A 115,109-nucleotide genomic window follows, 5' to 3' on the forward strand; every position below is an offset into this window, starting at 1 on the left:
TCTCCAAGGCGAAACGCTTCCGCTACGCCAACAACGACATGGCCGATCTCGAAGCGCGTCTGAAGGAGGCGAAGGACTGCCGTTTCCGGCTGATCGCCACCGACGGCGTCTTCTCGATGGACGGCATCATCGCCAACCTCAAGGGCGTCTGCGACCTTGCCGAGAAATACGACGCCATGGTCATGGTCGACGACAGCCATGCTGTGGGCTTCGTCGGCAAGAACGGCCGCGGCTCGGCCGAGCATTGCGGCGTCGAGGGCCGGGTCGACATCATCACCGGCACGCTCGGCAAGGCGCTGGGCGGCGCTTCCGGCGGCTATACATCGGGCAAAAGCCAAGTTGTCGACTGGCTGCGCCAGCGCTCGCGGCCCTATCTCTTCTCCAACACGCTGATGCCGGCGATCGCCGGCGCCTCGCTCAAGGTGTTCGAGCTGATCCGCAATGGCGGCGCGCTGCGCGAGCGCCTATATGCCAATGCGGAACGCTTCCGCTCCGAGATGGGCAAGCTCGGCTTCACGCTGGCGGGTGCCGATCACCCGATCATTCCGGTGATGCTGGGCGACGCGGCCTTGGCGCAGGAGATGGCGCAGCGCATGCTGAAGCGCGGCATCTACGTCATCGGCTTCTCCTTCCCGGTGGTGCCGAAGGGCCAGGCCCGCATCCGCACGCAGATGTCGGCCGCCCATTCCAGCGCCGATATCGATCGCGCCGTCGCGGCGTTCGGCGAGGTGGGAAGGGAACTGGGTGTAGTCGCTTGACGCTGCCGCGGGAAATCGAAGCGAGCCATGGCGATCGATGTGACGAGCAGTATCGAGATCTCCAGGCCGCGCGCGGACGTCGCCGCCTTCTCCGCCGACCCGGACAATGTTCCGCGCTGGTACGTCAACATCAAATCGGTGGAGTGGAAAACGCCGCGACCGGCCAGGGTGGGCTCGAGAATTGCCTTCGTGGCGCAGTTCCTCGGGCGGCGGCTTGTTTACACCTACGAAATTGTCGAACTCGTGCAGGGCGAACGGCTGGTAATGCGAACCGCCGAAGGGCCTTTTCCGATGGAGACGAGTTACACATGGCGKGATGCTGGCGAAGGCCGTACGCATATGGCGCTCAGGAATCGCGGCGCGCCAACCGGCTTTTCGCGTCTGGTCGCCCCATTCATGGCTTGGGCTGTCCGACGTTCGACCGACCGAGATTTGCAGCGATTGAAGAAAATCCTGGAGACGGCCGCCTGATGCAGCCGATCCATCAAGACAGGCAAGATTTTTGAGGAGCGTCTGATGTCCAACATGATGAAGGCGCTGGTGAAGGCCAAGGCCGAGCCCGGCATCTGGATGGAAGAGGTGCCGATCCCGGAGATCGGCCCCAACGACGTGCTGATCAAGGTCAGGAAGACCGCGATCTGCGGCACCGACGTCCATATCTACAACTGGGACCAGTGGGCGCAGAAGACCGTACCGGTGCCGATGGTGACGGGTCATGAGTTCGTGGGCACAGTCGCCGATTTCGGCGCGGCCGTCACCGAATACAAGGTCGGCCAGCGCGTCTCCGGCGAAGGCCACATCGTCTGCGGCCATTGCCGCAACTGCCGCGCGGGCAGGGGGCATCTTTGCCGCAACACGCTGGGCGTCGGCGTCAACCGTCCGGGCGCCTTCGGCGAGTACATGGTGATCCCGCAGCACAATGTCGTGCCGATCCCCGACGACGTGCCGGACGAGATCGCCGCCATCTTCGATCCACTGGGCAATGCGGTGCATACCGCACTGTCCTTCGATCTGGTCGGCGAGGACGTGCTGGTCACCGGCGCCGGGCCGATCGGCATCATGGGCGCGCTGGTGGCGCAATGCGTCGGCGCCCGCAAAGTCGTCATCACCGACATCAACCCGGTCCGGCTGGAACTGGCGCGCAAGCTCGGAGTCCAGTACGTTGTCGACGCGTCGAAGGAAAAGCTACGCGATGTCATGCCGAAGCTCGGCATGACCGAAGGCTTTGACGTCGGGCTTGAAATGTCGGGCGCCGCACCCGCCTTCCGCGACATGATCGACACCATGAACAATGGCGGCAAGATCRCCATCCTCGGCATCGCGCCGACCGGTTTCGAAATCGACTGGAACAAGGTCATCTTCAAGATGCTGCATCTGAAGGGCATCTACGGCCGCGAGATGTTCGAGACCTGGTACAAGATGATCGCCCTGGTGCAGGGCCCGCTCGATGTCTCGGGGTTGATCACGCATCGCATCGGCATCGATGATTTCCAGGTTGGATTCGACGCGATGCGGAGCGGCAATTCCGGCAAGGTGGTGATGGATTGGTAGGCACCTCGATAAAGAGGTAGAGTTCCTTCGCGCCCCCCTCTGTCCTGCCGGACATCTCCCCCACAAGGGGGRAGATCAGACGTCACGCCCGCTTTCGCAAATCTCCAACGTCGAAGGATGAGCGCTGGCGACCAAGCTGCCAATCTCCCCCCAAGAGGGGGAGATGTCCGGCAGGACAGAGGGGGGTGCTGTCCCGCCAGCGTGTCTGCGTTTCCGCTCTACTTCCTTTCCAAAGCGAGCTCCAGCGCCGCCACCCCCTTTACAATCGCCATACGTTCTTCCGCCCTAAGCCTCGCCAACAACTCCCGCTCAAAGGCCTTCGCCAGCGGTACCATCTCGCGATAGGCGGCGAGGCCCGCTTTGGTCAGTGTCAGGTGCTCGACGCGGCGGTCGTTCTCATCAGGCATGCGCGTCAGCCAGCGCCGTCGCTCGAGYTCGGCGACCGCGCGCGACACCTTGGTCTTGTGCATCGCCGACTGTTCGCCGAGCTCCGTCGCCGTCATCGTGCCGCGCTGGCCGAGGCCTGATAGCGTGCGCCATTCCGGCCGCGTCAGGCCGTGCCGCTCCTTGTAGATGCGCGAGAATTCGCGGCTGACGGTATCGGCCAGCCGGTAGAGCCGGTAGGGCAGGAAGCTTTCGAGCTCGAGGATTTCCGGTTCCATGGCGAACACCTGAAGACGCCGCAGCACGGCATTGATAGTTACATTTTCGATGGTTACAAATGAAACAAGTTTGGTCAACATCCCGGGAAGTCCTGTCCTTCGACATCGAAGGCGGCAGCCGGGACCAGGGAGGATCGAATGGCCTTTTCCTACATGCCGGGCTTCGGCAATGATTTCGAGACGGAGACGCTGCCCGGCTCGCTGCCGCAGGGCCGCAACTCGCCGCAGCGGCCGGCCTATGGCCTCTATGCCGAGCAGCTTTCCGGTTCGCCCTTCACCGCGCCGCGCGGCACCAACGAGCGCTCCTGGCTCTACCGCATCCGTCCGAGCGTCAGGCACACAGGCCGCTTCAAGGGGGCGAGCTATCCCATGTGGAAGACCGCGCCAAACATCGGCGACCATGAGCTGGCGCTCGGCCAGTATCGCTGGAGCCCGGTGCCGATGCCCGCCGAGCCGACCGACTTCATTTCCGGCATGCGCAGCATGACCACAGCCGGCGACGCGGTCGGCCAGTCCGGCATGGCCGCGCATGTCTATGTCGCCAACCGCTCGATGGTGGACGATCATTTCTTCAATGCCGACGGCGAACTGCTTATCGTGCCGCAAGTCGGCGCATTGCGCTTCGTGACCGAGATGGGCGTGATCGAGCTTCGGCCTGGCGAGATTGCGGTGCTGCCGCGCGGCCTCGTCTTCAAGGTCGAGCTCGCCGACAGGGAGGCGCGCGGCTATGTCTGCGAGAACTATGGCGCCAAGTTCACCATGCCGGACCGCGGCCCGATCGGCGCCAACTGCCTGGCCAACCCGCGCGACTTCAAGACGCCCTGCGCCTGGTTCGAGGACAAGGAAACGCCATGCCGGCTGATCGTCAAATGGTGCGGCTCTTTCCATGTCACCGAGATCGGCCATTCGCCGCTCGATGTCGTCGCCTGGCACGGCAACTACGCGCCCTATAAATACGATCTGGCGACCTTTTCGCCGGTCGGCGCCATCCTGTTCGACCACCCCGATCCGTCGATCTTCACGGTGCTGACGGCGCCGAGCGGCGAGGAGGGGACGGCCAATGTCGACTTCGTCATCTTCCCGCCGCGCTGGCTGGTGGCGGAAAACACCTTCCGTCCCCCCTGGTACCACCGCAACATCATGAGCGAGTTCATGGGCCTGATCCACGGCCAGTATGACGCCAAGGAGGAGGGATTCGTGCCCGGCGGCATCAGCCTGCACAACCAGATGCTGGCGCATGGGCCGGACGCCTCGGGCTTCGAGAAGGCGACGCGCGCCGACCTGAAGCCGGTCAAGCTCGACAACACTTTGGCCTTCATGTTCGAGACGCGCTTTCCGCAGATGCTGACGCGCTACGCCGCCGAGCTTGACACACGACAGGACAACTACATCGATTGCTGGGCCGACCTGAAGAAGCGCTTCAACGGCACGCCCGAGGGCGACTGGTCTTGAGCGGCGGGGAAACGTCCGAGTGCCTCGTCCTTCTCGGTTCCAAGGGCGGCCCGGCGGTCCGCCCCGGCGGGCCTTGGYCGAGTTCGTCGCTGCTCGATATCGGCGGGCGGGCGATCGTCATCGATTGCGGGCTGGGCGTCACACGCTTGCTCACCGATGCCGGAATCGGCCTCAAGGCGCTCGACCTGGTCTTCATCACGCATCTTCATTCGGACCACGTGTTGGAACTTGGGCCGCTGATCCACACCGCCTGGACGGCGGGACTGGCGTCGCCGGTGATGGTGTATGGACCGCCAGGCACCGGGAACTATTGGCAGCGCTTCTGCCAGGCGATGGAATTCGACATCGAGATCCGCATCGTCGACGAGGGCCGGCCGGACATCCGCGACCTGGTCTCGGTCGAGGAGTTCGGCGAAGGGCTGGTGCTGGAGCAGCGTGGTCTGATGGTGACGGCGCTGCGTGTAGACCATCCGCCGGTGACCGACTGCTTTGCGTTGCGCTTTGAGCATGGCGGCCGAAGCGTGGTGTTCTCGGCCGATACGGCGTTCTTCCCGCCGCTGGCCGAATTTGCGCGCGGCGCCGACATTCTCGTCCATGAGGCCATGCTGGAAGCGGGGATCGAGAGACTGGTCGCCAGGACCGGCAACGGCGCGCGGCTGCGCGAGCATCTCTTCGCCAGCCACAGCTTAGCCGAAGAGGCAGGCAGCATCGCCACCGATGCCGGCGTGAAGCGGTTGGTGCTCACCCATCTCATTCCGGCCGACGATCCGGCGATCGGCGAGGCCGACTGGATCGCTGCCGTCAGGAAAACATGGTCCGGCGACTTGACGATTGCCCGCGATGGCCTTGTTGTGGGGTTAAGCGGCGCAAAGGCCGCATCAGGAGAGGAAACCGCATGAAGCTTGCCACACTGAAGAACGAGACCCGCGACGGGAAGCTGGTCGTGGTCTCGCGCGATCTGACGCGGTTCACCGACGCTTCCTTCCTGGTGCCGACGCTGCAGGCGGCGCTCGACGACTGGCGGCGAATTGCGCCGCATCTGGCGGCAATGGCAGAGTCGCTCGAAACCAATGCCGTGCCTTCGGCCCGCTTCCATGAGCATGACGCGCATTCGCCCTTGCCGCGCGCCTATCAGTGGGCCGACGGCTCGGCCTATGTGAACCATGTCGAATTGGTGCGGAAGGCGCGCGGCGCCGATATGCCGGCGAGTTTTTGGACCGATCCGCTGATGTACCAGGGCGGCTCGGACGCCTTCATTGCGCCGCGCGATCCGATCCGCATGGCGGACGAGGCCCTCGGCATCGACATGGAAGCGGAAGTCGCCGTCATCGTCGACGACGTGCCGATGGGCGCCGGGCTGGACGAGGCAAGGGAAGCGATCCGGCTCGTCATGCTGGTCAACGATGTGACGCTGCGAGCCGTCACCGGGCCGGAACTGGCAAAAGGGTTTGGCTTCTTCCAATCGAAACCGTCATCCGCCTTCTCGCCGGTCGCGGTGACGCCGGACGAACTGGGTGACGCTTGGGACGGCGGCAAGGTCAACCTTGCGCTGCTGGTGGACCTCAATGGCAAGCCGTTTGGCCGGGCCAATGCCGGCATCGACATGACCTTTGACTTCCCGGCTCTGATCGTGCACGCCGCCAAAACCCGGCCGCTTGCCGCCGGCACTATCATCGGTTCCGGCACCGTCTCCAACAAGCTCAGCGGCGGGCCGGGCAGACCGGTGTCGGCGGGCGGCGCCGGCTATTCCTGCATCGCCGAACTGCGCATGATCGAGACGATCGAGAGCGGGGAGCCGAAGACGCCGTTCCTGCGCTTCGGCGACACGGTGCGCATCGAGATGAAGGACAAGGCCGGCCATTCGATCTTCGGCGCCATCGAGCAGAAGGTCGAGAAATACGAGAGGTGAGAGGGGAGAAAGGGACCTGACAAGGTGACCTTGCTCGAGCACCTGCGCCGCATGGCGCGCAACAATCTGTGGTCGAACGACCGGCTCTATCGCGCTGTGCTGGCGCTTCGGCCCGGTGAGTTCGAGGCCGAGCGCACCAGCTTCTTTCCGTCGATCAAGGAGACGCTCAACCATATCCTTGCGGTCGATCGCCTCTATCTCGATTTCCTGACGGATGGCGGCCTCGGCGCTGCCGCCTACGACACCTTCGTGCCGTTCGATCATGCTGCAAGCCTGGCGGCGGCGCAGGCCGATTTCGACCGCAAGCTCGTCGCTTTCTGTGATGYGCTCTCGGAAACGGATCTCGACCGGCGTATCATCACCGACCGTCGCGAGGACGGCCTGATCCCGGAAAGGATCGGCGACATCCTCGCCCATGTCTTCCTGCACGACATCCACCATCGCGGCCAGGTGCATGCGATGCTCTCCGGCACGTCGGTCGCGCCGCCGCAGCTCGACGAATTCCTGCTCGACTACGACCTGAAGCTCAGGAAGGAAGAGGTTGAGCGGTTGAGAATCTAATTGTCATCTTAGATACTCGGCCCATTCAGGGCCGAGTTGGCACCAATGCGTGGCAGAAGGTTTTCCTTCGCTGACGGCGGCAAGAGACGCGCAACGGCCTTGCCGCGCCGGGTGATTACGATCTGCTCACCGGCCTTCGCGCGCCTCACGAGCTCCGACAGTTTGGCCCTTGCTTCTGTTATAGAGACATTCACCGCTCGACCTCTGGTGACCGGAGCTTGGGTCAACGGCGATCGAACCGCAAATGAGCTTAGGCGTTACGCCGCCTTGTCGTCCACCTTCAGCACGCCGCGCTTGATCTGGTCCTRCTCGATCGACTCGAAGAGGGCGCGGAAATTGCCCTCGCCAAAACCTTCGTCGCCCTTCCGCTGGATGAACTCGAAGAAGATCGGCCCGATCACGGTTTTCGAAAAGATCTGCAGCAGGATCTTGGTCATGCCGCCGTCGACGACGCCTTCGCCGTCGATCAGAATGCCGTGCTTCTTCATCCGCTCGATTGGCTCGTCATGGCCGTGCACGCGCTCATGCGACATCTCGTAATAGGTGTCGGGCGGGCCGGGCATGAATTTCAGCCCGTTGGCGGCAAGCTTGTCGGTGGCGTCGTAGATCGCCTCGGTGCCGACGGCGATGTGCTGGATGCCCTCACCATTGTACTTCTTGAGGTACTCGGCGATCTGGCTTGTCTCGTCCTTGGACTCGTTGAGCGGAATGCGGATCTTGCCGCAGGGCGAGGTGATGGCGCGGCTGACCAGGCCCGTGATCCTGCCGTCGATGTCGAAATAGTGGATCTGCTTGAAGCCGAACAGGTCGCGATAGAAATCCCACCACTTGTCCATATTGCCGCGATAGACATTGTGGGTGAGGTGGTCGAGATAGTAGAAGCCGACGCCTTCTGGCTTCGGGTTGCGCTCGCCGAGCCACTCGAACTCGGCGTCATAGGCCGAGCCCTTGTCACCATAGGTTTCGATGAAATAGAGGAGCGACCCGCCGATGCCGACGATGGCCGGCCCGTCGAGCGTCTTGTCGGTGCCGTGATAGGGCATCGCGCCCTTGGATACGGCATGGTCGAAAGCGTGCTTGGCATCGACCACGCGCCACGCCATCGAGGCGGCGCAGGGGCCGTGCTTGTCGACGAACTTCATCGCATGCGAGCCGGGCTCGGCATTGACGACATAGTTGATGTCGCCCTGCCGCCAGACGGTGATGTCCTTGGTGCGGTGCTTGGCAACCGCGACATAGCCCATGCGGGTGAAGAGCTCGGCGAGCTTTGCCGGCTCGGGATGCGCGAACTCGACGAATTCGAAACCGTCGGTGCCGGCTGGGTTCGCCTTGCTGATCTTGGCAGGTGGTGCGTCGTGCGGGAAGGGGCCCATGGCGATCCTCCAAAAGCTGTTTTGGCCGCTCTCGGCCATTTTGCTCAGTATAGCTCCGGCCGGCCGCACGATGCTTGCATTCAAACGCTTGAAATGCTCGAATAATGCGTAAGTCATGCATATTGGGAGGAGAATCCATGGATGATGAGCGCCTCGATCAATTTGATCGCAAGATACTGGCGCTTTTGCAGGGCGATGCGCGGCTCACCAACAACGATCTTTCGGAGCGGGTGAACCTCTCGGCCTCGCAATGCTCGCGCCGCCGCCAGCGGCTTGAGGAGGACGGCTACATCACGGGATATCGCGCCGTGCTCGACCGCGATCGGCTGGGCTTCTCGCTGGTCAACGTCATCTCAGTGACCCTGGCCACGCACAATCGCGACAATGCCCGCCGCTTCGGCGAACTGGTGGCGCGGCTGCCGGAAGTGCAGGAGGCGCATGCGCTGACCGGCGAGATGGATTACGTCCTGAAGGTGGTGACGCCCGACCTCAAATCACTGTCGGAGTTCGTCAACGGCGTGCTGTTGCCGCATGAATCCGTGCAGCATGTGAAGACGGCGATCGTGCTGGAAACGCTGAAGGAGACCGGCGCGCTGCCGATTTAGCTAATCAGCTAGGCGATTTTGCTGGATATGTCGGAGGGACAGCACCCCCCCCTCTGGCCTGCCGGCCATCTCCCCCGCAAGGGGGAGATTGGGAGTTTCATCGACGGCGCCATTTCTGCAGCGTCGGCGTTTGGCGAAAGCCGTCGCGACATCCGATCTCCCCCCTTGTGGGGGAGATGTCCGGTAGGACAGAGGGGGGCGCGAAGGATCGCAAACCTTGCGGAATTGGCTTATCGCGCGCCCTTAGCCCCTCTGCTGCAGAACCAGCCCATAAAGATTGGTGCAGCGGGCACCTGAACGGCAATAGGCAAACACCGGCCCTTCGAGCGCATCGAGCGCCTCGGCCTGGTCGGCGACATTGTCCATCGTGATCTGGCCGCTGATGACCGGGATRTAGCGGAAGGCAAGCCCGGCTGCTTCGGCCGCTGCCTTGACGCTGTCGGCCGAGGGCTGGCCCGGCTGCTCGTTGTCCGGGCGGTTGCAGATTACGCTTCTGAAGCCGGCCTCCTTGATGGCGGCGATGTCATCGGGCTGGATCTGGCCGGAGACCGAGTAATCGTCGCTGATCTGGCGATATTCCATGATGTTGTCCTCGCATTCTGGTCGCCGGCAGTTCTGCCACTCTCCGACCGGTCCGGCAACTGCCGCTGCCGTTGGTTCTACACTGCGGCCGGCTGAATGAGCCGGGTCCTGGTGAAGCGGGCCACGACGATGCCGGCGATAACCGCCGCGATAAAGATCGGTGTCGTCGAATAGCCGAGGCCAAGCGCCGGGATCGAGCCGCCGGGGCAAAAGCCGGCAATGCCCCAGCCGATGCCAAAGACGGCGGCGCCGCAGACCAGTTGCCAGTCGATGGCGCGTTCGGTCGGCAGCGCAAAGGCGCTCTCATAGACCGGCGCCTCGCGCCGGCCGAACACGAAACGGTAACCGGTGAAGGCGACCGCCAGGCCTCCCGCCATCACGAAGATCAGGCTGGGGTCCCAGGTTCCGGCGATGTCGAAGAAATTCAGCACCTTCGCCGGATTGATCATGCCGGAGACGGCGATGCCGAGGCCAAAAATGCCGCCGATCAGGAAGGCTGAGACGAGTTTGTTCATGGATCAGCCTCCAATCACATGGCGAATGATGAAGACGGTTGCGAAAGCGCTGGCCATGAAGGTGGCGACCGCGACGAACGACCGCGGCGACAATCGCGCGATGCCGCAAATGCCGTGCCCGCTCGGGCAGCCGCCGCCGAAATGCACGCCGATACCGACCAAGAAGCCACCGACGGCGAGGGCCAGCGTCGGTACCGGTACACTGAACTGGATTTGCTTGCCGGCAAGCATCATCAGCAAAGGCGAGGCGATCGCGCCGGCGATAAAGGCGGCGCGCCACTGCCAGTCGGAGGGCAGCGGTGGAATGATGCCGGTCAGGATCCCCGTCATGCCGGCAATGCGGCCGTGCAGAGCCATCAGCAACACCGCCGACAGGCCGATAAAGGCGCCGCCAAGCAAGGACTGGAAAGGCGTGAACTCAGTCATGAAAGACCTGCCTGCGTCGGGTTCGATCGGAAGGTTACACCACCCAGCAGATAGGCATTTTTTCTCGAAAATCCAGCCGGTTATTGGTCCGGCTGAATGTGGCGCCATAGGCCGTTCCGCAACACGGGGCTGAGGGCGGCGAGCTCAACTGCCGAGTATCGCGCCTTTGATCTGCGTGATGTTGTTGCGCATCATGTCGATATAGGTCGAGGCAGGGCCGTCGGACCCGGACAGCGCATCCGAATAGAGCGTGCCGCCGACCTTGATGCCGGTTTCCCCGGCGATCTGCTCGATCAGCCGCGGATTGGTGATGTTCTCGATGAAGATCGCCGCCGCCTTGTCCTGCTTCACCTGTTCGACCAGCCGGGCAACGTCGGCGGCCGAAGGCTCGGAGTCGGTCGCGATGCCTTGCGGCGCCAGGAAGGTCAGGCCGTATTCGTGCTCGAAATAGCCGAAGGCGTCATGTGAGGTGATGACGACGCGCTTCTCCGGTGGGATCGACTGGATCGCCACCTTCACTTCGCCTTCCAGCGCATCGAGCTTTTGGGTGTAGGCGGCGGCGTTGGCCTTGTAGCTGTCGCAGCCCGCGCTGTCGGCCGCGCAGAAGGCGTCGGCGATATTCTTCACATAGACCTTGGCATTGGAAATCGACTGGAAGGCATGCGGGTCGGTGACGGTCTTGCCGCCTGCGGTCGCATCCGCATCGGCGAATTCCTGCTTGAAGTCGATCGGCGTCACCCCCTTGGTCAAGGTAACGATCGAAGCCTTGGTTGCGCTGGCATCGACCAGGCGCTGCAGAAACCCTTCGAAATGCAGTCCGTTCACCAGCACGACGTCCGCGCCCGCCATCGCCACCGCATCGGCCGGGCTCGGCTCATAGACATGTGCGTCGCCATCCGGCCCGACAATGGTGGTGATGTTGACGCGGTCGCCACCGACATTTTTGGCGAAGTCGGCAATCACCGTGAAGCTCGCCACCACCTTGAGCGGCGCCGCGAAGGCCGATGAGGTCGCAAAGGCGCTTAATGTTATAACGCTCATCACCAGGGCGGCACGGAAGGACTTCAGCATTGGGTTGGTCTCCTTGCTTGGAATTTGATCAGGCGGTCCGATGGCGGTGGTGCACGATACGGGCGCGCAGCGCGCCGCGCGAGCCGAACACAATCGAGAAGAAATAGACGACGCCGGCCGCAAGGATGATTGCCGGGCCGGACGGCAGCGACGCGTGATAGGACAGAAGCAGGCCGGCAATGCAGGAGCCGAAGCCGATCAGCACGGCAAGCGCGCACATCGGCTCGACGCGCACCGTCCAGAAGCGGGCGGAAGCGGCCGGCAGCATCATCAGCCCGACCGACAGCRGCGTGCCGAGCGCCTGGAAGCCGCCGACGAGGTTGAGCACGACAAGCCCGAGAAAGATGAAATGCACCGGGCTGCCCATACGGCTCACCGAGCGTAGGAACAGCGGATCGAGGCATTCGGCGACCAGCGCGCGCCAGAAGATAGCGAGGCTGACGAGCGTCACCGCTACTATGCCGCCGATCAGCGAGAGCGCCTCGTTGTTGAGCGCCAGCACCGTACCGAAGAGCACATGCATGAGGTCGACGCTGGAGCCGCGGATCGACACCATCAGCACGCCGACGGCGAGCGAGATGAGATAAAAGGCCGCCATCGAGGCGTCCTCGCGCTGGATGGTGAAGCGCGAGACCGCACCGGCGCCGAGCGCGACGATGATGCCGGCGATCAGGCCGCCGACCGTCATCGGCAGGATTTCGAGGCCGTAGAGCAGGAAGCCGGCGGCGGCCCCCGGCAGGATCGCATGCGCCATCGCATCGCCCGACAGGCTCATGCGCCGCAGCATCAGGAAGACGCCGACCGGGCAGGCGCCGAGCGACAGCATCAGCGAGCCGAACAGCGCCCGCTGCATGAAAGCGAAATCGGCGAATGGCGCGATGAAAAACCCGTAGAGGAAATCCATCACGCTGCCCTCGGTCCGGATCCGTGATCGTGGTGGTGATCATGCGCGGGGGTATGGCCATCATGCCCATGCGCATGATCGTGGCCGTGATCGTGCTCGCCCGGCTCGCACCAAGGCGCATTCTCTTCCCAGGCCTCGTGAAAGCGCCTGGCCTTGAGCAGGTTTTCCGGCCGCAGCGTCTCGCGCGTCTCGCCCCAGGCGACGGGCTGACGCGCAAGCAGCAGCGTTTCCGGGAAGTTCTGCCGCACCAGGTCGAGGTCGTGAACCACGACCATGATCGTGCGCTCCTCGCCATGCCAGCGCTTTATGAGCTTGATGAGGTCGCCGACGGTCTTGGCGTCGACCGCATTGAACGGCTCGTCGAGCAGGATAAGGTCGGCGTCCTGCAACAGCACGCGGGCAAACAGCGTGCGCTGCAACTGGCCGCCGGAGAGCGTGTCGATCGGCCGCGTCTCGAAACCGCCGAGTCCGACCGCCATCAGCGCCTTGCTGACGGACTCGCGGTCCTCTTTGGTGTAGCGCGCAAGCATGCCGCGCTTCGGCCAGAGACCCAGCGAGACAAGGTCGACCACCCGCGCCGGAAAAGTGCGGTCGAGTTCCGACTGCTGCGGCAGATAGGCGGTGCGCACGCCGGGTGCGCGGATCACCGCGCCCTCCATCGGCTTCAGCACGCCGACGATGCCCTTCATCAGCGTCGACTTGCCCGAGCCGTTGGAGCCGACCACCGCCGTCAGCGAGCCTTTTCGGACAGTGCCGTCGAGATGGTGGACGGCCGGATGGCTGTTGTAGCCCAGCGTCAGGTCGCGGAATGTCAGGCAGGCATCGGTCATCGGACGTTCCGGGTCGGCAGCAAATCTCAGGGGCCCTGTCGATATGTGATGTTATTACATTAGTCAACAATCCGGCCCGGCGAAAATGTCTCACGGCCGGTCAACTCCCCGTGTGCCAAAAAAGGGCGGACGTGCCGGACAATTGGCTCAATTGGTTTCGCGCCCGCGGCCTTGCCCACGGCAGGCGCGGACTCTAAAGAAGCGCGACCCTCAAGAGAAGGAACCTCCCATGAGCATTCGTCGCATCGATGTCGGCCCGCGCATGAGCCAGATCGTCATCCACGGCAACACCGTCTATCTGGCCGGCCAGGTCGGCGAGCCCGGCGGCAACGTCGCCTCGCAGACCCGCGACATCCTGAAGACCATCGACGAATTGCTGGCCAAAGCCGGTACCGACAAGACCAAGATCGTGCAGGCGATCATCTGGCTGGCCGACATGGGCACCTTTGCCGAGATGAATTCGGAATGGGACAAGTGGGTGCCGCAGGGCCACACCCCGGCCCGCGCCACCGGCGAAGCCAAGCTCGCCGGCCCGGAATATCTCGTCGAGATCATTGTCACGGCGGCGCTTTAAGGCGCGGCGCCGGAACTGCCAATCTCCCCCCTTGTGGGGGAGATGCCCGGCAGGGCAGAGGGGGGCGCTGTCCCGCCGGCCTCTCAGCAAATGGGTATATCTTCAAGAATACGGCTGGCAAATTTCAAACTGAGCGCTCTACGGCGCCCCCCTCTGGCCTGCCGGCCATCTCCCCCACGAGGGGGGAGATCAGCTACCCCTGCGAGGGCGTGAACCTTGCCACCAGCGTGTGGCTTTCCGCCGGATAGACGAAGCGCACATGGGTCACCGGATGCTCTGCGCTCCAGGTGCGGCGCTCGACCACCAGGCAGGGGGCGCCGGTGTCGATGTCGAGACTGTCGGCGATGTGGTCGTCCGCGGCCATGGCGCGGATGCGGTGCTCGGCCTCGCTCCACGGCACGCGGCCGATCAGCCAGGGGCCGGGCGCGATCTCGAAAAACTCTTCCTCGCCGGCCCCGGCCACGGCTGAAAGATTGATCAGCCGCTGCTCGAGCGCGAATGGGCGCTCGCCGGCAAAATGCAGGCTTTCCAGCCAAAGGACCGGACCCGGTGCGGAAAGCCCGAGCAGCGCGCGGTCCTCGGCGCTGCCGCGCCGCTTCAGGCGTTCCAGCCGCTCATAGCGATAGGGCAGGCCGAGCGCTTCGACCTCGATCCTGATGTCGTGCAGCTCCAGCACCGCCGCCTGCGATTGCGGCTGGCGCACGAAGCTGCCCGAACGGCGGCGGCGTTCGATCAGTCCCGACTTGGCGAGCTGCGACAGCGCCTTGTTCACCGTCATGCGCGAGCATTTGTATTCCGCCGTCAGCTCATGCTCGAAGGGAATGCGATGGCCGGGCGCCCAGGCGCCGGACAGGATTTTTTCGCGGATGTCGGAGAGGATGCGCTGGTGCAGCGAGAGGGTCTCGCTGTCCTCCATCTCGGTTGCTTCGGTCATGCTCATTGGGATCAGCCTTCCGAAAGCGCCGTCATCACTTTGCGAAATCGTTCGGCGACAGCTTCACGTTTGGCATGCCTGCCGCCGCTGACCTGCTTTTTCCCATGAACCCAGACGCAATCGACCTTGCCGCCATTGGCGAAAATCCAGGCGTCGAGGATCGCGTCGCCCGCCTTGCAGGCAAGCGAGGGGTGCGCGGCATCGAGCGAGACGAAATCGGCCGGACCGCCGACGCCAATATGAGACGGCCATGCGCCGAGCGCCTGGCTGCCCCCGTCGAGTGCGGCATCGAACAGCGCGCGCCCGGTGGAGCCGCCGGCGCGGGCCAGCACGTTGCGGGCGCGGTGGGCGAGGCGCTGCGAATATTCGAGCTGCCGAAGCTCATCGGGGAGGCCGATCAGCACATTGGAATCCGAACCGACGCCGAAGCGGCCGCCATGCTCGAGGAACAGCGGCGCGGCGAAAGTGCCGTCGCCGAGATTGGCTTCGGTGACCGGGCAGAGCCCGGCGATCGCGCCGCTCTTTGCCATGGCGATCGTCTCGGCCTCGGTCATATGCGTGGCGTGGATCAGGCACCAGCGCTTGTCGACTGATGYCTTGCCGAGCAGGAATTCCACCGGCCGCGCGCCCGACCAGGCGATGCAGTCCTCCACCTCCTTCACCTGCTCGGCGACATGGATGTGGATCGGGCCGTCCGGCGCCATCGCCGCCACCGCGTTGAGCTCGTCCGGTCTTGCCGCACGCAGGCTGTGCGGCGCTACGCCGACGACGGCCTGTTCAAGCGAACGAATGCTTTCACGGCTTTTCTCAAGCAAGCGCCCGAACCGCTCAACATCATTGATGAATCGGCGCTGGCCCTCACTGGGTGCTGTGCCGCCGAACGACGAATGAGCGTAGAAGACCGGCAGCAGCGTCAGCCCGATGCCTGCGGCTCCGGCGGCCGCCGCGATCCGCTCCGCCATCTCGGCGATGTTGGCGTAAGGCTTTCCGTCGCGATCGTGATGCAGATAGTGGAATTCGCCGACGCGCGAGAAGCCGGCCTCCAGCATCTCGACATAAAGCTGCGTCGCAACCGCCTCGACCTGGTCCGGCGTCATCGACAGCGCGAAGCGGTACATCACCTCGCGCCAGCTCCAGAAACTGTCGGCGGACGGGCCGCGCAATTCGGCGAGCCCGGYCATGCCGCGTTGGAAGGCATGGCTGTGCAGATTGGGCATGCCGGGAAGGAGAATCGCATGGCGCTCGTCGCCGGCCTGCGGCGAGGCGCCGGGCTCGACCGTGGTGATGCGGCCGCCGTCGAACTCGATCCTCACATTGCCTTGCCAGCCCTCCGGCAGCAGCGCCTGTCCCGCAAAGATCGCCGTCACATCAAAACTCCCGAATCTGAGTGCCCGAGCGACATTAACACTTGCGTCGCGTTTCAATATGTATATACATAATTGTCATCCTTTCAAATGGAAAAGATGATGGGTGGAGCAAACGGGAAGAGCGGCCTTCGTCTCTGGCGCAATGCGCGCCTGGCGACCATGGCCGAAAGCGCGGCCGGACTGGGCATCGTCGAAAAGGGCGCGATCGCTGCGCGCGATGGGCTGATCGTATATACCGGCGCGGAATCCGACATGCCGGCATCCGTGGGGCAGGGTGCCGAGATCGTCGATTGCGAGGGCCGCTGGATCACGCCCGGCCTGATCGACTGCCACACCCATCTTGTCTATGCCGGCAACCGCGCCAATGAATTCGAGATGCGGCTGGCCGGCGCCACCTATGAAGAGGTGGCCCGCGCTGGGGGCGGCATCGTCTCCTCCGTCAGATCGCTGCGTGCCGCCGGCGAGGATCAACTCGTCGTCGAGACGCTGCCGCGCCTCGACGCGCTGTTGGCCGAAGGCGTCACCACCGTCGAGGTCAAATCCGGCTACGGCCTCGACCTCGATAATGAAAAGAAGTCATTGCGCGCTGCCCGCCGCTTGGACAGGGAACGGAAGATAACGGTCAGCACCACCTGTCTCGCCGCCCACGCGCTGCCGCCGGAAGCCAAGGGTGACAAGGACGCGTTCATCGATCTCGTCGCCGGCACGATCCTGCCGGCGGTTGCCGCTGACGGCCTCGCCGATGCCGTCGACGGCTTTTGCGAGGGCATCGCCTTCTCGCCGGAGCAGATCGCGCGCGTCTTCGACAAGGCGAAGGCGCTCGGCCTGCCGGTCAAGCTTCACGCCGACCAGTTGTCGAACCTGCATGGCGCGGCACTTGCCGCACGTTATGGCGCGCTGTCGGCCGACCATCTCGAGTATACGGACGACGAAGGTGCCTCGGCCATGGCCAAGTCAGGCACCGTCGCGACGATCCTGCCCGGCGCCTACTACTTCATTCGCGAGACGAAGAAGCCGCCGGTCGAGCTGTTCCGCCGGCATGGCGTGAAGATGGCCGTCGCCACCGACAGCAATCCCGGCACCYCGCCGCTCACCTCGCTGCTGCTCACCATGAACATGGCCGCGACGCTGTTCGGTCTGACCGTCGACGAATGCCTCGCCGGCGTCACCCGCGAGGCCGCGCGTGCGCTGGGACTCCTCGACAAGACCGGCACGCTGGAGGCCGGCAAATCGGCCGACCTTGCCATCTGGGACATCGAGCGCCCGGCCGAACTCGTCTACCGCATGGGCTTCAACCCGCTCCATGCCCGTATCTGGAGAGGACAATGACCGAACTGATCCTGAAGCCCGGCAGCGCAACGCTAGCCGACTGGCGTGCCATCTATCGCGGCGCCGTTCCTAAGCTCGACGATGCCTGCCGGCCGAAGATCATGGCCAGCGCCGAGGCGGTCGCGCGCATCCTCGCCAAGGGCGAGCCGGTCTATGGCATCAACACCGGCTTCGGCAAATTGGCGAGCGTCCGCATTCCGGCAAGCGACCTCGAAACGCTCCAGCGCAACATCGTGCTTTCCCATGCCGCGGGTGTCGGCGAGCCAATGCCGGTCGCGGTGGTGCGACTGATGATGGCGCTGAAGCTGGCGAGCCTCGCCCAGGGTGCCTCCGGCGTGCGCGCCGAGACGATCGACCTGCTTCAGGGCATGCTCGCCAACGACGTCATTCCGGTGGTGCCGGCGCAAGGATCGGTCGGCGCCTCCGGCGATCTCGCGCCGCTTTCCCACATGACGGCCGTCATGATCGGCGTCGGCGAATGCTTTACGCCGCATGGCCGATTCCCGGCCAAGGTCGCCTTTGTCTCGCATGGGCTGGAGCCGGTCACGCTCGGCGCCAAGGAAGGGCTGGCGCTGCTCAACGGCACGCAGTTCTCGACGGCCTTCGCGCTCGCCGGCCTGTTCGAGGCCGAGACGCTCTACCAGTCGGCGCTGGTCGCCGGCGCGCTGTCGACCGATGCCGCCCGCGGCTCCGACGCGCCTTTCGACCCGCGCATCCATCTGCTGCGGAAACATCGCGGCCAGATCGAGACGGCCGATGCGCTGCGCGATCTGATGGCCGGCAGCGCCATCCGAGAATCGCACCGCGTCGGCGACGAGCGCGTGCAGGACCCCTACTGCCTGCGCTGCCAGCCGCAGGTGATGGGGGCCGCACTCGATGTGCTGCGCAAGGCGGCCGACACGCTGGAGACCGAGGCCAACGGCGTTACCGACAATCCGCTGATCTTCGCCGAGGACGACACCGCGCTTTCGGGCGGCAATTTCCACGCCGAGCCAGTGGCTTTCGCCGCCGACATGATCGCGCTTGCCGTCTGCGAGATCGGCTCGCTGTCGGAACGGCGCATCGCCATGCTGGTCGATCCGGCGCTCTCCGGCATGCCGGCTTTCCTGACGCCGAAGCCGGGCCTGAATTCCGGCTTCATGATCCCGCAGGTCACGGCTGCCGCGCTTGTTTCGGAAAACAAGCAGAAGGCCTATCCGGCGAGCGTCGATTCGATCCCGACTTCGGCCAACCAGGAAGACCATGTCTCGATGGCCGCGCATGGCGCGCGCCGGCTGCTTTCCATGATCGAGAATGCCACCGCCGTCATCGGCATCGAGTTGCTCGCGGCGGCGCAAGGCTGCGATTTCCACGCGCCGCTGGCGTCGAGCGAAGCGCTGGAAGCCGTGCGCAAGCTGGTCCGGTCGGAAGTGCCGCATCTCGACAACGACCGGCATTTCCATCCCGACATGGAAAAGGCGATCGCCCTGGTGCGCAGCGGTGCCGCGGTGAAGGCGGCAGGTGCCGTGGCACTGCCGGGGATTGCGTCGTGAGGGAGCTTGTTGTGACAGGTCGAGTTCCTTCGCGCTCCCCTCTGGCCTGCCGGACATCTCCCCCACAAGGGGGGAGATCAGACGTCACACCGACTTTCGCCAATCTCCAACGCTGCAGGATTGAGCGAGGCGCCGAAGCTGCTGATCTCCCCCCAAGCGGGAGAGATGCCCGGCAGGGCAGAGGGGGGCGCCGTAGAGCTCCAACCTGCGGAGATATCGCATGACCACCCCTCCCTGGCTCACGGTCAAGCAGGGYACCGCACCCCTCTTGGTCTCGATCCCGCACACCGGCGTCGATCTTGCCGGCCTCGACGACCGGCTGGTTTCGACCTGGCTTGGCCGCCGCGATTGCGACTGGTGGATCGACAAGCTCTACGACTTTGTCACCGACCTTGGCGCCACGGTCGTCCATACCGCCATCTCACGCACCGTCATCGACGTCAACCGCGACCCATCCGGCGTTTCGCTCTATCCCGGCCAGGCGACGACCAGCCTCTGCCCGACGGACACATTCGACGGCGATCCGCTCTACCGACCGGGCGAGGAGCCGACGCCGGCCGAGATAGACGAGCGCCGCGAGACCTATTTCAAGCCCTATCATGCCGCCCTTCAGGCCGAGATCGAGCGGCTGCGCGGCATGCATAAGAAGATCGTTCTCTATGACTGCCACTCGATACGCTCGGTGCTGCCACGCCTCTTCGAGGGTACGCTGCCGGTGTTCAACCTCGGCACCAACGACGGCAAGAGCACCGATCCGGCGCTGCAGGACAAGGTCACCGACATCCTGGCGATGACCGGCGAGACCTGGGTGGTCAACGGCCGCTTCAAAGGTGGCTGGATTACGCGCCATTTCGGCCGGCCCGAGAGCGGCGTCCACGCGCTGCAAATGGAGCTCGCCAACCGCGGCTACCTGCGCRAACCCGAGGAGAAGGGCACGCCGGACAACTGGCCGGTGCTCTACGACGCCGATTACGCGGCGCTGACCCGCGCCACGCTGACGACAATCCTCGAAACCGCGATCGACTGGGCTGCGCGCTGACGCGCCCGACGCACCTCATCGAAAGGGAAGTGACCACATGACCGACCCCCGCCACAACATCCGCGAAGTGCGCGCGCCCCGCGGCGACAAGCTCAACGCCCGCTATTGGACGACCGAGGCGCCGCTGCGCATGCTGATGAACAATCTCGACCCCGAGGTCGCCGAGAACCCGAACGAGCTGGTCGTCTATGGCGGCATCGGCCGGGCCGCCCGCACGTGGAACGATTTCGACCGCATCGCCGCCTCGCTGAAGACGCTCGGCGAGGACGAGACGCTTTTGGTTCAGTCCGGCAAGCCGGTCGGCGTCTTCCGCACGCATAAGGACGCGCCGCGCGTCCTAATCGCCAATTCCAACATCGTGCCGCATTGGGCGACCTGGGAGAAGTTCAACGAGCTCGATCGGAAGGGCCTGATGATGTACGGCCAGATGACGGCCGGGTCCTGGATCTATATCGGCACGCAGGGCATCGTGCAGGGCACCTACGAGACCTTCGTGGAGGCCGGCCGCCAGCATTATGGCGGCAACCTCAAGGGAAAGTGGATCCTGACCGCCGGCCTCGGCGGCATGGGTGGCGCCCAGCCGCTCGCCGCCGTGATGGCCGGCGCCTGCTGCCTGGCGATCGAATGCAATCCGGACTCGATCGATTTCCGCCTGCGCACCCGCTATCTCGACGAAAAGGCCGAGACGCTCGACGAGGCGATGGCAATGATCGAGCGCTGGACCAGGGCCGGCGAGGCGAAGTCGGTCGGCCTGCTCGGCAACGCGGCCGAGATCGTCCCGGAAATGTTCAGGCGCGGCATCCGTCCCGATATCCTCACCGACCAGACCTCGGCGCACGACCCCATCAACGGCTATCTACCCAAGGGCTGGACGATGGCGCAATGGCGCGAGAAGCGCACCTCGGACCCCAAGGCCGTCGAGAAGGCGGCCCGCGCCTCAATGCGCGAGCATGTCGAGGCGATGGTGGCGTTCTGGAACGCCGGTGTGCCGACGCTCGATTACGGCAACAACATCCGCCAGGTCGCCAAGGACGAAGGTTTCGACAATGCCTTCGCCTTCCCGGGCTTCGTGCCGGCCTATATCCGCCCGCTGTTCTGCCGCGGCATCGGCCCGTTCCGCTGGGCGGCGCTCTCCGGTGATCCGGAGGACATCTACAAGACGGACGCCAAGGTGCGCGAGCTCACGCCCGGGAACACGCATCTCCACAACTGGCTCGACATGGCGCGCAAGCGCATCTCCTTCCAGGGCCTGCCGGCGCGCATCTGCTGGGTCGGCCTCGGCGATCGCCACCGGTTGGGCCTCGCCTTCAACGAGATGGTGGCCAAAGGCGAGCTCAAGGCGCCGGTCGTCATCGGCCGCGACCACCTCGATTCCGGTTCGGTCGCCTCGCCGAACCGCGAGACCGAGGCGATGAAGGATGGCTCAGACGCCATATCGGACTGGCCGCTGCTCAACGCGCTTCTCAACACCGCGTCGGGCGCCACCTGGGTGTCGCTGCATCATGGCGGCGGCGTCGGCATGGGTTTCTCGCAGCATGCCGGCATGGTGATCGTCGCCGACGGCACGCCGGATGCGGCAAGGCGCCTGGAACGCGTGCTGTGGAATGATCCGGCGACGGGCGTCATGCGTCATGCCGATGCGGGCTACGACATCGCCATCGAGTGCGCGAAAGAGCACCAGCTCAATCTGCCGGGCATACTGGGCTGAAGCGATGCGCGTTCTTCGTGCCGCCGACTACCGCGTCATGCCGTGGAAGAACGGCGGCGGCACGACCACCGAGATCGCCGTCTCGCCCGACGGTGCCGGGCTGGACGATTTCGACTGGCGCATCTCCATGGCGCGCGTCGAGACCAGCGGGCCGTTCTCCAGCTTTGCCGGCATCGACCGGACACTCTCGGTGCTGGAAGGCGAGGGCATCGTGCTCGACATTGCCGGCCGGCCGCCGGCGCGGCTGACAATGGCTTCCGCGCCGCTTTCCTTTCCGGGCGACGTGCCGACCGGTGCCGCCCTGATCGGCGGCCCGATCACCGACCTCAACGTCATGACGCGGCGCGGCCGCACGGGTCATTCGGTAGAGCGCCTGTGCCTCTCGGGTCAAATTGAGATCGAAGCTAGTGACGACACCACGCTTGTCCTTGCCGTCGAAGGCAGCGTCAAGGTCTTCACGGACAGCGCAGCGATCTGGCTGGCGCCGCTCGACGCCCTCATCCTCGACCGAAACAGCCGGAGAGCGCGCCTGGAGCCCGAGGGGCAGGGGTTGCTCTTCGTCATTAGGCTCTTGGATCTCGCCGCCAAAGGTTAACGGCTGTTGTCAAACATGATCGCGGCGTCGGCGAAATATCGCCCAGCCCCTTGCATGTATCACGAAAAAGCCTGAATCCTTTCCCTGATCGGACCCGCGGGCGGGAAAGCGAGGGGCGTCAGCCCTTGTGTTGTCGAAAGGGGACGCCCCAGCTATGGAGCGCAAACAAACTTTCGGCCGAACCTGCTATGCAAACAATTGCATTTGAACCGGTTTTAGGGCCATTGCCGTGGCGGCGATGCCGCATCGCGCCCCGCCTTACGGAATAATCAATGAACATTCAGACGAATCCTATCAAGATCGAACAGACAAGCGCCGGCTTCCCGACAGTCACGGAAGCGCCGATCCGCTCCAATTTCCTGCCCGAGGACCGGCTTCGCGCGCTGGGCGTCGCGCTGGCCAAGGGCGATATGAGGGAGCTGTTCGGCCTGACGCCGTTCGAGTTCCAGGCCCGCATCCGCGACAGCGCCAAGAAGATTCTCGAGGTCTACCGCTCGACCAATGCCGCCCAGGCCAAGGGCGAGACGATCACGCCGGCGGCGCAATGGCTGCTCGACAACAATTATCTGGTCGAGGAGACCATCTTTCAGGTCAAGCGCGACCTGCCGCGCCGCTTCTACCGCCAGTTGCCGACCCTGACGCTTTCCGACGGCACAGTGATGCCGCGCGCTTTCGCCGTCGCCTGGAGCTATGTCGAGCATTCCGACAGCGCGGTCTCGGCGACCATGTTCAAGGCGATCGTCGAGGGCTTCCAGTCGGTCGAGCCGCTGAAGATCGGCGAGCTGTGGGCGCTGCCGTCGCTGCTGCGTTTCGTGCTGGTCGAAAATCTTCGCCGCATCGCGGTGCGCGTCAACCGCACCAGGCAGATGCGCCAGATCGCCAATGAGGTCGCCGACCGCGTGCTCGCGACCGACGACAATGCCGATCGCACCAGGATCTTGTCGGGCTACGCCGCGCATGCGCAGGACACGACATTCGCCACCCAGCTCCTCTACCGCCTGCGCGACGGCTCGCAAAATGCCGGCCGGGCGCTGGAATGGCTGGAGGGCGAGCTCGAGAAGATCGGCTCCGACGCCGAGGAAATCATCATCTCCGAGCATCAGACGCTCTCCAGCGGCAACGTCACCACCGGCAACATCATCCGCGGCCTGCGCCTCATCAACGACGTCGACTGGACGGTCTGGTTCGAGGGCGTCAGCCGCATCGATACGGTGCTGCGCGAGCGCACCGACTTTGCCGCTCTCGATTTCTTCTCGCGCGACCAGTACCGCACCGCGATCGAGCAATTGGCGCGCCGCTCCGACCTGTCCGAATACCGCGTCGCCGAAAAGGCGATCGAGCTTGCAGGCCACACGCCCGGGGTCACCGATGCGTCCGGCGTGCCGGAGACTGCCGATCCCGCCGTACATACCGATGTCGGCTTCTTCCTGGTCGGGCCGCGCCGGCGGGAGCTGGAAGAGGCGATCGGCTACCGGCCGCCTTTCTATGTGACCTTCAAGCGCGCTTTTGCCAGCACCGGCTGGCTGGGCATCGTCGTGCCCGTCTTCCTTTTGACGGTGCTGCTGCTCGTCCTCTCGGGCAACGCGCTTGCCAATCTCGGCCTCTCGGTGCCGTCGATCACGCTGATGCTGGCGCTGTTTGCCGTGCCTGCCAGCGAGGGCGCGCTGGCCTTCTTCAACACAGTCGTCTCGCTGTTCCTGAAGCCGACCAGGCTTGTCGGCTATGACTACAAGCACGGCATCCCGGCCGAGGCGCGCACGCTGGTCGTGGTGCCGTCGCTGATCGGCTCGCGCGACGATGTCGAGGAAAACATCCGCAACATCGAGGTGCATCACCTCGCCAACACCGCCGACGAGATCCATTTCGCGCTCTTGTCCGACTGGCCGGATTCCAAGACCGAGATCGACGCCGCCGACATCGAGATCCTGCAATATGCGCGCGACGAGATCGCCAGGTTGAATGCCCGCTACCCGACCGAAGGCGCGCCGCGCTTCTACATTCTGCATCGCCGCCGGCTCTACAACCAGGCGCAGGGCTGCTGGATGGGCTGGGAGCGCAAGCGCGGCAAGCTGCACGAGTTGAACCTCCTGCTGCGCGGCGACAGCGACACCACCTTCCTGCCGCTCGACGTGCCGCTGCCGGAAAAAGTCACTTATGTGATGACGCTCGACGCCGACACGCGCACCACGCGCGATGCGGTCTCGACACTCGTCGGCAAGCTCGCGCATCCGCTGAACCGGCCGCATTTCGACCCGGTGAAGCGCGTTGTCTCCGCCGGCTACACCATCCTGCAGCCGCGCATCACCGCCTCGCTGACCAGCGGCGACGACGCCTCGTTCTTCCAGCGCGTCTTCTCGGCCAACCGCGGCCTCGACCCTTACGTCTTTGCCGTCTCCGACGTCTACCAGGACGTGTTCGGCGACGGCTCCTTCACCGGCAAGGGCCTCTACCATGTCGATGCCTTCGAGGCGGCGCTGAAGGACCGCTTCGAGGAAAACACCATCCTCAGCCACGACCTACTGGAAGGCGCCCTGGCGCGCGCGGCGCTCGTCACCGATGTCGAGTTGGTCGAGGACTATCCGACCCGCTACTCGGTCGATGCCTCGCGCCACCATCGCTGGGCGCGCGGCGACTGGCAGCTGCTAGGCTTCATGTTCGATCCGCGCTCGGGCGTGCCGGCGCTGTCGCGCTGGAAGATGGTCGACAATCTGCGCCGCTCGCTGACCCCGATCTTCTGGGTGATGGCTTGTGTCGCCGGCTGGACGCTATTGCCCTTCACCCAGGCCGCGCAGTGGCAGGCGCTTCTGATCCTCAGCCTGTTCATGGCGCCGACCTTCGACATCGTGAACGGCATTCTGCCGAAGAGCGGCGACCAGACCCCGCGCGGCCATTTCTCCGCGCTTGCCCGCGACACAGTGTTCGGCACGGCGCTGGTGGCACTGAAGGTGCTGCTGATGGCGCATCTCGCCTGGATGATGGGCGACGCCATCATCCGCACGCTCTACCGGCTCTTCGTCAGCCGCCAGAACCTTCTGGAGTGGCGCACCGCCTCGCAGGCGCACAAGGCCGGCGGCAGCGATCTCGGCTCCTATTACAGCATGATGTATGGCGCGGTGATCATCGGCGTCGTCGGCCTCGCCATTCCGGTGCTGGCCGACTCCACCGGCGCTTTCGTCGCCTTCTTCTTCGCCATCTTCTGGATCGGCTCGCCCGCCGTCGCCTGCTGGATCAGCCGCTCCGCCGAGACCGAGGACCGGCTGCGCATTTCGGCGTCGGACATCCATGCGCTGCGCACCGTGGCGCGCCGCACCTGGCACTATTTCGAGACCTTCGTGACGGCGGAGCACCACCATCTGCCGCCCGACAATTTCCAGGAAAGCCCGGCGCCTGTGGTGGCGCCGCGCACCTCGCCGACCAATATCGGCGTCTATCTGCTGTCGGTTGTGTCGGCGCGCGATTTCGGCTGGATCAGCCTATCGGACGCCATCACCCGCATCGATGCCACGATGACGACGATAGAGAACATGCCGCGAGACCGCGGGCATCTCTACAACTGGTACGACACGACGACGCTGAAGCCGCTTTATCCGCTCTATATCTCAGCGGTGGACAGCGGCAACCTTGCCGGCCATCTGGTCGCGGTGGCCGCGGCCTGCGCCGAATGGGCCGAGGCGCCTTCCGTCCATCTGCAGGGCGATTTCGAAGGCATCCTCGACACCGTTACCATCCTGGATGAGAGCCTGGAGGAACTGCCCGACGACCGCCGGCAGCTTAGGCCGCTGCGCCAGCGTCTCGCTGACCGCCTGGACGGCATGCGCCGCGCGGTGATGACCATCAAGGCACAGCCCGAGATGGCCTCGATCCGTACCATCAACCTCGCGGTGCTCGCCGGCGAGATCCGCAAGCTCGCCACAGCGATTCACACCGAGGCTGCGTCGCCGAAGAGCGACGCCATTGTCGACTGGGCGGCAAGGCTGGAGGCGACCTGCGAGGCGCATGTGCATGATTCGCACAATGACGAAGGTGCTGTCTCGGCGCTCCGCACCAAGCTGCTTGCGCTGCGTGGGCGCTGCCGCCGCTACGCCTTCGAGATGGATTTCTCCTTCCTGATGCGGCAGGAGCGCAAGCTGCTGTCGATCGGCTACCGTGTCGAGGAGCACCAGCTCGACGAGAGCTGCTACGACCTGCTCGCCTCCGAGGCGCGGCTGACCAGCCTGTTCGCCATCGCCAAGGGCGACCTGCCGACCGAGCACTGGTTCCGGCTCGGCCGCCCGATCGTCGAGATCGGCTTCCAGGGCGCGCTGATGTCCTGGTCGGGCTCGATGTTCGAGTATCTGATGCCGCCGCTGGTGATGAAGGAGGCGCCGGGCTCCATCCTCAACCAGACCAGCAAGCTCATCATCAAGCGCCAGATCCAGTATGCGCGCTCGAAGAACGTGCCCTGGGGCATCTCGGAAGCGGCCTATAATGCCCGTGACCGCGAGCTCACCTACCAGTACACCAATTTCGGCGTGCCCGGCCTCGGCCTGAAGCGCGGCCTCGGCCAGAACACCGTGATCGCGCCCTACGCCACGATTCTCGCGGCGCAGTTCAGCCCGCGCGAGGCGGTGCAGAACCTGATCCGCCTGCGCTCGATCGGCGCGCTTGGCCGCCACGGCTTCTACGACGCGGTGGATTTCACGCCGCAGCGCGTRCCGGAGGGCGCCGACCACGCCGTCGTCCAGAACTACATGGCCCACCACTCCGGCATGTCGATCGCCGCCGTGGCGGATGCCATCTTCGAGGGCCGGCTGYGCGAGCGCTTCCACAGCGACCCTGTGATCGAATCGGCGGAGCTTCTCTTGCAGGAGAAGGCGCCGCGCGACATCCCGACCGCCACGGTCAGGACCGAGGCCGACGAGCGCGCCAAGGACGAGACCGAGACCGAGAGCCCCGACACCCGCGTCATCCTCGATCCGATCAAGGCGCTGCGCGCGACCAGTGTCATGTCCAACGGCCGTTACTCGGTCATGGTCACCGCCACCGGCTCCGGCTACAGCCGCTTCGGCGAGCTTGCCGTCACCCGCTGGCAGCCCGACCCGAGCGAGGACCGCCTGGGCTCCTACATCTTCCTGCGCGACACCGCGACCGGCGACTGGTGGTCGGCGACCGCCGAGCCGAAGCGCGCCGAGGGTGAACGCGTGCAGACGCTGTTTGCCGACGACAAGGCGAGCTTCGTCAAGTCTGTGGGCTCCCTGCGTTCGGAAGTCGAATGCATCGTCATTTCTGAAGGCAATGGCGAGGGCCGCCGCATCACCCTCTACAATGACGGCGCCACCGACCGGCATATCGAGGTGACTTCCTTCGCCGAGCTGGTGCTGGGCAACGAGGCCTCCGACAACGCCCATCCGGCCTTCTCGAAGATGTTCGTCGAGACCGAGATTGCGCCGAACAATGGCGCGATCTTCGCCACCAGGCGCAAGCGCGACAAGCACGAGCCCGACATCACGATGGTGCATTTCGTCACCGATCCGTCGGGTCCGTCGCGCGACGCGGAGGCCGAGACCGACAGGCGCGCCTTCATCGGCCGCGGCCGCACCATCGTCGACGCCGTGGCCTTCGATCCCGGCGTCAGGCTCGGCGGCAGCCAGGGCTTCACGCTCGATCCGGTAGCGGCGCTCCGCCGCCAGGTGCGCGTGCCGGCCAACAAGAAGATCTCGCTGACCTTTTGGACCATTGTCGGCGCCAACCGTGACGAGCTCGATGAGGCGATCGGCCGCCTCGATCACCAGGAGAGCTTTGCCCGCCAGGCGATGCTCGCCTGGACGCGTAGCCAGGTGCAGACGCGCCATCTCGGCCTCAGCCTCACGGACGCCGCCAACGTGCAGAAGCTGGCGCGTTACCTGATCTATCCCGATCCGTTCCTGCGCCTGCCCGGTGAATCGATCGCCTCGGGGCTCGGCCGCCAGTCCAGCCTATGGCCGACCAGCATCTCGGGCGATCTGCCGATCTTCCTCGTGCGCATCGGCGACGTCGCCGACCTCGAGATCGTCGCCCAGGCGCTGCGCTTCCAGGAATATATGCGCGCCCGCGGCATGATGATCGACTTCGTCGTCGTCAACGAGCAGGCCTCCTCCTACGTGCAAGACCTGCAGCGGGCGGTGGAAACGCTGTGCGAGAACAGCCGTCTGCGCGGCCGCGAGCTCGGACCGCGCCAGCACATCTTCGCCGTGCGCCGCGACCTGATGGACGAGCCGACCTACAAGACCCTGCTGTCGGTCGCGCGCGTTGCGCTCCACACCCGCAACGGCACCATCTTCGACCAGCTCGAGCGTGCCGAGACGGCCGCGCTGCAGGCGCGTGACGCCCTGCAGCAGGCCGAGGGCGCCGCGCCGCGCGAGCCGTCCCTGCCGCCGGTGGCACCGTCCCCGGCAAACCAGGGCTCGGCCGATATCGCCGCCGACGGTACCGGCCTCAGCCTCTGGAACGGCTTCGGTGGTTTCGACGGCGACGGCCGCCATTATGTGACGCGCCTGACCGGGCGTCGCACGACGCCGCAGCCCTGGATCAACGTGATCTCCAACGCCTCCTTCGGCTTCCACGTCTCTGCGGAGGGCGCCGGCTTCACCTGGAGCCGCAACAGCCGCGACTACCAGCTGACGCCGTGGTCGAACGATCCGGTATCGAACCGGCCGGGCGAGGGCTTCTATATTTACGATCACCTGAGCGGCAAGGCGTTCTCGCCCATGGCTGCCGTGGTGCGCGATCCCTCGATGACCTACGAGACCTGGCATGGCCAGGGTTTCTCCACCTTCCGCTCGAAGCGCGGGGCGCTGTCGATGGACCTGACGCAGGTGGTCGATCCGGCGGATCCGGTGAAGATCACCCGGCTGCGCATCCAGAATGCCGGCTCCGTGCCGGCAAGGCTGCGCGTCTATGCCTATGCCGAATGGGTGCTCGGCGGCCATCGCTCGCGCACGGGGGCGACCATCGTGCCGTCGCGGGACGCGGCCACCGGCGCGCTGCTGGCACAGAACCCTTATGGGCTCGACTTCGGCGAGCGCGTCGCTTTCCTCGCCGCCACGGCGCCTGTCCACTCGGTGACCGCGGATCGCGGCGAGTTCATCGGCCGGCACGGCAGCACGGAATATCCGCAGGCCGTGCTTGGCGGGCTCGGCCTGTCCGGCCGCGTCGAGGCGGGCGATGACCCTTGCGCGGTGATCGCCAGCGACATCGACATTCCGGCCGGCGGCGACGTGACGCTGTTCTGGCTGCTGGGCGACGCGGGCTCGGCCAGGGAGGCAAGCGCGCTGATAGAGGCCCATCGCGGCCGGGATTTCGACCAGCGCCTGGCCGAAAACGAGCGTGTCTGGCGCGGCTTCCTCGACACCATCCAGGTCGAGACGCCGGACAAGGCGCTCAACGCCATGGTCAACCACTGGCTGCCTTACCAGAGCTTGGCCTGCCGCATCCGCGCGCGTTCGGCCTTCTACCAGGCGAGCGGCGCCTTCGGCTTCCGCGACCAGCTGCAGGACAYGCTCGCCTTGCTGGCGCATGATCCGAAGCTGGCGCGCGACCAGATCCTCAACGCTGCGCGCCGGCAGTTCCCCGAAGGCGACGTGCAGCACTGGTGGCTGCCGCGCACCGATGCGGGCGTGCGCACGATGATCTCGGACGACGTGGTTTGGCTTGCCCATGCGACGGCCCGCTACATCGAGGTGACGGGCGATGCCGCGATCCTCAAGGAGCAATTGCACTTCATCGACGGGCAGCAGCTCGGCGAGGGCGAGCATGATGCCTTCTTCACGCCCGAGATCACCAAGGCCACTGCTCCGCTTTACGAGCACTGTGCACGGGCGCTCGATCTGGCGATCAAGCGCAGCAGCCCGGCCGGCCTGCCGCTGATCCTCGGCGGCGACTGGAACGACGGCATGAACCGCGTCGGCGAGGGCGGCAAGGGCGAGAGCGTATGGCTGGGCTGGTTCCTGCTGAAGACGCTCACCGATTTCGCCCCCGTCGCCAAGGGACAGGGCGACACTAAGCGCGCGCAGGCCTGGACCAAGCATGCCGACGTCCTGAAGCGGGCGCTGGAAAGCGCGGCCTGGGATGGCCAGTGGTACCGGCGCGGCAGCTTCGACGACGGCACGCCGCTCGGCTCCAAGGGCTCCGACGAGTGCAAGATCGACTCGATCGCGCAGTCGTGGAGCGTGCTCTCGGGCGAGGGCGACCCGGCGCGCTCGACCACGGCCATGGAGCAGGCGACGAAGATGCTCGTCGACGACGAGCTCAAGATCGTCAAGCTGTTCACGCCGCCCTTCTCGAAGAGCAAGAATGACCCCGGCTACATCAAGAGCTACCCGCCGGGCGTGCGCGAAAATGGCGGCCAGTACACCCACGCCGCCACCTGGTTCGTGATCGCGCTGGCCGAAATGGGACGCACCGACGAGGCCTATCGCTGCTTCTCGATGCTCAACCCGGTCAACCATGCCGCGGACGAGGCGGCGGCCGAGCACTATCGCGTCGAGCCCTACGTGGTGGCGGCCGATATCTACGCCGGCGACGGAAAGGGCGGCCGGGGCGGCTGGACGTGGTACACGGGCTCGGCGGGCTGGCTCTACCGCGCGGCGGTGGAAGGCATCCTGGGCATAGAGCGGCGCGGCAAGCAGCTCACGTTTAGGCCGAAGCTGCCCAGCCACTGGGACGGCTACGCCGCCACGCTCAAAATGTTCGACGGCGAAATCAAGGTTCGTGTCACCCGCGACAAAAAGACCAAGTCGATCTCGCTCGAACTGAATGGTTCGAAGACAAAATCGGCATTTTTCGAGCCGAAAGCCGGCGAGAAGACCGAGATCGTCGTCAGGATACCTGCGTAATATCAAAGGCTTGGCTTATCGGCCGCGCATCCCGGAGGATGCGCGGCCAAACCCGGCTTTTTACTTGGCAGTGAGCCAGCCGAGCATCGCTCGCGCTCCTTTAGCACCGGCTAAGCAAGCGCCTTATGATTAAAAATGTGGCAGTGCGGGGCAAGTGCCACTATTTTGCCGCAAGGCTGACATTTCACCTTTTATCTCAAACCGTTAGGTGATCACGTCAGATTTCGTACCGTCGTCATCTTTTGTTCGCTAAATGGGAACGGAAGGGATAGACGGGGCATTGTTTTGCGACACATTAACCGGTACGTGTCGAAAAATGGTGCGGTGCACAATACCGGGATTGAGCACGGCAAAGAATTTGGCGGAGTAGCTGAAGTGTCACTTCTGCAGATTTACTTGAGAGCACTGGGTTATCTGGCTGCCGACAAGAAGCGCGTCGCGGTCATCTGCGGCGCAAACATCGCTCTCGCCATGATCGCGATCGTCGAGCCGATCCTTTTAGGCCGGGTGATCGGCGCCATTTCCGAAAAAGGTCCGGTGTTTTCGACGCTCGCCGTCTGGGCAGCTCTCGGTGTCTTCAATGTTATAGCTTTCGTGCTGGTGTCGCGCGGCGCCGACCGCTTCGCGCATGCCCGTCGTTCCGAAGTACTGTGCCAGTCCTTCGAGCGCGTCATCACCATGCCGCTCGCTTGGCACCACCAGCGCGGCACTTCCAATTCTCTGCACACGCTGCTGCGCGCCGTCGAGACCCTGTTCAGCCTGTGGCTCGAATTCATGCGGGTGCATCTCTCGACGGCCATCGCGCTGGTGCTGCTGGTGCCGACCGCRCTTTCCATGGACATCCGCATGTCCGTCGTGCTGCTGGGCCTCGGCGTGCTTTACGTTGGCATCGGCCGCATCGTCATGCGCCGGACCAAGTCGGGGCAGACCGCTGTCGAGCGCCACTACCACACCGTGTTCGCCCATGTGACCGATAGCGTCAGCAACGTCGCGGTGCTGCAGAGCTACAACCGTATCGGCCATGAGACGGCGACGCTGAAGCGCTACGTCAAGGAGTTGCTCGATGCGCAGAACCCGGTGCTCGACTGGTGGGCGATCGCCAATGCGCTGAACCGCCTGTCGTCGACCATCTCGATGATGATCGTGCTCTCGATCGGCGCTTATCTCGTCACCCGTGGCCAGCTTCGCGTCGGCGACGTCGTCGCCTTCACCGGCTTTGCCGGAATGCTGATCGCCCGTCTCGACCAGATGTCGGCCTTCACGACGCAGATTTCCGAGGCCCGCGCCAAGCTCGAGGATTTCTATCGCCTCGAGGACTCGTCCGCCGAAACCGCCGAGCCGGATGGCCTGCGCGAGTTGACCAACGTCACCGGCCATGTGCGCTTCGAGAATGTCAGCTTCGAGTTCGCCAACTCCGGCCACGGCGTCGAGGACGTGTCGTTCGAGGTTCCGGCCGGCAAGACGGTCGCCATCGTCGGCCCGACCGGCGCCGGCAAGACGACGCTCATCAACCTGCTGCAGCGCGTCTTCACGCCGGCCAGCGGCCGCATCCTGATAGACGGCATCGACACCCGCACGGTGACCCGCAAGTCGCTGCGCCACTCGATCGCCACCGTCTTCCAGGATGCCGGCCTGCTCAACCGCTCGATCGAGGACAACATCCGCGTCGGCCGCGCCGATGCGACCTATGACGAAGTCCACGCCGCCGCGGACGCCGCCGCCGCGCAGGACTTCATCCTGGCCAAGAGCCACGGCTACGACACTGTCGTCGGCGAACGCGGCGGCCAGCTCTCGGGCGGCGAGCGCCAGCGCATCGCCATTGCCCGCGCGGTGCTGAAGGACGCGCCGATCCTGGTGCTCGACGAGGCGACCAGCGCGCTCGACGTCGAGACCGAGGACCGCGTCAAGGAAGCGATCGACGAGCTGCGCCGCGACCGCACCACCTTCATCATCGCCCACCGCCTGACCACCGTGCGTGACGCCGACCTGGTCGTCTTCATGGACAAGGGCAAGGTGGTCGAATATGGCGGCTTCGCCGAGCTGTCGATGCGCAACGGCCGCTTCGCCGCCCTGCTGCGCGCCGGCGGCCTGCTCAACGACGAGGAAGTTCGCCGCCTCAGCCGACCGGTGAACGAAGCGGCGTAAGGGGCACGATCTTTCCTTCTCCCCCTTGGGGGAGAAGGTGGCCGCGAAGCGGCCGGATGAGGGGTGCTCCAGCTTGGCGGCGCCCCTTTTTCGGACATGACACCGCGACAGATCGCCAACGTCTCACTCCGCTCGAACACCCCTCATCCGTCTCGGCGCTGCGCGCCGATCCACCTTCTCCCACAAACAAGGGGAGAAGGACGGCGCTCCCCGCCTGCGACAACCGTCCGATTGCCCCGGACACATTGCCGGTCTATTTAAGGCGGCATGAGCGACACCACCTCACGCCTCGCCGGCTGGACCGATCTTGCCAATCCGACGCGCTTCGTCGGGCTGGCGGATAAGGTCATTCCGTGCCTGGCGGCGATCGCGGCGGTCCTGCTCGTCGTCGGCCTCTATATGAGCTTCACCGCACCGGAGGATTTCCAGCAGGGCATCACTGTGCGCATCATGTATATCCACGTGCCTTTCGCCTGGCTCGCCATGATGTGCTACACGGTCATGACGATCTCGGCGCTTGGCACGCTGGTGTGGCGCCACCCGCTGGCCGATGTGGCGCTGAAGGCGGCGGCGCCGATCGGTGCCACCTTCACGGCGCTGGCGCTGATCACCGGCTCGATCTGGGGCAAGCCGATGTGGGGCACCTGGTGGGTGTGGGACGCGCGGCTGACCTCGGTCTTCGTGCTCTTCCTGATGTATCTCGGCATCATCGCGCTGACGCGCGCGCTGGATGATGCCGGCCGCGCCGCCTGGGCGGCCGCGATCATCACGCTGGTCGGTTTCATCAACATCCCGATCATCAAATTCTCGGTCGACTGGTGGAACACACTGCACCAGCCGGCCTCCGTCTTCCGGCTCGGCGGCCCGACCATCGATCCGTCGATGCTGTGGCCGCTTGCCGTCATGGCGCTCGGCTTCACGGTGCTGTTCTTCGCGCTGCATCTGATGGCGATGCGCACGGAGATCTTCCGGCGCCGCGTGAGCGCCATGCGCAGGGTTGCCGCGAGGCAGGCGGAGAGGACTCCCGCTTCTCCCCTTGTGGGGTGAGAAGCGGTCCGCGTAGCGGACGAAAAGCCAAGTACTTGGCTTTTCGAGCTTCGAACGCCCTGAGCCAGCGAAGGGCCGGGTGGTGTCGCCGAAGGCGACGGATGAGGGGTGTTCCAAGGAACGCCGGCGTCTCACTCGGCTGGAGCACCCCTTATCCGTCTCGGCGCTGCGCGCCGATCCACCTTCTCCCCACAACAAGGGGAGAAGGGAAGGCGCTGCGTCACCCCATCCGCCCGCGCGCTGYCACCGGCAGCGTTGCCAGCACCTGGTCGCCGTCGATGAGGTGCACCTGGTCGAACAGGTTCGTCACCACGCAGCAATGGTCGGGCACCACGCRCACGCGCTCGCCGATGCGAAGGCCGGCGCCGTCCGAAAGCGTGACGGTGCCATGCTCTTCGCTCAAGCCCGTCACGCGCGCGCCGGGCATGCCGAGCAGCTCACCGAAATCGGGCAGCCCCAGYGTATCGGCGGAAAGAGCCTTGCTGCCGGAATCGAGGATGGCGCGCGTCGCCGTCGGGTGGCTGACCACGGTGGCAAGCACCGTCAGCGCGCAATCATTCAGCGTGCCGACGCCTTTCGCAACCTGGTAGCGATCGAGATAGATGTAGGTGCCCGGCCGGTATTCGGTGACGATGCTGTCCTCGCCTGAGCGCCACATGTCGGGCGTGCCGCCGCTGGAGATGCGCGGGCATTCGAGCCCGGCAGTGGTCAGCGCGGCGCGCGCGTTTCTCAGCCATGCCTCGGCTTCGGCCGCGCCACCGGCGGCCGGATAGGTCATCAGCCCGCCGAAGGTCAGGCCCTTGGCCTGGTCGATCACCTTCGCCAACGCAACCGCCTCGGCCGGGCTCTGCACGCCGCAGCGGCCGGCGCCGGTGTCGCATTCGACCAGAACCGCCAGCGGGTGGCCGGCGTCGGTGAAGGTCGCGGCAAGCCCTTCCAGCGTCTCGTGGCTGTCTGCCGTCACCGACAGCGTCACGCGGCCGTGCAGCGCCTTGAGCCGCTCCAGCTTGGCGCGTCCGAGGATGTTGTAGGGCAGGAAAATGTCTTCGAGCCCGGCATCGGCCATCACCTCTGCCTCGCCGATCTTCTGGCAGGTGATGCCGACGGCGCCCGCCGCTACCTGTCTCTTCGCCCAGTAAGGCAGCTTGTGCGTCTTGATGTGCGGCCTGAGCTTCAGCCCGTGGCGGTCCGCATGCGCCTGCGCGCGTTTGATATTGGCTTCGGCGCGGACCGCGTCGATGAGGATCGCCGGGGTGTCGAGATCGTCTATGCTTGGCATGAAATCACCGTTCAAACAGCATGTCTCCCGAAAGTGGGAATAGGCTTCGTGACAAGACATGCCTAAAATCAAAAAGGCCGGTTGCGGTTATGGGCCTGATACCGCCGGATGTCACGGGGCCAGAGCCGTCAGTTTGCGTCGACAGCGGACCGGCATTGGGCTATGCCGATGGGTAGAATTTCAGCAGGCAGCGGCCGGAGGAAAAAGACCCATGAAACGCTCCACAATCAACGACATCATCCGCGACGCCGATGCCTTCATCCGCTCGTTCGGCTACATCATGCCGCCCTTCGCCTATTGGAGTCCGGAAGAGATGAAGGCGCACAAGGCGGACTCCRCAGCCATTTTCAGCTCGCGCCTCGGCTGGGACATCACCGATTACGGCCAGGAGAAGTTCGACGAGCTTGGCCTGTTCCTGTTCACCGTCCGCAACGGCCGCTACGAGGACATGAAGCTCGGCATGGGCATGCTCTATGCCGAGAAGATCATGATCTCGCGCAAGGACCAGCTCTCGCCGATGCACCGCCACAACATCAAGGCCGAGGACATCATCAACCGCGGCGGCGGCAAGCTGGTGCTGGAACTGTTCATGCATGATCGCGACGGCGGCATCGACCCGAAGGCCGAAGTCTCGGTGCCGGTCGACGGCACCATGACCAGATTGCCGGCCGGCGGGCTTCTGAAGCTCGATCCGGGCCAGAGTGTCACGCTGATGCCCGGCGTCTGGCACGCCTTCTGGGCCGAGGGCAAGGACGTGCTGATCGGCGAGGTCTCGACCGTCAACGACGACCTCACCGACAACGTTTTCCGCGACCCGATCGGCCGCTTCTCCAACGTCGAGGAGGACGTGGCGCCGCTGCACCTCTTGGTGTCCGATTACGAGAAGTGGGTGGGGTAGGGGCGCCTCACGAGCGGCGGTTTCGACAGCTATCGTAGGCTGGCGCTGCCCCTCATTGCCCTGCCGGCACCTTCTCCCCGTATAGGGACGGGGAGAAGGGGATGGCCGCGACCGCGCCGTTTGAGGGGCAGCGCCATGGCTTTCGGTTATCGCCAGGACCTCACCGCGCATACTTGTCCGCCTTGCGGTTCCCGAGCAGCAGCTTGCGTTCCAGATGCGCTCTGAGCTCGCCGTAATAGGCCGTGAGGAACGCCTTTGAGTCGGCCGGCTCGACCTTGGTGTCGATCTTGCGGCCGATCGTTTCCGCCACCGCCCTCATCGCGAAATAGTCGTCGCGGCGCAGCACTTCCTCCAGCTTGTGCAACTCGGCGATGCCGTAGGCGTCGAGCTGCGTCTGGCTGAATTGGAAGCGCGCCGCGACGGGATCTTTGCGTTGCGAAAGGTCCTCGACCAGCGCCACTTTCGGCGCCTCGACCACCCAGGTGCCGGCGAGCAGGTCGCCGATCCTCAGCCGGTCGCGGTTGAAGAGCGGGAACAGCGAGAACAGCAGCGCCCATACCAGGCCGAAGATCGTCGACAGCGTGTCGGCGACGCCGGCGCTGCCGCGCGCGACGAGGATCGACAGCGGCAGGAACACCTCTATCTCGCGCATCAGATTGCGCGCTATGACCTGATCCAGGGTGAGACCTGCGCCGCTGCGCGCGGCGACCCGGACGCCGACCATCCGCTTGCCGGGCGTCGCCGCCCGCCGACCCGCCTCGAAAGCGATGAAATAGACGTTGCGCAGCAGGAAGATGAAAATGATCCAGACGATGAACAGCGGCTCCGCGTCCTTCACGCCGAGGCCGCCCAGGCCGAAGACCGCAACGAGGCTGACCACAACCGGCGCGGCGATGATGATCACCACATCGAGCAGGAATCCCGAGGCGCGCGTACCGGCATCCGCCAGCTTTACGCGCAGGTCGACGCCCTCGGGCGTGACCAGCGGGCGCACCAGCGCGGCGGGGTTCCTAGCCGTTGCCATGGCGAACCACCCGCAACAGGTAGAAATAAGAGATCCAGAGCGCCAGCATGCCGCCGCCGATCGAATAGCGGGCAATGTCGCTGGTGATTGTTTGCCGGCCAATGCCTTCGAGCAGGCCGGCAAACAACAGCATCACCGCCACGCCGACCATCGCGGTTGCCGCCACGCGTCCGGCCCGCGCCGCTGCAGCCATGCGCGTCAACTCGCCGGGGAAGGCGATGCTTGTGCCGATGCGCATGCCGGCGGCACCCGCGACGGCGATCGCGAACAGCTCCGTCGTGCCGTGGATCGAAAGCCAGCCGCCGAGCGCGAAGCCTAAGCCCTTGGCCGCATAGACCTCGAACAGCGCGCCCAGCATGCAGCCGTTCATCAGGATGATCAGCACGCTCGGCACCGCGAAGGCGAAGCCCAGCGCGAAGGCCAGGATCGCCACCTGCGTGTTGTGGGTGAACAGGTAGGCGGCAAAGCCCGAGAGGAAGTGGTCGCCGCCGCCGTAGAGCACGCTGCGCAGCATCTCGGCCGACGAATCGGGATTGCGCCCGCCGGCGAGACTCGGCGCGATGATGGCGTCGTACCAGCGCTTGTCGGAGACGACCAGCCAATAGCCGGCGATGGCGCCGATCACCGTCAGCCCGACGGACACCCACACTTCGCGCCACAGGTCGCGGATCGCCGCCGGCCAGTCGTGCAGGAAGAAGTCGGCGATGCGCGTCCTCAAGGATCGCCGCGCGCCATAGAGGTAGAAATAGCCGCGCAGGCACAGCGCTTCGAGATAGGCGATCAGTGCGCTGTCGAGCGAGGTCGCGCGCGCCACCGAAAGCGATGACAACGCCGAACGATAAAGCAGCGGCAGCGACAAAAGCTCGTCCTCCGACAGCGCCCGCGGCGCGCGTTTCTCGACGCGGGCAAGCAGCGCCTCGAATGCCTTCCAGTCGGCCTCGCGCTCCTGGCGGAAGCTTACCAGCGACTGGCGGACGGTGTCTGGGCCGGCGGGCAGCGTCATAAGAGGTTTTCCTCCTTGAGCTGGATATAGCGCTCGACCAGCGCCGGGCCGAGCCGCTGGTGGTCGGCCTCGATGACATGCGCGCCGAGCAGCCGCAGCCGTCCGATCACGACCTGCCGCTGCCTGAGCAGGTCGCCGGCGGTGACAGCGCGGGCGACATCCTCCGGCGTTGCCGGCGCCGTGTCGGCCAGCGTCTCCAGCTCGATGTCCTTCATCAGCATGAACAGCACCAGATGCCGCTCGGTGAGCCGGCCGACGGTGCGCAGCATCAGCTCGGCGCTGATCGGGTCGACGAAGTCGGTGAAGATGATGACCAGCGAGCGCCGGTCAAGCTTCGCCGCCAGCGTCGTTAGGGCGAGGGTGAAATTGGTCTCCTCGGTGGAATAGTCAATCTCGGCTGCTCGCTTCTGGATCATGGCGAAGCTCGGCGAGCCACGCACGGCGCCGCTCGAGACGCGCGGCCTGGCGTCGAAGGAGAACAGGCTGACGAGGTCGCCGCCCTTGAGCGCGATGAAGGCGGACAGAAGTGCCGCCGTCACTGCACGGTCGACCTTCGGCACGCCGTCGACCGGCTCGCACATCAGGCGACCGCTATCGACGGCGAGCACGATGTTGTTGTTCTCCTCGATCCGGAACTCGCGCGCCAAAAGCTTGCCGTGGCGGGCGCTGCGGTTCCAGTCGATCATGCGCCGGCCCATGCCGGGCTGGTAGTCCTTCAGCGCCTCGAACTCCCGGCCCTGGCCGGCGCGCTTCTGCGCGTGGCCGTCGGCAAGGGCCGAGCGTTGCAGCAGCGTGATCGCCTCGTCGCGCGCGCGGCTGACATCCGGCAGTACCGCGATCTTGCGGTCCATCGGCAGCACGACCTGGTTCCAGATCAGTCCAAACGGTCCCTGCCAGCGCAGCCAGAGGCGGTCGAAGCTGGCGATGCCGCGCCTCAAGGCGTCGAATTCGAGATCGAGCGTGCCGCCATCGGTGGGCAAGGCGCCGCCCGTGCCGTTGACCGGCGCCAGCCTCTGGTCATGCCCGACGCGCGCCTGCAGCCGGCGCGTCCGTGCGCCGAGGCCGGCGGCGATGTGGAGCGTGAAGCGCCCGCCGACGCCGACCTGCGGCGGCGCGCTCAGTGTGGCGCTGAGCGAGGCGCGCCCGCGCCCCGCCGCGGCATCGACCGCCAGGAAGGCAAGCAGCGCGCAGATCCACAACAGGCCGAGATACCAGAAATGCGGCAGCGCGAGCGCGATCAGGAAGGCGGGGATGGCCCCCGCCGCCGCTGCCCAGACCGCTCTGCCGCTCGGATAGATCAACGCGGCACTTCCGTCTGGTCGACGAGGTCGGAAACGATCTGCTCCACCAGCCGCCCGTCGATCTGCGCCGCCGGCGAGAGGATGACGCGGTGGCGCAGCGTCGGCACGGCGAGCGCCTTGACGTCGTCGGGGATGACATAGTTGCGCCCGTCGAGCGTCGCCCTGGCGCGCGCCGCGCGCGCCAGCATGGCGCCCGCGCGCGGGCTGGCGCCGACCTCGAGGTCCGGGCTCTCGCGCGTTCCGCGCACCAGCGCCGCGATGTAGCCGACGACATCTTCGACCAGCGTGACGGCGCCGACCGTGGCCAACGCCGCCTGCAGCGTCTTGCGGTCGGTCTGCGCCTTGATGCCGTATTGCTCGATATTGTGCGAGTCCGAGCCGCCGCCATGATGGGCGATGATGGCTCGTTCGTCCTGCAGGTCCGGATAGCTGACCCGGTGCTTGAACAGGAAGCGGTCGAGCTGCGCCTCGGGCAGCGGATAGACGCCCTGATGCTCGATCGGGTTCTGCGTCGCCACCACCATGAAGGTGCGGCCGAGCGAATGGGTTGTGCCGTCGAAGGTCACGGCATGCTCCTGCATGGCTTCGAGAAGGGCGGCCTGCGTCTTCGGCGGCGTACGGTTGATTTCGTCGGCGAGCAGCAGGTCGCAGAAGATCGGGCCGCGCGTCAGCGTGAACTGCCCGGTCTGGAAATTGTAGATGTTGGAGCCGACAATATCGCCGGGCATCAGGTCGGGCGTGAATTGGATGCGCCCGTAGGCAACGCCAAGCGCCTGCGCGAAGCAGCGCGCCGTCATGGTCTTGGCCGTGCCCGGCGGTCCTTCGAGCAAAATATGCCCGCCGGCGAAAAGCGCCGTCAGCATCAGATCGACCGTGTCGCGCTGACCGGTGATTGCTTTGGCCACTTCTTCCCTGATCGCACTTGCCAGGGCCTTCACTTCATCGACGATCACCAAGCCTCCTTGCCGTCCAGTCATGCAGCTTCTCCGCTGCTTCATGCATTCCGGCCAATGTTTTGGAATCGTTCGCAGCCTTGAAGCGCTGGCTGAAGCCGTGCGCTTCCGCCTTGTCGCGGGAATCCAGCCAGCGGTCGAGCGCTTCGCCCTGCAGCCCGTGCGGCGCGCCGAGCAGCGCGGCGGCGCGCTGGCGCATCAGGTTTGCGTAGCGGTCGCCGAGCCCCTGGAGCCGCCCGGCGCGCTTCAGGAGCATCGCTGTGGTGTCGACCAGCGCCCGCTTGCCGAAGGCAATGGCGCGGCCTTCGGCGCGCGGCGGCCCGAACCGGCCGAGCCCATGCAGGAAGGCAAGCGCCGCTGCCGTCAGCACAGACAGCGTCAGTGCCAGGAAAGGCGGCTCGACGAGCAGCTTGGCGAGATCGTAGTTCTGCCCGATGCCGTGCAGCGTCAGATCGAACATGACGGCGCCCTTCGCGGGCTCCAGCATGGCGATAATGCCGAGCGCTGCGGCCGCCTTTTGCGGATCCTTCAGCGCCGCGTTGTTGATGAAATCGGGATCGGTCAGGATGTAAAAGGGCTCGTTGTCGAGCTCGGTAAGGATTGCCTTGCCATCCCCCGCTGAAATCAGCGGATGATCGTCGGCCACCCACTGGAGCTCGTCGGGCACGGCGATCTTGCGGCCTTCGACATCGATCTGGTCGACCGTCGGCTTGCCTTCGCCGAGCTTCGCCTTGGCGAGGCGTCCGAGCCAGTCGTTGACGAATGTATCGGGCAATCGCTCGACTTTCGTCTCCCAGCCCTCATGGCCGCCCGGCTGCCGAAAGGTGACCCATTTGGGCAGCACGAAAAGCGTATCCTTGCCGGAGCGAAGCTTGATGATGCGCTGCAGCGCCGCCGGGTCGCTGTTCGGCGCGATGGTGACGACCAGCAGGAAGGTGGATGCCAGGGGGGATTGCAGATCCTTCTCGCCGCGCGCCATGGGCGGCGCCTGCCCGTCGGTCAGCTTCAGCCATTCGACGAGCCCGGCATAGCCGGTGCCGCCCTTGGAGAGCGGATTGGCGTCGCCCTCGGGCTGGCGGAAGTCGGGAGCGTAGGTCGAAAGCAGGAAGAACCCCGCCGCCGCCAATAGGCTGGCGAAGATACCCCAGAACAGCGTCCTGCGGCTGAACGGCGCCTCGGCTGCCCCGGTCGTCTCCGAACTCATGCCCAGGCCTCGCGGAAGGCGAAGCGTTGATAGGCGCCGCGCGCCTGCTGCCAACCCTCGGCGCCGACGGGACGGCGGGCAAACAGGGCCGCCTCGACGATGCGCGCGATCTCGCTGAAGGCTGCGCGGGGGCGGGACGGAATGGAACTCGCGGCAGCGATGTCGCGCGCGGTGAGTGACGGACGCAGGAAGTCGGGCAGGCGGGTGGCGATATCGGCGACGCTGCGGCGAAGCAGGAGGTGTACTGCCTCGTCATATTCGCCCTGCGCGGCAAGCGCATCGGCTTCGGAAAGCAGGATCTGGGCCGATCCTGCATCCGGACGCCACTCCTCCCTTGCCTCGGTCTCCTCACGGGCGCGGCGCCACGGCAAGCGCCAGGCGACACCTTGCGCCTCAAGGATGAGCAGAAACGCAATGATGGCGACGCCGATGATCACCGCGCCCCAGAATAGGTAAATCATGTAGGGTCCAAGCTTCGCCAGGGCCTCGATCAGGGGCTTCAGCCATTCCGGCGGTTCCGGCCGCACTAGGGCCGGCAGGTCAAACTGGATCGAATCGTCCGCCAGCAGCTGCTTGTGCATCTTTGCCAGCCATTCGGCGTCGGCCGTGCCCGGCTGTGCGACTGTCACCCGCTCGCTCCCCCTGCAACCTGCGGTTCGACACTGGCAATACCGAAGGACAATTGCAAGTGATTGGACGCGTCTCGTCAATACTGGCAGACTTGCTTTGGGAACTTGGCCTGGCGTGGACCAGCCAATCAGGGGAGGCGTCATGACTTCAGCCGCTTTGATACGGTCGGAGAGTTTTCAGATYGGCCGAGTGTTGAACAATAGCTTCGCGGTCATTGGCCGCAACATTATGCTTTGCCTTGGCCTTGGCATCTGTTTTTACGCAATTCCGAAATTCGGTCTGTGGCTCTGGTATGTCGAGGGTGGCGGTGCCCACTTGCTGCCCCAGGCATTTCTTCCCCAACATCCGGCGCTTGGCGTCGCCGCATTCGTTTTCTATCTCGGCGCGATTGCCGTTCTGCAGGCAAGCATTATGCGTGTCACTATCGTAGACATGCGCGGCGAAAAGCCGTCGTTCCAGGATTGCTTCGGCGTCGCCCTTGYCGTGCTGYTCCMGATACTCGGCGCCTCCTTGCTTGTAACGCTGGGAGTTGCTCTGGGTCYAATCCTGCTGATCGTTCCCGGCATCATGCTCCTGCTTCGCTGGATGGTCACGATCCCGGTCCTGATCCAGGAACACCGGGGAATCCTTGACAGCATGGCGCGCAGCCGCGACCTGACCAAGGGAAGCCGCTGGGCGTTGCTGGGACTCTGGCTGATCCTCATAGTAGCCAGCGCAGGCATGAACCTCGTGGCGAGCCGTATCCTCACACCCGCCAATGTCACTTTCGGCGCGCTGGTGGATTCCATCGCGAAGGCAGCTCAGGCGGTCCTCACATCGGTAGTCATGGCGGTTAGTTATGTCGAGCTCCGACAAATCAAGGAAGGCACGGGGGTGGAGCAACTGGAGAAGATCTTCTCGTAGGTGCGCTTGTTGTGACGGTGATGGTGCTGGCGCGTCCGGAGCCATTTCGGATCGGGCGGGTCCTAAGCGAGAGCTGCGCGGTGATCGRCCGCAATTTCTGGCTTTGCTGCCTGCTTGCGTTGATCTTCAGGATACTTCCCCAGTCCATCCTTTCCCTCTGCGCCTGGGCAATTTTTGTGCACGGCGTTCCAGACCATTCCGTGAAAGGAATTGCATTTTCAGCTGTCCACATCATCGGCTACCCCGGCCTTTTCGGGATGCTGCACGTCGCTTTGGCGTTCGTGGCGATTGAAGATTGGYGGGGTCGTCGGCCAACGCTCCGTGGCTGCCTGGGGATAGCATTGAGGCGCCTGCTCCCTGCCACAGGCATCTGGCTGYTTGCCTACGAACTCCTCAGGATTGGCGGAGCAATTGGCAGCCACGCAATTGAAGACCATGCAATCAGATTCTATGTCCGGCTGCTGCCAAGCCACATCCCTTTCCCATTGCTCGCCGCGATTTTCGCAGCCATTCCGATTCCTGCCTTCATTCCAGGGCTGGTACTTTGGGCACGCTGGTTTGTGGCGATCCCGACGCTGATAAGCGAAAGATCGGGTATATTTAGGAGCTTGYTGCGCAGTCGCGACCTTACCAGGGGCAGCCGATGGCCTTTGGCAGGGTTCTGGCTGGGCATGTATGCGGGTTCYGTTTTGGTCGAATTGGTTTCGCGACACCAGATACTTCCCTTCGGCATCACCCTGCGCTTCCTCTCGAATGAACTGGACGCCACGGCAGAGCCCGTCCTGACGGCGATTGTCATGGCGGTCAGCTACATTGAGCTTCTGCGGATACGGGAAGGTGCCGGCGCTGAAGATCTTGCCGAAGTCTTTGCGTGATCGAAATGTCCTGGCAGCGACCAAGATCTGACCACGCGTTGGGTTGCACACCCGCGGGTGCTCCGATCCGATGATGTCTTTATGTCGTCCGGCAGCCGTCGGTGCTGCCGGCGCAACTGAGACCAGAATACACCACTGACCGCAAGTGCACTGGACGCCGCCTTTCAATCTTGGCAAAATTTGCTTTGGCGCGCCGCTGTATTGGAATGCAGCGGCATTCGGGGGAAAATATCATGACCACTGCGACATTGGGACGACCAGGCAGATTCGAGATTGGTAGGGTGTTCAACAGCACCTTCGGGGTGATTGGGCGCAACATCGGACTCTGCCTCGGGCTTGCGTTTTTGTTCTCGGGGCTGCCCACATTTTTCTTTCAGCTCTGGAACGAAGCCCGGATGAGCAAGCTGACGGGCGGGGATCCCTCCAACCTCGCGCTGGCCGACCCGAATGTGATGATCCGGGATTCACTCTTCACCGTTGGCTTTGCTCTTGTTTATTTCATCCTGTCGCTGCTGCTGCAGTCGGCCCTGGTCAGGGCAACAATCGAAGACCTGAACGGCAAGAAGCCCGGTTTCGGCGATAGCGTTCAGATGGCGATCCGCTGCCTGTTGCCGACAGTGGGCATAGGAATTCTGGTGGCGCTTGGCGCCGGCATTGCCTCCTTGGCGCTGCTGGTGCCCGGCATCATCCTGTGGCTAGGCTGGTCGGTATCGGTACCCGTTCTGGTGCAGGAGAGGCGCGGCGTGTTCGGCTCGATGTCGCGCAGCCGCGCGCTCGCCAAGGGTAACCGCTGGTCGCTTTTCGGCCTTTTCCTGGTCCTTTTCATACTGGCCATGGTCATCCAGGCGTTTCTTGGCACCTTCGTCTACCTCTTCGGCGCCGGCATTGTCGGCTCCGTAGTCGCCGCCGTGGTTTCAGCCGTGATGTCGACGGTCATGTCCACCGCCACCGCGGTCAGCTATGTCGAGCTGCGCCAGGTCAAGGAAGGCACCAGCGTCGATGAGCTGGCGGAAATCTTCTCGTAGCACCAGTTCGGCCCGATATCGAACCGGCGCCGCCTTTCGGCAGAGGATGTGGAGATACGAGCCGCTAGGGTAGGTGCCGCGATCGACTCGTCCGGCGTGACTGCCCGCATTTGCGAGCCGGCTGCGGCCGGTCACCATGCGATCGGAGCTGACGGCAAGCAGTTGGCAAATAGCAAACGGCCGGCGCTGCTTCGCAGAGGAGCAGCGCCGGCCGCCAGGGTTGCCACCCGGAAATCAGGACTCCAGCCAGACCTTCTCGAAATGCTGTTCGAGCGCCTGGTGCTGTTCGCAGCCTTGCACGCCCTTGCGGTAGGTGCGGTAGACCGAGCGCCAGTAGGGCTGAATGATGACGCCGGAGTCGCGCAGGTTCTTCTCGATCTTGGCCATGATCTCCTTACGCGCCGCAGCGTCGGGCGTCGCCAGCGCCTTGTCGAGAAGCTCGTCGAACTCCTTGTTCGAATAGGCGCTTTCGTTCCAGGCCGCGCCCGACTTGTAGGCGAGCGCCAGCACCTGGACGCCAAGCGGACGGCCGAGCCACTCGGTGCAGGAATAGGGGAACTTGCTCCAGTCGTTCCAGAAGGTCGCGGCCGGCAGCACGGTGCGCTTGATTTTGAGGCCCGCCTCGCGGATCTGCGCGGCGATCGCGTCGGCGGTGCTCTTTTGCCATTCGACATCGACCGAGATCAGATCGTATTCGTGGTCGGTCTTGCCGGCTTCGGCGAGCAGCTTCTTGGCCTCTTCGACATCTCGCTTGGCCGGGCCGATATCGGCGAATTCCGGATGCATCGGGCCGACATGGTGGTTGTCGGCGGGCTTGCCCCTGCCGTCCAGGCCGAGCTTCAGCACGGCCGCATTGTCGACGGCAAGCTGGGCGGCGCGGCGCACCTTGACGTCGTTATAGGGCGCGTTGCCGATATTGAAGCGCGCGACGATGGTCGAGCCGGTCGCGATCTCGGAATTCTGCAGGCCCATCTGATCGGTCTGCGACACCGCATCGGAAGCTGTCTCGTGGTCGGTGTCGATCTCGCCGGACTCGAAGGCCGACAGCATGGCGTTGGGGTCGGAGCCGTAATCGACCCATTTGATGCCGTCGAGGTAGAATTCGCCCTTCCACCAGGGCTTGTCCTTGCGCTTCACCTCCGCGCCCGTCTCGGCGTCCCAACTGACCAGCTCGCAAGGGCCCGTGGTGATGGCCAAGGCCTTCTTCGGATCGGTGTCGCCCTCATAGGAGCGGTGCATGATCAGCGCCGGATAGTCGGCCATGCCGGCGATCAGCGAGATGTCGGGCTTCGGCAGATTGATCTTGACCGTATAGTCGTCGACTTTCTGGATGCCGCCGTCGACCGGCTTCTTGGTGTCGGGGTTGACCAGGGCGCCCATGCGCGCGGCGACCGAATTGCCGGCGACCGACGAGTCGCACCAGCGGTTGAGATTGTGGACGACGTCGTCGGCATTGAAGGTGTCGCCGTTCGACCAGGTGATGCCCTTGCGAACATGCAGCGTCAGCGTCTTGGCATCGTCGCTGGTTTCCCAGCTTTCGAGCAGCCACGGCTCGAACGTGAAGTCGGTTTTCCAGCGGACCAGATATTCGTTGCAGTGGCGTGCGATGTTCGACATCTCGACACCGTCGAAAGTGCGCGGGTCCTTGAAGCCTTTCACGTTCATCGCCACGCGCAGCACGCCGCCGCGCTTCGGTTCCTGGGCCCGGGCCGGCGAGGGCGCAATCCCGCCCAGCGCCAGCGCGCCGGCGGCGCTGACGCCGAAGCCCGCCATGAGAGCGAGATATTCGCGCCGGCTGATTGCGCCTTTCTTGAAATCGTCGGCGGTCGGCCTGGCCAACGGGTGCAGTTTTCTGTCTGTCAGCATGAATTTCATCGTCGTTCCCTCTTTAGTTGGTGCATGTCGCCCAAAACATGCCCTCGGGCCGGAGCCCGCGGGCGTGCAGCGGCTTGGGACAACGACATGCACGAAACCTAGTGTGCGCCCCGGTTGCTGCCAGGTGCCGAGCGGGTGCTATCRCCAGGGCGCCCGTTGGCTGCAGGGGGATGATAGGGCTGCTTTTCGCAGCGAAATGTTTGCTTTTCCGCAGTTCTTGTGCGCTGTTCCGCACGGCGTGGAAACGGCCGATCTCCCCCCAAGTGGGGGAGATGCCCGGCAGGGCAGAGGGGGGCGCTGTCCCGCCGGCGTCTCAGCTAGTTAGAGCTGCCTTCTCGGGCATATTTCGTGCGGTCAAGATTCCGAAGGGCCGCGATCCTTCGCGCCTCCCTCTGGCCTGCCGGCCATCTCCCCCACGAGGGGGGAGATTAGCGCTTCGTCGCAAGCGCCCAGCTCGGCGATGTTGCTGATAATCCGTTGAAACGCTTCCGCCGCCCTTGGCACGGTCGGGCGGGCGCGCAGGAAGCTGTGCACCAGTCTGGGCTCCTCGCGCCACAAGGCGCGGCCGCCTGCCGCCAGTATCCGGTCGCGATAGACCTCGCCGTCCGACGACAGCGGATCGCACTCGGCCGTGACGATGACCGTCGGCGGCAGGCCGGAGAAATCGTGATCCCTGAGCGGCGAGAAAGTCGGGTCGTCGGGCGACTGTCCCGGTGCCGAACGGATGCGGCGGTAGAAGTCGATATCGGCGAGCGAAAGCAGCGGCGCCTCGGCGTGCTCGACATAGGAGTGGCCGGTCTCGTCACCGCCCAGTCCGGGATAGATCAGCACCTGGCCGATGGCGTGGCGGGCATGATGCCGCGTCGCCTGCGCCACCGCCGCGGCGAGATTGCCGCCGGCGCTTTCCCCGCAAAGCAGGATCGGCAGCGCGCTGGTCGCCGCGACCCATTCGAACACCGCCCGCGCATCGTCCAAGGAGGCTGGATGCAGATGCTCTGGCGCCAGCCGGTAGTCGGCCGAAACCACCTCGAAGCCGATGCCGGCGCAGATTTCGGCGCAGATGTCGTCATGGCTGTCGAGGTCGCCGAGCACGAAACCGCCGCCGTGATAGTAGACAACGATCGCCGCTGCCGCCTTGCCCGCCATGCGGTAGCGCCGGATCGGGATGGCGTGCGGGGCCGCGGCGACGACGCAGTCGCTGGCAGCCACGCCTTCCGGACGGCCTTGGTGGAACGCCGCGCACATGCGGCTGTAGACCGCGCGCTGCTCGGCAATCGGCGCGGCAACGATCTCCGGCGGGTACCAGCTGTTGACCCGGTCGATATAGTCCCAAAGCTCCGGATCGAGCAGGCCGGAATATTTGCCGCGCCTTGCCGGACCGCAGGGGGCGCTCGCCATTGCCGTCAGAGCTCGGCGTAGAGCTGAGCCGCGTTCTCGAAGGTGAAGCGCAGTGGCACCGAGCCCTCGACCTCCCAGACCGTCACCGTGTCGCCGGCCATCAGCCGGCACGCGTCGAGCGTGTTGGTGATGGCCCCGCCATAGAGCCGGTTGGCAAGGTTGAGGATGCCGGTTTGGTGCATGGCGGCGGTGGCGCTGCCGCAGGCATCCTTGACCAGCAGCACGCGAAAGCCCAGCGCTATGGCGTCCTTCACCGTGGCGTCGATGCAGGCCTCGGTCCACACGCCGACAATGACCAGCCATTCGATACCGGCGGCCTGGAGCTCGATGGCGAAGTCGCCCTTGCCGAAGACACTTGCCTGCGCCTTGATCAGCATTGCTTCGCCGTTTTGCGGCGAGACCTCCTGGCAGATCGCCGTCAGCGGGTCGTCCTTGTCGGAGAAGGCCGACTTGCCGCTGTCATCCACGGGGTGGAACGGCCGCGCCTCATCGGCGAGATCGACAATATAGGCCCAGTGGTAGAGCGGCACGAAATTGCGGCGCGCCGCCTCCTGCAGGCGCCGGACGTTGGCGAGGATCTCGGCAAAACCCTCGACCAGATAACGCTTGTCCTTGCGATGCTCCTCCTGGAGATCGACGAACACCGCGGCCACGGTGCCGCGCCGGATGGAGATGGGATTCTTCATGCAAATGCTCAAAACTCGTCGTTCCAGGGCGTAGCAGCCGCAGGCCGGCGTCGCGGAGACCCGAGATCGATGCCGTTACCTCGACCGGAGATCGCAATGCAACAGAGTTGTTATCCGGCCGGCATCAAATCTCTTTCTCCAGGAAATCGTCTTCGTAAGGGAAGCGCGAGAGCAGCTCTGTGCCGGTCTCGGTGATCAGGATCTCGTCCTCGAGCTTGACGCCCTCGCGGCCGCCTTTCTCGCCGATATAGCTTTCGACGCTGACCACCATGCCGGGTACGACGATGCCGTCGCGGCCATAGGTCTCGTAGTCCATCGCATGGRCGATGAAAGGCGTCTCGCCATGCATGCCGACGCCGTGCATCACCGAGGTGTAGCGCTGGTCGACGAAGCGTTCCGGGATCTTCCAGGCTTTCTCAGCGATCTCGCGGAAGGCCATGCCGGGCTTCACGACCCCGATGTTATGCTGCACCTGATCGTGCGCCATGCGGTAGAGCGACTTTTGATACGGCGTCGGCTTGCCCGGGCCGCAGCGGAAGGTGCGCGAGAAGTCGGAATAGTAGCCGTAGCAACCGATCGTGTCGGTATCGAGCGCGACCAGCTCGCCCGGCCTGATCTTGYGCCCGCTCGCCTCGTTGAACCATGGATTGGTGCGCTGCCCGGAGGTCAGCAGACGGGTCTCGATGAACTCGCCGCCCTGGCGGATCACCTCATGATACATGATGGCGAAGAGCTCGTTCTCGGAAACGCCGGGCTTGATCGCCTCGCGCACGGCCGCCACCGCCGCCTCGGCGCCGGCCATGGACGCCAGCAGGCACTTCACTTCCTCGGGCGTCTTCACGGCGCGCACGGCCAGGATCTCGCCCTGGCAGTCCTTCACTTCGCACCCGCGCTTTTCCAGCGCGAGAGCCTGCAGATGGCTGCAGCGGTCGAGGCCGAGCTTCATCGAGCCGCCGCCATGCTTCTTCAGCAGTTCGGTGATCTCGTCGGCGAACGGCCCGGCGGTCTCGTCGTCGCGGCCGGAGACGGAAGACCAGACCAGCTTCGACGGCCGCGCCTCGTCGATCGTGTCGAGCACCATAGAGACATGGTAGCTCTGCGGATATTCGAACAGTACGATCGGCCCTTCGGTCGGGATAAAGAAGTAGCGGGTCGAGTTGCGCAGGAAATAGCCGAACATGTTGCGCGAGCCGGTTGCGTAGCGCTGGTTGTAGGGATCGAAGAGAACGATGCCGCCATAGCCCGCCTCGCGCATCCAGGCGCGCAGCTTGGCAAGCCGGCCCTTGCGCAGCGCATCCGCATCGATGAAGGACGGCTCGGTGTCCGAAAGCCACATGCCGCCGGCGGGGTCGGCCGCGGCCGGGTGGCGCATGCGGTCCTTGAAGTCCACATCCTCGGTGCTGTCCGGATCGAAAACGACGATGCTCATGGGAGGCCTCCTGTTCCGGCGAACATAGCCGGGCCGGTTTCTGAGCTTGTGCGGCATTCCGCAAATGTCGTGCCGGATGCCGCAGGCGCCCTAGTGACGCCGCATCGCCTTCGGCGCGCGCCCGTGCTCTTCCCGAAAGGCCCGCGCGAAGCTCGACATCGAGGCGAAGCCGCAGGCCAAAGCGACATCGCGCACCATCAGCGTTGAATGCGCCAGAAGGTCGGCGGCGCGCTTCAGCCTGAGCCTACGGTAATAGCCGTTGGGCGAGATATCCAACTCGGCGCGGAAATTGCGCTCCAGCTTGTCGGGCGAGACGCCGAGCCGTTCCGCCAACTCCGCCATGCTGAGCCGTTCCTCGACCGCATCCTCCATGATGGCGATGGCCGACAGCACCAGTTCGTTCTGGACGCCGGTGCGCAGGCGCAGCGGCATCAGCTTTCGGTCGACGCTCGACCGCAACGGGCTGTGCACGAACCATTCCGCGACGCCCGCCGCGAGTTCGGCGCCACAATCGCGCGTGATAATCTCCAGCATCATGTCGAGGCTGCCGACGCCGCCGGCGGACGTAAAACGTTTGCGGTCGATGACGAAGAGGTCGCGGCGAAGCTCGATATCCGGGAACGCCTCGCTGAAAGCCGCCTGGCTGGTCCAGTGCAGAGTGCAGGCATGGCCGTCGAGCAGGCCCGCTCGGGCGAGGAAGAACGCCGCATCCGCCACCGCGCCGATATGCGCGCCGCCGCGCAGGCTTTTTCTGATCCAGCCCATTGCCTCGTCGGCCACCACATGATCGGCGTCGCCGCCGGAGCAGACGACGATGCGGTCGACCTTCGGCGCCTTGGCGGCCGAAAAGTCCGGCTGGATGACGACGCCGTTGGAGGCCGCGACCGTGCCCTCAGCGGCGCCTACGATGATCCAGCGGTAGCAGTCGCGCCTGGCAAGAATGTTGGCGGCGCGCAGCGGCTCGATGACGGAAGAAAACGCCATCATCGGAAAGCCGGGAAACACCAGCACCGCGAAGGTGAGGGGAGCTTCGGCTGCTGACGTTTTTGCATGGCTCATGGTTGGCGGCCGTAGCGTGGCAGCACGATATCAGCCGTGAGCGGCGCGAGCTTCATCGCGCTCGCCAGCTCTGGGCTCAGCCAGATCATCTCCTCGATCTCGGCCGCCGGGATCGGTTCGCCGGCGATCGGCAATTCGAAAAGCTCGGCCTCGACGCGAGCATCGGGCTCGTTGGCTGCGGGGGCCGAGAAGGAGCCCAGATGTGAGGCGGAGGCCGGATCAACGACGATGCCTAATTCCTCCCGCAATTCGCGCGCAAGGGCAACGGCAGGCAGCTCGCCCGGCTCGATCTTGCCGCCGGCCTGCATGAATGTATTGGTACCGCGCTTGCGCACAAGAAGCAGCTTGCCGCTTCCATCGCGGATCACGGCGGCGGCGATCCGGATCGTTCTGGCATGGCTGGAATTCACGATAGGCTGTTTCCCGGCGGCAGCTTCGGTGGCAGAGAGGGCAGGACTGTAGCGGGCGCGTCGGCGCTCTTGCAACGGAGAAACGACTAGGATGTTTGCAGCAACCGCCATCGACACGAGCAACAAGCCCGCCTTCTACAACGAACTGGCCGCGCAATTGAAAGCGCTGCTGGAAGGCGAGCGCGACTCGATCGCCAACGCGGCCAACACCTCGGCCCTCATCTATCAGATGGTGCCCGACTTGAACTGGGCGGGATTCTATTTCCTGCAGTCCGACGACGAGTTGGTGCTCGGCCCCTTCCAGGGCAAGCCGGCCTGCGTGCGCATCAAGGTCGGCAAGGGCGTCTGCGGCACGGCGGTCGATCTCGACATGTCGATGCTGATCAAGGACGTGCACGACTTCCCCGGCCACATTGCCTGCGATGCCGATTCGCGCTCCGAGTTGGTGGTGCTATTGCGCGACGAGGAGGGCGTCTTCGGTGTGCTCGACCTCGACAGCCCGCTGCCCGGCCGCTTCGACAGGCAAGACCAGGTCGGCATCGAGAAGCTCGCCTCGATCTATGTCGCGGCGAGTTCCTTCGGCGACTAGACGAGCTCGACCAGCGTCAGGCTGAACGCCGCTATGAAGACAAAGGCCGACAACGCCAGCATCAGCGGACGCAGGCCGCGCGAGCGCAGTTGCGAAATGTCGGCCTGGAGGCCCATGGCGGCGAGCCCCATGGTCAGCATCACCTGGGCGGCCAAAGCGATCGCCGAATGGACTTGCGCAGGGATGCTTATCAGGCTGTTCAACGCGACAACCCCGACGAAGGCACCGACAAACCACGGCATCGGCGGCTTGGCGGCCGAGGCGTCGGCGCGGCCGCGGCGCGCCATCAGGCCGAGCGCGATCACCATTGGCGCCAGCATGGCGACGCGCGTCAGCTTGGCGATGGTCGCCGTTTCGCCGGCAAGCGCGCCGTTCTGGAAGCCGGCGCCGATGACCTGCGCCACTTCATGGATCGAAGCGCCGGCCCACAGACCGAAGGCGTGCTGGTCAAGGCCGAGCAGCGGCGCTAGCAGCGGAAAGCCGAGCATCGCGACCGTGCCAAACAGCGTGATTGCGGCAACCGCATAGGTGACGTCCTCGTCGCGCGCGTCGGTGACGATGTTGGTGGCGACTATTGCAGAGGCGCCGCAGATCGAGGTGCCGGCCGCGATCAGTTGCGCGAGCTTGGCGTCGACGCCRATCAGCCGGCCGAGCGTCACGGTAAAGAGGAAGGTGGCGCCGAGCGTGGCGGCGACGATGCCGACCCCRCTAAGGCCGATGCCCGCCACCTGGCCGAGCGTGAGCTGGAAGCCGAGCAGCACGATGGCCAAGCGCAGCAGCCGGCGTTGCGAAAAGGCGATGCCGGCCTTGGCATGCGCGGGCGTGCCCAGAACGTTGGAGTAGATCATGCCGGCCACGACGGCGAGGATCATCGGGCTGAACAGTGCGAAGCCGGAGAGGCTGCGCGCCGAATAGGCGACGCTGGTGATCATCGCCACCAGCACGATCCCCGGCACGATACCGGCCCAGATCGAGGCGAGGGCAGGGCTCTTGCTGCCGGAAGTGACCGAAGTCAGGCCGTTTGGAAGATCGTTCGCGGTGATGGGCAGGACGGACAATTCAATTCTCCAGGCACTTTCGCCGCGGAAATGCCATTCCAGAACCAATCTTTCCAACGAATTATTCGAGTTATAATGATCGATTTTTACGAACGATGAGAGCCTTGCGCGACCGGTTTTGGGGTGATCCCTATGTGGTGTCGTCGACGGCCGGCGGCCTTCTTGACAGCGTCGCGGCCCCTCATGCACCTTGCCGCGATGGTCGCCTTTCCCGCAAACTCGCAGCGACGCCGCCGTTCACAGGAGCGGCAAGCTGATTGCGTGAAGACAAGGGCCGGCTAGCAAGCAACCGGTTCGTCCACCCCAGCCCCGCCCATCGAAACGATCGGCGGGGCTTTTTGCGTCATGGAGCGTTTGAATGACCGTTCATTGCCAGTTTCTGCTCCGTCGGGCCGTGCCGGCGGACGTCGCTGCCGTCAAAGGCATCGTGCGGGCGGCCTATGCCAAATGGGTGCCGGTGATCGGCCGCGAGCCTTTGCCGATGCGCGCCGATTACGACAAGGCGCTTGAAGAGCATCGGTTCGACCTCGCCGTCGAGGACGGCCGTATCGTCGGGCTGATCGAAACCATGATGCACATGGACCACATCTGGATCGAGAATATCGCGGTGGTGCCCGAGGCGCAGGGCAGGGGAATCGGACGGTTGCTGYTCGACAGCGTCGAGCGCCAGGCGATCGAAGCAGGTCGTACGGAGCTTCGCCTGCTGACCAACGGTGCCTTCGAGGCCAATGTGCTGCTCTATCGCAAGCACGGCTATGCGATCGACCGCGAAGAGCCGTTCATGAACGGGACAACCGTCTATATGAGCAAAAGATTGGCGCTTTAGGTCTTCTCATTGTGCATGTCGTTTTCCCAAAATCGCTGCACACTCTTGGGCGATATGCATCAGGAATTGCTTGCGCTTGTGTTTGACAGGGCGGTATCGCATCGTTGTCTTCGACGATATACGACGATCGCCTCACCACAATCGAATCCGGCGGCCCGAAGGAGCGAAACCATGTCCCATGATCTGCAGTTCTATGTCGACGGCGGCTGGGTCGATCCTGTGGTGCCGAATAATTTCGATGTGATTGACCCGTCCAACGAGGAGGTCTTCGCGCAGATTTCGCTTGGCTCCAGGGCCGATGTCGACAAGGCCGTGGCCGCCGCCAAGTGCGCCTTTGCAACCTTCGGCTTTACCTCGGTCGAGGAACGGCTCGACGTGCTCAACCGTGTCATCAGCGTCTACAAGAAGCGCAGCAAGGACTTGGCGCTTGCGGTTTCGCGCGAGATGGGCGCGCCGCGCCAGATGGCGCTGGACAGCCAGGTGGGCGTCGGCCAGGCGCATCTGGAAAAGATGGCTGAAGTGCTGAAGACCTACCAGTTCCGCCACGTGAAGGGCTCGTCGCTCATCGTCAAGGAACCGATCGGCGTCGTCGGCCTGATCACGCCATGGAACTGGCCGCTCAACCAGATCACCTGCAAGGTCGGCCCGGCGCTTGCCGCCGGCTGCACGATGGTGCTGAAGCCGTCGGAGATCGCGCCGCTCGACGCCATTATCTTCGCCGAGATCATGGATGAGGCCGGCGTGCCGAAGGGCGTATTCAACCTTGTCAACGGCGACGGCCCGACCGTCGGCCAGGCTTTGGCCAGCCACCCGGATGTCGACATGATGTCTTTCACCGGCTCGACCCGTGCCGGCATCCTGGTCGCCAAGGCCGCCGCCGACACCGTCAAGCGCGTGCATCAGGAACTCGGCGGCAAGTCGGCCAACATCCTGTTCCCCGACGTCGACTTCGCAAAAGCCGTCGCCAAGGGCGTCGCCGGCTGTTTCGGCAACAGCGGCCAGTCCTGCAACGCGCCGACCCGCATGTTCGTGCCGCGCGACCGGCACGACGAGGCGGCCGCCTATGCCGGGACGGCGGCGGAAAAATTCACCGTCGGGCCGGCTGACGCGCCCGGCACGAAGCTCGGCCCGGTTGTCAGCCAGATGCAGTTCGACAAGATTCAAGCTTTGATCCAGAGCGGTATCGACGAAGGCGCAACCCTGGTGGCAGGCGGTCCCGGCCGTCCGGCCGAGCTCAACCGCGGCTACTATGTCCGCCCGACCGTATTTGCCAACGTGACGCACGACATGCGCATTGCCAGGGAGGAAATCTTTGGACCGGTGCTGTCGATCATGCCCTATGACACGGTCGAGCAGGCGATCGAGCAGGCCAACGACACCGTCTTCGGCCTGGCCTCCTACATCCAGGCCAAAGACCTAGAGAAGGCGCGCCAGGCCGCAGCCCGCATGCGCTCCGGCACCGTCTACATCAACTACCCGGCCTGGGACGCCGGGCTGCCCTTCGGCGGCTACAAGCAGTCCGGCAACGGCCGCGAATACGCCGAATACGGTCTGGAGGATTTTTTGGAGATCAAGGGCATCGCGGGCTACGAGGCGGCGGAGTAGTATTTACGGACTGGYCGGCGGCAAGGGTCGGTTGCGATGAAATCCGGGAAGGGCGCGGTCTTGGCCGCGCCCTTTGTCATTGGCATCAATCAGCTGAGCCGGCCGGCCGAAACGATGGCAACCATGAACTGCGAGCAACACGCCGATCCGAAGGATAATTGCCACCGACTGGCTTAGAAATTTATCCGGCGGGCGAAATGTTCATACGTCACTTGCCAAGGGGCGCTCTCGGCAGATCTCTCCTCGCCGATCCAATGGAAGCTGTTGGCGGTGATCTCGGTGAACCGCCATCGAGTTTGCAGGCCACGCGAGTCATCGCCGATCTGGACAATGTCCTTACCCTCGGCCCGCCCGATCTGGCGCGAGTAATCCTGGTTGAGCGGATCACTCCAGATGATGCGCCAGCCGCCGACAGCCGGATCGAAGATGCGCAAAGTCGTGCCATACATGGTTGGCGGCGCAGGGCGCTTTGGCCTGATCCAGACGTCCTGAATCGCGCGCCCTTCGAGCACCCAGCCAAAATGGCATTCTCCATCCCATTTCTGGATTGTGCCGTCGTCGAGGTAGTGGACTGTGTCCATTTCCCAGCCTCCGATCAACCATCCATACAGGTCCATTTCTTTCGCACCGTCAGCGGCCGGACCTTCAGATCCGAGAGCCCTTAGGAACGGGGAAATTGTGCTCGTCATGATTGTCTCCAATGTGGGCCACCAGCGACAAGACGCTGCAACACGCCGCCACAATCGTTKCAGCGTTGCGGGTTCTGGGTCTTGGGAAAAATTGCTGTAATGGCGCTATGGATGAAGGTAGCCGGCGGGCCGGGTCAGCCTTCTACCCCGCCTGCAAGGCGAAGGTGTTGGGCAGGCCAGCTAGATCCGGCCGCTACATTGCGACCCGTCATTCAGCGGCCGATCGGCTCTTCTTCCCGCCGCCTTACCTGCGCGTTCCCGGCTATGCCCGGGTAAATTCAACCATGCCGCTCGCCGTGATGACTGCATTGTAGGGGCTCTGGCCGATCTTGCTCGGTTGCTCCGCAGCCAGGGCCGCGACAAGAGCGCGGGCCGGGGTTGGCTGGCGTTCAACTAGGCTATGAAGGCGAAGCATGAATGCGCCGATCGCGGCGATGTAGCCGCAACATGTCTAGAAATCTAATGGTCACAGAAATGCACTATAAAGTACCCGCAGTAAGAGTTCGTTCAACCCTTGCTGGTAGAACAGTGGCGGCTCCGGTCTTGGTGGGTAGGGTTGCCCGAGAGCCGGAGCCGCCGGCGCAGTCTCCGGGGTACTAGAGACCACGCTGTCCCAGATTAGGACAGCGTGGTCTACGATTGGTTAAATCGGACAGAGGCGCCCGGCTTTTTTTGGAGGCGTCTCTTCTTTCTGCAGCCCTCAGCAATGAGCGTTAAGCCGGTCCATTTTTCCTGGACACAGGATCCGCTGTCGGCGCCTTGTGGAATCCGGCGGAAGAAGCGACGCGATCCGGTGCGATGAACACGACAGATCGCCCGGCCGTCGGGCTCATTGTTTGGTCGGCGTGTCGAGTGCGAGCCGCACCCTTTCGCTTTTGACGAAAGACTTGGCCTCAGTCAGYGACTTGAATGCCTTGATGTTTACAATGCCGTCTTCGATGACGCGCACATATAGCGCATCTGCGACTTCGTCGATCTCGACCGACGTCCTCCACGGTTGATTTTTCATTGCGAGCCCCGTCTGTCACACCCCCTTTATTCACGACCGTATCAAGCAAAACTGGGCGTTTTGTGTATCAAATGTTTCACATTCAAGCCGTGTTAGTGCTTGCTAATAGGGGAACGCCGTTGGCGGCTTCTGGTTCCGGCCTTCGATCATGCCTTGCGCGCGAGGTGGCCGCCGGCAGGCACTGCGGCAACGTCTAGATCAATTGCCCGACCTGGGACGGCTTACCTCGATGATCTCGACCATCGCGCGAGTAAATTCGACCACGCTGTTTGCCGTGATCGCTGCGTGGTCGGGAGACTGGCCGATATGCTCGGYCGCTCCGCAACATGATCGGCGGATGCGGTCGTAATGCGGATCTCTTTCATCGTCTGGCAACGTCGCCAAATTCAGGGCGCGACGGTGAAGCATGCGCAAAAGCTGCGCCAGCGCAGTTTCGACACTCATGCGTTTTGCTCCGCATCGGTCGAGCGTCGCGGCACATAAGTGCCGGATCGTCGATCGGAGATGGTTCCATCCCGATTCGAAGAGGCTGCATCATAGCCGTTAACATATCGTTGACTGCTAATATGTGCTACAAATCACCAAGGCGGGTTCGCAGGGGAGAGGCGGAAGATGTCGCAAGTCATACCCGAGCGCATGGCAGCCAGGCTGGACGGCGACTTTGTCGTGTTCCTGATCGGGATGCGCATCAACAAGCCATGGAAGCTGCACAAGTGGTGGCCGGTATTCATCGCCATGCCCAGGATGCTCAAGGAATTGGAGGCGGCCGGACCGGAAAGCGGCTTCCTCGGACATAATGGTCTCAGCTTCGGAGCGATCACGCAGTATTGGCGCAGCTTCGATCACCTTGAAGCCTACGCCCGGGATCGGGACAAGAAGCACTGGCCGGCATGGCTGGCGTTCAACAAGGCCATGAAGGGCGCGCGCGGCGATGTCGGTGTCTGGCACGAGACCTATCTCGTGAGGGCAGGGCAATACGAGGCAATATATTCCGGAATGCCGCGTTATGGGCTCGGCAGGATCGGCGAGCTGGTGCCGGCCACCGGAAACCGCGAGGCCGCGCGTGCAAGGCTGGGGAGCGTGCCGCAGCCGGCGCCGGAAGCCATGCAAATATAAGACCAGCTCTTCGATCTACTTCCGGMATGCCGATGCGCCGGGAATATGCGATTTGGCTATGTCACAACATCGGCCCGGAGGCTTGTGCCCCCGGGCTTCCTTCTTTCTCAGCTTGTGCCGGTAGTTCAGTGGTTATGCGACTGCTGGAATCCGGCTACGTCGTACTGCGACACGCTCTTCGGATTCTTGGAATTCTGCGGCTGGGTACCCGCATAATGCGTCCCGGCGTTCCCATCCGGATTGAAGGCTGAACCCGGAGCCGAGCTGGCATGGCCAGGGGTGGCACTTCCTGTCTCAGGGGTGCCGATGGTCTGGTTGGGCTGACCCTGCGTTCCGGTTACCTCGTGGACATTGGTAGCCAAGGCCGTGCCGGCGGTGGCCATGAGCAAGCCGAGGACCATCGGAGTGAGGAGATGTCTCATGCTGTTTTCTCCTGAAAGCGTTTGATTTGGGCGCTCCGGGTCTGGGAGCACCCGGCGGAGTAAGGACGACAACGCTTTCCGGACCGCAGCTTATCCCGAACATCGCGAACTCGTGATGTCGCGACAGGCTGAAAATGCATCGCCGCTGCTCCGCCGACCGGCACCCATGACTGGCACGCGTGTCGCCGGCCGGAGACTATTTCGCCCACGACATCCGCGATCGTGCAGGTAAGCTGGTGACGCTGGAACTCGAAACTGCAGGCCGAGATCAACCTTGCTAGAAGCTCCGAGCCGAGGTGGAGGCCGAATGGCTGACCGCTTCGACCGGATGCTGGTTGTGGCGCAGGAGCCGCRAGCATTGTTGACATGCGCCCCGGCGCGAACGAGGGCGACACGCTGCGTGCCAACCGCCATCTCCTGGGCGRCCGGGCGAAACGCTCACGAATATGAAGACGCGGCGCCTTCGTCAATCAAACGTCGGAAGAACTCATCCATCCGCTGCGGCGRCAGCTTTGCGCCCRCTTCGAGCCACCAGATCAGCACAGCCATATACGCACCGACCACATGCTGCACGATGAACTCGCGCGGGACTCCCGTTGGATCTTTGTCTCCAGCTGTTGTGAGTTCGCTCCGGACAAAGTCGCAGAGCGTTTGGCGAATGGTATCCAATGCAATGGCGCCCCCCTTGCTTCCCACCAGCGCTTGGTAGAGGTGCATGTGGTCTCGCGCATGCTCGAACATCGGCAGACTGAATCCCAAAGGACGTTCGCCAGCGGGCATTGACGTCGACGAGCTTCGGTGCCGTTCGAGAAGTTCCAGCCTCAGATGCTCGAGACCACTTCGTTTGAGATCGTCCTTGCTCGTAAAGTGGGCATAGAAGGTTGAGCGGCCGACATTGGCGCGTTCGCAGATGTCATCGACGAGGATCGCCTCGTAACCTTTTTCCAGAATCAGGGAGAGCAATGCTTGATGCAGCATCCCGCGAGTGCGTGCCACACGGCGATCGATCGGCCGCTTCGCCAATCCGCTTTCATGGTCGGAATGTCGCCTTTGTCCGATTTGGGACATGACCKGCTGCCTTGTCCGCGAAAAAGATTTTGAACCTCACGTTCCTTATCGTACACCGTGTCCGGTTTCGCAAGAGCAGCGCCCAGGCCGCTTCCGCACAGCCGGGTGATTGCAGGAAAACCACTCAGGGAATCCATCATGCACACGGCCTCAGCCCGGGTCAGCACCAACCATGCTAACCGCTATCTTGGCCAACTATGCCGCCACGCCGGTAAGATGGGCCAGCACGCGAGCGTAGGCCACTCTCCTCGATCGCACCATGCCGGGGAAGCTCCCCCGCGGGTGCTGCAAGTCGACTGGTCCGAGACAGCTGGCACCATCCACTTCGGCGAGGGCAAGTGCATTCTGGAGGCGAGCGATAACGCGCTGYTGGTGCGCGTCGAGGCCGCTACGGAGAGCGGCTTGCATCGGCTTCAGGACGGTATTGTCCACCGGCTGGAAACTTTCGGTCATCGCGAGCACCTCACCGTTCAATGGCAAACGTCGATCTCCCAGCAGACTGGTCGGCCCGCGGAAATCGCCAGCCGCGTTCGCACATCTGGCTGGCCCGTGACGTTCTGGTGGCGGTCGCGTCTCGTTGGCAATCTGGCCCTGGCCGTGGTTTTGGCCGCCGCCATCGCGGCTCACCTCGGCCTGCTCGGCGCTGCACTCGCCGCCACCTCATGGAGCAGGTAGGGTGCCACCGCCATCCTCGCACTCATCGTGCTCAAGGTCGTCGTCACCATGGGCCTCCACTTGGCTGGGGGCACGTTTGCCTTCCGCCGCGGTAAAGCCTTCCTCACCGATCGCAAACAGCGTTAAGAGACCCGGATCGGAATTTGCTCTAGTCCAAGTCGAAGAGTTCAGGGCTCCGGAAAAAGTTCGGCGGTTTTCCCCGTCAACCAATAAGTCAGCAGCCCGAGCCATTCGTGCGCGGCAAGATCGGCGGCTGCGAGGCCACCTGCGACGGACCCTACCGGCCGCCAGAGGTCGGYCGCGCCACGCGTCCGATAGTCCACCGGATACGCGGCGACAGGAAACCCCGCAGCGCGGAAGCAAGCCATGGCTCGCGGCATGTGGCTCGCCGACGTGACCAGCAGCCAGAGTTCCCCAGGTTTCGGCTGGATGGCCGCCTTGCTCTCGACCGCGTTTTCGCAGGTGGTGCGCGATCGCTCTTCGATTTCGATGCGCTGGGCCGGAACACCGAGCATCACGAGAATATCGCGGCCAACCTGCGATTCCGTGGAGCTATTGTGGCTGATGAGATGATTGGCACCGCCCGAAAGGAATATGCGGGCGTCCGGATATCGCCTGCTGAGGTCCACGGTTTCGGTCAGCCGTTCTCCCGCCTCATTCATCGCCAGAGTTCGGCGATCGACACTGACGTGGGTGTCGACGGCCCCGCCAAGCACGACAACGCCTGTCACGGGGCTGTCGATGACGGGTTTTGGAAAGCGATTCTCCAAGACCATCAATGCGGCCGGACCTAGAGGAGCCCAGCCGCAAATGGCCAGCAGCAGCGCCGAGCCGACGAGACACGTTCGGCTGAGCTTGGGCCTGCCGAACAGAGCCGCAGCCAGCCCGATCAATCCAAGGATGGCGATCAGGTTGGACGGAAGGAGAAAGATTTCTATGAGCTTGGAGGCGATGAAGGACATCAGGCACCGACTTTCAGTCCAGGCAGCAGTGTACGCACCGCGGTGATAGAGGTGATAGAGAAGTGCCCAACTGCGCGCTGGCACCCCGCTATCAGATTGCTGCATTGGCTCACGGTGCCTACGCTCGCCTGGCAGGCTGTCGTCGCCCTCGGCCCCATGACGCGGGCGGGCGTGATCGCGATGACCTGGCTTGCCACACACATTTCCATCGGCGTGACGGTATTCTGCATCCTTGTCCTACGGCTGGGCGTTCGTGCCGTGACCACGGCGCCCGTCCGGCAAGCGCATTGGCTTATGCGATCGGCCGGCGCTTCGGTTCATACCTGCTTGTACGGCCTCATTCTTTCCGTCGTGATAACGGGCTGGCTCGCCTACCGCCCGATGCCCCTGATGCCTCCGGCTCGCCTTTTCGGATTCTTCCCGGTGCCGCGGGCGCCGAGCRCCGCGGGTCTGACCGCCACAGACTTGATCGCGATCCACAGCACCCTGTTCTGGATACTCGCCACGCTTGCCGGCGTGCACATCCTGACCGCTTTGATCCACTCGGTCCTGTTCCGCGATGGGGTTATGAAAGGAATGCTTTTCGGTCGCCGGCGGTCCGCCTCATCAAGTGCGGCTACTTGCATCGGCCGGCGACTGGTCTCAACCGAGCCTCCGGAAGGTCCGCCCTCAACACGACATTCTCCGTGTCGACCAGAGCAAGACCCGGTTTTGTGTCGGCCAGGCCTTCCAGGATCTCGCGCACGACGTCGCGCGGGTGATTGATGAGCTTCTTCATTTTCCTCCCCATTGACCTCTCACACGCCTGCCGCCACGCGGACGGTTGGCTCGAGCGGATTTATGCCTTCCTCGATGATGCGGACCTCGCGGYGCAGCGCCTCGACGAGCCGGTCCAACCGGGCCGGCTCCAGCCGCGCGCTAGTCATGTTAATCGCAATCGCCGCAATCGCATCGCGGCCTTGCGGAAGGATCGGCACGGCGAGCGCCGGCTAACGAAATATACGCTCATGCTAATATGTCGGTACGCATCCTCATAAGGACGAAGTCGGAAAGTCAGTGGACGATCTGGCTACGCAATCCGTGCAAGGTGAAGAAGGTGATGTGGCGCCGATCTTAATCGAACTCGCAAGACGCGGTGGTGCGGCCAGGAACATGGGCCTTTTGGGGGTATCTAACTCAATCGTGACCTTCGGAGGATCGGACTGCTCGGTTGCGCTGAGCGGACTGTAAGTCAGCCCGCGGATCCATGGGCGACATCATCAGTAGTAGGAAGAACTCRGAGCGAGCGATTGCCGTCTGCGCCGACTCCGACCGGGCCCGTGAAAGCATCAATGCATAAGCGCATAAGGCGGCCATCAGCAGGCTTGCCACTATGCCTTCCACATTCCGTTGAGGGTAGCGCCTGACCGCGCTGGCGAGCATCAGAGTTCGGCTTAGGAGGCGTTTTTAATTTAAGAGGGGGCGGGTATCCCAATGAATATATCCGCGCACCCTCTCGCTTCACCAGATGGTCTTCACCGCGTGCCCGCGGTTTTCCCGCATAGCATGGTCGTAATCAGTTACTATTTCCCGGTCCGGTTGTTGTTGTCGACGTTGAGCAATTATTGCAGTCGGTCTTGCCGTTATTGATCTGCCCGCTCGGTCCGGTCGATGTAGTAGTCGTTGTCGTCCCATTATCGTTGTTGGGTGGGTTGCCGCTGTGTCCCTGTTCACTGGTGGTTGTCGTCGTGATGCCTTTAGGATCAGCAAACGCGGGAGCGGAGACTGCGAATGYAAGCGCTGTCGTGACGATAAGGATCGTTTTCATTTCGTTCCTCCTGACACTGCTATGCACGCCGCATCATTGAAACGCGGCACGGGCCTCCAATGCCACGCCGAAACATTAAGATTAGACATAACTAATATTCAAATGCAATTGAATGGCGGCATGCCTGCATCAGCTTTTCGGGGGAGCGCGCCCGCAAAGCGACTCAGTCCTCGGATCTGTTCTAAGTCAAGCGGCTTAGTTCGCATTCGCCGCCAGCAACATGCGYGGCGTGGCCTGGTGCGGGTGCGCTGCCGCTATTGCAAGCGCCAGCACAATTACGCGCCGTCGGACCTGATCCAGGTATTCGGTGACGTCGACGTCGACTCGCTGGCCTATCGGATGAAGTGCGAGAACGACGCCGACCACGGCACTTGGTGCGCACCGCCACCGGCGAAGTGGCTTGGCTTTGCGCTCGGACAGCCTGACTTCCTACACACGAAATGAAAGGCCCCGCCGTCTGAGCAGCCGGGCCAAGAAGTCTTCCACGATAGAATKGGAGGACTGGGTACCTCATCTTGAGAAAAGCTGTCCTGCTCGAAAATCGTCCTTTGCGGCGCCTTTGAGCAAACGATAGTGGATGGTTTGGAGCCGGATGAGCCCATTCTCGATGACGAATGAATCAGCGCCATCGAGCGCGTCATAGCCCTCCGAAGACCCGCGCCAGATGAGCAGCGCAAAGCGATCACGCACCTGCCTTCTCAGGAGGCGAAAAGTGGCTCCGGGCAATTGGGCTCGTAGCCGGCTGGCCGACATCCTGATGGCATTGTGGCCGCATGCATTCGAATTCTCGGTGAGGAGAATGACATCGCGGGYATAGTTGCGCGCCAAGTCTTCTTCGATATTCCATTGCAGCCTTAGCCGCAGATGGTCCTCGAAAACGTCGTGGGTCGACCGCGACAAGAGTTGCTGATCATGCATCCTTCCAACTCTGCTTCCCGACGCTTAACCCAGAGACCGAAACGGATGTTCCGCGCATGGGTCATTCGAGCATCGTGATAACCGCCGACACCTATGGCCCGCACCAATGACCAGGAGAAATTGGCGGCGGCTGAAAAGTCGCTGCTTGGAGCTTGACGCGACACCAACGCGACCTGCAAGCCAGATTGGTCGAATTCTGGTCCGCTAAGTGCTTGAAATTGTTTGGCTGGGGAACCTGGATTCGAACCAGGACTAACGGAGTCAGAGTCCGCTGGTCTACCGTTAACCTATTCCCCAGCAGGCGCGGTTGGTAACGCGCGAAGCGGGCGGCTTTGCGCCGCGAGCGCTGCCTTGTAGCCGCCGCTCGAAAATAGTCAACCCCGCGCCGCAATTCAATCACTGCCTTTTTTCATTCGGTCGCGAGGGCGCCTGGAACGGCTCAGCTTTCGCCGCGGCTGTATTGCGAATGCTCGAAGAGCAGCACCACGCAGAGACCGATGATGAGCGGGATGATCAGATAGAACAGGCGGAACACCAGCAGCGCGGCGAGCACTCCCACCGGGTCCATGTCCGAAAAGCCGGTGAGGAAGACGACCTCGAAAACGCCGAGCGCGCCCGGCGCATGCGACAGCAACCCAACCGAGAAGGACACCATAAACACGCCGAGCACCACGAAATAGCCGGGATTGCCGGCCGCGGGCAGGGCGAAGTAGATGATCGCCGCCGCCGCCAGCAGTTCTACCGGGCCGATCAGCAATTGCCGCGCGACGATCGGCAGCGCCGGATAGTGCAGCTGAAAGCTGCCGATCTTGAGCGGCTTCAGATGCAGCCAGCTGCCGAAAATGTAGGCCCCGACCAGGATCAGCATGGCAAGGCCGGCGGCTATCGCCGGCCCGTGATGCGGGGCGCCGGAGAAGCGGCCGATGATCTGAGGTTCCAGCACCAGGACCAGGCCCCCGACAAGCAGGCTGGAGAGCACGAAGGTGATCCAGCAGATCGCCACCAGCACACCGACATCCTGGCCGGTCAGGCCCCGCGTGCCATAGGCGCGGTAGCGGATCACCGCGCCCGAAATCACCGAGCCCCCGATATTGTGCGACAGCGCGTAGGTTGTGAAGGAGCACAGGGTGACGAACAGCCACGACACTCTTTTGCCGATATGCAGCAGCGCGATGTGGTCGTAGCCGGCCAGCGAGGCATAGGCGAYCACCGAACTCAGCGCCGCCAGTATCCAGCCGTGCGGCGGAATGGCGCTGATGCCGTCCCAGACATCGTCGATCGAGATGCCCCGCAGTTCGTGGATGAGCAGCCAGAGCGAGAACACCACGGCCGCGATGCCGATGACCGGCCAGAAATAACGCCTCCAGTTCATGGCGAGATCGTCATGCGTTGCTGCTCATCCGTCGGGCTTCGGCTCGCTTCATCCGTTCCTCATCGTTTCAGACATGCCTGATTGAAGCCGGCTATTCAACCAACAAGAAATTGCCCCGGCGTGACGGCGCCAAAAATCGGACCATGCGCTCTTGGTGATTGTCAAACGCGCTGCTAGTCTGTCGCCAACTTGAAACAAATCGAGGTGCCTGCTGCGTCCTTCCGGTTCGCGCGGCGCCGGAAGGAACTGAAGTGGAAGACCACGACACCGGCGCCGGCGCGTCGGAAGTGGGCATGTCCGGGGTGACGCCGGGGGAACCGGCGAGCCCGCCCACGGGGCGATTCAGCCGCCACGCGGGCGCGCGTGCGAGACATGCCGGCCATCAAGGCGAGAACCAGAAGGGCAGGACGCGCAAGCGCCGCAAGCGCAGGCGCGGCCGCAAGGTTTTCGCTCGCGACGAGAACGGCGCCATACCGCTGTCGGCATCTCCCGCCGCCGCCGCCAAGCCCGAACCCGCGCCGGCTGCGCCCCAGCCGCGGCTGCCGGTCTCAATCGTGCCGCGCCCGCCGCAGCAGGAACTGCCGGTGTTCGCCGCGCTCGATCTCGGCACCAACAACTGCCGGCTGCTGGTCGCGGTGCCCGGCCGTCACGGCCAGTTCCGCGTCATCGATGCGTTCTCGCGCATCGTCAGGCTGGGCGAGGGGCTTTCCGCCAGCGGCCGCCTCGGCCATGCTGCCATGGACCGCGCCGTCGAGGCGCTCAAGATCTGCGGCGAGAAGCTGCGCAACCGCAAGATCAGGAAGGCGAGGCTCATCGCCACCGAGGCCTGCCGCTCGGCTGCCAACGGTGTCGAGTTCCTCGAACGCGTCGAGCGGGAAGCGGGCCTGAAGCTGGAGATCATCGACCGCCAGACCGAGGCGCGCCTTGCCGTTTCCGGCTGCGGCTCGCTGGTCGAGCGCGACACGCGCGGCGTGGTCCTGTTCGACATCGGCGGCGGCTCGTCCGAGATCGCGCTGATCGACCTTTCCCGTGGTCAGCGCTCGCCGCGACTCGCCAACCACATCGTCTCCTGGACGTCGCTTCCCGTGGGCGTCGTCTCGCTGGCCGAGCGCTTTGGCGGCCGCACGGTCACGCGCGATACCTTCGCTGCCATGGTCGATGACGTCGCGGTGCGGCTCAAGGCCTTCGACGGGCGCGACCGCCTCTCGCATGTGCTGGCGAGCCCAAACTTCCATCTGCTCGGGACCTCCGGCACTGTGACGACGCTCGCCGGCGTCCATCTCGACCTCGAGCGCTACGATCGGCGCCGGGTCGACGGGCTGTGGATGGATCGCACAAGCGTCGACCGCATGATCGAGAAGCTGATCGGCTGGGATTTCCATCAGCGCGTCGCCAATCCCTGCATCGGCGCCGACCGCGCCGACCTCGTGCTTGCCGGCTGCGCCATACTGGAAGCGATCCGTGGCGCCTGGCCGTCGGAGCGGCTGCGCGTCGCCGACCGCGGCCTGCGCGAGGGCATATTGAGCGAACTGATGGCCGATGACGGCGTCTGGCGCCATGACGGGCGTGCCAGAGCATGATCCCAAAGAGGGCAATCCGGTTTTTGGAAAAGATCATGCTCAACAGAGAACAGTGATGAGCAGGAAACCCGAAAAGCCGGGTTCCGCCGGCATGCGCGTGCTGAAGACCAGGATCAAGAAGAAGAGCGGCCTGAAGGAGTCCTCGCGCCGCTGGCTCGAGCGCCACATGAACGATCCCTATGTGCAGCGCTCCAAGGCCGACGGCTACCGCTCCCGCGCCGCCTACAAGCTGATCGAGATCGACGACAAGCACCATCTCCTGAAGCCTGGCATGAAGGTGATCGACCTTGGCGCCGCTCCGGGCGGCTGGTGCCAGGTGGCGGCGGCGCGCGCGAAATCGACGGCCGAGAATCCGCATGTCGTCGGCATCGACTATCTCGAGATGGACGCAGTGCCGGGCGCCGTCATCCTGCAGATGGATTTCCTCGATCCGGAGGCGCCRCAAAAGTTGTCCGAGGCGCTCGGCGGCCAGCCCGATGTCGTCCTGTCCGACATGGCGGCCCCCACGACCGGGCATCGCCGGACCGACCATCTGCGCACCATGTATCTTTGCGAAGTGGCGGCGGATTTCGCGCTGTCCGTGCTGAAGCCCGGCGGCCATTTCCTCGCCAAGACTTTTCAGGGCGGCGCCGAGAACGAGCTCCTGTCGCGGCTGAAGCAGAATTTCCGCTCGGTCCACCACGTCAAGCCGCCGGCGTCGCGGGACGAGTCGGTGGAACTTTATTTGTTGGCGAAGGAGTTCAAGGGGTAGCTCCCTTCCTTCTCCCGCAAGGCGAGAAGGGCGCCACTCACTTCCCCGCCGTGCCGACCGTCTCCAGCGTCTTCGGCGTCGYCAGCCGGCCGTGGCCCGACACTGCGGTGCCGGCATCCGGCGCCAGCCGCATGAAGGTGAGTGAAGCCGCCGCCGACACTGCCGCGACGATGAAGAAGGCRATATGGAAGTCGCTCAGCGTCAGYGGTCCGCCATGGATCGAGGTCGACACTTCCAGGATGCCGCCGGCAAGCGCCACGCCAAGTGCGATCGACAGTTGCTGGAAGACAGCGGTGATCGGCGTTGCCTTGCTGGTGTCGGCTGGCGTGATCTCGGCATAGGAGAGCGCGTTGACGCTGGTGAAGAACATCGAGCGGATGAAGCCGCCGACCAGCAGTATCGCGAGGATCAGCGCATAGGGTGTCTCGGGGGTGAACATCCCGTAGATGGCGATCGAGGCGGCGGYGACCAGCGAACCCCAGATCAGCACCCGTCGGAACCCTGCGAGCCGGAAAAGCAGCGCCGTCACGAACTTCATGCCGATGGCGCCGACCGCCGAGACGAAGGTAATCATGCCCGACTGGAACGGCGTCAGCCCGAAGCCGATCTGGAACATCAGCGGCAACAGGAAAGGCACCGCGCCGATGCCGATACGGAACAGCGACCCGCCGAGTACGGAGGACCGGAACACCTGGTTGCGGAAGAGCTCCAGCGCAAGCAGCGGATTCCTGGCGCGCCGCGCATGCAGGAGATAAAGCGCGCCCGAAACCAGGCCGACGGCGACTGTGATGAAGCCTGTGATCGGCGGCAAAGCGGGCAAGCTGACCACGGAGAGGCCGAAGACGATGCCGGATGCCGCGAGGCCGCTCAGCACGAAGCCCGGGAAGTCGAGCGGCGGCGTTTCCTGTGCCTCGGTCTCGGGCAGGTAGCGGGTGGCGAGCCAGATGCCCAATAGCCCGATCGGCACGTTGATCAGGAAGATCCAGTGCCAGGTGAAATAGGTCGTGATGAAGCCGCCGATCGGCGGCCCGACCAGCGGACCGACCAGCGCGGGCACCGTCAGCCATGACATCGCCGCGACGAGCTCGTTCTTCGGCGTGGCGCGCACCAGCACCAGACGGCCGACCGGCGTCATCATGGCGCCGCCCATGCYCTGCAGGAAGCGCGACACCACGAAGCCCGGCAGCGAATTGGCAACGGCGCAGGCAACGGAGCCCGCGATGAAGACCACAATCGCGGCACGAAACACCTTCTTGGCGCCGAACCGGTCTGCCATCCAGCCGCTGATCGGAATGAAGATCGCCAGCGACACCAGATAGGACGTAAGCGCCAGCTTCAGCGCGATCGGGCTGGTGTGGATGTCGATGGCGATCGCCGGCAGCGACGTCGCGATCACGGTAGAATCCATGTTCTCCATGAAAAGTGCGACCGCCAGGATGAGCGGGATGATGCGGTTCAAGGAAGCGCCCTGATTTGTCTTCGCGAATCTTGAGGCCAGGCTGGGGGCAAGCCGGCACGCCCGGGCGGTTATCATGCATTGGCCCGGATGTCGCATTAAATTGCGGTCACTTTTGTGCGACCGCAACCATTGGTGGGTTCAAAAAGTCATAGGCTCAACACTTTGCGATGGAACACAACGATCGGCTTTTCATCGCCCGCAGGACGTGTTACCAGCCAGCGCCAATCCTGAAAGGGAAGATGAGAGTCGGCGCTGGCCATTTCGGCCCAGCGCCTTTTCCGCATTCAAAAAGGACTGGCCATGGCAAAAATCATCGAGACGTCCACCGGCGCGCTGGCGCTGACCTTCGACGACGTGCTGCTGCAGCCCGGCCATTCCGAGGTCATGCCCGGCCAGACCGACATCCGCACCCGCATCGCCGGCGACATCGATCTCAACGTGCCGATCCTGTCGGCCGCCATGGACACCGTGACCGAAGCGAGGCTTGCGATCGCCATGGCGCAGGCGGGCGGCATCGGCGTCATCCACCGCAATTTCTCGCCGGCCGAGCAGGCCGAGCAGGTCAGGCAGGTGAAGAAGTTCGAGTCCGGCATGGTGGTGAACCCCGTCACCATCGGCCCTGATGCGACGCTCGCCGATGCGCTGACGCTGATGCGCACCCACGGCATTTCAGGCATTCCGGTGGTCGAGAACGGCGGCACCGGCGRCCATACCGTCGGCCGGCTGGTGGGCATCCTCACCAACCGCGACGTGCGCTTCGCCTCCGATCCGTCGCAGAAGGTCTACGAACTGATGACCCGTGAAAACCTGATCACGGTCAAGGAGAATGTCGACCAGGACGAAGCCAAGCGACTCCTGCACAAGCACCGCATCGAGAAGCTGCTGGTGGTCGACCGCAAGGGCAATTGCGTCGGCCTGATCACCGTCAAGGACATCGAGAAGTCGCAGCTCAACCCGCATGCCACCAAGGACGCGCAGGGGCGGCTTCGCGCCGCCGCCGCCACCAGCGTGGGCGACGACGGGTTCGAGCGCGCCGAGCGCCTGATCGACGCAGGCGTCGATCTTCTGGTGATCGACACCGCCCACGGCCACTCGCAGCGTGTGCTGGATGCGGTCACGAGGGCAAAGAAACTGTCGAATTCCGTGCGCATCCTGGCCGGCAATGTCGCCACCGCCGAAGGCACGCAGGCGTTGATCGATGCCGGCGCCGACGCGGTCAAGGTCGGCATCGGTCCAGGCTCAATCTGCACCACGCGAATCGTCGCGGGCGTCGGCGTGCCGCAGCTCTCGGCGATCATGTCGGCAGCGGAAACGGCGCAAAAGGCGGGCGTAACGGTGATTGCCGACGGCGGCATCAAATATTCGGGCGACCTCGCCAAGGCGCTCGCCGCCGGCGCAAGCGCGGCCATGATCGGCTCGCTGCTCGCCGGCACCGACGAGAGCCCCGGCGAGGTCTATCTGCACCAGGGCCGTTCCTTCAAGGCTTATCGCGGCATGGGCTCGGTCGGCGCGATGGCGCGCGGCTCGGCCGATCGCTATTTCCAGGCCGAGGTCCGCGACACCCTCAAGCTGGTCCCGGAAGGCATCGAAGGGCAGGTTCCCTACAAAGGACCTGTGTCTGGCGTGCTGCACCAGCTTGCAGGCGGCCTGAAAGCCGCTATGGGTTATGTCGGTGCGCGCGATCTTGCGGAGTTCCGTGAACGCGCCACCTTTGTGCGCATATCAAACGCCGGACTTCGTGAAAGCCACGCCCATGACGTCACGATCACCCGCGAAAGCCCGAATTATCCCGGTGGCCTGTAGAAAATCCGGAAAAAGCCGTTTAATTACACCGCACTGGCGGGATTAGCCTGGAAGCTGATTTTTGAATGTCAGCGCTGTGTCAGCAAATTCAGGCCGGGCGCAAAAACCGCTCCAGGCCGGAACGGTTAGGGCAGGGGTGTGGCAGATGGCCTGGGTCACGAAGCCGAAGCGAGAGCTCGACACCGCGGCGGTTTGCCGACGATACAGCATTACCGACAAGACGCTGGAGCGCAGGCTCGACAAGCGGTCGAGCAGCTTCCCCCAGCCTCACATTCGCGGCCGACGCCGATATTGGCTCGAGAGCGAGCTGGACGCCTTCGACGCGGCTAGGCGCGCCAAGCCATTGATTTAATTCRGTCGAAAAGTCGCGACCCACGTTTTCCCCGAAACGGGGGAATCGGAGACTCCCCGGTTTGGGGAGGACAAAGTGTCTGCGCAAAATCGCGCACACGTGCGTAAGCTCTCTAAGCCGTTGATTTCCATGTTCCCCCGATTCGGGGAGCGGCACGGCCGATAAAAATTTATCGGGCGGTGAGGATATTTCCGGTTTCGGAAAAAACGGCCCAAGCCGTCTGCTGAAARGTCAGCCGTTTGAAATCAATGGGTTGGGCGGTTTTACTGGGTTTTCAGTATTCGCCGAAATTGGCGAAAACGGCCCCTGCTGAAATTCAAGCAGGGTGCCCCTGCGCAATTTTGCGCAAGCCTCAGGTCGACGGAGGCGCATCCCCTCGGCCGTTGTCAGGGAGACTGAAGATGTGGACCGGTGCCGGCGGCGCCGGGAGATCTTTGCCGTCTCTGCCGGTGAGTTCGCGGCGATTGGTGTAGACGCCGCCCATCTCCTCGGCCACCTGCCGAAGGATCTGTGCCACGAGTTGATAGTTGCCTTGCTGCTCGGCCTTGTCGGCCATGCGATCGAGCGCGCGAAGGCGCACGTTTCGGTGGCTCACGGCGATCGCGGCTGTGTCGTCCAGGAAGGTCTTTCGGGTCTCTTCGAACAAGGCGCGCCACTTCGCAGCGAGATCCCTGCCGGCGCGCTTCGTGGGGTCGAACGCCTCGACGGCCTGCCTGGTGATGTCGACGCCGAATTCTTTCTTGACGGCCGCCGCGACGATCGACGGCGAGTCGAAGCATGCCAGCCTTTGAACGACAAAGGTTCGCGCAGCTTGAGAGAGTTTCGCCTTTGCCATTGTTTTGTCAGGCCTCCGTCAGGGGAAATATTGGCACGGGAGAGGGATAAAAGTCTTCCGGCCTGGAGTACTTTTCAACCGGGAGAGTGCCTTGCTGAAGAGGGGGATGCGCAGAACTGCGCAGGGCACCTCATTTCGCGCGCTGCGGCTTGGGCTTTTTCAACCGAGCCACAAGGCGTTTGAAAGTGGCGCTAGGCCGGTGATCATTCCTCGCTGCTCGCCGCGCGCGACCTTCCGGGGTGTTGTCGACCTGGAAGACCTCATCCAACTGGTCGGGCGTCAGCAGTATCTCGTCGCCGATCTCATAGAACTTGCGGTCGGCGCGCGCACGGTTGCGAATCTCGTCGGCTGTGATCGACAAGCCGTTGGCCGCGAGGCGCTGCGCCCAATGTTCCGGCGATCGCGCCCTTGCAATGATCTCCGGGTCCCGCACGAACTCCGCTCGATTGAAGAGGTCGATCATCCAGCGCTCGGCCTCTTTCTCGTCGCGGGTCGCTTTGATGTAGTGCAGGCCGGCGTGCACAGTGTTGACGGCATCGAGGAAGGCGGCTGCCTCGCCTCGATCGATCGCGAGCTGGCGAAGCTTCCGGAGGCCGGCACGGACGTCGTCGTTCAGATAACCGTCTCGCATCGGCGCTCCTCCAAAAAGGCCACTGCGGGCGCTCAGCGAGCGCCCGCGCCTTCAAGATACGGCAGCGCGGCCGCCAGTAAACCCATGGCGATCGGCTCGCCATCACTCTCCCGAAGTATCTGCAGCGCGAGCCGCACTGCCGCGGTGGTGCCTTCATGCGATGTCGCCGGTGAGTTCCAAGCGACGAGGACGGCCTCAGGGTCAGCGCAGAGGCGCCYGAAAGCCTCGGCCTCCTGCTCCTCGGTCAGATCCTCGGGGAGATCCTCGTAGGCCTCTCCAGCGAAGAGGTAGATGTTGATGGCGGCCAGGAGCGGATCGCTCGGCTCAGCAGCGAGCGCGGGTTTCGCAACGGCCCTCATGACACGCACTCCAGCTCGCGACGCGCCGCGGCGCCGTCTTTGAAGGGAGGCCGAGGAAAGCGCACCGGCACGACGATGGGCTCGGGATCGGCGTCGCGCTCGCCGCGGGCGAAGAACGCCACGAGAGCCGGGTCGCGGGCAATTTTAGAGAGTGCTATAGGAAGGCAAGCCATGGTCGAAAATCTCCTTTTCGCTTTGGTCAGGGCCGGTGTGGAAGTTGCCGCTTCCCGCCGGCTCGCAATTGTGGTACCACTGTTTTTATGGCCAGTCAATCTGTGGTACCAAAGAAAAAGCGTGGTCCGGCGCCCACCGGCAAGGGCATCCAGGTTCAGGTGCGCCTGCAGCCCGAACTCCTTGCGCCGCTCGACAAGGCGGCGGCCGATCTCTCAGAGACTTCCCGGCCAGAAGCCGTGCGCCGCATTCTTCGGGAGTGGCTGCAGGCAAATGGCTACCTCTCCAAATAGCGTGCCCGCGATGTAACCATTTTGGTTGCAGTGGTGCCAATYAGGCCCGCTTGCGCGGTTGTTTCAGTTGCGCAAGTATTCAGCGCGGCTTGACTGGGAGGTGGGGATGCTCAAAGCGGCATTAGCTTTTGCCGTTTGTTTGTTGCCGACTGTGGCATCAGCGAACGATGAGACGTTGCAGTTTCAAATCGAGAGCGAACTGGCTTACTTGAAGGTAGGCTATGGGATCGAGAGCGTCGAAGTCCGGGCGGAAGGAATCCGCACTGAAGTCATTGTCGGCGTGGATCAGTTCGTCGAGAACTTCAGCGACCTCATGTGGGATACTGCGGAGCGCGCCAGCCGGATGAGCCCGGCACCTGTGTTGCTTTTGGCCGTTGAGCAACATTCGGCCTTCACCAGCGGTGGGAAGCGGCTTTGCTATCTAAGAGCGCGCAAAGGCCAGGTGTTCGAGGGGACATGCTGATGACCAAGATCGAAATCCAAAGCCAACAGAATTTCACCAGCATCGGCAGCGCCGGAGTCTTGATGTTCCTGGGCGGGCCGCTCCTCAGCGCTTTCGGCTATCATAGCGTGGTGCAAGCCGCCCTGCTTGAATTCCCTGGCGACACCTCGGGTTACTGGATCCTCGTTTGGCTCGGCGCGATCGCGTTCCAGGTCGGATGTGTCTTCATGCTGGTCGGAAGGACCTATGACCATCAAGTGGTCGTGCGTTCGGAGCAGGCGACCGCAAAGAAGGACGAGCTTGAGTGGGCGTAGGAGCCCACCCTATGCCGTCAGCGCCGGCAGATCGGCGTCGGCGACCGGCGCCGTCAGCGTCACCCTGCGGATATAGGTTCCGTTGTAGGACTGGTCGGTCGGGTCGCCGCCGAAAGAAGCCGTCACCATCGGATTGAGCGTGGCTCCCGATGCCGTATCCGTCGCGACCGCGCTGCCGTCACATGAGACGCTGCGGGTTGCTCCTAAAATCGATTTGCCAGCCATGACAGGGACACCGCGGGCGAAATCTCGCAAAGGCGCTAGCGCCGGCATCAAAATTGTGACCTCCGCCGCGGTCCGCAGATCACGGATGACGCCGCAGGGCTCCCGGATCGCGTAAACCTTGTGGACTGCGTGAAAGGCGCCCAGGGGGAACACGCGTACTTCCTGCGGATTCAGCGCTGCCAGGGCGATATAATCTGCGGTCAGGTCGATGAGGATTTTCGATCGGATCTGACTGCCGCTAGTGACGAATTCTTCCTGTAGCCAGACCGTCACGACGTCGCCGGCTGATAGGGGAGCATCGATGTCATGAAACAGGACACTGCCGTCGGGGACCATGAGGCCCAGGCAATTGCCACTCGCTACGAAGGAGTATTGCGCCGGAAAGGGATCAGGCGGCGGCCGGAAAACTTTCATATTGAGAGACCCYCAAAAGTCAGCTCCTCGTGGGTATAGCCCACGAGCGACATCGCCTTGGTGAGCAACGTCTGCAGGGTGATGGCGCCAGGGATCGTGCTGGGCTGCTTGTGAACCGTCCAGACATATTGGCCTAGCGCGGTGATGTAGCTGGCCCTGGATTGGTCGACGATAACCAGTTCCTTGCGAAGGTCGTCCGGCGCGGAGAGGCCGGAGGCAAAGGTCGATATCGATTTGCCGGCGATGTCGAGCAGGCGGATGTCGAAGTGGGACAGGTCGGTCCATGCCAGCATAAGCACGAAACCGGGACGGCTGATGAGACGGTCCTGGATCAAGCCGATGGAGACGTTGGTGCCGCCCTCGCTCGTCGTGAAGGAATCGGCCACCGCGCCGGTGTCCGGGTTCACATAGAGGAACTGTCTAGGCGTCGACCGCCGAAGGATCACCAAGTAGCCGGTGAGGGGATCAAACCAGAGGACATCGACAACCGGGGTGTCACCAGTCAGCGATAGCAGATGCGTGTCGGTCCAGCCGTCACCGTTGAACTTCAGCTCGTAGGCGTCGGCAGTCCCGCCAAAATGCGATTCAACGGTGAAGAACGAGCAGAAGGTGGTGGTGCGCCGCCCATTGGTGACGATGTTGCGGGCCGCCGCCCCTGCGGGATTGACGTCGAAAGTGCGCTTCACCAYGTCGAAGACGCCGGTGACCAGGGCGCTTGTATCGAAATTGTTGCCGACGAACGCCCAAAGTTGGCCGAACGGCTGCGCCGTCAACCATTGCATGTTCACGGTATCGAGCCACGATGCGAGAAGGTGGCCTGTGGCGGCATCATAAATGYCGGACATGCTTGATGTTGCGCCGCGGAGCTGGATCAGCAGCATGCCGCTGCCTGGCATCGCTACCGGCACGCTCAGCTGGTAGCCGGCGCCAACCAGGTAAGGCTCCGACCCCTCCAGCGGCACCCGATAGCGTTCCACGCGCGTGTTGGCGTCGAGCACTGCGAGATAAATCTGCGTCAGGCCCGGAATGTCGGTCGGCTCCAGGATCTGGTAGATGATGCCTTCGGTCGGATCGTAGGCGGAGCCGTGCGGGAAGGCATCCATGACGCCGCTCGGCGCAGGCCCCGTCCAAGCGATGTCGCCAGATCCAGGCGTTGACGTCGCCGCATTGGAGATCACCGCCTTGACCGTCGGCGCGCTGTCGGCGGCGTAGCCCGCCAGGTAGACCATGGCGAAGTTCTGCCATGCGCCGGCATCGGCGCCGATGTTGGTCTTGGTGATCGGGTCGATGGCGGTGTGATTGCCGCCATAGAAGCGGAAGGTATCCGAGGCGCCGATGCCGTTCTCGGCGTCGTAGACGACGGTGTCGTTGACCTCGAGACGGACAAGCTTGTAGCCGTCGCCGAACGGGTCGTAGGCCAGCAGGTAGCCGAGCATGGCGGTGACCTGCGAGCTTTGATTCGGGATCATTGCCAGCAAGGGGCCGAAGCCGACGCGATCCGGAAATTGGGTGCCGGGCGGATAGTCCTTGCCGTAGACGAGCTGCTCGGTCGTGTAGCCGGTGACGAGAGAAACGGTGTTGGACCCGCCGATCACCGGGATGYCGTCGACCTTGCCGGTGCCGATGACGATGGGGATCGACCGGCCGAGCACCTTCGAGACCGAGAAGGTCGGCGTCGCCGACACCTCTTCCGGCTGCTTGGTTGCGTCCTGCTGGGTCGGGCCAAGATGGATGGTGGCCCCGGTTCCGATACCGGGCGTCGCGAAATAGGCCATCAGGCTTCTCCCTGCGGTTCCGCCGCCACCAACGCCGTGGCAATGCGCCGCTCGTTCATCTCATCGGTCGCGCCGGCGAGCTGGGTGACGAATTGCGGCACCCAGTCGGCGCGCAGCGTGAATTTGTGGACCGAGCCGTCGGGCATGTGAAACTGGAAGGCCAACCAAGCGCCATCCTCCGATGTGCCGAGCCAGTAGCTGCGGATCTCCGCGCCTTCGAAACTTCCGAATTGTGCCTTGAAGTCCGCGCGATTCCGCTCGACCTGGTCGGCGAACTCAGGTGGTGCCTTCCACCATTTCTCAGTGCTATCGGCCATTGATCCCTCTCATCGCCTCGCGAACAGCGAGGACTGCCTGGCGCTTCAGTTCGGCGATGCTGTCCTTTGAGACCTGCGCGCCGCCCTGGATGGAGATCGGGATGGAAAGGCTTCCGATCAGCGGCCGGTCGCTTGAGGCGTTGGAATTGGCCGCCTGCGGCTGCTGGCGTACGTCCTGGAACTGATCCCGTCTCGCAACGACAACCGTCTCGGAAGGATTTTTGAAAAATTGAACTCGTTCCGTGTCGCCGGCGTCGCCGCCTATGATGCCGCCAGATGAAAAGCCGACTGACGGTGTTCCGCCTCGGCCCGTGGCGAGATTGGCGGCATTTCTGGCGATCTCGGCCGGCGTGGCGACAAGCCCTTGAGCGAACGGCACGATGCCGTCGCCGCCGCCTGAAGCGCGTGCCGCGGCATAGTTCGCCTGCGCGGTCTTGAATGCCTGGTTGAAGACGGCATCCCACTGCGCCTGGTCCGAACTGACAGAGGACGACGATCCGCCACCCGACGAGGATGAGCCGCCGAACGCCGACGAGGTGCTCGCCGTCGCCGTCCGGATCTCGTCGAGCAGTTGCGCGGTTCGTTTCGTGTTGCCTTCGATGTTCATCCAGACAACCCAGGCGCGGTCTTGCTCCTGGGTCGGCTCGCGGCCGGTGAAGCCGCTTTGCGCGTCGGCGAGCGCCTGGGCGAACATGATCGACTGCGCATTCGGGACAACGGTGCCGGCGCCAGAGGGCACCACGAGCTCCGGGCCTTTTTCGCCGATCCAGTACGGCACGTTCGCCGCCACAGGGCCGCCAGCGGCGCGCGTGCCGCCGAACCTCGTCACGGTGACGCTGCTCGAGCCGCTGCCGACGCCCCCTTGACTGCCATAGCCGCCTTCGGTCGGAACCGAATAAGATTGCTGGGTGAAACCTGACGAGCTATCGCCCTCCGAACCATACCTGGTGACGGAAACGGGGCCGCCAGGCACATCGTAGGTCGACTGCTCGCCTGTGCCGATTCGCCTCGTCACGACCGTGATGTTGACGACACGATCCTTGATCGCCTGGATTGCCTGGTTCAACTGCCTGGCACCCGCGGTGTCGGCGTCGAGCTGCATGCGGGTCCGGATGAGCGAGTCGACGAAGCGGTTGACCGCATCGACGCCGAAGCCGTCGCGGATCAGCGTCTGGCGCACCATGTCGAGGCCTTCGAAGACCGTGCGCGTGGTGGYGCTGCCCGTGTTCATCGCATCGAACAGGCGATTGACCGTGTCGACCGACCGCTGCAGCTCGGCATTGGCATCCTTGATGCCGCTGATGTCGTTGAAGAACAGCTTCGCGTTGTCCGGGCCCGCGGCCGAGGCAATCGCCTGTTTTAGCAACGTCGCTTCCTGGGTCGTGGTGCGAAGTTGGTTGTCCAGATCGAGGAAGGTGCTCAACTGGTTGCGGCGCGCTTCCTGGATGGCCTGGTCGACCTGCTGGAAGGCGCCGACCGTCGCCTGCACCGATCCTGCCATCTGAGCGCCGAACGGGTTCTGAGAGCGCGTCACGCCGAAGCCGCTCGATCCTGCGTTCATGTCGCCGAACAGCTTGGAGATGACGGTGTCGGCATTGCCGGCCGCCGCGCTCACGTCCCTAAAGCCGGCGGAAACCATGAACAGCGTCTGCGCGGCCGTCTTGTTGTTGCCGACGATATCGCCGACGGCGTTCTTTTCCCTCAAGGCGTCCTGCAGCTTGGCGGCCTCCGAGGCGCTGGCCTGGAGTTCCCGCGCGAACATGTGTGCGTTCTCGTTCAGAGCCGGGTCGATGCGCAGCCGGCCCAGAGCACTTTCGAGTTGGTCTGCTGAATCGACGGCGCCCGAGTTGGCGATTCGGGCCAGGTCGGCGAACGCCTTGGTGCCGGCCGTGCCGACCAAGCCCCATTCCTCGCTGAGACCCTTCAGCCTCACGCTCAGGTCGCCGAGTACCGAGTCGAGGGTCTTCTGGTTTTCCTTGATCTTGTCCTTGATGTCGGCCAGCGCCACCGACTGCGGGATTTTCTTGGCAGCCTCGGCGTATTGTGCCGCAGCCTTCGCCGCCTCCGGGTAGGCGCCGGCGATCTCGTCGATCAAGCTCTTGTGCTCCGAAAGCACCTGGTCAACGCTTTGGATGCTGAGACGGGTCGAGACGACATATGCGGTCAAGCCGGCGACTGCCGCGACGCCGGCACTCGTGAGCAGGCCGGGCATCGATGTGATCCAGCCGGCGAAGGCCGCGCGGGCACCGGCCGTCGCTGCGATCAGGCCATCTTCGCCGGCAAGGGCAAAGCTCAAGTGGTTCACCTGCTGGGCCAACGCCTGGGAGACCGGTATGCCCATGGCAAGGCTTTCGAACGCTGACCTGCCGGCATGGGTCAACGACATCATCTGGGCAGACCCGAGCCGGGACGCGCTGCCTAGATGCTCTGTTTCGGAGGCCACGGCCCGGGCGGCACCCGCTTGGCTATTGAGAGCGCCAACGGTGCCTGTCGAGAGCGTTGCCTTCTGCTTCTCCAGCTCGACGCCGATCTTGTTGGCTGCATTCACTTCTGTAAGCGCCATCTCATACTGCTGCATCTGCGCTCCCATGGCGGTGAAATTCGCCTTGGTCTCCATCTGCGCGATGTTCAGGCTCTCCATGGCCGCGGTGGTGCTCTTGGTTGCGGCTGAGATCTTGTCGAAAACAGCGGCCGCCGGTGAGGCGGTGGTTGCCAGCTTGGAGAGCATGGCGGTGTTGGCCTCGATCAGCRAGGCGATCTTTGCCAACCCGGCCGACATGCCGGTGCCGGAGAGCTTCGCCGAGATCGCCGCATCGAACTGGGAAGCCTGCTCTTTGGCCTTGGCGAGCGCCTGCTCGAAGGCCGCAGTTGAGGCGCTGATTCTGATTGTGACTTCGCCGGCGCTTTCCATCAGGCCTCCTCAGTGGCGATCATGCGCTCGGCGGCGGGCGAGCGCCGCCGAGCTTGTCGTTTTCCTTCTCCATGGAGAGACCTGACCGAAGCCCCGTCATCTAGGCCCGTCAGGACTGCGACCGCGACCTGGGAATGGAAGATGGAGGTCTTCCGCCAGGTCCGCCGCCTCTCGGTGATGTTCCAGTGTCCGCCGAGTGCACTGCCAAGCCTTGCTTGGGGGCCGCGCAGACAGGCCGATCTCGAGTCACCCCGCTGCGCGATGAGAGCTGGGACACTGACTTGCGGCAGCGCCCCGGCCATGTCGGTTAAACGGCCCGTGCCGCCGCGTAATTGGTGTAGAGGTGCGGATTCTCTTCGAGAGCCCGAACGTACGCTTTCGCGAAAGTCTCGCCTGGCCGCTGGATTTCGGCGGCGAGATCGTCGATCGTCTTGGCGCTCTTGGCGATCGCCAGCGTGCGTGTGTCGTCAGCGCGCTTATCGACCTTTGGCGCCGGTGGCGGCGCTTTCATTGAGGCTTCCGCCAAGTCAGGATGCTCGGCCAGCGCCTTGGTGATCGCGCTCAATGGTGTGCCGCCATCGCGCTTATGGATGGCTGCGACCGCGTCGTCGAAGGCCTTGTGCGGATCCATTGCAACTTCCCCCGTTTCCGCCGGGTCTCCGGCGCGTTTGATGATCTTTGCGAACGCCGCCCGGTCAGCGGCCGCAGCCTTTTCGAGTTCGATCGCTGCGTCGATGCGCTGCTTTCGCTTTTCGATGCTCTCCTTTTGGAGGGCTTCGTTGAAACTCATCGCGGTCATATGCCTGCGGCCTCCAGCGTCTCGTTCTCGGCGTCGGGCAGGCTCGGAGCGGGCAGCGGTTCTCCGCCAATCCGGCCGTAGAAACCGGTGTCGGCTTCTGCCAGAGGACGGCGCCTGGTGCCCGTGGTGTTGACGACGTCGAAGTCTGCCAGACCGGCAGCAGCCATGGCGCTGGCTACGATATACGGGCGATGCGACGTGTTCACATAGGCGTCGGTCACGGTGCCTGTGCCCCAGATCTGCCGCGCCAGCTCGCGCCGGCGCCGGAGAACCGCGGTCATTTCACCGGCGAGAGCGTCGAAGCGCTGGGAGTTTTCGATGAGCAGGGCAGCGAGGCGGCGCGCCTCCGTTTCGCGCTTCTGTCGGTCTTCCTTGGCGGCGCGCTGGGCCTCTTCCGCCTCCAGCCGCTCAGCGTGCTCGGCGGCGACCTCGAGCGTGTCGATTTCAGAACGGAGAGCCGATTCCTCGGCGGTGATCCTGGCGATCTCCTTGCTCGCGGCCTTGTCGCCGGAGAGCGAGGCCAGAGCTACCGGTCGACGTTCTTCGCGAAGCTCGGCCAGGCGCTGCTCATTGGCCTGGAGGCGGGTGCGGATTTCCGCAGAGGTGAGTTTGTCCATCGGTTCCATCTTTGGGACGGGTGCGCCATCACGGCGGACCTTGGTGTCTGTGGTCAGGCGGCGCGCGTCGCCGGTTCGAGGCCGCTTGGCTCCCATTTGACTGGTTCAACGATGTGCAGGCATCGACGGAGGAGATGGTGCAACTCCTTACGATCCTCGGCTTTTATCCGGCCTCGTCGGATCGCCGAGGGCRCGATTGCAGCAAAAGCGATGACTTCCGCGATCTCATCGGCGTATTCGGCGAGTTCCGGCGCAGCCTCCATGGCGGCGTACAAAGTCTGTCTGYTCACCTGCAGTTCACGTGCGGCGTCTGCCTTGCTCCCACCACACCGATCAAGTGCCGCCTTCACCGCGGCAACCGCTTCTTCTGACATTTTCATCAGACTCGACCTCGCTTTCCAAGGCGATGATTGACAGATGTATGGCTGGCGTCAACAGCAAAAATTTGTACGAATGTAGGTTTCCATGTCACACGTGAAACAAACGCTAAGTATATGTAACAGTTTCGGTTACGTGCTCACAAGTAAAGTGTAACCGTTTCGGTTACATCGGCCAGACCTTCCCCTCACGCTTCGCGGCGCCCTTCGCGAGGATTTCGAGCTCTTCGATCGAGAGCTTGCTGAGATCGGGCTTCTGTTGCGTCTCGATCGGGCCGCCATCCTTGCCGGTATTCTCGACGCGCCGGACGTAGCCGCGGTCCTTGCCCTTGAGCTCCAGGAACCAGCGCACCGTCGGCAGGTCGCCCTCGCGGATGGCCTTCACGACCTGGCTCTCAGCTATGTCGAGTATCTCCTCGTCGACATCGGCGGCCGCTTCCATGACGTTGGGATGGGCTTTCAGGAAGGCATACAACGTCGTTTTCCCGACCTTGAGCGCAGCAGCGGCGGCCGTCTTGATGCCAGCGTGGGCGCGAAGCGCGTCAACCACACGAGCAGCGTCCTTGCTCGTGAGCTTCGGGGGTGTACCGCCCTTTCCGGTCCGGTTCATTGGTCGCCTCGCGCGCGCGGACGGTCGGACCGTTCGGGGCGCTCCCCCTTCGATGCCGCATGTTGTGCGCAGAACGTGGCGTAGACGGCTGCGACGCGCGCCTTCGCTTCCGGCGTCCGGGACGCCAGTCGGTCTTCGAAACTGTCCCCTTGCTGCCTAGCGGCGCGCTGGCGGGCTAATTTGATGAATTCGGCCTGGTTCACTTGGTTTGCCCTTTCTGCGGCGTGCCGCCGCCATATTGGCGAAGCATTTCCATCTGAACGGCGTCGAAAAAACCCCAGAGTTCCACGTTGATTTGGTCGCGGGTGAGACCATGGCTCGAGAGCCGACGATCGAGGTCTGCCACCACGCCGCGCCAATAGGCTTTGGCTTCGGCGACGTCGCGGATAGCGTCCAGGCGGCGCGCGACCTGTCTGACCTCAGCCAGGCACCTCGCCACCGGGAACACCAGGATCTTGGCCCGCAGATCGAGTTCAAGCTGCCGCTTCATCTGACCGCCCCATCTTGGACATGACTCTGCCCCGTATCTCGGCAGCACGCTGGCGTTGATCCTCGGTCATTTCGCTCTCTGGCAGACCGTCGAGGCGGGTCAGCCAGCTCGTCATTGTCTCGCGACTGTCGGTGCCGATTTGCAGCATCGTTTCGATAATTTTCAGCACCGTGTCCGGATTCGATCCCGGCACCGTTTCTGCGATAGAGGCAGCCGGCGCGGCACTGGCATCGTGGCGGTTCGGCACTACCTCAATCTCGACCAGATCGAGAGTGTGGTACTCACCTCTTCGTTGGAGCTCCAGGCGAGCCGCATCACCAGCATTGCGCGGCCTCACTGGTCGATCGAACGGGTGCTTACCACCGGGCCATGGCCTTCCTTCTTGATCTAGCCGCCCTTCTTGATCGAGAATTCTCATCGCAGCGTCGAYGATGCCCTCGCGGCGCCGGGGGTGCCCTGTTCGCAGCGCCTTAGTGTTCCGATCTTCGACGGCCCTACGGCACCAATTGCGCCAGGTCGCCGGCCAGTCAGTCTTTACGCCCTTCAGGCCGRGTTGAGCGATCCAATAGTCCCGGAACTTCGCGGCTTCGTGAGCATGCTCGGAAGGCGAGAGTCCGGCAGCGGTCGAATCCCCAAGGTCAGGTTCAAAATCCTCCGGAAGGCGGCAACCTCGAGTTTTCGAAAATCCAATTTCAATTCTTCCTCCCCCAGCTACCCCCGAAGGGGGAAAAGATTCATTTGTAGATTCATTTGTAGATTCCCCGGTCACATTGACCGGTAGTGTGGAACAATCTGACCGGTAGTCGACGACTGGTTGATCGGTAGTCTGCTCGCCACTACCGGTCACCGTGACCGGTAGTATCCGAATGAAGTCAGACGTCCGCTTCCCACGTTTGTCGTACCGAAAGCGTCGCTCTATGTGCCCCAAGTGCTCCAGATCGGCTAAGGCTCGCCGAACAGTTATCTCTGCACACGCCAAGCGCTCAGCAATCGATTCCTGGTCGCGAAACGKTTCCCCCTTATCATCGCAAAATTCGACAACGGCCTTAAGGACAGCCCGCCGGACTAGGGCGCTAGTCGGCCCGCCCTGGCGCGGATGACCCGGCCCTTTTACTGAGACAGTGTTCGCCCAATCGAAGAACCGCCGCTTGGGATGATCCTCCTTGGCGCTCGTCCTCATGCAGCGCGCGCCATCCGGAAATTGGCCTCCCGACAAACCTCGCAGGCTTCGATCGCCGACAAGCCGAACCTCTCACGCAACAGGGGGACGATCGGCCGGCCGATCCGGTCGCGAGGATTCTGGGAAAGCCATTCCAAGGCCAAGTCGATGGCGGCGGAGTGCTCGTGCTCGGGAGGGGTAAGGTCCGCCTTCATGCGCGCCCCTCGCGCGACGGATTAGGCGTGATCAGGCGCTTCTTGAGCCACTCACGCGCCGTCGGAACGTGAATGATGATTTCCTTGCCTCGCTTGGCGAAGGGGAGGCCGTCCTTCCTCGACCGCATACGAGCGACCTGCCGCTTCGTCAGGCCGTTAGCTTTGGCGAATTCGGCCTCTGTCGGCCATTCATCAAAAATATTGTAATCCACCGTCGTGGGCTCCTCTTGGGGCGCCCGTGGCGATACAGATCAAGCCGACAGGCGCAGTGAACTGGAAATGTTCTCTGAACCATCGGATCGCGGACCGCCCTTGCGGGTCTCAGTCGGCTCACGTCTGCAGGACGAATCGAAATGGGACAGAGTTTTCGAAACTCTGGTTTTCCCCTTCGATGCGCGAAACGTACGGTCGAAAATGGATAAAGATCAAGAGGGGATCGGTCAGTTATCGACAGATCGCTAGCGCATGCTGATCAGGTGCTGACATAGGTCAGCAAGCAGCGGCTACGATGCGGAAAAATCACGTAAATTGGCTGCCGGCACTGAAAATAATGAACTATCTGTTTTCATTTTGACGCGTCAAAGTCCTCTCGCGCGTCTGCTTGTGCCGCAGCCTCGATCAGGTCCGCGGCCCTGGTCATTGCCTCGCGAAGCGGATCATCGGCGAGGTGCGCATAGCGCTGAGTCGTCGTCGTGCTGGCGTGCCCCAGGGCGGCGCCGATCATCGGCAGGCTGTAGCCGCTGCCGACGAGGGTGCTGGCGAAGCTGTGGCGCAGATCGTGGATCCGGAGCCGATCGATCTGTGCCGCTTTCAGAGCGGCCGCCCAGGCGCTTCGGATGTCGTTCCGATAGCCCTCCTTGCTCCGGCCCGGAAAGACCCATTCCGACTTCGGCGATTGCTCCTTCTTGATCTTCGTGAGCAGATCGATAACCGGCTTCGTCAAGGGCAGTCGATGATCGCGCTTCTGTTTCGTCACGCTGGCCGGTTTGGTCCAAATCGATCGAGCGAAGTCGACTTGGTCCCATCGCATTTGGCAAGTCTCACCGACGCGGGCACCGGTGAGAAGGAGGACCTTCAAGATCGCTGCAGCTTGCCGATCTTCAAGCGCTTCAAGGGCCYTGGCGAGGCGCTTGCTCTCAGCAGGGAGCAGATAGCGCTCGCGGCCGGAGACGTGGTTCTTGTCGATGCTGCGAGCCGGGTTCTCGCCGGTCCTCCATCCCCAATCAATGGCATAACGGAACAGCACGCCAGCGATCACCAGACACTGATTGGCCTGGTGGCGCTGGCCGAGCGCAGTCAGCTTCTTGAACAGCTTCTCGACGTCGCTGCGCTCGACATCATCGATCCGCTTCTTTCCGATCGCCGGCGCGATGTGGTTCGTGAACGCATATCCGTAAAACTTTCGGGTTGCCGGCCGGAGGTCGGGAAGGTGCTCCTCTTTGAACCGATCGATGAGATCGTTCACCGTCTTGCTACGTATGCGCTCCTGGGCAGCTTTCTCGCGAGATGCCTCCAGCTCGCCCAGCGGATCCCCGCCGAGGTCGACGATCTTGCGGAGGCGCTTCGCCTCCTGTCGTGCGACCGCCACCTTCCAATCAGACGTCGAGCCGATCGTGTACCGCCGCTCTTTACCGGTGCCGCGTACGCGGTAGTTGAAGATGAAACTCCGGGCCCCGCTGGATGTCACGCGGACGCCGAAGCCAGGCACCTCTCCATCCCAATAGAGGGTCTGGCCCTTTGAAGGACTCAGTAGTCGCGATATATGTCTGTCTGAAACAAGCGTTGCAGCCATCGCGCCCACTTACCAGTTTTTGTGCCGTGTCAGCACTGTGTCAGCGGAGCCAATGGTAAATGTCGGCAGGGCGAAGGTAAAGAGTGGTAGCCACCGGGAAGGCAACGGAATGGATAGAATCAATGGCTTATGAGGGAGAAGGCCAGAATCCGTTGAGCAGCAAGGCTTTGAGCGATTCAGGTGCCGCGAAAGCCCGAACTATCCGGGCGGACTTTGATCAGACTGGCGAACGGCCGGATCTCTTCAGCTTGTGGCGTGGCCTGATCGTGACGGTATTGCGCCTGTCGCGTCACGCGGCGGCGCTCTCCATCGCTTCCGCCGCTGTCTTCATCGCCATGACCGCGCTGGAGTTCTTCTATTTCCGCCGCCTGAGCGGCGGGCTGCCCTCACTCGACATGCGCGTCACCGGCTTCACGCCGGATGAAGGCATGGCATGGCTGACCGCGCTCGGYCGGCGGGGCGGCGAGATCATCATCGTCTGGCACTATCTGACCTTCGACCTTTTGTTCCCGGCGCTGCTGTCGCTCACCCTGGTCAGCCTGATCCTGGCGTTTGGCCGGCGGCTGGCCAATTTCCGCGCCATGCCGGCTCAGTTGCAGGCGCTGTCCGCGCTTGTGCTGGTGCTGCCTTACACCATCGCCGATTACGCGCAGAATTTTGCCATGGCGCGCCTCTTGTCGGATTTCCAATTGGCCAATCCCGATTCTCTGTCCTTCGCTTCGTCGCTCACCGTCAGCAAGTTCGCGCTGCTGGCCGTTCCCGTCACGGTCGTCACGGTGTTCGCGCTGGCGGTACAACGGCGCTGAGCGGGCGGGGGCGGGGATGAACCAAACCGCCGTCTTCTGGCCGATGCTGGYGCATGTGCTCCTGGTCTACATTGTCTATCTGGTGATGCTGAAGCGGCGCTACCTCGCCGTGAAGTCAGGCGAGGCCAAGATCAGCCAATACAGGGTCCGCTCCACCGAACCGGCCTCGTGCGTCACAGTCGCCAACAACCTGATCAACCAGTTCGAGCTGCCGGTTCTCTTTCACGTGTTTTGCCTGGCGCTCTTCGTCACCAGCGGCGTCAACTACCTGACGCTGGTGCTGATGTGGCTCTTCGTCGTCACGCGCTATGTCCATGCCTGGGTGCATCTCACCAGGAATCACCTGCTGCACCGCAGCCGCGCCTTCTTCCTCGGCGCGGGTATACTGCTTCTCGCCTGGATTTGGTTTGCGCTGCACCTGCTTGGGGCGGTGTGAGGATTAAAGTTCGAACACCGCGATCCTGCGCTTGTCGAACTTGATGCCGATCTCGCCGCGCACCAGTCGAAGCGCCTGGTCGCCGAACACGGCGCGCCGCCAGCCCTGCAGCGCCGGCACGTCGGCGCCGTCGCCCTCGGCCGCGATGCGGTCGATGTCGTCGCTGGAAGCGAGCACCTTGGGGGCGACACCTTCCTTCTCGGCGACGATCCTGAGCAGCACCTTGAGCAGTTCCGCCGCCGCGCTCGAGCCCTCCGGCGGCTGGAAGCTTTTCGGCAGTTTCGGCATCGCTTCCTTCGGCATGGCGAGTGCGGTGTTGACCGCGCCGAGCAGCGCTGTTGCGGTGGCGGACCGCTCCCAGCCCTTTGGCGTGGTGCGCAGCCGGCCGAGGGCCGTCGCGTCGCGCGGTGCCTGCTGCGCGATCTCGTAGATCGCATCGTCCTTGAGCACGCGGCCGCGCGGCACGTCGCGCTCGCGCGCCTCGCGCTCGCGCCATGCCGCCACCGCTTGCACGATTGCCAGCTCCTGCGGCTTGCGCAGCCGCATCTTCAGCCGCTTCCAGGCATCCTCGGGATGCGGGTCATAGGTCTCGCGCGAGGTAAGAACGTCCATCTCCTCGTTCAGCCAGTGGGCGCGATCCTCGCGCTGCAGCTCGGCGCTGAGATGCTGGTAGACCTTGATCAGATGGGTGACGTCGGCGAGCGCGTATTCGAGCTGTTTGTCGGAGAGCGGCCGATGCCGCCAGTCGGTGAAGCGCGAGGATTTGTCGAGCCTGGCGCCGGTGATGCGCTGCACCAGCTGGTCGTAGGAGACGCTGTCGCCGAAGCCGCAGACCATGGCCGCAACCTGCGTGTCGAACACCGGATGCGGCACCAGATCGCCCAGATGGACGATAATTTCGATGTCCTGGCGCGCCGCGTGGAAGACCTTGACCACCGCTTCATTGGCCATCAGCCGGAAGAAGGGTTTCAGGTCGATATCGGACGACAGCGGATCGATCAGCGCCGTCACGCCGGGCGCGGCCATCTGGATCAGGCAGAGGATCGGCCAGAAGGTCGTTTCGCGGATGAATTCGGTATCGACGGTGACGAATTCCGACTTTTCGAACGCCGCGATAACGCTCTCTAGTTCTTTCTGGGTGGTGATGACGTGCATCAAATCGCTTTTGGCATCATTTTAAGCCTCCTTAAATTTCAGCCGCGCGCGCATTCGTCAAGCCGCTGCGGGGCCATCACACGCAGGTGTGCCCTGGGAACGTAGCGGCAATCAGGCCTCGCCTACCGGCGCTTCCATTCGCTGGCTGGCCAGATCCCGCGCGTCGACTGTCTTGGCGGCTGGCCTGCGGCCGAGCGAGCCCGCGGTCAGCAGGCTGAGCGCGATGAACGGGATGCCGATCCCATAGGCGGAACGGATGCCCCAATGGTCCGACACGAAGCCAAGCAGCGGCGGGCCGAGCAGGAAGGCGATGAAGGAGATCTGCGACAGTGCCGCGACATTGATCGCCGCGGGGCGGTCCGTCCGTTGGGCGGCGGCTGAGATCGCCAGCGGGAAGATGGCGCTGCTGCCGATGCCCAAAAGGGCAAAGCCGAGCATGGAAACGGCCGGCGCCGGCGAGAAGAAGACGATGAGCACGCCGGCCGCCATCGTTGCCAGCAGCACGCGCGCCACAACGCTTGGCGAGTGGCGGTCGACAAAGGAGTCGGCGAAAAAGCGCGTCGTCGCCTGGGAGAAGGCAAACAGCGCCACCGTGAAGCCGGCGACGAACGGGCCGGATTCGAACACGGTGCGCATGTAGATCGCCGACCAGTCGATGCTGGCGCCTTCCAGCAGCATCGCCGATAGCGTCACCGCGACCAGGACGAGGATCGGAAGCGTCGGCCGCGCGAAGATCGGCGGCTTGTCGCCGGAGTTGGTGAAGCGGGCAGGGGCCGGCTCGAAGCCGCCGAGGAACAGCGCCATCGAAACCGCCACCATCGGCACCACCAGCGCCAGATGGAGTTGCGGCGACAGGCCGAGATGCGCCATGGCTCCGCCGAACAGCCCGGCGCCGAAGAAGCCCATGCTCCAGAACGAATGCGCCCGGTTCATGATACGGCGGCCGAGAAGAAATTCCGTCCTGTCGGCCTCGACATTGAGGATGATCTCGACGCTGCCGATCATCAGCCCGACCGGCAGCAGCATCAGGAACAGCGCCACCGGTCCCTCCGCGTGCACCGCGACTGAATAGACGAGCGCCAGAAGCGGGACCAGCCAAAGCAGCGCGCGGCGAAAGCCGACGCGTTCCAGGATCGGCGTGGCGAGCGTCAGCGCGGCCAGGGTGCCGATCGGCGTTCCGATCAGGCTGAGCCCCAGCGTGCCGTCCTCGATCGCCATGGCTCGCTTGATGTCCGGCAGGCGCGGAAAAATGTTGCCCATGGCGAAGGAGTAAATCGCGAAACCAGCATAGACGCGGTGCTGAGGGGCGAGTTTCAAGCCGAAGGTCATTGCGGTGCTTTCCGTGAGATGGGTGGACGGCATCGCCGGTCCGGTCGATCGTTCCTTGCATAATCATGCAAAACATGCAAGAACATGCACAAAGAAATAGGATCGTGCATGCTGACTGAGGAACGACACCAATTCATTCGCGACCTGCTGGCGGCGGAAGGCAAGGTGCTGGCCGGCGAACTCGCCAGCCGCTTCGGCGTCTCGGAAGACACCGTGCGCCGCGATCTGCGGGAACTGGCAAAAGCCGGGCAGCTGCGCCGTGTCTATGGTGGAGCCGTCACCATGGCCCCGTTCGYCGCGGCAACCATCAGCCAGCGCAGCGGTCATGCGGTCGAGGAGAAGTTGCGCCTGGCAAAGGCGGCCGTGGGAGTGCTCGCCTCTGGCCAGACCCTGTTCATCGACGGCGGCACGACCAACGGGGCGATCGCCAGAGCGATCCCACGCGACATGGAACTGACGGTGGCCACCAATTCGCTCGGCGTCGCTTCGGCTCTCGCCGATCTTCCGCTGGTCGAGCTTATCGTGCTCGGCGGCAAATATGTCCGCGACCTCGGCACCTGCGTCGGCGGCGACACGCTGGCCGCCGTGGCGCAACTCGGCGCCGATCTGTTCTTCCTGGGCTCCTGCGGCCTTGACGCCTCGCGCGGGGTGACGGCCTTCGATTCGGCGGAAGCCGAAGTGAAGCGCGCCATGGCGAGAAACAGCGCCGGCATTGTCATCGCCGCCACAAGCGACAAGCTCGCCACCGCGGCGCCTTATCGTGTCGCCGCGCCCGACGCGATCCGCCATCTGGTGGTCGAAAGAACAGCGCCCGCCGCCATCCTCGCCGATTTCCAGCGACAGGGCGCAGAAATCCGCTTCGCGTGAACGGCCGAGGCCGCGGGCCTGTGTGACCGCTTGCCCCATTTGGCCGCTTGCCCATTTGACCCCGCTTGCCTTGACAAAGGCGGCCTCTCATGCGCTTTTCGCGCCAATTTTCGAGCTGGGCTTCGCCCGCAATTCCGGACTTCACAATGACAATGCATCGTTACCGCAGCCATACCTGTGCCCAATTGAGAAAGAGCGACGTCGGCAATTCCGTCCGCCTGTCGGGCTGGGTGCATCGCGTGCGCGACCATGGCGGGCTGCTCTTCATCGATCTGCGCGATCACTATGGCCTGACCCAGATCGTCGCCGACCCGGATTCGCCGGCCTTCAAGACGGCCGAGACCGTGCGCGGCGAGTGGGTGATCCGCGTCGACGGCGAGGTCAAGGCGCGCCTCCCGGAGACCGTCAACCCCAACCTGCCGACCGGCGAGATCGAGGTGTTCGCGCGCGAGATCGAGGTGCTGTCGGCGGCCAAGGAACTGCCGCTGCCGGTGTTCGGCGAACCGGACTATCCGGAAGACATCCGCCTGAAATACCGCTTCCTCGACCTGCGCCGCGAGACGCTGCACAAGAACATCGTGGCGCGCACGAAGATCATCGCCGAGATGCGCAAGCGTATGGGCGAGGTGGGCTTCACCGAGTTCTCGACGCCGATCCTCACCGCCTCCTCGCCGGAGGGCGCGCGCGACTTCCTGGTGCCGTCGCGTATTCATCCCGGCACCTTCTACGCGCTGCCGCAGGCGCCGCAGCAGTACAAGCAGCTGATCATGGTCTCCGGCTTCGACCGTTATTTTCAGATCGCGCCCTGCTTCCGCGACGAGGACCCGCGCGCCGACCGTTTGCCCGGCGAATTCTACCAGCTCGACCTTGAGATGAGCTTCGTCGAGCAGGACGACGTGCTCTCCACCATGGAACCGGTGCTTCGCGGTGTTTTCGAGACCTTCGCCGCCGGCAAGCCGGTGACCCAGAACTTCCGCCGCATTCCCTTTGAAGAGGCGATGCGCACCTACGGCACCGACAAGCCGGACCTGCGCAATCCGATCGAGATGCAGGCGGTCTCGGATCATTTCCGCGACTCCGGCTTCAAGGTCTTCGCCAACATCCTGGCCAACGATGCCAAGGCCGAGGTGTGGGCTATCCCGGCCAAGACCGGCGGCAGCCGCGCCTTCTGCGACCGCATGAACTCCTGGGCGCAGGGCGAGGGCCAGCCAGGTCTCGGCTACATCTTCTGGCGCAAGGAGGGCGACAAGCTCGAAGGCGCCGGCCCGATCGCCAAGAACATCGGCGAGGAGCGCACCGAGGCGATCCGCCGGCAGCTCGGCCTTGCCGATGGTGATGCCGCCTTCTTCGTCGCCGGTGACCCCAGGAAGTTCGTCGCCTTCGCGGGCGCGGCACGCACGCGCGCCGGCGAGGAGCTGAACCTCGTCGACCGCGACCGCTTCGAATTGTGCTGGATCGTCGACTTTCCGTTCTTCGAATGGAACGAGGACGAGAAGAAGATCGACTTCGCCCACAATCCGTTCTCCATGCCGCAGGGCGGCATCGATGCCCTCATCAGCCAGGAGCCGCTCGGCATCAAGGCGTTCCAGTACGACATGGTCTGCAACGGCTTCGAGATCGCTTCCGGCGGCATCCGCAACCACCTGCCGGAAACCATGGTCAAGGCCTTCGAGATGGTCGGCCTCGATCGCCAGACGGTCGAGGATCGTTTCGGCGGCCTCTACCGCGCCTTCCAGTATGGCGCCCCGCCGCATGGCGGCATGGCTGCAGGCATCGACCGCATCGTCATGCTTCTCGTCGGCGCCAAGAACCTGCGCGAGGTCACGATGTTCCCGATGAACCAGCAGGCCTACGACCTGTTGATGAACGCGCCCTCGGAAGCCATGCCGCAGCAGCTGCGCGAGCTGTCGCTGCGCGTCGCGGTGGCGAAGAAGGACTGACGGCAGCGTTGCAACTGCTCTTTCTCCCCGTCACTATACGGGGAGAAATGTCCGGCAGGACAATGAGGGGCAGCGCGGGTGCTGGCGATTTGCGAGCGGTCGTAGCAGCTATGGCCTTCTGATGCGGCCTTCTGACAGGCAGTCGGTTCAGCATCGAATTTCACATTCGCAAGCGTCGGCACTGCCCCTCATCCGCCTGCCGGCACCTTCTCCCCGTATAGTGACGGGGAGAAGGCAGCTAATTCGATCAGTCCTCGTTCGCCTTGACCTTCACGCCGAGCGTCTTGGGCAGGTCGAGCGGATTGGACATGGCACCTGCCATGATCAGCGCGAACGGCACTGAGGCCGGCGGCTCGGCCGAGATCTCGAGGCTCTTCGGATCGTCGAGGAACTTGTTGACCGCCGCCGACACCTGGGCCGTCAGTTCGGGATTGTTGAGCTGCGCCATTCCGAAAGGCACGATCGCCTTGGCCTGGTTGGCGACGTCCTTGCCCGACATGCCCTGYTGCTTGCCGACATAATCGAGCACCTTGCCGGTCAGCGAATCGTCGTCGAAGCGCACCGAGGCGCCGTTGAAGGACAGCTGCTGCAAGAGGCCGAGCATGGCCATGCCCTGCGCGGAACTGTCGGCGCCCTCGGGCTGCGCGGCGAACTTCTTCTGCATTTCCTGCATCGACTTGATGAAGTCGAGCGTGTAGCCGCCGAGATTGAAGGTCATGCCGAGCTTGCCGGCATTGTCGACGGCGATGTCATACTTGGACAACTCCATCTTGCCGTCGCTGGGCTGCCAGGTGCCGGCCATCGAGATGTTGCCGGAGATGTTCTGGTAGCCGAGCGCGTCGATCGCCTCCTTCGACTTCGGATCGTCGACCAGCGTCAGATCGGCTTTGAATTTTTCGGTGCTGGCGGTGAAGTCCATCGCCTTGCCTTCGGCCGGCGGGTTGATCTGGACCGCAAGCCCGTCCATCGAGAAGGCCGTCTTGTCGCCGACCTTGACCGTCAAGTTGGAAAGCTCGGCCGCCTTGTACATCATCAGCGAGCCGAGCGGATCGGTGCTGCCCTCGGCCGGCACCTTCATGTCATGAATGACGAAGGGGCTGACGTCGAGCGTCACGCCGTCCTGGCTGCGCTCGAAGGCGGATGTCGAGACGGTTGCGATCTCGAAGCCGCCATTGGCCTCCGTGACGCCCTCCAGCTTTACGTCGCCGATAGGCAGCGCTTCCTTCTCCGCCGTCGGCTTGATCGATACGGCCTGCAGCGTCACGTTGGAAGCGTCGCCGGAGACCCCGGTCCAGGAGATCTCGACGCCCTGGGCGGCGAGCATGGACTTGACGCGCTCGGCCACGGCCGGATCGGCCGCGAAGGCCGCATTGAGTGGCAGGGTCAGCAGAAAGGTCGAAAAAGCCAGTTTCTTGAGCATTGAGCGTTGGATTGTCATTAGCGTGTTCCCTGTCCTGAAAGTGTTTTGAATTCTTGCCCCATCACCATTCTGTGACGAACGGGACGGGAAAAAGGCGTTTCCCGGCTCATTTGTCGAAAACGGCGATCAAAAGCAAATCCGCCAGGCACGCTTCGCATGGCGCGGTGAATTTGTCGTGAAGACCGCGGCTTTCCTCCGCCAGCGCATTGCATGCCCAGATAGAGGGTGCATGTAACAGATTGATGTTGCCCAGCTTGCTGYCGAAGCCCGTTGCGGATCGGGGCAAACTGGAATGTTCGCCTTTGGGATTCCGTGAAATCCTTCACATCGCTCTTGCGTRCTCGCCGCGCGCGACGAATCCGCCGACTTCCAACCCGAAGCTTGCCGCGAATCACCCGCTCGGCTAGTCCAGCCTCATGGGAAAGAGGCATTTGCCGCCGGAAGACAATGGCGGCGGCGACAACATCGAACCGGTCGATCTGAAGGAAGCGCTTGAGAAGCGCTACCTCGCCTATTCGCTGTCGACCATCATGCACCGGGCATTGCCGGATGTGCGCGACGGGCTGAAGCCGGTCCATCGCCGCATTATGCATGCCATGCGGCTCTTGCGGCTGAACCCCGACCAGGGCTTTGCCAAATGCGCCCGCATCGTCGGCGAGGTGATGGGTAAGTTCCATCCGCATGGCGACCAGTCGATCTACGACGCGCTGGTGCGCCTGGCGCAGGAATTCTCGATGCGCTACCCGCTGGTCGACGGGCAGGGCAATTTCGGCAACATCGATGGCGATAACGCCGCTGCCATGYGTTACACCGAAGCGCGCATGACCGAGGTGGCGACCGACCTGCTTGCCGGCATCACCGAGGACGCCGTCGACTATCGCCCGACCTACAATGAGGAGGACGAGGAGCCGTCCGTTCTCCCCGGCGCTTTCCCGAACCTGCTCGCCAACGGCTCCTCCGGCATCGCTGTGGGCATGGCGACCTCGATCCCGCCGCACAATGCCGCCGAGCTTTGCGACGCCGCACTCCATCTGATCGAGCATCCGGACGCTCCGGTGGCGAAGCTGATGGATTTCGTCCAGGGACCGGATTTCCCGACCGGCGGCATCATCGTCGACAGCCGCGCCTCGATCCTCGAAGCCTATGAGACGGGCCGCGGCGGGTTTCGCGTCCRCTCCAAATGGAACCAGGAAGACCAGGGCAKGGGCACCTGGAGCATCGTCGTCACCGAAATCCCCTACGGCGTCCAGAAGGCCAGGCTGATCGAGAAGATCGCCGAGCTGCTGATGGCACGCAAGCTGCCGCTGCTCGAAGATATCCGCGACGAGAGCGCCGAGGATATCCGCATCGTTCTGGTGCCGAAGAGCCGCACCGTCGATCCCGGCATCCTGATGGAATCGCTGTTCAAGCTCACCGAGCTCGAAAGCCGCTTCCCGCTCAACATGAACGTCTTGTCGCGCGGCAAGGTGCCGAACGTCCTCTCGCTGAAGGGYGTGCTGAAGGAGTGGCTCGACCATCGCCGCGATGTGCTGCTCCGCCGCTCAAGGTATCGGCTCGGCGAGATCGAGAAGCGTCTGGAAATTCTCGCCGGTTACCTGATCGCCTATCTCAACATCGACGAGGTGATCAGGATCATCCGCGAGGAGGATGAGCCGAAGCAGGTGATGATGGCCCGCTGGGCGCTCACCGACAACCAGGCAGAGGCCATTCTCAACATGCGGCTGCGCGCCTTGCGCAAGCTCGAAGAAATCGAGATTCGCAAGGAGCATGACGGCCTCACCGAGGAGAAGAAGCAGATCGAGGCCCTGCTCGCGTCGGACGCCAAGCAGTGGGCGACGATCAAATGGGAAGTCACCAAGATCCGCGACAAGTTCGGCCCGGAGACCGAGCTCGGCAGGCGCCGCACTCAGTTCGCCGACGCGCCCGAGCATGATCTCACCGACATCGCGCATGCCATGATCGAGCGCGAGCCGGTCACCGTCGTAGTGTCGGAAAAGGGCTGGCTGCGCGCCATGAAGGGTCATCTCACCGACCATTCGACGCTTGCCTTCAAGGAAGGCGACAGCCTGAAGCTCGCCTTCCATGCCCAGACCACGGACAAGATCCTGGTCTTCACCACGGGCGGCAAGTTCTACACCATCGGCGCCGACCGTCTGCCGGGCGGGCGCGGCCATGGCGAGCCGATCCGCATTATCGTTGACATGGAAAACGACCAGGACATCGTCACTGCCTTCGTTCACGATCCGAAGCGCAAGCTGCTGCTCGTCTCTTACGATGCCAACGGCTTCGTCGTCTCTGAGGAGGAGGTCGTCGCTAACACCCGCAAGGGCAAGCAGGTGATGAACGTCAAGGCGCCGGACGAGGCCAAGCGCTGCATTCCGGTCGCGGGCGATCATCTCGCCATCGTCGGCGAGAACCGCAAGATGCTGATCTTCCCGCTGTCGGAAATCCCGGAAATGGCGCGCGGCAAGGGCGTGCGCCTGCAGAAATACAAGGATGGCGGCGTGCTGGACCTGAAGACCTTCACGCTGGAGACGGGGCTGACCTGGCAGGATTCGGCCGACCGCACCTTCACCAAGTCGCGCGAAGAACTCGCCGAATGGATCGGCGCCCGCGCCGCCGCCGGCCGCATGGTGCCGAAGGGTTTCCCAAGGACAGGGAAGTTTGGGTGAAGCGACATTTTCCTTCTCCCCTTGTGGGAGAAGGTGGCCGAGCGAAGCTCGGTCGGATGAGGGGTGTTGGAAGGATCGCTACTTCTCAGGCGTAAGCGCTTCAAATCTTCGAATTTTCCAACGCTGCATTCCGCCCAGCACCCCTCATCCGTCTCGGCCCTGCGCGCCGATCCACCTTCTCCCACAAGGGGAGAAGGAAAAGCGCCTCCCCAAACATTTGGACTATCGTCACGATTGCTGCACTATGATGGGGCATAAGCGATCAGCGAGCTGGGCAAGGGGAGAAACGCCGGGTTGAAGCGGACTGAAATCCAGAAACCAGGGCAGCGACTCTTCGGTCTGTCGACGCCGCTCAGGGCGGCCGTCATTCCGCCGCTTTCGGCGGCGCGCTGGCTGCTGGTGCTGATCGTCGCCGCCGGCGTCTATTTCTTCCACGGCTTCCTGTTCCCGGTGCTGGCGGCGCTCGTCATCGCCTTCGCCAGCTGGCCGCTCTACCGCCGGCTGCTCGCCGCCGTCGGGGGCAACCGCACCATCGCCGCAACGCTCGCCATCCTCTTCATCCTCACCTTCCTGGTGGTGCCGATTGCGCTTGCCGGCACCTATGCCATCAACGAGCTGCGCGAATGGGTGGTATGGGCGATCGAGATCAACCGCCACGGCTCGGTAACACCGCAATGGATCGCCACCATGCCGGTGATCGGCGAGTGGCTGAACGAGCAGTGGACAGCCAATCTCGGCCATCCCGGCGGCATCGGCGAATTGATCCAGCTGGTGAGCGGCTCCAACATCGGCACCATCTACCGTGGCGCGCTCGCGGCCGGCGGCAGCGCCTTCGGCCTGCTGCTCACGCTGCTCTTCATGCTGATTGCGCTGTTCTTCGCCTATCGCGACGGCGAGGCTTTCGCGGCGCAGGTCGATCGTCTCGGCGAGCGCATTCTGCCGACGCGCTGGGAACGCATCTCGCGCGTCGTGCCGGCCACCATCTCATCGACCGTGACCGGCATGACCGTCATCGCCATCGGCGAGGGCCTTGTGCTGGGCATCGCCTACTGGCTGGCCGGCGTGCCGTCGCCGGTAACGCTCGGCGCGCTCACCGGCATCATGGCGCTGATCCCGGGCGGCGCGCCGCTATCCTTCACGCTGGTGTCGATCTATCTCGCCGCCAGCGGCAAGCTCATTGCCGGCCTCGCGCTGTTCACCTGGGGCGCGGTCGAGCTGTTCATCGTCGACAAGACGCTGCGTCCCAAGCTGGTCGGCGGGCCGATCAAGCTGCCGTTCCTGCCGACCTTTTTCGGCCTCATCGGCGGCGTCAAGACGATGGGCTTTCTCGGCCTCTTCATCGGTCCGGTGCTGATGGCGCTGCTTGTCGCCATCTGGCGCGAATGGCTGCGCGAGGTCGAGATGATGGACGAGCTTGCGCCCGCCGCCGACGAAAGGAGCGTGGCGCCGCGGATCGAGGCGGCGCCCGAGGCCAGGAAAATTCAAGCCGGATAACCGACCGCAAGGGCCGCGCGGCGCTTGCGGCCCTGGTGCAATTGCCAAAGCGAATGGGCGACCAGCGTCACGATCAGGATCGCGCCGCCGATCAGGCTGTCGCGTGTCGGCGCCTCGGCAAAGACCAGCCAGACCCAGACCGGTGCGAGCACGGTCTCGAGCACATAGAACATCGCCACTTCCGGGCCTGAAATATATTTCGGGCCGGCGGCCAGGCAGAAGAACGAGATCGGCATGATCACGGCGCCGTTGAAGATGATCCACCACGGCGCATTCACGTGCAGCCCTTCGCCCGTGACCATGACGGCGGCGAGCGCCAGCGGAAAGATCACACCGACAAGTGCTGTAAAGCCCATATCCTTGCCGCTGGAGCGCGAGATGGTGATGGCGAGCGCGACGAAGAAGGCCGAGCAGAGCGCCATGAAATCACCGAACAGTTTTCCGCTGCCGACCGAACCGCCGACGATGATGAGCACCCCGACGATCATCGCCAGCATCGCGAGCACCGTTGCCGGCCGCGGCCTCTCCTTGAGGAACAGCCAGGAGAGCAATGACGCGAACACGGTGTTGAAGGCGAGGATGAAAACAAGATCCGCGGTTGTCGTGTGGTAGACGGCGGTGACGAAGGTGATCGAGGTCAGGCCGTAGCAGATCGCCGCCGCAAGCCCCTGCCAGCCCGGAATGAGGGCCGGCGCGTTCCTGCTCCAGGCGCGCCAGACCGCCCAGATGATCATCGTGGCGACGAAAGTGGTTCCGGTGCGCAAGAGCATGATCGTCCACGCCTCGCCGTCGGCAAGCCGGATCAGGGGGATGTCGAAGGTGAGCGTGAGGCCGCCGATGGCGGTGATCAAGAGTCCCTTCTGGTGATCGGTATGGGCAGACACTCGGGCAGTCTCGCAAGCATTGTGGAGGCGGTGCGCGGCACCTCGGCGTCGGTCCTTCCAGCCATATGGCCGAAAGACCAGCGTCCCCCTCCTTGAAACAGTTTAAGGATGAAAGGCTTGAAAGCGGATCAGCGCGTGACCGCTTCGTGGTCGTAGCGTTCCCAGCCTTTCGGGCCGAGGTGCTCCTGCGGCATGAAGCGCATCTTATAGCTCATCTTGCGCGAGCCGTTGACCCAGTAGCCGAGATAGACGTGGGGCAGTCCCATCGCCTTGGCGCGGGCGATGTGGTCGAGGATCATGAAGGTGYCGAGCGAGTGGTGCTCCAGATCGGGATTGAAATAGGAATAGACCATCGACAGGCCGTCGGCCATCTTGTCGGTCAGCGCCACGGCGATCAGCTCTCCCTGGCCCTTGCCGGTGATGAAGGTGTCCGGGCCGCGGCGCCGATATTCGATGATCTTGGTGTCGACATGCGTGTCCTCGACCATCATTGCATAATCGAGCACCGTCATGTCGGACATGCCGCCGCGCCGGTGGCGGGCGTCGAGATAGGCGCGGAACAGCGAATACTGTTCGGTCGAGGGCTGGGCGTCGTGCATGACGCCGAYGAGGTCTGAATTGCGCTGGATCACGCGGCGCATGTTGCGGCTGGCGGTGAACTCCTGCGCCAGGATCCGCACCGACACGCAGGCGCGGCAGGATTCGCAGGCCGGCCTGTAGGCGATGTTCTGCGAGCGCCGGAAGCCGCCTTGCGTCAGCAGATCGTTCATCTCGGGCGCCTTGTCGCCGACGAGGTGCGTGAACACCTTGCGCTCGAACTGGCCCTCAAGATACGGGCACGGCGACGGCGYGGTCAGGAAGAACTGCGGCGACTGGGTCGGATGCTGCGTCATCGATTCTTGGAAACGCTCCTGCGAATCGCCCTACCTTTGGCCCGGGCGGGGAAAAATTCAACAGGATTGTGCGCCCTCGGCCTGTGGATTGCCTTCATATTTGGCCACAAGCGACAAAGCGACCTGGCGGCGGACCGCCCCGGAGGCCGCGGACAACGTCAGATATCGCTGCGTGTGACCACGGTTCCCAGAAGCAGGTCGTGCAGCGTACGCTTGCGGTCGGAAAACAGCGTGACCAGCAGCACCAGCGCCGTCAGGATGACGTTTGCGGCCCAGAACAGCACCGAATGCACCACCGCGGTCAARCCGTCGATGCGCGTGCCGTCGAGCCTGTCGAGCCGGATGCCCATGATCTTCATGCCCGTCGTTGCCTGGTCGCGGCTGCCCAGYGTGTTCCAGATGTAGAGGATGGCAACCGCCGGTACCAGCACGGAAAACAATGCCCAGCCGAGGCCGAAGGTCAAAAGCCCAAGCACGGCGACCAGTATCGCGAAGGGGATGGTGAGCAGCGCGACGATGAAATAGTCGAGGATGAAGGCGAAGACGCGCCTTGTCCGCACGCCGCGATAGGCGCGCGTGTCCTCGAGCCTTGTGGTGATGATCTCGCCGTCAAGCACGCGCGTGTTCATGTCAATTCCTCGTAACGGCATCCGAATACGATGCCCGCCATTTCAGATGGTGAAGGCGGCGTCGAATTCAAGGAATGGATCGGCCTGGCCTGCCCGGCCCAAGGCTTGCCCGCCCAAGACTGCGCAGCCGTTTGGCAAGGCGACATACCTGAATACCATGTGTAAATACAAAGCCTTAGAGCGCGTCGCTCGAAGCCGTCTCGCGCCACGACCTTAGATGACGCGCCCGGTGGAGCCTGACCATTACATGCAAGCGTTGCCGACGGTTAAGTCTTTCAGCGGTCACATTGCGCAGATTTGCAGTACCGCGACCAATGGCGTGTTGGCAGTTGAACACGACGCTCTTCCCAGTTTAGCCTGCTGCGGCGCACAAAGAGGGCGGGGGGAATGGACTACGACATGCTCGTCATCGGCAGCGGCCCGTCGGGGCGTCGCGCCGCGGTACAGTCGGCCAAGCTTGGCAAATCCGTGCTGGTGGTCGACAGGGGCCGTCGCCTGGGCGGGGTCTCGGTCCATACCGGCACCATCCCGTCGAAAACGCTGCGCGAGACGGTCCTCAACCTCTCGGGCTGGCGCGAGCGCGGGTTCTACGGGCGCGGCTACCGGGTCAAGCAGGATATTTCAATCGGCGACCTGATCGAGCGCCTGCACAAGACGCTCGATCACGAGGTCGAGGTGCTGCAGCACCAGTTCATGCGCAACGCTGTCAAAAGCGTGCGCGCCACGGCGAAATTCCTTGGGGCAAACAAGGTCAGCCTGACGACCGACAATGGCGACTACAGCGAGGTCGGTTTCGCCAATGCGCTGATCGCCGTGGGCACCAGGCCGCACCGTCCGCGCGAGGTGCCTTTCGACAGGACGCGCATCTTCGACAGTGACGAGATGCTGRAGCTCGACCGGCTGCCGCGCACGCTGACCGTCATCGGCGCCGGCGTGATCGGCGTCGAATATGCGACCATCTTCTCGGCCCTCGACGTGCCGGTGACGCTGGTCGAGCCGCGCAACACCATCCTCGACTTCGTCGACCGCGAGATCGTCGACGACTTCATCCATCAGATGCGCGACCGCGGCATGACCATTCGTCTGGGCAGCACGGTCAAGGAAATCGCCTCCAAGCCCGACTGTGCCGAGGTGACGCTTGCCGACGGCCGCACCATCCGCTCCGAGATCGTGCTCTATGCCGCCGGCCGCAGCGGCAATCTCGGCAGCCTTGGCCTCGATGTGGTCGGCATCGAGGCGGACTCCAGGGGGCGTATCAAGGTCGATCCGCAGACCTTCCAGACCAGCGTCCCCAATATTTACGCCACCGGCGACGTTATCGGCTTCCCAAGCCTGGCTTCGACCTCGATGGAGCAGGGCAGGGTGGCCGCATGCCATGCCTTCGGCGTGGCGCTGCCCCCGCCGCCGGAGAGCTTTCCCTATGGCATCTACGCCGTGCCGGAAATCTCCACCGTCGGCCAGTCGGAGGAGCAGGTGCGCGAGAGCGGAATCGCCTACGAGGTCGGCGTGGCGCGCTTCCGGGAAACCTCGCGCGGCCACATCATGGGCGTCAATTCAGGCTTCCTGAAACTTCTCTTTTCGGTCGAGACGCGCCGCCTGCTTGGAGCCCATATCGTCGGCGAGGGCGCCACCGAGCTCATCCATATCGGCCAGGCGGTGATCAATCTCGGCGGCACCGTCGACTTCTTCGTCAACAACACCTTCAACTATCCGACGCTGGCCGAAGCCTACAAGATTGCCGGCCTGGATGCCTGGAACCGGATGGGGCAAGGGTGAGCGGATTTGCGATGCAGGTGAAGGCGCGTCTAGACTTCCAACTGCGAAAGCAGCGCTAGCATCACATCCGCGGAAGGCATCGGCAGCACCGCTTCGATCTCCGCCGGGCGCACGCCAGCGATCGTGTCGCTGCCCGCGGCCACAGTGCCTAGCGGCCCACGGAAACCGTGCTTCGACCAGGCGAGTTCCTGCAGCTTCGGACTGGTCAGCGCATCGAGCAGCGGGTCGACGGTAGGATCGATGACGATCAGCGGATGCGCCGAATAGACGGTCGGACGGGGATAAAGGATCTCCGGCTTGGCACCGGCGCCGGCCTGCACACGCTGCCAGCGTGCCGGGTCGGCGAGTGCCCATTCCACCAGCTGATTCTCATAGCCCACCACCATCGGCTCGGCGCCGAGACCGCCCGCGATGTATTGGTCGAACAGCTTGCCTGACGAAGACGATTTCAGCCCCATGCTGCGGAAGATCGCCCTTGCCTCTTCGCCGTGTCGGGCGAGCAGGTCCTGCGTCGCCACGTCGCCGCTCATCAGGCTGAGCACAAGACCCGCGAACATGAAGCCTGAATTCGAACGGTTGGGATCGGTGGAGACGATGCGCGTCCGGCCGTAGAGCTCGCCGATGCCGAGATCCGACCAGTTCCTGCCGGTGAGCACGGCATCGAGCAGCGCCTTCAGGTCGAGCTGGTTGTAGCCGCCCTTGGCGGAGACAGTGACCAGTCCGCTCTTCTTCAGGGCCTCGACCACTGGCCCCCAAGTGTAGACGACGATCGGCGAGTTGAGCACGACCTGGTCGTTGCGGACCGCCACCCCGCTCTTGCGCGCGAGGTCGACCATGATTGAGGAGGACGGCCACAGGAATTGCGGCTTCTGCGTCAGCAAGGCAGACTCGCGCACCATTTCGACTGAGCCGGCAACGCGCGCGTCGAGCTCCAGCCCGTAGCCGCCCAGCGCATGCGCGACATCCGGATCGGCGAGGAAAGCCTGCTTCTCGCCGCCGATGAAGCCGAACAGATGCGTGCGACTGCCGAGATAGCCGCGGAACTCCGGCCTGTCCTTCAACGTCAGATAGCCACCGGTGCCCGCCGCGGCGGCGGCCAGCAATCCCAGTCCGAAAGCGCGGCGCGAAAGGGCCATCAGCGACCGATATCCTCTTTCAGCGACTCCTGAATGAGTCGAAGGTCCACGTCGAGCGTGCCAAGCTCGGAGTCTGCCAAGCTGTCGGCATAGTGCACGAAGGCGTCCTGCAGCTTGGTGATCACCGCGCCGACGCTGGCAAGCCGTTGCCGGTTGGGCGCCCGCCGGTCCGCCAGCGTTGCATAGCCTTCCGCGACTTCCGCCGCTTGCGGCACGTAATAGGTAAGGAAACGCCGCACCGAGGCGGCGCTTGCAGGCTTTGCCTCGACCCTGGAGATGACGTCGGCGGCGATATCGGCGAGGTTCTTCACCTTGGCCTTCATGTCCTTGTCGGCGATCGAACTGGCCGCTGCCGCCAGCCTGTCGGCGGCTGGTTGTGCCTGTGACAGCAATTCGCGCGCGAACGCCACCTGACCGCCGCCGATCGAGCCGAGATCGAGCCCTTCGAACAGCTGGCGCGGCGCCAGCACGAAGACCAGACCGGCAAAGACCAGCACCGAGATCACTGCCGAAACCAGGAACGGGAAATGAGTGAGGGTGCCGAGTCCGATCAGCAGCGCGGCCGAGACGAGGCCCGCCACGATCCAGTTCCAGTCATTGCCGAACAAGCCACGCATTGTCAGCCTTAGTTGTAGCCGCGCGCAGCGCGGAAGGCACCGGCGAGGTCGCCGCTGCCGTCGAAGACGCGCGCCGAGGTCGCCTTGGCAAGGCTGTCGAGCTGGCTCTTATCGGCGTCGCCGAAGGTGATGCCGAACACCGGCACCCGCACCGGCGCCTGGCGCCATTGCGCAAGGAAGGGCTCGGCGCTGCCGTCGGTGCGGCCATCGGTCATGATAACGATGGCGGGTAGGTATTTCGTGAGGTTCGCGGTGGCCAGGATCTTCTGGAGTGCCTGCGCGGCGCAGGCATACATGTCGGTGCCTCCGCCGGCATGTTGATCTGCCACAGCGCTGAGCAGCTGGCTTTGACCCGCGGGATCGCCGCTCGCGTCGAAAATGTCGCGCACCGTGCTGTCGAAAGGCAGCACGAAGATATGGTCGGACGGCGTCCACTGTACCAACACCTCGCTTGCCTTTTCCGGCGTGAACAGAAACTGCGCGGCTTGCTGCAACTGCTTTTCGCCCTCATTCTCCATGGAGCCTGAGAAATCGAAGCAGAGCGCCGTCAGCGAAGGTTTGCGCAGGACCTCCTGGTAGAGGTCGAGCGCCTTGCGGATCACTGCCGGCTCAGGCATGCGGATCGATGTCACCAGCCTGCCCGGATCGAAATTCCACGCAGGCTCCGCCGTCGCCTGGACCGCGGCGCCGCCGAGCGGCAGCCGGCGGCCGGTGTCGGCGATGCGCTTGCGCACAGCGTCCGACTGCAGATAGGCGAGCAGGTCGGTGAAGAATTTCTCAACATCCGCGCCGCGTCCGTGGTCGATGAAGCCGAGCGGGGAATCGCCGACAGCGACGCCATCGGCCGGATAGATCGCATAGAGCGGCTCGTCGCCCATCTGCTTCAGCTTGTCGTTGGTTTCCTTCAATATCGCTTCGTAGTTCCACATCGCGTCGTAGAAAGTGCCTTTGCGGGCGGAATCGACATAGAGATCGGAGAGCCATCCCGACGAGCCGGACGAGCGCTCGACGCCTTGCAGGAGGACACTCACTGTGTCGTGCATCGCGGGATTGTCGAGATCGCCGGGCTGGATCACTTCCTTGCCGCCCAGCGCGCTGGAGARCATGGCAAGATAGGCGCTGGCGCCGGAATTGGATTGCGTGGCCGAGGTCATCRGGAATTTGAGCTTGCCGTCCTTCACGGCGGCAAGGATGTCCTTCATGAACACGTCCTTGCCGATCCAGCCGAGCTCTTCGGCCTTGGACTTGCGCACGCCGAGGATGACCGGCATCTGCGCGATGGAGGTAAGGTTACGCACCTTGCGGCCGGAATCGAACAGGTCGACCCAGACACTTGACGCCGGCCACACCGCGTCCTGGTCGAGACCGCTTGGCTTCTGCAGGCCGAGCCCGATATCGAGCGAACCCTGATAGGAGATGGTGCAGGCCGCGCCCTGCTTGGCGCAGAATTCCTGAACGATCGGCTCCAGCACGGTGTTCTCGGAGCCCGAGACGATGGAGAATTTCACGTCGCTCGAATTGCAGGCCGCCAGCAGCAGCGCGACCGCCAGCACGAGAACGGACGAAAGCGATTTCGGCATCGAGGCTCCGTCAGCCCTGTGTGAGCGCCTTCTTGAGATCGGCGGTCATCTGGTCCATCTGCTTCTCGGCCTCGRCGCGCTTCTGGCGGCCCTCCTGCTGGACCTTGAGCACGCCCTGCACCGTATCGATGAGATCGCGGTTGGCCTGCGCCAGCGTCTCGACATCGACGATGYCGCGCTGCGCCTGCTCCTCGATGGAGATGGCCTGATCCTTCATCATCTTGGAGGTCTGGCGGATCATCTCGTTCGTGGCGTCGGTCACCGTCTTCTGCAGTTCGAGCGCCGACTTCTGGTTGGTGAGGCCAAGCAGGATGATCATCTTCTGTTTCCAGGCCGGCACTGTCAGCGCCGAAGTCGCCTGCAGGTTCTCGATCAGCGTCTCGTCGCCCGCCTGCACGATGCGGATCTGCGGCAGTTGCTGGATGCCCAGCTGGCGCGCCTGAACGAGATAGAAGATGCGCTTTTCCAGCCGGTCGAGCGCCTGTACGGCGTCCTGATAGGTTTGCGCTTCGAGCGTGCCTCCGGCATCGCCGCCCTTGGCGTCTGCCGCGGCCTGCAGCTTCGGCAGTTCATTGGCCCGGTAGTCGTCGACGAATTTCTTGCCCGCCTGAACATAGGCGTCGAGCTTGAGGATCGAGTCCTTGGTCTGCTCGTGCAGGTCGTCGAGCACGGCGATGTCGCGCCTCAACGTATCCTTGTGGCGGTCGAGCTCCAGACCGATGCGGTCGATCTGACCGGCCACATCCTCGTATTTCTCCTTGAAGCGCTCGAGCCGCCCCTTGAACGAGGAGAACAGGTTGCTGAGGAACCCTTCCTCCTTCAAAGAGGCTGGATCGAGGTTCTTGGCCTTCATGATGATGTCGGTCAGAAGCGCTCCGGTGTCGCCGAGGTCGCGGTTGCGGATCTGCGAGAGGATCTTGTCGGCGTAGTCACTGACCGCCTGCTGGGCGCGGTCGCCGAAGACCGAGATGCCAGCCCGATCCCGGATGTCGATGCCGCCTTCAATCCTGGCGATCTCGCCCGGATTGGCCGCGATCACCGGCAATTGCGAGGTGTCGTCGAGCAGTGTGATGCTGTTCTTGTCGGTCATTGAGACCTCCCCCCTCAGTGAACAGTATCACGATAGGCGGTTTGTAACAGATATATGTCGCCGCTGTGGACAATGGGTGCCCGGGCGGCATTTGCCTGTGAAATAGCTTACTTTTCGGTGACTCACTTGGGGTGTTCGGCCTGCGTCATATCTCGCGGAAAGGCCGCACGGCGAGCGAGCATTGTCCCGAAACGGCGGTGGCTGCGAGGTCAGGCGACCGGATTAGGTCCGCTTAGCCATTGCCTTGCGATCGCGGCGTCCGCGTCGCCGAACTCATGGCCCGAGGCGACGATGCGGGCATCGACCTCGGCGCCGCGCTCACTCAGCAGGCTTACCAGGGCCGGCGCGAAGGGGCCGTAGGTCTGGTCGGCGGCTCCGGCGACGATCAGCACCCGCGTTCCGGCAAGCGCGGTCGCCGGCGCGTCATCGAGCACCGGCATTGCCCTCAGCAGCGCCGCCTGCCTGACGAGGCCCGGGTGAAGAAGCATGAGCGTGGAAACCAGATTGGCGCCGTTCGAATAGCCGAGAAAGGTCGAGCGCGAGAGGTCGAGCCCATGGCGCTTGGCCGCGTCGGTTGCGAATTGGGCGAAGGCGGCCGTCTCCGCGCGGATGCTCGACTGCTCGAAGCTGATCGGCGTGATTCGCTCGAACCAGCGGAAACCGTCTTCCTGGCGGATGCGGCCGCGCGCCGCGACAAGCATCGCGCGCGGGGCGATCTGCCTCGCCAACGGCGCCAGCGTCGTTTCGTCCACACCTGATCCATGCAGCACGAAAAGGCATTCGCCGCTCGCATTCGCCGGCCTCAGCAATCGATAGGCAAAGCTAAGATCTCGGTGCAGGGCGTTGTTTTTCTCGGAATATTCGGACACGCTCATACCCATTTGATTTCATGACTGTTTTGTTGATTTGCCGGCTTTAAAACGGAATGTTTTCGGGCTCCGCGAAAGTTGATTGAACYGGGCGCATTTCGGGCCGTTTCAGCGCCGATAAACTCCCAACGGGAGGAATCGAAGCGGTGCGCCGGGGGTCGCATTGCCCACTGAACGACCAGCTTTGAGGCCTTTTGTCGATGACCATGCCCGTCTCCCAAGGCGACATGCCTGTCTCTCAACGCGATATGCGTATCAACGATCGCGGCACGCGTATCAATGATCGCGGTACGCGTATCAACGATCGCGACACGCGCATCGATGTGCTGCGCGCTCTCGCCTTGCTCACCATTTTCGTCGACCATGTCCCTGGCACGATCTTCGAAAATCTGACCTACAAGAATCTCGGCTTCTCCGATGCGGCCGAGGCCTTCGTGCTGATCTCCGRCATCTCGGTAGCACTTGCCTATGGCACCAAGTTCAAGCCTGGCGGCAGGCTGCTGGCGACCCTGAAGATGTGGCGGCGTGCCGGCGTGCTTTATGTCGCTCACATCGTCATCACCATGGTGGTGATCGGCATGTTCTGCGCTGCGGCAGTGTTTTCCCATCGGCCGGAGCTATTGAAGATGATCAACATCGAGCCGCTGATGCGCAACACGCCGGAGGTGCTTCTGGGCATCGTCACGCTCGGTCATCAGCTCGGCTACAACAACATCCTGCCGGTCTATGCGGCGCTGCTTCTGGCGGCACCTGCCTTCGTGCTGTTCGTCAGCTACAGACCGGTGGCGGCACTGGTCGTGTCCGGCCTGCTGTGGCTGGTCGCCGGGATCTGGCAGATCGCGCCGCCAAACTATCCTGAGCCCGGCCTCTGGTTCCTCAACCCGCTGTCCTGGCAGTTCCTCTTCAACATCGGCCTTGCCGCCATGCTCCATGTCAAACGCGGCGGGCGGATTCCGGTCAATCCGTGGCTGCTGGGCGCGGCCGGCATCTACGTGGCCGGCGCGGCGATCTGGGTGCACAGCCCGCTTTGGGGGCAGATCACCTGGTTCAACCTGCCTGTGGTGATCGGCGGCTTCGACAAGACCTTCCTGTCGCTGCCGAGGCTGCTGCATATCCTTGCAGTGAGCTATCTGGTCGTCGCTTTGCCGGCCGTGTCGAACCTCTTCCGCGCCAGGCCCGATAATCCGCTGGCGATCCTCGGCAAGCGCTCGCTGCCGGTATTCATCGCCGGAACGCTGATCGCCATGGCCGCACAGGTGCTGAAGCTGATCAACCCGGGAGGGCTGGCCTATGATACGCTGCTGATCGCCGCCGGCATCGCCATGCAGTTCGCGCTGGCGCTGTATCTCGAATGGATCGCCGGTCTTGGTTCGGTCCGCGCAAAGCCTGCTCGCGAGGAAGCTTCGCGCGCTGCTTTCGGCGCACAAGCGATGCCGGCAAGGGTAGGGGGATACTGACTTCTCTCAGGTCTTCGGGGCAGGGCCGGTTGAGGCCCTCACGACGAGCTCGACGCCCATCGTCTCGCGGCGCACCGTGCCGTCGAAGTCGAGGATCATATGAGCCGCTCGCCGGCCGATCTCGGTGATCGGCTGGGCGATCGTGGTCAGCGGCGGGTCGCAGAGCGCGCCGTCCGGCACACCGTCGAAGCCGACGATGGAAACATCCTGCGGCACCTTGAGTCCCCGAGCGGTCAGCCATTCGATGGCGATCAGGGCCATCCGGTCCGACATCGCCAGGATGGCGGTCGGCCGCTCGCCGCCGGCGAAGATCGCTTCGAGCCCGGCCCTGGTGCTGTTCTCTTCGTTCTCGGTCTCGAAGATCGGGATCTTTGTCGTGTCGACGCCGAAGCGGGAAAGTTCCTCGAAATAGCCGGCGAGACGATCGCGAGTCCCCGTATAAACAGCCGAGCGGACCATTTCCGGCGTGACGAAGCCGGTGCGGACCTCGCCGAGGGTCAGCGACAGAACCGCAAAGCGACGATGGCCGAGCTCGGCGAGATGGCGCGCTGCGAGCCGCCCGCCGGCAATATTGTCGACGCCGATCGCCGAAATGGTCTCATCGTGAAAGCCGAGCTCGAGCGCGACGAAAGGCAGCTTGCGCTCGCGCGTCAGGTCGACAAGGCGCGAGCCGCCTTCGATGCAGAACAGGATAAAGCCGTCGACGAGCGCGCTCTGGATGTTCCAGGCGAGCTTTTCCTGGTTCGCGGCCGAGACCAGGGCGATGCCCGCGCCCGTGGCATCGCAGGCTTCGGAAATGCCGGCCATCATGACGCGGGCAAAAGGATCCTCGAAGAAATAGGAGAGGGGCTCTGTCGTGCCGACGCCGATGGCGTTGACCTTGCCGGCGCGCAGCAGGCGCCCCTTGGGGTCGGGGCCGGCATACCCCATGGCCTCAGCCACCGCTTTGACCCGCTCTCGCACCTCCTGACGCACGACCTCCGGGCGGCTGAAGACGTTCGAGGCCGTGCCGTGTGACACGCCGGCCGCCTTGGCGATATCCGCCAGCCGGATGGGTCGTGCCTGGCCTTCGATGGGTGATGGCATGTCGCTCCTCCGAATCCGGTCACGTTGCGAGCATGACCGCGTAATGGTTGCCGGTCATCTAACATTTTCATTGGATCGATTCAAATTTTGCTTGACTTCAAAGGTCGCGAGCCTATGATTTGAATCGATCCAAGATCGTTTTCGCGCAATCAAGAGCAGGCTTGAGAAGGAGGGTACCATGCATCCGATCAACTATCTGTTCGAAGAGGTATACCGCAACGATTGGGGCATCGCCTCCGCCGTGGCGAGCGAGAAACGCCGTGGCAGGGCAAGCCCGTGGAAGCGCGAGCCACGCTTCATCGTGGAGCGTAAGCGCGCGTGAAACCAAGTTCATATTTGTTCCGATCGATTGGATCGATTCAACTCAAGGAAGCCAGTCATGCATCCGATCAGCCACCTTTTCCAGGACATCTACCGCAATTACTGGGGCATCTCACCGGCGACCGAGCGGCCTGAACGGCTGCGCGCAGCAGAGGCGCGCAGGTGGAAACCGCGTGCGCAGCGGCAATAATCCGATTCCGCGGCTTCTCTCGCGACAATCGCCGGGATTGGGCTAACGCATGTCTCCCGAAGGTGGGAATCCGTCTCGGGACAAAGACATGCGTAAAATCAAAACCTAAAGCGCATGGTGCGAATCTGAAAGATCGCGACGCGCTTTAAGGCCGGAGGCGCCACAGCGCCGAGACGGCGATCGCCAGCCAGCCCGCGATCAGCAAGGTTCCGCCGATCGGCGCCGACATCGGAAACAATCGCGAGCCGAGGAAATCGCGGGCAAGCAGGTCGCCCGCGAACAAGAGCAGGCCGAGGAGCAGCACCAGGCTCGCGATCCTGAGGCACCGGTTGCCGCCGGCAAGGCCGATGGCGAGGAAGACCGGCGCATGCGTCAACAGGAACGAGGCGGCGGTGGCGGTGAAGGCGCCGCCGCGATGCGCGGCGGCCGCCGAAAGCGCCACGCCCGCCGCGCCGACGAGCCCGCCCGCCAGGACGAAGATACGGCTGCCGCCGTTTGATGGTTGTGCGGCAATGCTCATATCGGACGCTCCGTTTTGCGTTAGAGAGACAAGCCTCTCTCAGGACTCGCCAGCCTCGACCAGCATATGCCGCGCCCGCCGCGACTGGACAATCCAGTTGTAGACCGCTCCCAGCGCCATCAGCACCGATGTGCCGAGAAACACCGCCCGCATGCCGAAATGCCCGCCGACGAAACCGCCGGCCAGTGGCCCCGCGACCTGGCCGACATATTGCGCAGAGATCGACAATCCCAGCACATTGCCGCCGACGCCGTCGGGAATGTTGTGGCGGATGACGCTGGTGATGCAGGGCAAAAGGCCGCCCAGCGCCAGGCCCATCAGGAAGCGCAGTCCGATCAACTGCCAGCCGTCGGTAACGAAAGCTTGTGGAATAAGCAGCAATGCCGAGACGGYGAGTGCGCCGACCACGACATTCCAATGGYCGACCCGGTCGGCGAGCTTGCCCAGCCATGACGAGGAAAGGATGGTGCCGAGGGCTGCCGCAGACATCACCACGCCTGCAACCATCGTCACCCTGCTCTGGTCTTCGACGAGCCGCTGCACATAGACGGTGATGATCGGCTCGACCGACATGGTGGCGAAGGCGAGCAGCATGCTGGTCGTCAGCATCGCCACGACCGGGCGCTTGTCCGGGATCTGCGACCAGCCGCTCTTCGGCTTGTCCGTCGAGGCAGCTTTCACCGAAGGCGCAGGCGGGTTTTCCTTGATCAGGAAGGTCGTCGCCAGGAAGGCCAGGAAGATGACACCGCCGGAGAGCAGGAAAGTCGCGCGGATGCCGATCACCGGCGGCAGCACGCCGCCGAGCAGCGGCCCGACCAGCGAACCCGCCGTGATGCCGGCAGACAGCACGCCGAGCGCCAAGCCGGAACGCTCCTTCGGCGTCTGCATTGCGACCAGAATGGTCGATCCGGAAGAATAGCCGCCGGCAAAGCCGATCAGCAACCTGAGCAGCACCAACTGCCAGACGCTCTCAACCATGCCGGTAAGCGACATGCAGATCGCCATGCCGAACGAGGCCCGCACCAGCATCAGCTTGCGGCCGTAACGGTCGCCGAGTCGCCCCCACAAGGGGGCCACCAGCGCCGCGGCGAAGAAGGTGGCGCCATAGGCGATGCCCGACCATTGCACGATTGCCGCGTGCCCCTCGGCGCCAAGCTGTTCGACATAAAGCGGCAGGAAGGGCAACAGCAGCGTCATGGCAATCAGCGTGCTGAACGAGCCGGCAAAGCAGACCGCGAGATTGCGCCGCCAATGGACGTTGTAGCCGCTCTGTTCCGTGGTGCCGTGCGCCATACCGTGCCTGCCCGATGATCCGCTATTGTTCCGGATACCGCTTTGGGATACCAAACTGGTATCCGTCATGAACCTCAACCCAGCCGCTGTCAATGCGGCGCCGAAGAGCGGAACGACAAATGTCGCAGATGCAGAATGTCGAAAGGCAGCTTCGCGAAATGATCCTCGGGCTGGAGATCGGCCCGGGCGAGCGGCTGACCGAGCGCTGGATCGAAAGCCGATTCGGCGCCTCGCGCACGCCCGTCAGGGCAGCGCTGCTGCGCCTCGAGACCGAAGGGCTGATCGGGCGCGACGGCCGTGGCTGGACGGTGGCTCCGATCAATCTTGCCGAGCTAGGCCAGATCGCCGTCTACCGCGAGGCGGTCGAGGTGGCGGCGGTCCGGCTGACGGCTGCGCTGGAAGATCGCAGCGGGGTCGAGGTGATCGCGGCGATGCTCGATTCCTGCGACGCCGACACGCCGCGCGAGGAATGGCATCGCGTCGGCATGGACTTCCACATCGAGCTCGCCAGGCTTTCCGGCAACGAGTTCCTGTTGCGAGCGGTGCGCGACGCGATGACCAGGCTGTCGCGCGCCCGCTGGCTGGAAGTGCGCGACGAAGCGGCCCTTGGTCGCGCCTGGGCCGAGCACCATCAGATCCTGGCGGCCGTGCGGACCGGCGATGCCGACGCGGCCGCGCGGCTGCTCTCGGCTCACATAGCCGGCAGCCGCGACCGGCTGGTGGCCTCGCTGCATGACGACCGGCGCGGGCTGCGCGCCAGGGGCTTCGCCGTCGTCGCTGCGTGACCTCCCCRCAAAACGCCTCCGAGCATTTACGCTCTTGCGAGTTCGTCCGAGGTCGTGGGCTTGCAAGATGCTCGGCACAATGTGTAGGAGGCGCGGGCGGACTACTCCGCCACCAATCTTTGAAACGACGGACGCATGGCCTCGCCCTCACGCACCGCAGCGCGGGTATTTTATTTCGTGCGCAACATCACGCGCGATGTTGCGCCGCAGATTCTCTTTCGCCACCGCCTGGCCGGCCGGCTGCGGCAAGCGAAGCTCTCCGGCGAAACGGTGCGCGCTCGCGTCAACTATTACAACAAGCTCGACCATAGTTTCGTGCCGAGCGCGAAGGCCGTGCCAGCGGGGCGGATACCGAGCTTCGGCAGCATGTACTATTACGATCTGAAGGAGTTCACCCGCTACTTCGATCGCGGCCTGCTGATCGATCTCGAATTCGGTGACGTCGTTGCCGTGCCCAAGCAGCCTTCGATCGTGAAGGATCGGCCGATCAGGAGCGGCAACGGCAAGGCCGTGATCATGAAGCTCGACAAGTTCCGTCATTTCCGGATGCCTCGCGACAGGACGTCCTTCGCCGACAAGCGCCCGGGCGTCGTGTGGCGCGGCGAGCTCAACAACCCGATCCGGACCCGGTTCCTGGAGGCGGTGCGCCACCTGCCGTTCTGCGATGTCGGGACGCCGAAGAAGACGGCGAAGCCGGAATATCGCAAGCCTTACCTGACCATCGAGCAGCAGCGGCGCTACCGCTACATCGTTTCGCTCGAAGGCAACGATGTGGCGACCAACC

The 115,109-nt window shown here is 63.8% G+C and carries 113 protein-coding genes, 1 tRNA gene and 1 pseudogene (2 of these 115 running past the window's edge); 46 read left to right on the top strand and 69 right to left on the bottom strand.

Annotation, left to right across the window (positions count from 1 at the left end; all coding sequences use genetic code 11):
- The 3 genes in view from ORS3428_RS13340 to tdh are tightly spaced (at most 45 nt apart) and all read left to right on the top strand, a layout consistent with a single transcriptional unit that may run on beyond the window.
- Positions 1-758: the 3' portion of a glycine C-acetyltransferase gene (locus ORS3428_RS13340; RefSeq protein WP_071098380.1), read on the top strand. Its footprint begins 430 nt before the window's first position; only the last 758 of its 1,188 coding nucleotides appear in the window; its start codon lies off the left edge, out of view; it ends in the stop codon at positions 756-758.
- 27 nt (positions 759-785) lie between these two features.
- Entirely contained in the window at positions 786-1,229 is a 444-nt protein-coding gene (locus ORS3428_RS13345) for an SRPBCC family protein (RefSeq protein ID WP_071098382.1), read from the top strand.
- A 45-nt stretch (positions 1,230-1,274) separates the two neighbouring features.
- Positions 1,275-2,309 carry an L-threonine 3-dehydrogenase gene (gene tdh, locus ORS3428_RS13350; RefSeq protein ID WP_071098385.1) on the top strand — a complete coding sequence of 345 codons (1,035 nt, stop codon included), beginning with the start codon at positions 1,275-1,277 and terminating at the stop codon, positions 2,307-2,309.
- A 218-nt stretch (positions 2,310-2,527) separates the two neighbouring features.
- On the opposite strand, the gene ORS3428_RS13355 is transcribed toward tdh, so the two are convergent.
- Positions 2,528-2,971: a MarR family winged helix-turn-helix transcriptional regulator gene (locus ORS3428_RS13355; protein WP_071099250.1), complete on the bottom strand. Its 444-nt coding sequence runs from the start codon at positions 2,969-2,971 to the stop codon at positions 2,528-2,530.
- A 138-nt stretch (positions 2,972-3,109) separates the two neighbouring features.
- Here ORS3428_RS13355 and hmgA point away from each other — a divergent pair, with 138 nt between their 5' ends.
- Genes hmgA through ORS3428_RS13375 form a run of 4 tightly spaced genes read left to right on the top strand, consistent with a single transcriptional unit; the run spans position 3,110 to position 6,893 of the window.
- Positions 3,110-4,423 carry a homogentisate 1,2-dioxygenase gene (gene hmgA, locus ORS3428_RS13360; RefSeq protein ID WP_071098387.1) on the top strand — a complete coding sequence of 438 codons (1,314 nt, stop codon included), beginning with the start codon at positions 3,110-3,112 and terminating at the stop codon, positions 4,421-4,423.
- A complete protein-coding gene (locus ORS3428_RS13365) occupies positions 4,420-5,322 on the top strand; it encodes an MBL fold metallo-hydrolase (RefSeq protein ID WP_071098389.1) in 903 nt (300 codons plus the stop codon). Before hmgA ends, ORS3428_RS13365 begins: the two co-directional genes overlap by 4 nt.
- The gene (locus ORS3428_RS13370; RefSeq protein ID WP_071098391.1) at positions 5,319-6,332 is read left to right on the top strand and encodes a fumarylacetoacetate hydrolase family protein; all 1,014 of its coding nucleotides are present in this window, start codon (positions 5,319-5,321) and stop codon (positions 6,330-6,332) included. Before ORS3428_RS13365 ends, ORS3428_RS13370 begins: the two co-directional genes overlap by 4 nt.
- 24 nt (positions 6,333-6,356) lie before the next feature.
- Positions 6,357-6,893: a DinB family protein gene (locus ORS3428_RS13375; RefSeq protein WP_071098393.1), complete on the top strand. Its 537-nt coding sequence runs from the start codon at positions 6,357-6,359 to the stop codon at positions 6,891-6,893.
- Between the two features lie 8 nt (positions 6,894-6,901).
- Here ORS3428_RS13375 and ORS3428_RS31495 read toward each other — a convergent pair whose 3' ends face one another.
- Together ORS3428_RS31495 and hppD are read right to left on the bottom strand one after the other, a co-directional pair.
- Positions 6,902-7,087, bottom strand: a complete 186-nt coding sequence (locus ORS3428_RS31495) for a type II toxin-antitoxin system Phd/YefM family antitoxin (protein ID WP_083355147.1) — start codon at positions 7,085-7,087, stop codon at positions 6,902-6,904.
- 63 nt (positions 7,088-7,150) lie between these two features.
- Entirely contained in the window at positions 7,151-8,266 is a 1,116-nt protein-coding gene (gene hppD, locus ORS3428_RS13380; RefSeq protein ID WP_071098395.1) for a 4-hydroxyphenylpyruvate dioxygenase, read from the bottom strand.
- Between the two features lie 137 nt (positions 8,267-8,403).
- Between hppD and ORS3428_RS13385 the strand changes: the two genes are divergently transcribed.
- Positions 8,404-8,871 (top strand): Lrp/AsnC family transcriptional regulator, encoded by a 468-nt coding sequence (locus ORS3428_RS13385; protein ID WP_071098397.1) that lies wholly within the window; start codon positions 8,404-8,406, stop codon positions 8,869-8,871.
- Positions 8,872-9,114: 243 nt separating this feature from the next.
- On the opposite strand, the gene ORS3428_RS13390 is transcribed toward ORS3428_RS13385, so the two are convergent.
- From ORS3428_RS13390 to aztA, 6 genes are all read right to left on the bottom strand, one after another.
- Entirely contained in the window at positions 9,115-9,453 is a 339-nt protein-coding gene (locus ORS3428_RS13390; protein WP_071098401.1) for a TIGR01244 family sulfur transferase, read from the bottom strand.
- A gap of 77 nt (positions 9,454-9,530) precedes the next feature.
- Complete coding sequence (locus tag ORS3428_RS13395) at positions 9,531-9,968, bottom strand: DUF6691 family protein (RefSeq protein WP_071098403.1); 438 nt, start codon at positions 9,966-9,968, stop codon at positions 9,531-9,533.
- Between the two features lie 3 nt (positions 9,969-9,971).
- Positions 9,972-10,394: a YeeE/YedE family protein gene (locus ORS3428_RS13400; RefSeq protein WP_071098405.1), complete on the bottom strand. Its 423-nt coding sequence runs from the start codon at positions 10,392-10,394 to the stop codon at positions 9,972-9,974.
- A 144-nt stretch (positions 10,395-10,538) separates the two neighbouring features.
- The gene (aztC, locus tag ORS3428_RS13405; protein ID WP_071098407.1) at positions 10,539-11,465 is read right to left on the bottom strand and encodes a zinc ABC transporter substrate-binding protein AztC; all 927 of its coding nucleotides are present in this window, start codon (positions 11,463-11,465) and stop codon (positions 10,539-10,541) included.
- A 28-nt stretch (positions 11,466-11,493) separates the two neighbouring features.
- On the bottom strand, positions 11,494-12,369 hold the full coding sequence (aztB, locus tag ORS3428_RS13410; protein WP_071098409.1) for a zinc ABC transporter permease AztB: 876 nt from the start codon (positions 12,367-12,369) through the stop codon (positions 11,494-11,496).
- Complete coding sequence (gene aztA, locus ORS3428_RS13415) at positions 12,369-13,199, bottom strand: zinc ABC transporter ATP-binding protein AztA (protein WP_071098411.1); 831 nt, start codon at positions 13,197-13,199, stop codon at positions 12,369-12,371. Before aztA ends, aztB begins: the two co-directional genes overlap by 1 nt.
- Before the next feature lie 229 nt (positions 13,200-13,428).
- On the opposite strand from aztA, the gene ORS3428_RS13420 reads away from it, so the two are divergent.
- On the top strand, positions 13,429-13,773 hold the full coding sequence (locus tag ORS3428_RS13420; RefSeq protein ID WP_041000950.1) for a RidA family protein: 345 nt from the start codon (positions 13,429-13,431) through the stop codon (positions 13,771-13,773).
- 193 nt (positions 13,774-13,966) lie between these two features.
- On the opposite strand, the gene hutC is transcribed toward ORS3428_RS13420, so the two are convergent.
- Together hutC and ORS3428_RS13430 are read right to left on the bottom strand one after the other, a co-directional pair.
- On the bottom strand, positions 13,967-14,713 hold the full coding sequence (gene hutC, locus ORS3428_RS13425; protein WP_071098413.1) for a histidine utilization repressor: 747 nt from the start codon (positions 14,711-14,713) through the stop codon (positions 13,967-13,969).
- Positions 14,714-14,718: 5 nt separating this feature from the next.
- Positions 14,719-16,074, bottom strand: coding sequence for a formimidoylglutamate deiminase (locus tag ORS3428_RS13430; RefSeq protein ID WP_071098415.1), 1,356 nt, complete (start codon positions 16,072-16,074; stop codon positions 14,719-14,721).
- Between the two features lie 99 nt (positions 16,075-16,173).
- On the opposite strand from ORS3428_RS13430, the gene hutI reads away from it, so the two are divergent.
- The 8 genes from hutI (at position 16,174) to ORS3428_RS13470 (ending at position 34,321) form a co-directional block, all read left to right on the top strand.
- A complete protein-coding gene (gene hutI, locus ORS3428_RS13435; protein WP_172833686.1) occupies positions 16,174-17,403 on the top strand; it encodes an imidazolonepropionase in 1,230 nt (409 codons plus the stop codon).
- Complete coding sequence (gene hutH, locus ORS3428_RS13440) at positions 17,400-18,935, top strand: histidine ammonia-lyase (protein ID WP_071098417.1); 1,536 nt, start codon at positions 17,400-17,402, stop codon at positions 18,933-18,935. The genes hutI and hutH overlap by 4 nt, the downstream gene beginning before the upstream one ends.
- 220 nt (positions 18,936-19,155) lie before the next feature.
- The gene (gene hutG / locus ORS3428_RS13445; protein WP_071098419.1) at positions 19,156-19,974 is read left to right on the top strand and encodes an N-formylglutamate deformylase; all 819 of its coding nucleotides are present in this window, start codon (positions 19,156-19,158) and stop codon (positions 19,972-19,974) included.
- 37 nt (positions 19,975-20,011) lie between these two features.
- Positions 20,012-21,682 (top strand): urocanate hydratase, encoded by a 1,671-nt coding sequence (hutU, locus tag ORS3428_RS13450; RefSeq protein WP_071098421.1) that lies wholly within the window; start codon positions 20,012-20,014, stop codon positions 21,680-21,682.
- A gap of 4 nt (positions 21,683-21,686) precedes the next feature.
- A complete protein-coding gene (locus tag ORS3428_RS13455) occupies positions 21,687-22,277 on the top strand; it encodes a HutD/Ves family protein (RefSeq protein WP_071098422.1) in 591 nt (196 codons plus the stop codon).
- A gap of 272 nt (positions 22,278-22,549) precedes the next feature.
- Positions 22,550-31,129 (top strand): GH36-type glycosyl hydrolase domain-containing protein, encoded by an 8,580-nt coding sequence (locus tag ORS3428_RS13460; protein ID WP_071098423.1) that lies wholly within the window; start codon positions 22,550-22,552, stop codon positions 31,127-31,129.
- Between the two features lie 375 nt (positions 31,130-31,504).
- A complete protein-coding gene (locus ORS3428_RS13465; protein WP_071098424.1) occupies positions 31,505-33,274 on the top strand; it encodes a glucan ABC transporter ATP-binding protein/ permease in 1,770 nt (589 codons plus the stop codon).
- Positions 33,275-33,541: 267 nt separating this feature from the next.
- Positions 33,542-34,321 (top strand): heme ABC transporter permease, encoded by a 780-nt coding sequence (locus ORS3428_RS13470; RefSeq protein WP_071098427.1) that lies wholly within the window; start codon positions 33,542-33,544, stop codon positions 34,319-34,321.
- A gap of 220 nt (positions 34,322-34,541) precedes the next feature.
- Here ORS3428_RS13470 and ORS3428_RS13475 read toward each other — a convergent pair whose 3' ends face one another.
- Positions 34,542-35,600 carry a D-TA family PLP-dependent enzyme gene (locus ORS3428_RS13475; RefSeq protein ID WP_071098429.1) on the bottom strand — a complete coding sequence of 353 codons (1,059 nt, stop codon included), beginning with the start codon at positions 35,598-35,600 and terminating at the stop codon, positions 34,542-34,544.
- 211 nt (positions 35,601-35,811) lie between these two features.
- On the opposite strand from ORS3428_RS13475, the gene ORS3428_RS13480 reads away from it, so the two are divergent.
- Positions 35,812-36,498 (top strand): D-lyxose/D-mannose family sugar isomerase, encoded by a 687-nt coding sequence (locus ORS3428_RS13480; protein WP_071098431.1) that lies wholly within the window; start codon positions 35,812-35,814, stop codon positions 36,496-36,498.
- A gap of 160 nt (positions 36,499-36,658) precedes the next feature.
- Here ORS3428_RS13480 and ORS3428_RS13485 read toward each other — a convergent pair whose 3' ends face one another.
- From ORS3428_RS13485 to ORS3428_RS13510, 6 genes are read right to left on the bottom strand one after another with little or no spacing between them, the layout of a single operon-like run.
- The gene (locus ORS3428_RS13485) at positions 36,659-37,522 is read right to left on the bottom strand and encodes an RDD family protein (RefSeq protein ID WP_071098434.1); all 864 of its coding nucleotides are present in this window, start codon (positions 37,520-37,522) and stop codon (positions 36,659-36,661) included.
- Positions 37,509-38,525 (bottom strand): stage II sporulation protein M, encoded by a 1,017-nt coding sequence (locus tag ORS3428_RS13490; protein WP_071098436.1) that lies wholly within the window; start codon positions 38,523-38,525, stop codon positions 37,509-37,511. The genes ORS3428_RS13485 and ORS3428_RS13490 overlap by 14 nt, the downstream gene beginning before the upstream one ends.
- Complete coding sequence (locus tag ORS3428_RS13495) at positions 38,522-39,826, bottom strand: DUF58 domain-containing protein (RefSeq protein WP_071098438.1); 1,305 nt, start codon at positions 39,824-39,826, stop codon at positions 38,522-38,524. Before ORS3428_RS13495 ends, ORS3428_RS13490 begins: the two co-directional genes overlap by 4 nt.
- Entirely contained in the window at positions 39,823-40,779 is a 957-nt protein-coding gene (locus ORS3428_RS13500; RefSeq protein WP_071098441.1) for an AAA family ATPase, read from the bottom strand. The genes ORS3428_RS13495 and ORS3428_RS13500 overlap by 4 nt, the downstream gene beginning before the upstream one ends.
- Complete coding sequence (locus ORS3428_RS13505) at positions 40,766-41,983, bottom strand: DUF4350 domain-containing protein (RefSeq protein ID WP_071098443.1); 1,218 nt, start codon at positions 41,981-41,983, stop codon at positions 40,766-40,768. The genes ORS3428_RS13500 and ORS3428_RS13505 overlap by 14 nt, the downstream gene beginning before the upstream one ends.
- Positions 41,980-42,612: a DUF4129 domain-containing protein gene (locus ORS3428_RS13510; RefSeq protein ID WP_071098445.1), complete on the bottom strand. Its 633-nt coding sequence runs from the start codon at positions 42,610-42,612 to the stop codon at positions 41,980-41,982. The genes ORS3428_RS13505 and ORS3428_RS13510 overlap by 4 nt, the downstream gene beginning before the upstream one ends.
- Positions 42,613-42,754: 142 nt before the next feature.
- On the opposite strand from ORS3428_RS13510, the gene ORS3428_RS13515 reads away from it, so the two are divergent.
- The 3 genes from ORS3428_RS13515 (at position 42,755) to ORS3428_RS13525 (ending at position 45,416) form a co-directional block, all read left to right on the top strand.
- A complete protein-coding gene (locus tag ORS3428_RS13515) occupies positions 42,755-43,516 on the top strand; it encodes a glycerophosphoryl diester phosphodiesterase membrane domain-containing protein (protein ID WP_071098447.1) in 762 nt (253 codons plus the stop codon).
- An 11-nt stretch (positions 43,517-43,527) separates the two neighbouring features.
- Positions 43,528-44,391 carry a hypothetical protein gene (locus ORS3428_RS13520; RefSeq protein WP_131802892.1) on the top strand — a complete coding sequence of 288 codons (864 nt, stop codon included), beginning with the start codon at positions 43,528-43,530 and terminating at the stop codon, positions 44,389-44,391.
- Between the two features lie 170 nt (positions 44,392-44,561).
- Entirely contained in the window at positions 44,562-45,416 is an 855-nt protein-coding gene (locus tag ORS3428_RS13525; protein WP_244507958.1) for a hypothetical protein, read from the top strand.
- Positions 45,417-45,650: 234 nt separating this feature from the next.
- Here ORS3428_RS13525 and ORS3428_RS13530 read toward each other — a convergent pair whose 3' ends face one another.
- The 6 genes from ORS3428_RS13530 to ORS3428_RS13555 all read right to left on the bottom strand — a co-directional run bounded on the left by ORS3428_RS13530 (position 45,651) and on the right by ORS3428_RS13555 (position 52,273).
- Positions 45,651-47,291, bottom strand: coding sequence for an ABC transporter substrate-binding protein (locus tag ORS3428_RS13530; protein ID WP_071098451.1), 1,641 nt, complete (start codon positions 47,289-47,291; stop codon positions 45,651-45,653).
- Positions 47,292-47,645: 354 nt separating this feature from the next.
- Positions 47,646-48,689 (bottom strand): alpha/beta hydrolase, encoded by a 1,044-nt coding sequence (locus ORS3428_RS13535; protein ID WP_083355130.1) that lies wholly within the window; start codon positions 48,687-48,689, stop codon positions 47,646-47,648.
- 5 nt (positions 48,690-48,694) lie between these two features.
- Positions 48,695-49,375 (bottom strand): isochorismatase family protein, encoded by a 681-nt coding sequence (locus ORS3428_RS13540; protein WP_071098453.1) that lies wholly within the window; start codon positions 49,373-49,375, stop codon positions 48,695-48,697.
- 124 nt (positions 49,376-49,499) lie between these two features.
- Positions 49,500-50,804: a M24 family metallopeptidase gene (locus ORS3428_RS13545; protein WP_071098455.1), complete on the bottom strand. Its 1,305-nt coding sequence runs from the start codon at positions 50,802-50,804 to the stop codon at positions 49,500-49,502.
- Between the two features lie 90 nt (positions 50,805-50,894).
- Positions 50,895-51,863: a GlxA family transcriptional regulator gene (locus ORS3428_RS13550; RefSeq protein ID WP_071098458.1), complete on the bottom strand. Its 969-nt coding sequence runs from the start codon at positions 51,861-51,863 to the stop codon at positions 50,895-50,897.
- Positions 51,860-52,273, bottom strand: a complete 414-nt coding sequence (locus ORS3428_RS13555) for an NUDIX hydrolase (RefSeq protein ID WP_071098460.1) — start codon at positions 52,271-52,273, stop codon at positions 51,860-51,862. Before ORS3428_RS13555 ends, ORS3428_RS13550 begins: the two co-directional genes overlap by 4 nt.
- A gap of 91 nt (positions 52,274-52,364) precedes the next feature.
- Between ORS3428_RS13555 and ORS3428_RS13560 the strand changes: the two genes are divergently transcribed.
- On the top strand, positions 52,365-52,862 hold the full coding sequence (locus tag ORS3428_RS13560) for a GAF domain-containing protein (protein WP_071098462.1): 498 nt from the start codon (positions 52,365-52,367) through the stop codon (positions 52,860-52,862).
- Here the strand turns inward: ORS3428_RS13560 and ORS3428_RS13565 are convergent.
- Positions 52,859-53,920 (bottom strand): YeiH family protein, encoded by a 1,062-nt coding sequence (locus tag ORS3428_RS13565; RefSeq protein ID WP_083355148.1) that lies wholly within the window; start codon positions 53,918-53,920, stop codon positions 52,859-52,861. The genes ORS3428_RS13560 and ORS3428_RS13565 overlap by 4 nt on opposite strands.
- A 358-nt stretch (positions 53,921-54,278) precedes the next feature.
- On the opposite strand from ORS3428_RS13565, the gene ORS3428_RS13570 reads away from it, so the two are divergent.
- Both ORS3428_RS13570 and ORS3428_RS13575 read left to right on the top strand, forming a co-directional pair.
- Positions 54,279-54,746: a GNAT family N-acetyltransferase gene (locus tag ORS3428_RS13570; protein ID WP_071098464.1), complete on the top strand. Its 468-nt coding sequence runs from the start codon at positions 54,279-54,281 to the stop codon at positions 54,744-54,746.
- A 171-nt stretch (positions 54,747-54,917) separates the two neighbouring features.
- Complete coding sequence (locus tag ORS3428_RS13575; protein ID WP_071098467.1) at positions 54,918-56,351, top strand: aldehyde dehydrogenase family protein; 1,434 nt, start codon at positions 54,918-54,920, stop codon at positions 56,349-56,351.
- A gap of 173 nt (positions 56,352-56,524) precedes the next feature.
- Here the strand turns inward: ORS3428_RS13575 and ORS3428_RS13580 are convergent, their stop codons facing one another.
- The 3 genes from ORS3428_RS13580 to ORS3428_RS33035 form a co-directional block, all read right to left on the bottom strand.
- Positions 56,525-57,040, bottom strand: a complete 516-nt coding sequence (locus ORS3428_RS13580) for a hypothetical protein (protein ID WP_071098469.1) — start codon at positions 57,038-57,040, stop codon at positions 56,525-56,527.
- 829 nt (positions 57,041-57,869) lie between these two features.
- Positions 57,870-58,049, bottom strand: coding sequence for a hypothetical protein (locus ORS3428_RS13585; RefSeq protein WP_071098472.1), 180 nt, complete (start codon positions 58,047-58,049; stop codon positions 57,870-57,872).
- Positions 58,050-58,247: 198 nt separating this feature from the next.
- On the bottom strand, positions 58,248-58,493 hold the full coding sequence (locus ORS3428_RS33035; protein ID WP_131802893.1) for a hypothetical protein: 246 nt from the start codon (positions 58,491-58,493) through the stop codon (positions 58,248-58,250).
- A gap of 168 nt (positions 58,494-58,661) precedes the next feature.
- Between ORS3428_RS33035 and ORS3428_RS13590 the strand changes: the two genes are divergently transcribed.
- Complete coding sequence (locus ORS3428_RS13590; RefSeq protein ID WP_071098475.1) at positions 58,662-59,165, top strand: DUF4188 domain-containing protein; 504 nt, start codon at positions 58,662-58,664, stop codon at positions 59,163-59,165.
- Between the two features lie 125 nt (positions 59,166-59,290).
- Here the strand turns inward: ORS3428_RS13590 and ORS3428_RS13595 are convergent, their stop codons facing one another.
- Positions 59,291-59,587, bottom strand: a complete 297-nt coding sequence (locus ORS3428_RS13595) for an adenylate cyclase (RefSeq protein WP_108723058.1) — start codon at positions 59,585-59,587, stop codon at positions 59,291-59,293.
- A 438-nt stretch (positions 59,588-60,025) separates the two neighbouring features.
- A complete protein-coding gene (locus tag ORS3428_RS13600) occupies positions 60,026-60,655 on the bottom strand; it encodes a TetR/AcrR family transcriptional regulator (protein WP_083355132.1) in 630 nt (209 codons plus the stop codon).
- 138 nt (positions 60,656-60,793) lie between these two features.
- Between ORS3428_RS13600 and ORS3428_RS13605 the strand changes: the two genes are divergently transcribed.
- Positions 60,794-61,330, top strand: a complete 537-nt coding sequence (locus ORS3428_RS13605; protein ID WP_071098481.1) for a DUF2218 domain-containing protein — start codon at positions 60,794-60,796, stop codon at positions 61,328-61,330.
- Between the two features lie 167 nt (positions 61,331-61,497).
- Here ORS3428_RS13605 and ORS3428_RS13610 read toward each other — a convergent pair whose 3' ends face one another.
- Complete coding sequence (locus ORS3428_RS13610; protein WP_071098483.1) at positions 61,498-62,292, bottom strand: YdcF family protein; 795 nt, start codon at positions 62,290-62,292, stop codon at positions 61,498-61,500.
- 51 nt (positions 62,293-62,343) lie between these two features.
- Between ORS3428_RS13610 and ORS3428_RS33970 the strand changes: the two are divergent.
- Positions 62,344-62,868: pseudogene (locus tag ORS3428_RS33970) on the top strand (cytochrome b); the annotation flags it as partial.
- Between the two features lie 40 nt (positions 62,869-62,908).
- On the opposite strand, the gene ORS3428_RS33975 reads toward ORS3428_RS33970, so the two are convergent.
- The 6 genes from ORS3428_RS33975 to ORS3428_RS13650 form a co-directional block, all read right to left on the bottom strand.
- Complete coding sequence (locus tag ORS3428_RS33975) at positions 62,909-63,070, bottom strand: hypothetical protein (protein ID WP_172833685.1); 162 nt, start codon at positions 63,068-63,070, stop codon at positions 62,909-62,911.
- A gap of 19 nt (positions 63,071-63,089) precedes the next feature.
- Positions 63,090-63,269, bottom strand: coding sequence for a hypothetical protein (locus tag ORS3428_RS13625; protein ID WP_071098489.1), 180 nt, complete (start codon positions 63,267-63,269; stop codon positions 63,090-63,092).
- Between the two features lie 578 nt (positions 63,270-63,847).
- Complete coding sequence (locus ORS3428_RS33040; RefSeq protein WP_131802894.1) at positions 63,848-64,099, bottom strand: hypothetical protein; 252 nt, start codon at positions 64,097-64,099, stop codon at positions 63,848-63,850.
- A 510-nt stretch (positions 64,100-64,609) separates the two neighbouring features.
- Entirely contained in the window at positions 64,610-65,017 is a 408-nt protein-coding gene (locus tag ORS3428_RS13640) for a hypothetical protein (protein WP_071098495.1), read from the bottom strand.
- Between the two features lie 223 nt (positions 65,018-65,240).
- Positions 65,241-65,314: transfer RNA gene (locus ORS3428_RS13645), tRNA-Gln, on the bottom strand.
- A 142-nt stretch (positions 65,315-65,456) separates the two neighbouring features.
- Positions 65,457-66,389, bottom strand: a complete 933-nt coding sequence (locus ORS3428_RS13650) for a lysylphosphatidylglycerol synthase transmembrane domain-containing protein (RefSeq protein WP_071098497.1) — start codon at positions 66,387-66,389, stop codon at positions 65,457-65,459.
- A 251-nt stretch (positions 66,390-66,640) separates the two neighbouring features.
- On the opposite strand from ORS3428_RS13650, the gene ORS3428_RS13655 reads away from it, so the two are divergent.
- Complete coding sequence (locus ORS3428_RS13655; RefSeq protein ID WP_071098499.1) at positions 66,641-67,969, top strand: Ppx/GppA phosphatase family protein; 1,329 nt, start codon at positions 66,641-66,643, stop codon at positions 67,967-67,969.
- 55 nt (positions 67,970-68,024) lie between these two features.
- Positions 68,025-68,720 carry an RlmE family RNA methyltransferase gene (locus ORS3428_RS13660; RefSeq protein ID WP_071098501.1) on the top strand — a complete coding sequence of 232 codons (696 nt, stop codon included), beginning with the start codon at positions 68,025-68,027 and terminating at the stop codon, positions 68,718-68,720.
- A gap of 37 nt (positions 68,721-68,757) precedes the next feature.
- Here the strand turns inward: ORS3428_RS13660 and ORS3428_RS13665 are convergent, their stop codons facing one another.
- Positions 68,758-70,179, bottom strand: a complete 1,422-nt coding sequence (locus ORS3428_RS13665) for an MFS transporter (protein WP_071098503.1) — start codon at positions 70,177-70,179, stop codon at positions 68,758-68,760.
- A 300-nt stretch (positions 70,180-70,479) separates the two neighbouring features.
- On the opposite strand from ORS3428_RS13665, the gene guaB reads away from it, so the two are divergent.
- Positions 70,480-71,982, top strand: a complete 1,503-nt coding sequence (gene guaB, locus ORS3428_RS13670) for an IMP dehydrogenase (protein WP_071098506.1) — start codon at positions 70,480-70,482, stop codon at positions 71,980-71,982.
- Positions 71,983-72,127: 145 nt separating this feature from the next.
- Positions 72,128-72,334: a hypothetical protein gene (locus tag ORS3428_RS13675; protein ID WP_071098508.1), complete on the top strand. Its 207-nt coding sequence runs from the start codon at positions 72,128-72,130 to the stop codon at positions 72,332-72,334.
- Positions 72,335-72,686: 352 nt separating this feature from the next.
- On the opposite strand, the gene ORS3428_RS13680 is transcribed toward ORS3428_RS13675, so the two are convergent.
- From ORS3428_RS13680 to ORS3428_RS33300, 4 genes are all read right to left on the bottom strand, one after another.
- On the bottom strand, positions 72,687-73,169 hold the full coding sequence (locus ORS3428_RS13680) for a DUF2280 domain-containing protein (protein WP_071098511.1): 483 nt from the start codon (positions 73,167-73,169) through the stop codon (positions 72,687-72,689).
- Between the two features lie 130 nt (positions 73,170-73,299).
- Positions 73,300-73,800: a hypothetical protein gene (locus ORS3428_RS13685; protein WP_071098513.1), complete on the bottom strand. Its 501-nt coding sequence runs from the start codon at positions 73,798-73,800 to the stop codon at positions 73,300-73,302.
- Between the two features lie 32 nt (positions 73,801-73,832).
- Complete coding sequence (locus ORS3428_RS13690) at positions 73,833-74,159, bottom strand: hypothetical protein (protein WP_071098515.1); 327 nt, start codon at positions 74,157-74,159, stop codon at positions 73,833-73,835.
- Positions 74,156-74,332, bottom strand: coding sequence for a hypothetical protein (locus ORS3428_RS33300; protein ID WP_157895960.1), 177 nt, complete (start codon positions 74,330-74,332; stop codon positions 74,156-74,158). The genes ORS3428_RS13690 and ORS3428_RS33300 overlap by 4 nt, the downstream gene beginning before the upstream one ends.
- Before the next feature lie 102 nt (positions 74,333-74,434).
- Between ORS3428_RS33300 and ORS3428_RS13695 the strand changes: the two genes are divergently transcribed.
- The 3 genes from ORS3428_RS13695 (at position 74,435) to ORS3428_RS13705 (ending at position 75,379) form a co-directional block, all read left to right on the top strand.
- Positions 74,435-74,623 (top strand): ribbon-helix-helix domain-containing protein, encoded by a 189-nt coding sequence (locus ORS3428_RS13695; protein ID WP_201788314.1) that lies wholly within the window; start codon positions 74,435-74,437, stop codon positions 74,621-74,623.
- Positions 74,624-74,729: 106 nt separating this feature from the next.
- Entirely contained in the window at positions 74,730-75,086 is a 357-nt protein-coding gene (locus ORS3428_RS13700) for a hypothetical protein (RefSeq protein WP_131802895.1), read from the top strand.
- On the top strand, positions 75,086-75,379 hold the full coding sequence (locus ORS3428_RS13705; RefSeq protein ID WP_131802896.1) for a hypothetical protein: 294 nt from the start codon (positions 75,086-75,088) through the stop codon (positions 75,377-75,379). The genes ORS3428_RS13700 and ORS3428_RS13705 overlap by 1 nt, the downstream gene beginning before the upstream one ends.
- Before the next feature lie 9 nt (positions 75,380-75,388).
- On the opposite strand, the gene ORS3428_RS13710 is transcribed toward ORS3428_RS13705, so the two are convergent.
- The 13 genes from ORS3428_RS13710 to ORS3428_RS13775 all read right to left on the bottom strand — a co-directional run bounded on the left by ORS3428_RS13710 (position 75,389) and on the right by ORS3428_RS13775 (position 87,080).
- On the bottom strand, positions 75,389-76,018 hold the full coding sequence (locus ORS3428_RS13710; RefSeq protein WP_131802897.1) for a hypothetical protein: 630 nt from the start codon (positions 76,016-76,018) through the stop codon (positions 75,389-75,391).
- Positions 76,015-77,793, bottom strand: coding sequence for a hypothetical protein (locus ORS3428_RS13715; RefSeq protein ID WP_071098525.1), 1,779 nt, complete (start codon positions 77,791-77,793; stop codon positions 76,015-76,017). Before ORS3428_RS13715 ends, ORS3428_RS13710 begins: the two co-directional genes overlap by 4 nt.
- Positions 77,793-78,110 carry a hypothetical protein gene (locus tag ORS3428_RS13720; RefSeq protein WP_071098527.1) on the bottom strand — a complete coding sequence of 106 codons (318 nt, stop codon included), beginning with the start codon at positions 78,108-78,110 and terminating at the stop codon, positions 77,793-77,795. The genes ORS3428_RS13715 and ORS3428_RS13720 overlap by 1 nt, the downstream gene beginning before the upstream one ends.
- Entirely contained in the window at positions 78,100-81,021 is a 2,922-nt protein-coding gene (locus tag ORS3428_RS13725) for a hypothetical protein (protein ID WP_071098529.1), read from the bottom strand. The genes ORS3428_RS13720 and ORS3428_RS13725 overlap by 11 nt, the downstream gene beginning before the upstream one ends.
- A gap of 307 nt (positions 81,022-81,328) precedes the next feature.
- The gene (locus ORS3428_RS13735; RefSeq protein ID WP_071098533.1) at positions 81,329-81,820 is read right to left on the bottom strand and encodes a hypothetical protein; all 492 of its coding nucleotides are present in this window, start codon (positions 81,818-81,820) and stop codon (positions 81,329-81,331) included.
- Positions 81,817-82,437 (bottom strand): hypothetical protein, encoded by a 621-nt coding sequence (locus tag ORS3428_RS13740; RefSeq protein WP_131802898.1) that lies wholly within the window; start codon positions 82,435-82,437, stop codon positions 81,817-81,819. Before ORS3428_RS13740 ends, ORS3428_RS13735 begins: the two co-directional genes overlap by 4 nt.
- Before the next feature lie 53 nt (positions 82,438-82,490).
- Positions 82,491-82,817, bottom strand: a complete 327-nt coding sequence (locus ORS3428_RS13745; RefSeq protein WP_071098538.1) for a helix-turn-helix domain-containing protein — start codon at positions 82,815-82,817, stop codon at positions 82,491-82,493.
- A 163-nt stretch (positions 82,818-82,980) separates the two neighbouring features.
- The gene (locus tag ORS3428_RS13750; RefSeq protein WP_071098541.1) at positions 82,981-83,424 is read right to left on the bottom strand and encodes a hypothetical protein; all 444 of its coding nucleotides are present in this window, start codon (positions 83,422-83,424) and stop codon (positions 82,981-82,983) included.
- Positions 83,425-83,623: 199 nt separating this feature from the next.
- Positions 83,624-83,914 carry a DUF6074 family protein gene (locus ORS3428_RS13755; protein ID WP_071098543.1) on the bottom strand — a complete coding sequence of 97 codons (291 nt, stop codon included), beginning with the start codon at positions 83,912-83,914 and terminating at the stop codon, positions 83,624-83,626.
- Positions 83,898-84,332 carry a hypothetical protein gene (locus ORS3428_RS33045; protein ID WP_131802900.1) on the bottom strand — a complete coding sequence of 145 codons (435 nt, stop codon included), beginning with the start codon at positions 84,330-84,332 and terminating at the stop codon, positions 83,898-83,900. The genes ORS3428_RS13755 and ORS3428_RS33045 overlap by 17 nt, the downstream gene beginning before the upstream one ends.
- A 758-nt stretch (positions 84,333-85,090) precedes the next feature.
- On the bottom strand, positions 85,091-85,288 hold the full coding sequence (locus ORS3428_RS13765) for a hypothetical protein (protein ID WP_071098548.1): 198 nt from the start codon (positions 85,286-85,288) through the stop codon (positions 85,091-85,093).
- Positions 85,285-85,500 carry a hypothetical protein gene (locus tag ORS3428_RS13770; RefSeq protein ID WP_071098550.1) on the bottom strand — a complete coding sequence of 72 codons (216 nt, stop codon included), beginning with the start codon at positions 85,498-85,500 and terminating at the stop codon, positions 85,285-85,287. The genes ORS3428_RS13765 and ORS3428_RS13770 overlap by 4 nt, the downstream gene beginning before the upstream one ends.
- A gap of 353 nt (positions 85,501-85,853) precedes the next feature.
- Complete coding sequence (locus ORS3428_RS13775) at positions 85,854-87,080, bottom strand: tyrosine-type recombinase/integrase (protein ID WP_071098552.1); 1,227 nt, start codon at positions 87,078-87,080, stop codon at positions 85,854-85,856.
- Between the two features lie 260 nt (positions 87,081-87,340).
- Here ORS3428_RS13775 and ORS3428_RS13780 point away from each other — a divergent pair, with 260 nt between their 5' ends.
- Both ORS3428_RS13780 and ORS3428_RS13785 read left to right on the top strand, forming a co-directional pair.
- A complete protein-coding gene (locus ORS3428_RS13780; RefSeq protein ID WP_071099254.1) occupies positions 87,341-87,886 on the top strand; it encodes a hypothetical protein in 546 nt (181 codons plus the stop codon).
- A 16-nt stretch (positions 87,887-87,902) separates the two neighbouring features.
- Entirely contained in the window at positions 87,903-88,322 is a 420-nt protein-coding gene (locus ORS3428_RS13785; RefSeq protein WP_071098554.1) for an MAPEG family protein, read from the top strand.
- A 3-nt stretch (positions 88,323-88,325) separates the two neighbouring features.
- On the opposite strand, the gene rnd is transcribed toward ORS3428_RS13785, so the two are convergent.
- Both rnd and ORS3428_RS13795 read right to left on the bottom strand, forming a co-directional pair.
- Positions 88,326-89,477, bottom strand: coding sequence for a ribonuclease D (gene rnd / locus ORS3428_RS13790; protein ID WP_071098556.1), 1,152 nt, complete (start codon positions 89,475-89,477; stop codon positions 88,326-88,328).
- Between the two features lie 111 nt (positions 89,478-89,588).
- On the bottom strand, positions 89,589-90,806 hold the full coding sequence (locus ORS3428_RS13795) for an MFS transporter (protein WP_071099255.1): 1,218 nt from the start codon (positions 90,804-90,806) through the stop codon (positions 89,589-89,591).
- Positions 90,807-90,914: 108 nt separating this feature from the next.
- Between ORS3428_RS13795 and ORS3428_RS13800 the strand changes: the two genes are divergently transcribed.
- Positions 90,915-91,673, top strand: coding sequence for a DeoR/GlpR family DNA-binding transcription regulator (locus ORS3428_RS13800; protein ID WP_071098559.1), 759 nt, complete (start codon positions 90,915-90,917; stop codon positions 91,671-91,673).
- Between the two features lie 152 nt (positions 91,674-91,825).
- Positions 91,826-93,613, top strand: a complete 1,788-nt coding sequence (aspS, locus tag ORS3428_RS13805; protein ID WP_071099256.1) for an aspartate--tRNA ligase — start codon at positions 91,826-91,828, stop codon at positions 93,611-93,613.
- Positions 93,614-93,860: 247 nt separating this feature from the next.
- Here the strand turns inward: aspS and ORS3428_RS13810 are convergent, their stop codons facing one another.
- The gene (locus ORS3428_RS13810) at positions 93,861-95,051 is read right to left on the bottom strand and encodes a hypothetical protein (protein WP_071098561.1); all 1,191 of its coding nucleotides are present in this window, start codon (positions 95,049-95,051) and stop codon (positions 93,861-93,863) included.
- Between the two features lie 398 nt (positions 95,052-95,449).
- Between ORS3428_RS13810 and parC the strand changes: the two genes are divergently transcribed.
- Together parC and ORS3428_RS13825 are read left to right on the top strand one after the other, a co-directional pair.
- Positions 95,450-97,705 (top strand): DNA topoisomerase IV subunit A, encoded by a 2,256-nt coding sequence (gene parC / locus ORS3428_RS13820; protein WP_071098564.1) that lies wholly within the window; start codon positions 95,450-95,452, stop codon positions 97,703-97,705.
- Between the two features lie 294 nt (positions 97,706-97,999).
- Positions 98,000-99,199: an AI-2E family transporter gene (locus ORS3428_RS13825; protein WP_071098566.1), complete on the top strand. Its 1,200-nt coding sequence runs from the start codon at positions 98,000-98,002 to the stop codon at positions 99,197-99,199.
- On the opposite strand, the gene ORS3428_RS13830 is transcribed toward ORS3428_RS13825, so the two are convergent.
- From ORS3428_RS13830 to ORS3428_RS13840, 3 genes are all read right to left on the bottom strand, one after another.
- On the bottom strand, positions 99,187-100,083 hold the full coding sequence (locus tag ORS3428_RS13830) for a DMT family transporter (RefSeq protein ID WP_071098571.1): 897 nt from the start codon (positions 100,081-100,083) through the stop codon (positions 99,187-99,189). The genes ORS3428_RS13825 and ORS3428_RS13830 overlap by 13 nt on opposite strands.
- A 128-nt stretch (positions 100,084-100,211) precedes the next feature.
- Positions 100,212-100,976, bottom strand: coding sequence for an arginyltransferase (locus tag ORS3428_RS13835; RefSeq protein WP_071098574.1), 765 nt, complete (start codon positions 100,974-100,976; stop codon positions 100,212-100,214).
- 158 nt (positions 100,977-101,134) lie between these two features.
- On the bottom strand, positions 101,135-101,605 hold the full coding sequence (locus ORS3428_RS13840) for an RDD family protein (protein WP_071098576.1): 471 nt from the start codon (positions 101,603-101,605) through the stop codon (positions 101,135-101,137).
- Positions 101,606-101,992: 387 nt separating this feature from the next.
- On the opposite strand from ORS3428_RS13840, the gene sthA reads away from it, so the two are divergent.
- On the top strand, positions 101,993-103,381 hold the full coding sequence (gene sthA, locus ORS3428_RS13845) for a Si-specific NAD(P)(+) transhydrogenase (protein ID WP_071098578.1): 1,389 nt from the start codon (positions 101,993-101,995) through the stop codon (positions 103,379-103,381).
- A 29-nt stretch (positions 103,382-103,410) separates the two neighbouring features.
- Here the strand turns inward: sthA and ORS3428_RS13850 are convergent, their stop codons facing one another.
- From ORS3428_RS13850 to ORS3428_RS13870, 5 genes are all read right to left on the bottom strand, one after another.
- Positions 103,411-104,517, bottom strand: a complete 1,107-nt coding sequence (locus tag ORS3428_RS13850; protein ID WP_071098580.1) for a substrate-binding domain-containing protein — start codon at positions 104,515-104,517, stop codon at positions 103,411-103,413.
- On the bottom strand, positions 104,517-105,134 hold the full coding sequence (locus tag ORS3428_RS13855; RefSeq protein WP_071098582.1) for a 5-bromo-4-chloroindolyl phosphate hydrolysis family protein: 618 nt from the start codon (positions 105,132-105,134) through the stop codon (positions 104,517-104,519). Before ORS3428_RS13855 ends, ORS3428_RS13850 begins: the two co-directional genes overlap by 1 nt.
- A gap of 8 nt (positions 105,135-105,142) precedes the next feature.
- Complete coding sequence (locus tag ORS3428_RS13860; RefSeq protein WP_071098585.1) at positions 105,143-106,714, bottom strand: VWA domain-containing protein; 1,572 nt, start codon at positions 106,712-106,714, stop codon at positions 105,143-105,145.
- Between the two features lie 10 nt (positions 106,715-106,724).
- Entirely contained in the window at positions 106,725-107,804 is a 1,080-nt protein-coding gene (locus ORS3428_RS13865; protein WP_071098586.1) for a toxic anion resistance protein, read from the bottom strand.
- Between the two features lie 209 nt (positions 107,805-108,013).
- The gene (locus ORS3428_RS13870) at positions 108,014-108,679 is read right to left on the bottom strand and encodes an alpha/beta hydrolase (protein WP_443136858.1); all 666 of its coding nucleotides are present in this window, start codon (positions 108,677-108,679) and stop codon (positions 108,014-108,016) included.
- Between the two features lie 242 nt (positions 108,680-108,921).
- Between ORS3428_RS13870 and ORS3428_RS13875 the strand changes: the two genes are divergently transcribed.
- Positions 108,922-110,130 (top strand): OpgC family protein, encoded by a 1,209-nt coding sequence (locus ORS3428_RS13875; protein ID WP_071099257.1) that lies wholly within the window; start codon positions 108,922-108,924, stop codon positions 110,128-110,130.
- Between the two features lie 6 nt (positions 110,131-110,136).
- On the opposite strand, the gene ORS3428_RS13880 is transcribed toward ORS3428_RS13875, so the two are convergent.
- Entirely contained in the window at positions 110,137-111,216 is a 1,080-nt protein-coding gene (locus ORS3428_RS13880) for a LacI family DNA-binding transcriptional regulator (protein ID WP_071098589.1), read from the bottom strand.
- Between the two features lie 178 nt (positions 111,217-111,394).
- On the opposite strand from ORS3428_RS13880, the gene ORS3428_RS33505 reads away from it, so the two are divergent.
- Both ORS3428_RS33505 and ORS3428_RS34215 read left to right on the top strand, forming a co-directional pair.
- Entirely contained in the window at positions 111,395-111,538 is a 144-nt protein-coding gene (locus tag ORS3428_RS33505) for a hypothetical protein (RefSeq protein WP_172833687.1), read from the top strand.
- Between the two features lie 57 nt (positions 111,539-111,595).
- Positions 111,596-111,727, top strand: a complete 132-nt coding sequence (locus ORS3428_RS34215; protein ID WP_274534805.1) for a hypothetical protein — start codon at positions 111,596-111,598, stop codon at positions 111,725-111,727.
- Positions 111,728-111,872: 145 nt separating this feature from the next.
- On the opposite strand, the gene ORS3428_RS13885 is transcribed toward ORS3428_RS34215, so the two are convergent.
- Together ORS3428_RS13885 and ORS3428_RS13890 are read right to left on the bottom strand one after the other, a co-directional pair.
- Positions 111,873-112,247, bottom strand: coding sequence for a DUF423 domain-containing protein (locus ORS3428_RS13885; RefSeq protein ID WP_071098591.1), 375 nt, complete (start codon positions 112,245-112,247; stop codon positions 111,873-111,875).
- Positions 112,248-112,286: 39 nt separating this feature from the next.
- Positions 112,287-113,540, bottom strand: coding sequence for a multidrug efflux MFS transporter (locus ORS3428_RS13890; protein ID WP_071098593.1), 1,254 nt, complete (start codon positions 113,538-113,540; stop codon positions 112,287-112,289).
- A gap of 119 nt (positions 113,541-113,659) precedes the next feature.
- On the opposite strand from ORS3428_RS13890, the gene ORS3428_RS13895 reads away from it, so the two are divergent.
- Both ORS3428_RS13895 and ORS3428_RS13900 read left to right on the top strand, forming a co-directional pair.
- Positions 113,660-114,325 (top strand): GntR family transcriptional regulator, encoded by a 666-nt coding sequence (locus ORS3428_RS13895; protein ID WP_071098595.1) that lies wholly within the window; start codon positions 113,660-113,662, stop codon positions 114,323-114,325.
- Between the two features lie 135 nt (positions 114,326-114,460).
- Positions 114,461-115,109: the 5' portion of a glycosyl transferase family 90 gene (locus ORS3428_RS13900; RefSeq protein ID WP_071098597.1), read on the top strand. Its footprint extends 323 nt past the window's final position; the window shows 649 of its 972 coding nt (coding positions 1-649); the start codon lies at positions 114,461-114,463; its stop codon lies beyond the right edge, outside the window.

This window comes from Mesorhizobium sp. ORS 3428, from assembly GCF_001854785.1.
GTDB lineage: Bacteria > Pseudomonadota > Alphaproteobacteria > Rhizobiales > Rhizobiaceae > Mesorhizobium.

Excerpts from the sequence above, each read along its gene's own strand:
- ORS3428_RS13740 (WP_131802898.1), bottom strand. The coding sequence starts at position 82,437 with ATGGACAAACTCACCTCTGCGGAAATCCGCACCCGCCTCCAGGCCAAT.
- ORS3428_RS13885 (WP_071098591.1), bottom strand. The coding sequence starts at position 112,247 with ATGAGCATTGCCGCACAACCATCAAACGGCGGCAGCCGTATCTTCGTC.
- ORS3428_RS13880 (WP_071098589.1), bottom strand. The coding sequence starts at position 111,216 with ATGCCATCACCCATCGAAGGCCAGGCACGACCCATCCGGCTGGCGGAT.
- ORS3428_RS13530 (WP_071098451.1), bottom strand. The coding sequence starts at position 47,291 with ATGAAATTCATGCTGACAGACAGAAAACTGCACCCGTTGGCCAGGCCG.
- ORS3428_RS13590 (WP_071098475.1), top strand. The coding sequence starts at position 58,662 with ATGTCGCAAGTCATACCCGAGCGCATGGCAGCCAGGCTGGACGGCGAC.
- ORS3428_RS13595 (WP_108723058.1), bottom strand. The coding sequence starts at position 59,587 with ATGAGACATCTCCTCACTCCGATGGTCCTCGGCTTGCTCATGGCCACC.
- ORS3428_RS13705 (WP_131802896.1), top strand. The coding sequence starts at position 75,086 with ATGACCAAGATCGAAATCCAAAGCCAACAGAATTTCACCAGCATCGGC.
- ORS3428_RS33505 (WP_172833687.1), top strand. The coding sequence starts at position 111,395 with ATGCATCCGATCAACTATCTGTTCGAAGAGGTATACCGCAACGATTGG.
- ORS3428_RS13455 (WP_071098422.1), top strand. The coding sequence starts at position 21,687 with ATGCGCGTTCTTCGTGCCGCCGACTACCGCGTCATGCCGTGGAAGAAC.
- ORS3428_RS13710 (WP_131802897.1), bottom strand. The coding sequence starts at position 76,018 with ATGAAAGTTTTCCGGCCGCCGCCTGATCCCTTTCCGGCGCAATACTCC.
- ORS3428_RS13490 (WP_071098436.1), bottom strand. The coding sequence starts at position 38,525 with ATGACGCTGCCCGCCGGCCCAGACACCGTCCGCCAGTCGCTGGTAAGC.
- hutC (WP_071098413.1), bottom strand. The coding sequence starts at position 14,713 with ATGAGCATGACCGAAGCAACCGAGATGGAGGACAGCGAGACCCTCTCG.
- ORS3428_RS13720 (WP_071098527.1), bottom strand. The coding sequence starts at position 78,110 with ATGGCCGATAGCACTGAGAAATGGTGGAAGGCACCACCTGAGTTCGCC.
- ORS3428_RS13750 (WP_071098541.1), bottom strand. The coding sequence starts at position 83,424 with ATGAACCGGACCGGAAAGGGCGGTACACCCCCGAAGCTCACGAGCAAG.
- ORS3428_RS13385 (WP_071098397.1), top strand. The coding sequence starts at position 8,404 with ATGGATGATGAGCGCCTCGATCAATTTGATCGCAAGATACTGGCGCTT.
- ORS3428_RS13505 (WP_071098443.1), bottom strand. The coding sequence starts at position 41,983 with ATGAGTTCGGAGACGACCGGGGCAGCCGAGGCGCCGTTCAGCCGCAGG.
- ORS3428_RS13485 (WP_071098434.1), bottom strand. The coding sequence starts at position 37,522 with ATGGCAACGGCTAGGAACCCCGCCGCGCTGGTGCGCCCGCTGGTCACG.
- ORS3428_RS13870 (WP_443136858.1), bottom strand. The coding sequence starts at position 108,679 with ATGAGCGTGTCCGAATATTCCGAGAAAAACAACGCCCTGCACCGAGAT.
- ORS3428_RS13395 (WP_071098403.1), bottom strand. The coding sequence starts at position 9,968 with ATGAACAAACTCGTCTCAGCCTTCCTGATCGGCGGCATTTTTGGCCTC.
- ORS3428_RS13540 (WP_071098453.1), bottom strand. The coding sequence starts at position 49,375 with ATGAAGAATCCCATCTCCATCCGGCGCGGCACCGTGGCCGCGGTGTTC.
- ORS3428_RS33045 (WP_131802900.1), bottom strand. The coding sequence starts at position 84,332 with ATGAGAATTCTCGATCAAGAAGGGCGGCTAGATCAAGAAGGAAGGCCA.
- ORS3428_RS13895 (WP_071098595.1), top strand. The coding sequence starts at position 113,660 with ATGTCGCAGATGCAGAATGTCGAAAGGCAGCTTCGCGAAATGATCCTC.
- ORS3428_RS13735 (WP_071098533.1), bottom strand. The coding sequence starts at position 81,820 with ATGACCGCGATGAGTTTCAACGAAGCCCTCCAAAAGGAGAGCATCGAA.
- ORS3428_RS13850 (WP_071098580.1), bottom strand. The coding sequence starts at position 104,517 with ATGGCCCTTTCGCGCCGCGCTTTCGGACTGGGATTGCTGGCCGCCGCC.
- aspS (WP_071099256.1), top strand. The coding sequence starts at position 91,826 with ATGCATCGTTACCGCAGCCATACCTGTGCCCAATTGAGAAAGAGCGAC.
- hutH (WP_071098417.1), top strand. The coding sequence starts at position 17,400 with ATGACCGAACTGATCCTGAAGCCCGGCAGCGCAACGCTAGCCGACTGG.
- ORS3428_RS34215 (WP_274534805.1), top strand. The coding sequence starts at position 111,596 with ATGCATCCGATCAGCCACCTTTTCCAGGACATCTACCGCAATTACTGG.
- ORS3428_RS13700 (WP_131802895.1), top strand. The coding sequence starts at position 74,730 with ATGCTCAAAGCGGCATTAGCTTTTGCCGTTTGTTTGTTGCCGACTGTG.
- ORS3428_RS13685 (WP_071098513.1), bottom strand. The coding sequence starts at position 73,800 with ATGCGAGACGGTTATCTGAACGACGACGTCCGTGCCGGCCTCCGGAAG.
- ORS3428_RS13370 (WP_071098391.1), top strand. The coding sequence starts at position 5,319 with ATGAAGCTTGCCACACTGAAGAACGAGACCCGCGACGGGAAGCTGGTC.
- ORS3428_RS13580 (WP_071098469.1), bottom strand. The coding sequence starts at position 57,040 with ATGACGAGCACAATTTCCCCGTTCCTAAGGGCTCTCGGATCTGAAGGT.
- ORS3428_RS13550 (WP_071098458.1), bottom strand. The coding sequence starts at position 51,863 with ATGAGCCATGCAAAAACGTCAGCAGCCGAAGCTCCCCTCACCTTCGCG.
- ORS3428_RS13420 (WP_041000950.1), top strand. The coding sequence starts at position 13,429 with ATGAGCATTCGTCGCATCGATGTCGGCCCGCGCATGAGCCAGATCGTC.
- rnd (WP_071098556.1), bottom strand. The coding sequence starts at position 89,477 with ATGCACGTCATCACCACCCAGAAAGAACTAGAGAGCGTTATCGCGGCG.
- ORS3428_RS13400 (WP_071098405.1), bottom strand. The coding sequence starts at position 10,394 with ATGACTGAGTTCACGCCTTTCCAGTCCTTGCTTGGCGGCGCCTTTATC.
- ORS3428_RS13470 (WP_071098427.1), top strand. The coding sequence starts at position 33,542 with ATGAGCGACACCACCTCACGCCTCGCCGGCTGGACCGATCTTGCCAAT.
- ORS3428_RS13675 (WP_071098508.1), top strand. The coding sequence starts at position 72,128 with ATGGCCTGGGTCACGAAGCCGAAGCGAGAGCTCGACACCGCGGCGGTT.
- ORS3428_RS13755 (WP_071098543.1), bottom strand. The coding sequence starts at position 83,914 with ATGAAGCGGCAGCTTGAACTCGATCTGCGGGCCAAGATCCTGGTGTTC.
- ORS3428_RS33300 (WP_157895960.1), bottom strand. The coding sequence starts at position 74,332 with ATGGCTTGCCTTCCTATAGCACTCTCTAAAATTGCCCGCGACCCGGCT.
- hutU (WP_071098421.1), top strand. The coding sequence starts at position 20,012 with ATGACCGACCCCCGCCACAACATCCGCGAAGTGCGCGCGCCCCGCGGC.
- ORS3428_RS13855 (WP_071098582.1), bottom strand. The coding sequence starts at position 105,134 with ATGCGTGGCTTGTTCGGCAATGACTGGAACTGGATCGTGGCGGGCCTC.
- aztC (WP_071098407.1), bottom strand. The coding sequence starts at position 11,465 with ATGCTGAAGTCCTTCCGTGCCGCCCTGGTGATGAGCGTTATAACATTA.
- ORS3428_RS33975 (WP_172833685.1), bottom strand. The coding sequence starts at position 63,070 with ATGAAGAAGCTCATCAATCACCCGCGCGACGTCGTGCGCGAGATCCTG.
- ORS3428_RS13795 (WP_071099255.1), bottom strand. The coding sequence starts at position 90,806 with ATGACCTTCGGCTTGAAACTCGCCCCTCAGCACCGCGTCTATGCTGGT.
- ORS3428_RS13560 (WP_071098462.1), top strand. The coding sequence starts at position 52,365 with ATGTTTGCAGCAACCGCCATCGACACGAGCAACAAGCCCGCCTTCTAC.
- ORS3428_RS13575 (WP_071098467.1), top strand. The coding sequence starts at position 54,918 with ATGTCCCATGATCTGCAGTTCTATGTCGACGGCGGCTGGGTCGATCCT.
- hmgA (WP_071098387.1), top strand. The coding sequence starts at position 3,110 with ATGGCCTTTTCCTACATGCCGGGCTTCGGCAATGATTTCGAGACGGAG.
- ORS3428_RS13680 (WP_071098511.1), bottom strand. The coding sequence starts at position 73,169 with ATGGCAAAGGCGAAACTCTCTCAAGCTGCGCGAACCTTTGTCGTTCAA.
- ORS3428_RS13535 (WP_083355130.1), bottom strand. The coding sequence starts at position 48,689 with ATGGCGAGCGCCCCCTGCGGTCCGGCAAGGCGCGGCAAATATTCCGGC.
- ORS3428_RS13765 (WP_071098548.1), bottom strand. The coding sequence starts at position 85,288 with ATGAAGGCGGACCTTACCCCTCCCGAGCACGAGCACTCCGCCGCCATC.
- aztA (WP_071098411.1), bottom strand. The coding sequence starts at position 13,199 with ATGACCGATGCCTGCCTGACATTCCGCGACCTGACGCTGGGCTACAAC.